The organism is Chitinophagales bacterium (assembly GCA_019694975.1).
In the GTDB taxonomy this organism is placed as follows: Bacteria; Bacteroidota; Bacteroidia; order Chitinophagales; family UBA10324; genus JACCZZ01.
The window spans coordinates 403,700-519,042 of sequence record JAIBAY010000003.1; the positions used below are offsets into that span (position 1 = coordinate 403,700).

General features: G+C 44.9%; 74 protein-coding genes. 41 read left to right on the top strand and 33 right to left on the bottom strand.

Features of this window, described 5'->3' with window-relative positions:
• Positions 1 to 163: 163 nt before the first annotated feature.
• Positions 164 to 1,720, top strand: a complete 1,557-nt coding sequence (locus K1X61_08055; protein MBX7108580.1) for a DUF853 domain-containing protein — start codon at positions 164 to 166, stop codon at positions 1,718 to 1,720.
• A 110-nt stretch (positions 1,721 to 1,830) separates the two neighbouring features.
• Here the strand turns inward: K1X61_08055 and K1X61_08060 are convergent, their stop codons facing one another.
• Positions 1,831 to 3,732 carry a hypothetical protein gene (locus K1X61_08060; GenBank protein MBX7108581.1) on the bottom strand — a complete coding sequence of 634 codons (1,902 nt, stop codon included), beginning with the start codon at positions 3,730 to 3,732 and terminating at the stop codon, positions 1,831 to 1,833.
• Positions 3,733 to 4,212: 480 nt separating this feature from the next.
• Between K1X61_08060 and K1X61_08065 the strand changes: the two genes are divergently transcribed.
• The 3 genes from K1X61_08065 (at position 4,213) to K1X61_08075 (ending at position 9,345) form a co-directional block, all read left to right on the top strand.
• A complete protein-coding gene (locus K1X61_08065; protein ID MBX7108582.1) occupies positions 4,213 to 4,953 on the top strand; it encodes a 3'-5' exonuclease in 741 nt (246 codons plus the stop codon).
• Positions 4,954 to 5,107: 154 nt separating this feature from the next.
• The gene (locus K1X61_08070) at positions 5,108 to 7,846 is read left to right on the top strand and encodes a right-handed parallel beta-helix repeat-containing protein (GenBank protein ID MBX7108583.1); all 2,739 of its coding nucleotides are present in this window, start codon (positions 5,108 to 5,110) and stop codon (positions 7,844 to 7,846) included.
• A 131-nt stretch (positions 7,847 to 7,977) separates the two neighbouring features.
• Positions 7,978 to 9,345 (top strand): hypothetical protein, encoded by a 1,368-nt coding sequence (locus K1X61_08075; GenBank protein MBX7108584.1) that lies wholly within the window; start codon positions 7,978 to 7,980, stop codon positions 9,343 to 9,345.
• Positions 9,346 to 9,362: 17 nt separating this feature from the next.
• Here K1X61_08075 and K1X61_08080 read toward each other — a convergent pair whose 3' ends face one another.
• The 4 genes from K1X61_08080 to K1X61_08095 all read right to left on the bottom strand — a co-directional run bounded on the left by K1X61_08080 (position 9,363) and on the right by K1X61_08095 (position 16,042).
• On the bottom strand, positions 9,363 to 11,657 hold the full coding sequence (locus tag K1X61_08080; GenBank protein MBX7108585.1) for a hypothetical protein: 2,295 nt from the start codon (positions 11,655 to 11,657) through the stop codon (positions 9,363 to 9,365).
• Between the two features lie 135 nt (positions 11,658 to 11,792).
• Positions 11,793 to 12,326 carry a 5-(carboxyamino)imidazole ribonucleotide mutase gene (purE, locus tag K1X61_08085; GenBank protein MBX7108586.1) on the bottom strand — a complete coding sequence of 178 codons (534 nt, stop codon included), beginning with the start codon at positions 12,324 to 12,326 and terminating at the stop codon, positions 11,793 to 11,795.
• A 39-nt stretch (positions 12,327 to 12,365) separates the two neighbouring features.
• Complete coding sequence (locus tag K1X61_08090; protein ID MBX7108587.1) at positions 12,366 to 13,553, bottom strand: 5-(carboxyamino)imidazole ribonucleotide synthase; 1,188 nt, start codon at positions 13,551 to 13,553, stop codon at positions 12,366 to 12,368.
• 443 nt (positions 13,554 to 13,996) lie between these two features.
• Entirely contained in the window at positions 13,997 to 16,042 is a 2,046-nt protein-coding gene (locus K1X61_08095; protein ID MBX7108588.1) for a M13 family metallopeptidase, read from the bottom strand.
• Positions 16,043 to 16,407: 365 nt separating this feature from the next.
• Between K1X61_08095 and K1X61_08100 the strand changes: the two genes are divergently transcribed.
• The gene (locus tag K1X61_08100; protein ID MBX7108589.1) at positions 16,408 to 18,507 is read left to right on the top strand and encodes an aryl-sulfate sulfotransferase; all 2,100 of its coding nucleotides are present in this window, start codon (positions 16,408 to 16,410) and stop codon (positions 18,505 to 18,507) included.
• A gap of 86 nt (positions 18,508 to 18,593) precedes the next feature.
• Here the strand turns inward: K1X61_08100 and ispF are convergent, their stop codons facing one another.
• From ispF to porU, 3 genes are read right to left on the bottom strand one after another with little or no spacing between them, the layout of a single operon-like run.
• Positions 18,594 to 19,073, bottom strand: a complete 480-nt coding sequence (gene ispF, locus K1X61_08105) for a 2-C-methyl-D-erythritol 2,4-cyclodiphosphate synthase (GenBank protein MBX7108590.1) — start codon at positions 19,071 to 19,073, stop codon at positions 18,594 to 18,596.
• A 49-nt stretch (positions 19,074 to 19,122) separates the two neighbouring features.
• A complete protein-coding gene (gene porV / locus K1X61_08110) occupies positions 19,123 to 20,313 on the bottom strand; it encodes a type IX secretion system outer membrane channel protein PorV (GenBank protein ID MBX7108591.1) in 1,191 nt (396 codons plus the stop codon).
• Positions 20,314 to 20,365: 52 nt separating this feature from the next.
• Positions 20,366 to 24,274 (bottom strand): type IX secretion system sortase PorU, encoded by a 3,909-nt coding sequence (gene porU, locus K1X61_08115; protein MBX7108592.1) that lies wholly within the window; start codon positions 24,272 to 24,274, stop codon positions 20,366 to 20,368.
• A gap of 94 nt (positions 24,275 to 24,368) precedes the next feature.
• Between porU and K1X61_08120 the strand changes: the two genes are divergently transcribed.
• From K1X61_08120 to K1X61_08140, 5 genes are all read left to right on the top strand, one after another.
• A complete protein-coding gene (locus tag K1X61_08120) occupies positions 24,369 to 25,361 on the top strand; it encodes a PorP/SprF family type IX secretion system membrane protein (GenBank protein ID MBX7108593.1) in 993 nt (330 codons plus the stop codon).
• Positions 25,362 to 25,542: 181 nt separating this feature from the next.
• Entirely contained in the window at positions 25,543 to 26,997 is a 1,455-nt protein-coding gene (locus K1X61_08125) for an SUMF1/EgtB/PvdO family nonheme iron enzyme (GenBank protein ID MBX7108594.1), read from the top strand.
• A 368-nt stretch (positions 26,998 to 27,365) separates the two neighbouring features.
• The gene (locus K1X61_08130) at positions 27,366 to 28,625 is read left to right on the top strand and encodes an FAD-dependent oxidoreductase (GenBank protein MBX7108595.1); all 1,260 of its coding nucleotides are present in this window, start codon (positions 27,366 to 27,368) and stop codon (positions 28,623 to 28,625) included.
• Positions 28,626 to 28,627: 2 nt separating this feature from the next.
• Complete coding sequence (locus K1X61_08135) at positions 28,628 to 28,936, top strand: TusE/DsrC/DsvC family sulfur relay protein (protein MBX7108596.1); 309 nt, start codon at positions 28,628 to 28,630, stop codon at positions 28,934 to 28,936.
• Between the two features lie 24 nt (positions 28,937 to 28,960).
• Positions 28,961 to 29,443, top strand: coding sequence for a DsrE/DsrF/DrsH-like family protein (locus K1X61_08140; GenBank protein MBX7108597.1), 483 nt, complete (start codon positions 28,961 to 28,963; stop codon positions 29,441 to 29,443).
• Positions 29,444 to 29,536: 93 nt separating this feature from the next.
• Here the strand turns inward: K1X61_08140 and K1X61_08145 are convergent, their stop codons facing one another.
• The 6 genes from K1X61_08145 to K1X61_08170 form a co-directional block, all read right to left on the bottom strand.
• The gene (locus K1X61_08145; GenBank protein ID MBX7108598.1) at positions 29,537 to 37,450 is read right to left on the bottom strand and encodes a T9SS type A sorting domain-containing protein; all 7,914 of its coding nucleotides are present in this window, start codon (positions 37,448 to 37,450) and stop codon (positions 29,537 to 29,539) included.
• A 370-nt stretch (positions 37,451 to 37,820) separates the two neighbouring features.
• A complete protein-coding gene (locus K1X61_08150) occupies positions 37,821 to 43,286 on the bottom strand; it encodes a T9SS type A sorting domain-containing protein (protein MBX7108599.1) in 5,466 nt (1,821 codons plus the stop codon).
• 362 nt (positions 43,287 to 43,648) lie between these two features.
• Positions 43,649 to 44,875, bottom strand: coding sequence for a chromate efflux transporter (gene chrA / locus K1X61_08155; GenBank protein MBX7108600.1), 1,227 nt, complete (start codon positions 44,873 to 44,875; stop codon positions 43,649 to 43,651).
• 7 nt (positions 44,876 to 44,882) lie between these two features.
• Positions 44,883 to 45,836 carry an isopenicillin N synthase family oxygenase gene (locus K1X61_08160; GenBank protein ID MBX7108601.1) on the bottom strand — a complete coding sequence of 318 codons (954 nt, stop codon included), beginning with the start codon at positions 45,834 to 45,836 and terminating at the stop codon, positions 44,883 to 44,885.
• 180 nt (positions 45,837 to 46,016) lie between these two features.
• A complete protein-coding gene (locus K1X61_08165) occupies positions 46,017 to 47,075 on the bottom strand; it encodes a hypothetical protein (GenBank protein ID MBX7108602.1) in 1,059 nt (352 codons plus the stop codon).
• Positions 47,072 to 47,851: an enoyl-CoA hydratase/isomerase family protein gene (locus K1X61_08170; protein MBX7108603.1), complete on the bottom strand. Its 780-nt coding sequence runs from the start codon at positions 47,849 to 47,851 to the stop codon at positions 47,072 to 47,074. The genes K1X61_08165 and K1X61_08170 overlap by 4 nt, the downstream gene beginning before the upstream one ends.
• Before the next feature lie 381 nt (positions 47,852 to 48,232).
• Here K1X61_08170 and K1X61_08175 point away from each other — a divergent pair, with 381 nt between their 5' ends.
• Positions 48,233 to 48,781 carry a hypothetical protein gene (locus K1X61_08175; protein MBX7108604.1) on the top strand — a complete coding sequence of 183 codons (549 nt, stop codon included), beginning with the start codon at positions 48,233 to 48,235 and terminating at the stop codon, positions 48,779 to 48,781.
• Positions 48,782 to 48,817: 36 nt separating this feature from the next.
• Here K1X61_08175 and K1X61_08180 read toward each other — a convergent pair whose 3' ends face one another.
• The gene (locus tag K1X61_08180; GenBank protein MBX7108605.1) at positions 48,818 to 49,840 is read right to left on the bottom strand and encodes a fumarylacetoacetate hydrolase family protein; all 1,023 of its coding nucleotides are present in this window, start codon (positions 49,838 to 49,840) and stop codon (positions 48,818 to 48,820) included.
• A 239-nt stretch (positions 49,841 to 50,079) separates the two neighbouring features.
• On the opposite strand from K1X61_08180, the gene K1X61_08185 reads away from it, so the two are divergent.
• The gene (locus K1X61_08185) at positions 50,080 to 52,275 is read left to right on the top strand and encodes a glycoside hydrolase family 9 protein (protein ID MBX7108606.1); all 2,196 of its coding nucleotides are present in this window, start codon (positions 50,080 to 50,082) and stop codon (positions 52,273 to 52,275) included.
• Positions 52,276 to 52,284: 9 nt separating this feature from the next.
• Here K1X61_08185 and K1X61_08190 read toward each other — a convergent pair whose 3' ends face one another.
• From K1X61_08190 to K1X61_08230, 9 genes are all read right to left on the bottom strand, one after another.
• Complete coding sequence (locus K1X61_08190) at positions 52,285 to 52,626, bottom strand: hypothetical protein (GenBank protein ID MBX7108607.1); 342 nt, start codon at positions 52,624 to 52,626, stop codon at positions 52,285 to 52,287.
• A gap of 36 nt (positions 52,627 to 52,662) precedes the next feature.
• Positions 52,663 to 53,883 (bottom strand): T9SS type A sorting domain-containing protein, encoded by a 1,221-nt coding sequence (locus tag K1X61_08195; protein MBX7108608.1) that lies wholly within the window; start codon positions 53,881 to 53,883, stop codon positions 52,663 to 52,665.
• A gap of 146 nt (positions 53,884 to 54,029) precedes the next feature.
• Positions 54,030 to 54,803, bottom strand: coding sequence for a TIGR02757 family protein (locus K1X61_08200; protein MBX7108609.1), 774 nt, complete (start codon positions 54,801 to 54,803; stop codon positions 54,030 to 54,032).
• A gap of 311 nt (positions 54,804 to 55,114) precedes the next feature.
• Complete coding sequence (locus K1X61_08205) at positions 55,115 to 55,855, bottom strand: acyl-CoA desaturase (protein MBX7108610.1); 741 nt, start codon at positions 55,853 to 55,855, stop codon at positions 55,115 to 55,117.
• A 161-nt stretch (positions 55,856 to 56,016) separates the two neighbouring features.
• Positions 56,017 to 57,507, bottom strand: coding sequence for a histidine ammonia-lyase (gene hutH / locus K1X61_08210; protein MBX7108611.1), 1,491 nt, complete (start codon positions 57,505 to 57,507; stop codon positions 56,017 to 56,019).
• 84 nt (positions 57,508 to 57,591) lie between these two features.
• Positions 57,592 to 58,959: a histidine--tRNA ligase gene (gene hisS / locus K1X61_08215; protein ID MBX7108612.1), complete on the bottom strand. Its 1,368-nt coding sequence runs from the start codon at positions 58,957 to 58,959 to the stop codon at positions 57,592 to 57,594.
• Between the two features lie 32 nt (positions 58,960 to 58,991).
• Complete coding sequence (locus tag K1X61_08220) at positions 58,992 to 59,507, bottom strand: DUF4199 domain-containing protein (protein MBX7108613.1); 516 nt, start codon at positions 59,505 to 59,507, stop codon at positions 58,992 to 58,994.
• A gap of 192 nt (positions 59,508 to 59,699) precedes the next feature.
• The gene (locus tag K1X61_08225) at positions 59,700 to 60,224 is read right to left on the bottom strand and encodes a DUF4252 domain-containing protein (protein MBX7108614.1); all 525 of its coding nucleotides are present in this window, start codon (positions 60,222 to 60,224) and stop codon (positions 59,700 to 59,702) included.
• A gap of 167 nt (positions 60,225 to 60,391) precedes the next feature.
• Entirely contained in the window at positions 60,392 to 60,916 is a 525-nt protein-coding gene (locus K1X61_08230) for a DUF4252 domain-containing protein (protein MBX7108615.1), read from the bottom strand.
• A gap of 199 nt (positions 60,917 to 61,115) precedes the next feature.
• Between K1X61_08230 and K1X61_08235 the strand changes: the two genes are divergently transcribed.
• Positions 61,116 to 63,296, top strand: a complete 2,181-nt coding sequence (locus K1X61_08235) for a S46 family peptidase (GenBank protein MBX7108616.1) — start codon at positions 61,116 to 61,118, stop codon at positions 63,294 to 63,296.
• Between the two features lie 7 nt (positions 63,297 to 63,303).
• Here K1X61_08235 and K1X61_08240 read toward each other — a convergent pair whose 3' ends face one another.
• Positions 63,304 to 63,888 (bottom strand): hypothetical protein, encoded by a 585-nt coding sequence (locus tag K1X61_08240; protein MBX7108617.1) that lies wholly within the window; start codon positions 63,886 to 63,888, stop codon positions 63,304 to 63,306.
• A 115-nt stretch (positions 63,889 to 64,003) separates the two neighbouring features.
• Positions 64,004 to 64,477 (bottom strand): low molecular weight phosphotyrosine protein phosphatase, encoded by a 474-nt coding sequence (locus K1X61_08245; GenBank protein MBX7108618.1) that lies wholly within the window; start codon positions 64,475 to 64,477, stop codon positions 64,004 to 64,006.
• A gap of 137 nt (positions 64,478 to 64,614) precedes the next feature.
• Between K1X61_08245 and mnmE the strand changes: the two genes are divergently transcribed.
• The 13 genes from mnmE (at position 64,615) to K1X61_08310 (ending at position 81,576) form a co-directional block, all read left to right on the top strand.
• Positions 64,615 to 65,982 (top strand): tRNA uridine-5-carboxymethylaminomethyl(34) synthesis GTPase MnmE, encoded by a 1,368-nt coding sequence (gene mnmE / locus K1X61_08250; GenBank protein MBX7108619.1) that lies wholly within the window; start codon positions 64,615 to 64,617, stop codon positions 65,980 to 65,982.
• Between the two features lie 123 nt (positions 65,983 to 66,105).
• On the top strand, positions 66,106 to 66,381 hold the full coding sequence (locus K1X61_08255) for a Fic family protein (GenBank protein MBX7108620.1): 276 nt from the start codon (positions 66,106 to 66,108) through the stop codon (positions 66,379 to 66,381).
• 188 nt (positions 66,382 to 66,569) lie between these two features.
• Positions 66,570 to 66,872, top strand: coding sequence for a helix-turn-helix domain-containing protein (locus K1X61_08260; protein ID MBX7108621.1), 303 nt, complete (start codon positions 66,570 to 66,572; stop codon positions 66,870 to 66,872).
• 3 nt (positions 66,873 to 66,875) lie between these two features.
• Positions 66,876 to 70,304, top strand: coding sequence for a DUF3883 domain-containing protein (locus tag K1X61_08265; GenBank protein MBX7108622.1), 3,429 nt, complete (start codon positions 66,876 to 66,878; stop codon positions 70,302 to 70,304).
• Positions 70,304 to 73,384, top strand: a complete 3,081-nt coding sequence (locus K1X61_08270; protein MBX7108623.1) for a DUF1156 domain-containing protein — start codon at positions 70,304 to 70,306, stop codon at positions 73,382 to 73,384. The genes K1X61_08265 and K1X61_08270 overlap by 1 nt, the downstream gene beginning before the upstream one ends.
• Positions 73,385 to 73,386: 2 nt before the next feature.
• Complete coding sequence (locus K1X61_08275) at positions 73,387 to 74,499, top strand: DUF262 domain-containing protein (protein MBX7108624.1); 1,113 nt, start codon at positions 73,387 to 73,389, stop codon at positions 74,497 to 74,499.
• Positions 74,496 to 75,623, top strand: coding sequence for a DUF3696 domain-containing protein (locus tag K1X61_08280; GenBank protein MBX7108625.1), 1,128 nt, complete (start codon positions 74,496 to 74,498; stop codon positions 75,621 to 75,623). The genes K1X61_08275 and K1X61_08280 overlap by 4 nt, the downstream gene beginning before the upstream one ends.
• Positions 75,624 to 76,604, top strand: a complete 981-nt coding sequence (locus K1X61_08285; protein MBX7108626.1) for a hypothetical protein — start codon at positions 75,624 to 75,626, stop codon at positions 76,602 to 76,604.
• 2 nt (positions 76,605 to 76,606) lie between these two features.
• Positions 76,607 to 79,384 (top strand): DUF499 domain-containing protein, encoded by a 2,778-nt coding sequence (locus K1X61_08290; GenBank protein MBX7108627.1) that lies wholly within the window; start codon positions 76,607 to 76,609, stop codon positions 79,382 to 79,384.
• Positions 79,385 to 79,396: 12 nt separating this feature from the next.
• Positions 79,397 to 79,618: a hypothetical protein gene (locus K1X61_08295; protein MBX7108628.1), complete on the top strand. Its 222-nt coding sequence runs from the start codon at positions 79,397 to 79,399 to the stop codon at positions 79,616 to 79,618.
• 80 nt (positions 79,619 to 79,698) lie between these two features.
• Positions 79,699 to 80,382, top strand: a complete 684-nt coding sequence (locus K1X61_08300) for a hypothetical protein (protein MBX7108629.1) — start codon at positions 79,699 to 79,701, stop codon at positions 80,380 to 80,382.
• 15 nt (positions 80,383 to 80,397) lie between these two features.
• On the top strand, positions 80,398 to 80,691 hold the full coding sequence (locus K1X61_08305) for a hypothetical protein (GenBank protein ID MBX7108630.1): 294 nt from the start codon (positions 80,398 to 80,400) through the stop codon (positions 80,689 to 80,691).
• Positions 80,692 to 80,784: 93 nt separating this feature from the next.
• Complete coding sequence (locus K1X61_08310; protein MBX7108631.1) at positions 80,785 to 81,576, top strand: hypothetical protein; 792 nt, start codon at positions 80,785 to 80,787, stop codon at positions 81,574 to 81,576.
• Positions 81,577 to 81,694: 118 nt separating this feature from the next.
• On the opposite strand, the gene K1X61_08315 is transcribed toward K1X61_08310, so the two are convergent.
• Positions 81,695 to 83,548, bottom strand: coding sequence for an agmatine deiminase family protein (locus K1X61_08315; protein MBX7108632.1), 1,854 nt, complete (start codon positions 83,546 to 83,548; stop codon positions 81,695 to 81,697).
• Between the two features lie 253 nt (positions 83,549 to 83,801).
• Here K1X61_08315 and K1X61_08320 point away from each other — a divergent pair, with 253 nt between their 5' ends.
• Together K1X61_08320 and K1X61_08325 are read left to right on the top strand one after the other, a co-directional pair.
• Complete coding sequence (locus K1X61_08320; protein MBX7108633.1) at positions 83,802 to 84,821, top strand: sensor histidine kinase; 1,020 nt, start codon at positions 83,802 to 83,804, stop codon at positions 84,819 to 84,821.
• Entirely contained in the window at positions 84,808 to 85,542 is a 735-nt protein-coding gene (locus K1X61_08325; GenBank protein MBX7108634.1) for a LytTR family DNA-binding domain-containing protein, read from the top strand. Before K1X61_08320 ends, K1X61_08325 begins: the two co-directional genes overlap by 14 nt.
• A gap of 184 nt (positions 85,543 to 85,726) precedes the next feature.
• Here the strand turns inward: K1X61_08325 and K1X61_08330 are convergent, their stop codons facing one another.
• Entirely contained in the window at positions 85,727 to 86,902 is a 1,176-nt protein-coding gene (locus K1X61_08330; protein ID MBX7108635.1) for an alpha/beta hydrolase, read from the bottom strand.
• Positions 86,903 to 88,251: 1,349 nt separating this feature from the next.
• Here K1X61_08330 and K1X61_08335 point away from each other — a divergent pair.
• Both K1X61_08335 and K1X61_08340 read left to right on the top strand, forming a co-directional pair.
• Positions 88,252 to 89,607: a hypothetical protein gene (locus K1X61_08335; protein ID MBX7108636.1), complete on the top strand. Its 1,356-nt coding sequence runs from the start codon at positions 88,252 to 88,254 to the stop codon at positions 89,605 to 89,607.
• A 259-nt stretch (positions 89,608 to 89,866) separates the two neighbouring features.
• Positions 89,867 to 90,295: a cupin domain-containing protein gene (locus tag K1X61_08340; GenBank protein ID MBX7108637.1), complete on the top strand. Its 429-nt coding sequence runs from the start codon at positions 89,867 to 89,869 to the stop codon at positions 90,293 to 90,295.
• 99 nt (positions 90,296 to 90,394) lie between these two features.
• Here K1X61_08340 and K1X61_08345 read toward each other — a convergent pair whose 3' ends face one another.
• Positions 90,395 to 90,790: a VOC family protein gene (locus K1X61_08345; protein MBX7108638.1), complete on the bottom strand. Its 396-nt coding sequence runs from the start codon at positions 90,788 to 90,790 to the stop codon at positions 90,395 to 90,397.
• A gap of 106 nt (positions 90,791 to 90,896) precedes the next feature.
• Between K1X61_08345 and K1X61_08350 the strand changes: the two genes are divergently transcribed.
• Positions 90,897 to 91,139 (top strand): hypothetical protein, encoded by a 243-nt coding sequence (locus K1X61_08350; protein MBX7108639.1) that lies wholly within the window; start codon positions 90,897 to 90,899, stop codon positions 91,137 to 91,139.
• Here K1X61_08350 and K1X61_08355 read toward each other — a convergent pair.
• Entirely contained in the window at positions 91,117 to 91,995 is an 879-nt protein-coding gene (locus K1X61_08355) for a hypothetical protein (GenBank protein MBX7108640.1), read from the bottom strand. The genes K1X61_08350 and K1X61_08355 overlap by 23 nt on opposite strands.
• A gap of 498 nt (positions 91,996 to 92,493) precedes the next feature.
• Here K1X61_08355 and K1X61_08360 point away from each other — a divergent pair, with 498 nt between their 5' ends.
• Positions 92,494 to 93,765 carry a pentapeptide repeat-containing protein gene (locus tag K1X61_08360; protein MBX7108641.1) on the top strand — a complete coding sequence of 424 codons (1,272 nt, stop codon included), beginning with the start codon at positions 92,494 to 92,496 and terminating at the stop codon, positions 93,763 to 93,765.
• A 227-nt stretch (positions 93,766 to 93,992) separates the two neighbouring features.
• Here the strand turns inward: K1X61_08360 and K1X61_08365 are convergent, their stop codons facing one another.
• Genes K1X61_08365 through K1X61_08375 form a run of 3 tightly spaced genes read right to left on the bottom strand, consistent with a single transcriptional unit; the run spans position 93,993 to position 98,516 of the window.
• Positions 93,993 to 95,012: a hypothetical protein gene (locus tag K1X61_08365; GenBank protein MBX7108642.1), complete on the bottom strand. Its 1,020-nt coding sequence runs from the start codon at positions 95,010 to 95,012 to the stop codon at positions 93,993 to 93,995.
• Entirely contained in the window at positions 95,013 to 96,509 is a 1,497-nt protein-coding gene (locus tag K1X61_08370) for a glycoside hydrolase family 28 protein (protein MBX7108643.1), read from the bottom strand. It lies immediately after the preceding gene.
• A gap of 3 nt (positions 96,510 to 96,512) precedes the next feature.
• On the bottom strand, positions 96,513 to 98,516 hold the full coding sequence (locus K1X61_08375) for a hypothetical protein (protein ID MBX7108644.1): 2,004 nt from the start codon (positions 98,514 to 98,516) through the stop codon (positions 96,513 to 96,515).
• 161 nt (positions 98,517 to 98,677) lie between these two features.
• On the opposite strand from K1X61_08375, the gene K1X61_08380 reads away from it, so the two are divergent.
• From K1X61_08380 to K1X61_08420, 9 genes are all read left to right on the top strand, one after another.
• Entirely contained in the window at positions 98,678 to 99,187 is a 510-nt protein-coding gene (locus K1X61_08380; protein MBX7108645.1) for a peptidylprolyl isomerase, read from the top strand.
• 110 nt (positions 99,188 to 99,297) lie between these two features.
• Positions 99,298 to 100,512, top strand: a complete 1,215-nt coding sequence (locus K1X61_08385) for a pentapeptide repeat-containing protein (GenBank protein ID MBX7108646.1) — start codon at positions 99,298 to 99,300, stop codon at positions 100,510 to 100,512.
• A gap of 120 nt (positions 100,513 to 100,632) precedes the next feature.
• Positions 100,633 to 102,822: a tetratricopeptide repeat protein gene (locus K1X61_08390; protein ID MBX7108647.1), complete on the top strand. Its 2,190-nt coding sequence runs from the start codon at positions 100,633 to 100,635 to the stop codon at positions 102,820 to 102,822.
• 55 nt (positions 102,823 to 102,877) lie between these two features.
• Positions 102,878 to 103,618 (top strand): LytTR family DNA-binding domain-containing protein, encoded by a 741-nt coding sequence (locus K1X61_08395; protein ID MBX7108648.1) that lies wholly within the window; start codon positions 102,878 to 102,880, stop codon positions 103,616 to 103,618.
• A gap of 148 nt (positions 103,619 to 103,766) precedes the next feature.
• Positions 103,767 to 104,213, top strand: a complete 447-nt coding sequence (locus K1X61_08400) for a response regulator (protein ID MBX7108649.1) — start codon at positions 103,767 to 103,769, stop codon at positions 104,211 to 104,213.
• An 89-nt stretch (positions 104,214 to 104,302) separates the two neighbouring features.
• A complete protein-coding gene (locus tag K1X61_08405) occupies positions 104,303 to 112,939 on the top strand; it encodes a T9SS type A sorting domain-containing protein (GenBank protein MBX7108650.1) in 8,637 nt (2,878 codons plus the stop codon).
• Between the two features lie 275 nt (positions 112,940 to 113,214).
• A complete protein-coding gene (locus K1X61_08410) occupies positions 113,215 to 113,793 on the top strand; it encodes a DUF1801 domain-containing protein (protein ID MBX7108651.1) in 579 nt (192 codons plus the stop codon).
• A gap of 108 nt (positions 113,794 to 113,901) precedes the next feature.
• Entirely contained in the window at positions 113,902 to 114,468 is a 567-nt protein-coding gene (locus tag K1X61_08415) for a DUF4256 domain-containing protein (protein ID MBX7108652.1), read from the top strand.
• Between the two features lie 309 nt (positions 114,469 to 114,777).
• Positions 114,778 to 114,954 (top strand): hypothetical protein, encoded by a 177-nt coding sequence (locus K1X61_08420; protein MBX7108653.1) that lies wholly within the window; start codon positions 114,778 to 114,780, stop codon positions 114,952 to 114,954.
• The last annotated feature ends 389 nt before the right edge of the window (positions 114,955 to 115,343 follow it).

A 115,343-nucleotide genomic window follows, 5' to 3' on the forward strand; every position in this document is an offset into this window, starting at 1 on the left:
TACACAACAGGCCTTAATTGATGCATTAATGGTAGTCAGGAACCCAAAACCAATTTTGCGATACCGGATCTTCTGCTCGTCAACAGGTCAGCCTGCAATTAATTCTCCAGGGATCAACCAATCTTTAATTTCCTTTTCTAAATTGCATAAAATGTATTTCTGAATGGCAGATCAACAAAAGTTCGCTGAAGAACTGGATGCATCCTATCAGTTTTCCGGCGCCGCTATCACCTTGGGTGCAGGAATGATTGATGGCGCATGCATGACTAATCACCTGGTAAAAATTCCACTTAAAACAATTAACCGCCATGGGTTGATTGCCGGAGCTACGGGCACGGGTAAAACGAAATCGCTGCAGTTGCTGGCAGAAGGACTTTCGGCCAATGGTGTACCTACCCTGCTGATGGATATCAAAGGTGACCTGAGCGGAATCGCCATGGCGGGTTCACTGAATCCAAGGATTGAAGAGCGTTCGAAAAAAACCGGTGTCGCATGGAGTCCGGCCTCCTTTCCGGCGGAGTTGCTGAGTCTGACGGCACAGGAGGGTGTTCGGTTACGGGCCACCGCTTCTGAATTCGGACCGGTATTACTGGCGAAGATTTTAGACCTGAACGAAACACAACAAGGTGTACTGGCCATGATCTTCAAATATTGCGATGATAAAAAGCTACCGCTGCTTGACCTGGAAGACCTCAAAAAAGTGCTGCAATATATTGCCGCCGAAGGCAAAGCTGAAATTGAAAAAGATTACGGTGCTGTTTCCACCGTGTCGTCCGGCACCATCCTTCGGAAAGTGATTGAGCTGGAACAACAGGGCGCAGCGGGATTTTTTGGAGAACCTTCATTTGATCCGCACGATTTGCTGCGTACGGATGCCAATGGCAATGCTTTTATCAATGTGATCCGTTTAACGGATATACAGGATCGCCCGAAACTATTCTCCACTTTCATGTTATCGCTGCTTGCCGAAGTGTACAGCTCCTTTCCGGAAATCGGCGATGCGGATAAACCAAAGCTGGTTTTATTTATTGATGAAGCGCACCTGATTTTCAGTGATGCTTCCAAGCAATTACTCGATCAGCTGGAAACCACCATCAAACTCATTCGCTCAAAAGGTGTCGGTGTGATTTTTTGTACGCAAAATCCACAGGATATTCCGGCAGTGATTCTCAGCCAGCTTGGGTTGAAGATTCAGCATGCATTGCGCGCCTTCACCGCAGCCGACCGGAAGACGATTAAAACGGCGGCAGAGAACTTTCCCGAATCAGCTTATTACAAGACCGATGAGTTGCTTACACAACTGGGAATTGGTGAAGCATTGGTAACTGCTCTTAATGAAAAAGGAATACCCACGATGCTCACTGCCACGATGATGTGTTCGCCTTCATCAAGGATGGATATACTGACTGATGACGAAATTAAAAAACTGGTGCAGCAATCGCAGCTGGTGCGCGTGTACAACCAGGTGCTTGACCGCGACAGTGCATTTGAGATGCTTAGCAGGCGCATGAAGGATGCAACCGAATCCGGTAACGGCGATGTAAAGACAAAAGCATCAACGGAGAAAGCAGAAAAGAAAAAAACTACGCGCGAAGAGCCGGGCTCATTTGAGAAAATCCTGAAAAGCCCTGTGGTGAGATCGATGGGAGTTGCAGTGGCAGGCCTGGTAACACGCAGCCTGCTGGGGTCATTAGGGTTGAAGAGCAAAACGAGGAGATAAACGCTGACTTCGGATTTCTTACTTATCAGATCCGTTTTCCCCTCTATTCGGCTCAACAACTTCCTTTCGTTTATTCATGCAATCAGAAAAGTCGGAATACACCACAAGTTTTATCTCGGATAAGGCATAATATCGACCTGTGTTTTCGACCTGGGAAAATAACCGAGTGTCAATACATTCACTGAATATGGACCGATGAGTACCTGGCCTGTTACCGTTTCTGTTTGCGGCACAATAACATCCTGATCATTGTCTGTATTCTCCGCCAGGTAATCACTGCCGCCGATCCAGTCATGAACGATCGTGCCGGTGACAGGTTTACCTCCCCATGATACATCAATGGTTTGTGCGGATGCTGATTTATTCACGATGATCAGCCTACCCGTACCATCATAATCGCGGAATGCACGCATGCATAAGGATGCCCCTTCGGTAATGGAACTGCCAATTTCAGAAACAAACGGTGAAACCGGCTGAGGACCATATTGCACCATGGCCATCATGCCACCGGATATATCCACCCCGTATGACATTTGTGCCTGTGACAAACCTTCATTTACAATCTGCAAAGCGCGGCCATGAGCGCTGAAATAAACTTCATAATCTTTAAATGCCGGATCAGACGATGCAGATGGAAGTGTGCTGACGGCACTTAAATCTAAAAGGCCGGCCTTACGCGACAGATCGGGATAATCTGTAAATGAAAGCAATCCATTTGCAGCAAAGGGAATCACCGAAGGAAGAATATTATCCGGTGTTGAGCAGTAAGCATCACTGGCAATAGTTTGCCAGTTGAGTGTTTTCTTCAATTTAAAAGAACCCCAGCTTAAGGCGCTGTTTGGCGCCAGGCTTTGTATATCCACATTCTTTACCTGCGGAAATTGTGTGAGCCCGGTAAGCACTTCAGAAAGAAAGACGGCATCATACAGCGTACCGCGCAGCAGGCATTCACTGCTCACATTCAATTCGCTGATGAGAATGGGCATATCCGGCTTGCCGCCATAGGTAGTATTGTTGGCGATATAATAGTTCTGAATCAGTTCATACAGGTATAGAGGATTGCCGGCCAGTGTTTTCAATGCATCAGCAGTGGTTTCATTATCCTTTGCTGCCGCAGGATACCAGTGAAAAGAGATCGCATCCCAGAAAGGGCCGTTATTTTTAGCATAGTCCCAAATGGCCTGGTCAAAATGGCCGCAGTAGTCATCATCGGTTTCTCCGTTGTAGGTTACTGAAACCAGCTTACCCGGACTGAACATCACAGCCGTTTTTGCATCCGGCATCTCTGATTTTATGGCATCATTAAAGAGTTTAACCCAGGCGACATATACACGGCCGTTGAAATGACCGAGATGTTCATCTGTCTTAGGTGTCATGCCGAGTTGCGCTGCAATAATTTCATAGAAATTGATTTTCTTCTGCAGGTAAGGCTCATTCATCAGGTCGAAATAGGCCACACGAATTCCGTTGTCGCGCACATAGGCGGCAAGTTCCCTGGCCGAAGCAGTGAAATCAGTGGCAGGAAAGGCAGGGATATCCGTGATGCTGTTGATTGCGATAATCGCTTTCGCATTCAGTGGTGCGAGTATCAGGTTAGAAAAATCAAGCAAACTTGTGCCGCCTTTGCTGCGGTTGATGGCCTGCCCTTTATACTCATCACTTGTGGATGCAGCTTCGTCGAGGCCGAATTCCACAGAGCGTTCAATATAACTTGTAGGGATATCACCGGTGTGCCAGTCAAATTTGGCCGATGCTCCGCCGGGCCAACGAATCATTTTAGGATAGAGTGATTGTGTGGCGTTCACAAAAAGCGGGTCGTTGTAACGCCAGGTGGTCTTTGCTTCATTCGAAGCGAATCCGGAGTAACCGGCTGGAAGCACATAGGGCATGTTGCTGATCACGTTAACACTCACATGATAGTCCTGTGCATGTACAAGAACTGGTGCAAAGCCGAAAGCTATCGCAACCGGCAGGAAGAAAGCTTTCAGGGCTTCCTTAACGGGTGTATGCATAAATTGGTGTTTAGCACATCTGCATCCAAAGCGAAACCTCCGGAAGACGCGGCACACATGTGCTTTTGCTTTCCGGCCTGTTGCAGCAATGAATTCACATTAATTCATAGCATCCACACACAGCGGGGAGTGCTTGTGCCTGTAATCATGGATGCTGCAATGGAAAAATACAGTACCCAATGCAGCAGCCACCGCCTGATACAGCGGCTATTGCATTTGAATAAAAATTCAGGTACTGTACTGATGATGGCTTTCCAAATATCAGCTCCCCCCCCAACTTCACAATATCTTTTTGGATTACAGCCGGCAATCAGCAGGCACAAATGTTATGAATTAACTTAACACTTCCAAGCCGCCTTAAATAATGCGGACTGATTTCAATTTAAGATCCTCAATCAGCAGGTACAACTTTTACATTCTCTGCTTACATTTACCGGTCGATTCTATAATTATCATACTATTCCTAAAATCGAACCCATTATGTTAGATCATCTGCAACCGGGCCATCTGTTATGCCTGGATATTGAGACCGTTCCCGGTGAAGCGTCGTTTCACCTCTTGCCGGATGAATTGAAAGAGCTTTACCTCCGCAAATCAGAGCGGCTGAAATCGGCAGGCGAAACAATGGAAGAACAATACTTCCAGCATGCCGGTATTTACGCTGAATTTGGCAAGGTGATTTGCATTTCCGTCGGCTTATTTATCAAAGAAAAGGAAACCGGTGAATGGGCCTTCCGGATAAAATCCATGTATGGCGATGATGAAAAAAAAGTACTGCTTGAATTTTCAGCATTGCTGCAACACTATCCGCCGTCTAAACATTTTCAGTTTTGCGGACACAATATCCGTGAATTTGATGTACCGTACCTCTGCCGCCGGATGCTGATACAGGGCATACCATTGCCTTCCATGCTTGACATCTCCGGCAAAAAACCCTACGAAGTATTCATGGTTGACACCATGCAACTCTGGCGTTTCGGCGACTACAAACATTTCACATCCTTAAGATTACTTGCCGCACTGTTCAACATACCCTCGCCAAAAGATGATATAGAAGGAAAAGATGTGGGAAGGGTTTACTGGACAGATAAGGATTTGCGCCGGATTGTCGAGTATTGTCAGAAGGATGTGGTGACGGTGGCGCAGCTGATACTGCGTTTCAAAGGAATGCCCCTGATAAAGCCGGAAAACATCCACGTCGTTGACGGCGCTGTCAGCTAATGTTAATGCATGACTGAAGTGCCTGAAATGATGCATTACAACTTTCACGGTTCTGTCCGCGTCCTCCTTTTCCGGGCTGATGCTGTGCATGCTTGCAGGCCGCCGCCTTCGTTTTCATTTGCATTGGTTTTGATTTTATAACTTTAGCGACATCATGCATCACAGGTGTCAGCTGGTAAAAATATCCGCAGGCTTTGGATGGCTGATGCTGCTGCAGTTGCCGGTTGCATGGGCCACCAGTTATTACTTCTCCAATGCAGGAAACGACAACAACAGCGGAATTTCAGCCAGCGATCCATGGTATTCCACCGGTCAGTTAAATAACGTGTTACTGCAGCCCGGCGACAGTGTTCTCTTTCTTTCCGGAAATATTTTCCGCGGTCAAATCAATATCTCCGCCGGCGGTAATGAAACCACACCCGTTTATATCGGAACGTATGGCGGAAGTTTGCCTGCCGTTATTTCCGGCGCTGAAACGGTGACTGCCTGGACTGCCTACGCAACCAGTATATTTCAAGCTGTTCAGGTTAATTTACCAGCACAACTTTTTGCCAGCCAAAAAAGGATGGTCATCGCGCGATTTCCCAACAGCGGTTACCTGTATCAGCAGGCCGGGCTGTACCACAACGGGTTCATTGATACGGCACTTACGCAGGCCGGCCACTATTGGGATAGTGCCGGCATTCACCTGCGCACTACCGACAGACTTTACGAATACAATACAGTCAGCAGTTTCTCCGGAGATTCCATCCTGTTCAAAGCACCATCCGTCGGATCTGTTGAAAAAGGCTATGGCTATTATCTCGATAATCGCTTCACTGAACTCGATACTGCAGGTGAATGGTTTTATGACACGGATAATAACATCCTTTACTGCTATTCTGCCGGTGGCATTGACCCGAACACATTGTCAATGGAAGCATCGGTGCATGAATATGGAATCCGTTTTGAAAATGATGCCGGTTACTGTATCGTGGAAAACCTGCAATTCGAAAAGCAGTCGCGATCCGCGATTTTTTCCAATCATATGATAACAAACCTGACGGTGAAACACTGCATCATGCTATCGCAGGGCGAACGCGGCATTGCACTGATGAACGGAGCCGTTAACTGCCTCATTTCCGACAATACGTTGCGCGATATCAGTGGTGCAGCCATTGGCGCCAGCCAGGTTACGAATACACTAATTAACAGGAATGCCATCACAGCCATCGGGCTGCTGACCGGCTATGGCATTAATACATTACAGCAGGGAATGGGCATTTCAGTTGACGATGGAAACGCTGTTATCATTGCTGAAAACAGTATCGACAGCACCGGAAACTCATCCATCAACGTGAACGGCCTGCACACCATCATCGAAAACAACAACTGCAATCATGCCCTGCTCCATTTCAACAACCAGGGATGTATCTACAGCTATGGCAGCAATTCCGACTCTGTTATTATCCGTCATAACATCATTGAAAATACCGGTGGCAGCACAGAGGCCAGCCCTGCGGTATTGATCAGCACGGCCGGCATTTTTCTTGATGAACAGACTCATCATTACCTGTTGGAAAACAATACGATTGCTATGGCTGACTGCTATGGCATCGCACTATACAGGGGAGGAACACATCATACGCTGAGAAAAAACACTGTGTTTGGAAGCGGTAAAGCACAACTCTATTTCGAAGAGATCAATGCAGGAACAAATAACAGCCATACCGTTTACGGCAATATATTTTACGCTTTACAGGAAGACGCCGATGTGGTTGCATTGAAAGCTTATGATGAATCTTTCACTCCTGCAGTATTTGACAGTAATTATTATTTCAATCCCTATAATTATTATGCCGTCAGAAAGCTTCCTGTTTCTGCGATGGAACCTTATGGTCACTTTTATACACTGGAACAGTGGCGCCAATTTTATGGGGATGATGACGCTTCAAAAACAACTTATTTCTATCGTGACAGGCATATCGTTGCTGATTATTTGGGAGACAACCTCGTGGGTAACGGAACATTCACCAACAATACAGATGGCTGGAGTAACAGCACACCGCAAAACCTGCTGCTGCTCCTCGACAATTCAACGCCGCTTGACAATGGCTGCATGAAACTGCTGTCGACATCAGATCAGGATATCAGCTACGGAGAAGCGCATTGCGATGGCATTGCCAGTGAACCAGGTGCTTATTACCGTTTTGATTTGAGTTGTTATGCATTGCATGATGGTAATATTGGCTTTATCCAGAAACAAAGTGTTTCGCCTTACCTTCCGCTCGACCTCATCCGTTTTTTTCCATTTCTTTCCGGCAGGCGTGATTATCAGTGCACCTTTCAATACCTGTCTGGCGACGGCAGTACCAGCCTGTACACCCATCTGCCTTTTCAGGATTCACTAACCTGGCTCGACAATATTTCAATACGGAAGGTGAGTGTCGTCACAGAAGATCCGGTTAAGAAGTCAAGATTGTTTGTTAATCATACAGCCTCACCACAGTCATTCAACCTGGCAGATTCTGTTTTCTATGACCTCGATCAGCAGATGTTTACCGGAACCATTACCGTACCCGCCTTTACGTCAACGATCCTCATATTTGACAGTGCCCTCATTACGCATGATGACGGCACTGTTCAGGCTTTCGCCTCAATACCCACGCTGCAGATATTTCCTTCCATTACGCCAGCAGGAAGCACCGTCCATATTTTTATCGATGTACATGCCAGCGAATCAGCTGTGCTGCTGCTCACCGATCTGCATGGACGCAACATAATGCAGACTCCGGTTTCTCGGTCAACATCGCCTGTCTTCTTCAAGCTTCCTGACGAGCTATCACCGGGCATGTATTTCATTACATTGCAGCAGCCATATTCCCGTTTAACGGGAAGGATTGTGGTGTATTAAATCATCCTGTTGATGAAATGATCTTTCCCGCAAAACATGATTGATCTGTTTTGTTGAGGGTATGAATAACCTGCCGGTACAGTTGCTGCAAAAATTGATATACTTGTTGTTGCATAATTTTACCCGCTATCGTGAAACAGTTATTGCACCCGTTTTCCTTTATTGCCTGCTGTATCATGGCACTGGTTTTTACATGGACTGTTTATTCCATCGGCAATTTCCGTGACTGGCACTCGCCGATCAGTTATGATGTGGCTAATTACTATTGCTACCTGCCGGCCATCTTTATTCAAAAAGATATTGCATTGCATTTTTATGATGAACACCCCGAATGGTATGTGCAGAAATTTGCGCCCAATAAAGCGCCTAACGGGAATAATGTGATAAAAATGACCATGGGGCTTGCATTTTATTATGCGCCTTTCTTTTTTATCGCACATGGATATGCATTGTTATTTGACAACCCGGACGGTTTTTCTTCACCGTACCGTTTCATGCTGTTGTTCAGCGCTGTCTTTTATACTGTTGTGGGACTTTTTTTTCTCCGTAAAATTTTATTGCGCTATTTTTCAGATGTAGTCAGCATGCTTGTACTGATAAGTTTAGGCATTGGCACCAACCTGTTTTATTACACGGTACATGAACCGATGAGTCATGCTTACCTGTTCTTCACTTTCATTATCATCATGTTCCTTACAATTCGCTGGCATGACAGGCCATCAGCGGGCACCGCTGCAATGCTTGGTCTTTGCTGCGGGCTTGCCATACTGGTGAGGCCAACCGATGGTATCATACTGCTCATTCCTTTGTTTTATAGCATAACTTCCCGGCAGGCAATCATCAATAAGTTCCGGCTGATCACAACGCATTGGCCACACCTCTTACTCTTGACGCTTTTATTGGCATGTCCGTTATGCTTACAAATGCTTTATTGGAAAAAGATGACCGGTCAGTGGCTATTCTTCTCCTATGTTGGTGAAGGATTTTTGTGGAATGATCCAAGAATTATGGAGGGCTTATTCAGTTACCGCAAAGGATGGTTCCTCTATACACCCATTATCGGATTTTCATTTTTGGGAGCATGCGTAATGTGGAAATATTGCCGGGAGTTTTTGGTTCCTGTGTTGCTTTTTACCATCATCAATGTGTATGTAGTGTTAAGCTGGTGGTCGTGGTGGTATGGCGGCAGTTTCGGTTTAAGGGCATTTATTGAAAGCTATGCATTACTGGCATTGCCTATGGGCGCTTTTTATCAGCAGCTGTTTAGCATAGCATGGAGCAGGTATGCATTGTTACTTGTCATTACCGTACTATGCGTAATTAACCAGGTGCAGATTTATCAATACAGGCATGCCATCATCAATTATGATTCGATGACAAAAAAAGCATACTGGTATGTCTTCCTTAAAACAACGCTCAGCGAAGAGGAGAAGAAAACGCTGGACACTTTACTGGAGCCGCCTGAATGGCAGAGGGCTGAAAAACTGAAAAGAAAATAACGGCAGACCCGACTGCGCTATCTTGACGGAGCTTTTATGAAATAATTATTCACGACGAATGAACCATCATTCCCAAGTGCATAGTACACATCTGTTTCGGGCGGCCTGATCATGAACCTGCAGGCCGAGATAGAATCATCACAGGTCAGCGCGATCTGAACACGGTTTTCCCGCTCCGTCAGCATAAATGAAAGATGTATCCGTGACCATCCATCTTCAATATCAGGGCTGCTCTTTGCCTGCACGTACTGATTGCTCACCGTGTCACCGGCCTCATTTATCTGCATTACATGCATGTCGGGACTTGCATAACTGCTCATTAAGATTTTTACCCAGACTGAAGCATCATACAACGCGGAATCAGCTGCAGCCTTCAGCTTTCCATTAAACAGTTCAACCGCACTTCCGGAGCTTGCAATACCTCCGCTTGTGAATAATTGTCCGGTGGTAAAATCCTTAATCACCACGGAGGAATCAACCTGTGTGGTATAATATTTCCCGTCCTGCAGCACAAGCGACTGCCCTTTGTCTTCATACACTTTCCTTACATGATCATAAGAAGTGATAAAGGCAGTCAGTGGAAGCGCATACATCGCATAAGGTCCGCGTTTATCGATAAAGGTTGCTTTGTCAAGCAGGTACTTTTCATAGGGAGTATGCTCTTCACCGGAAGTAACCACTAAAAAAGGTTTGTCGCTGCTTATGGAATGCAGTAATTCCTTATCCATCAGTGAATCTGAAATGAGCTGAACAAGTTTGGAAGCCTGATCAACTGACGTTCGCCCAAGATAACTGGCAACTATGGGCAGCCCTGTATTCAGTGATGCCCAGGAAGAAACATACATACTTATCGGATGATCAATCCATATTTTTTCAGAACCGATGTGATAAAAAGGAATCGGGAAAATCGCCTGGAAGTCCTGTACGGAATACCCCTTGCCTGCCAGCCAGCCGGTAAAATTATCTTCTGCAAAAAATTCACGGGCGTAATTGTTATTGGGGTATGCATCTTTCATAATCTTTAAGTTTGAATAACCATCGGCCCACCACAAAACAAACACCACTGCTGTAATCAGCCACGCCGCAGCTTTTAACCCATATTGCAATATGGCATTGATAAAAGCATACAATATCACGGCAGAATAAACGGCTGCCACATAATAGAAGACATAAGCAAACCGGTCGAGCGCCCTGAACTGCCTGATGAACGTAAGGTCATTGAGCAGTGCCTGCATATTCCATCGCCATGGAAGGCACATGGCAAACATTAAAACCGGTACGGCTGCAACCATAGCGATAAGCGGGAATGCAGGAATGGCCGTGATTATTTTCCGGATAACCTGAATCCTTAAGAAATACAAAAGCAGCAGGCTGACGGACAATACAATGGAAATATCCGCTACAAGGCCGATGTAAGCATACCCTTGCGATGTGCGGCTGTAAAGATTTTCAAATCCCCACGTGCGCCAATAACTCCAGGCAGGCGGATTGAATACACTTTCTGCAGTTGCATAACTCTGAAAAAAACCATAAGGTATTTTGATACGGTCGGCAACAGGATCAGTCAAAAATAAAAAGCCCTGCAAAAACAGGAACGGTATCAGTATAGCCAATAGGAGCCATACAAACTGAAAGCTGATTTTGCCGGTTGAAAAATAATCAAAGCACACCTTCACCACCACATAAGAAAGCAGGAAGGCGCCAGCCATTGGCAGGTAATACAGATGGGTAAGCGAAAAGAAAATAATGACGGCTGCAAAGAGCAGCATCCGGCTGAACTTGCTTTGCGACTGATGAAAGTGCGCCAGCAGGTAAAGCATCAGCGGCATAAAGAAAACATAAGCGAGGCTGTAATGCCCGATCATCCGTTGCAGTTGCGGTGAAATAACGGCTATGGCTATTGCCGCAGGAATGGCGAACCAGCGTTTCACGCTGAGGTCATACAACAGCAGGTACAAAAACACGGCAGAGAGCAAAAGTGAAATAATCATCACATAGTTGATGATGCCAACGGTACAGTCAGCAACAGCAATATGCGCAGCCTGCAACAGGCGCATCACATACGCCAGCGGGAACTGATTGTCGGTGTACAGCACATGCTCGCCGTATGGATAATTCATACCGGAAAAATGCAGGCCGCTGTCATACTTCACATAATATGCTACCGTGTAATAATTGCGTATTCCATCGCCTCCCGCAGATAAATAATAGTGATTGGGATCAGAGATTACCGGACCGAATGTCCAGGCAAGCACAACACACATCAGCAAAATCAGAAACAGCAGCCCGGTTATCTTCTCTTTCCGTAACATGCTGTCATTATTCATCTTTCAATAACTTGTTAGTGGGAATAATATATCGGATAATCTTAGCGCGGAACAATTGCTTTCAGCAATAGGTGACTGATAAATTCCATTGCCATCCATGGCATCAAGCCGGAGCATTCATCATTCATGCTCTTTCAGGTATTCCTTATATCCTGCCTGTTCCAGTTCCTGCGCTTTATCTTCCACGCTGCTCTTCAGTTTGTTTTTATATGCAAGCAGTTTTTCAGCCAGTATTCCTCCATCGGTGAGTGCAAGAATCTGCAAGGCAAGCAACCCTGCATTGAATGCACCATTGATGGCTACCGTGGCCACGGGCACACCTTGTGGCATTTGCACGATGGAATAGAGTGAGTCTATTCCATTCATTGCCTTCGACTGCACCGGCACACCAATGACAGGAAGGTGCGTAACAGCAGCTACCATACCGGGCAAATGTGCAGCACCACCGGCACCGGCAATGATTACCTTGATTCCTTGTCCTGCCGCCGACCTGGCAAAACTGATCAGACGGTCTGGTGTACGATGTGCCGACACGATCGTCAATTGGTATTGTACATTGAACTCTTCTAACACGGCTGCGGCATCCTTCATCACGTGAAGGTCGCTGTCGGAACCCATGATAATGGCAACACTGCGTTGATTGGAATTTGTCATTGTATGGCGGATAAGTTTAATCGTGCAATTAATCTATGTTCATTTGCCGGATGAGGCTTGTACCGGATCTGCCTGTGTCAATTTGCGTATCGCGCAATGATCCCGAACCCACCGGGCTTTTTGTCGTGCTGCTCTTACATTATCAGCCAGGATCGTGATATGCCCGAGTTTGCGCATCGGTCTCGATTCCTTTTTACCATACAGATGCACATAAACTCCCGGAAGACTCAGTATCTCATCGTAACCGTGAAGATAATATTGCCCTGTAAAATCTACCGGCCCGAGCAGGTTGATCATCACAGCTGGTTTTATTACCTCGGTGTTGCCCAGTGGCAGGCCTAAAAGAATACGCAATAACTGTTCGTATTGTGAAGTATAACAGGCTTCAATGGTATGATGTCCGCTGTTGTGCGGGCGTGGCGCCATTTCATTTACATACCATTTGTCTTTGTTATCGAGGAAGAGTTCAACAGCAAAGATTCCTACGCCACTCATGCAAGCCACCACCTTCATCGCCAGGTCATTTGCCTTCTTCAGCAAATCTTTGTTGAGTGAAGCGGGACAAACAAGCCATGTTACGAGGTTGGCCACCGGATCAAACTCCATTTCCACCGGCGGATAACAGCACATATTACCTTTCAAATCCCTCGCTACAATAATAGAGACCTCTTTTTTGCATTCAATAAAGGCTTCCAGTACTGATGGCGTCTTAAAGGGAATACCTCCCTGCTTCAACACTTCGTCAGCATGCATGATGCGGACACCTCTACCATCATATCCGTCTTTTCTCGATTTAGCAACAAATTTCTTCCAGCGGTTTGCTTTAATCGCTGCAGGCCATTCCTTTTCACTGTTTACCAGCTGAAATGGCGCCGTCGGTATTTTATTATCGTGGTAAAACTGCTTCTGCAAGCCCTTATCCTGCACCATCTGAAGAATCTGTGGTGCCGGAATCAGCATCTTCCCTTCTCGCTGCAGTTCCAACAGCGGAACAGTGTAAATATGCTCAATTTCATAGGTGAGTACATCTGCTACTTCACCTAATCTCCTGATGGGTCCGGCTTCAGCAATACTGCCAACTATATGATCATGAGCGATAACAGCAGCCGGGCAATTTTTGTCGGCGTCTACGATGATGCATTCAATATTGTACCGAAGTGCTTCTTCAATAAACATGCGGCCCAGTTGTCCGCCACCTATCACTCCTATTACCGGCTTATTTTTCATTTGATAACAGCGGCTAAACGCCGTTACAAAGGACGCAAAGGATTTGGAAAGACGCAAAGAATACTTTTCGAAGAAAAGATCATGGTGCGCAGATGAAGCAAATCGCATGGTGCTGTTGGCTATAAAACATCGGGCAGCAATAATTTCTATCAATACGGTGATTGCACTACCGGTAACCATTATTTTTCAAATCAGAAAAACCGCGGAAGTGAAGAACAGGAAAAGTAACGCGCCTGCTTATCTCAGTTGAAATCAATTGATGAGCTCAGTCACTTCTTTGTCAATTCATAGCAGCCTCTCTGTCGTGTTGTTCACCGTAAATTCAAAAAAAATACATCCCGGCGATTCCGGGATGTATCTGCGCTTCAAATGCAATTTGCAATTTCAACCTGCTATGTGAGATGTCCGGCATGCATATAAAGTGCAGCCTGCCATAGTATACGCTACCAGACTTTGCCGCGTACCGATTCGCTGCGGTACATCTTATCGCCTTCCTTTACGCCGAAGGCCTGATAGAATTCCGGCATATTGGATAATGTTCCGATCACGCGGTATTTGCCGGGTGAATGTGGATCCATCACCAGCCGGCGCTTCTGCTCCTCCGGCCTGAATGATCCGGCCCACACTTTTGCAAAGCTGATGAAGAACCGCTGATCCGGTGTCATTCCGTTAATCACCATCGTGTCCTGTTTATTGGAAGGCGATGCCTTTTTAAAAGCATAATAGGAAATGGTAAGTCCACCCAGGTCAGCAATATTCTCACCTTGCGTCAGTTCACCGTTAATGAAGAAACTGTCGATCGGCGAATAGCCATTGAATTGCTCGGTGATCAGTTTGGTGCGACTTTCATATTGCTCGGCGTCAGTCTTTGTCCACCAGTCGCGCAGGTTACCGTCGGCATCATACTGCCTTCCCTGATCGTCAAACCCATGCGTAACTTCATGACCGATCACCGCACCGATGGCGCCATAATTTACCGCATCATCCCCATCTGCATAGAAAAACGGCGGTTGCAGGATAGCTGCGGGAAACACGATTTCATTATTAACCGGGTTGTAATATGCATTCACCGTTTGTGGTGTCATCAGCCACTCTGACCTGTCCACTTCGGTTCCTAACTTATTGAGATTCCTGCGCGATTCAAAAGCAATGGCACGGGCCACGTTCATAATGAACGGACCTCTGTCAATTTCCACGCTTGAATAGTCGCGCCACTTATCCGGATAACCAACCTTGATCGTCAGCTGACTCAGTTTCTTTTGCGCGTATTCCTTCGTGCTGTCTGTCATCCAATCCACGTTTGCTATCCGTTCGCTGTATGAGGCAATCAGGTTGTGAATAAGTTCGAGCATTCGCTCTTTGGATGATGCCGAAAAATTAGCCTTTACATATTCTTCACCCACCAATTCTCCCAGACAAAAATTCTCAAGATCCTGTATCCTTTTCCATCTCGGATCAATCTGCTCAATACCACGGATAGTTTTGCTGTAGAAGTTAAAGTCTTCCATAGCATAGGCTGTGCTCAGGTTGCTGGCAGCACTGTTAATAACATGAAATCTGAAATATGTTTTCCAATCATCAATCGCAGCAGTTTTCAATACCTCATTTACCTGTTTCAGGTAGAGCGGCTGACTGACGATCAGCGAATCAAATGGCTTAAGTTCCAGTGTTTTATAATATACATCCCAATTGATAGCCGGATAGCTTTTTTTCAGATCTGTTAATGCCACCTTATTGTAAGTTGCATAAGGATCGCGTTGCTGTACCCTGGTCATGGAAGCTTTTGCAAGTCCCGACTCAATCCTGAGAATGGCAGCGGCATTTTTTTCCGCAGTGGCCTGGTCATCACCCATCATTGTAAAGTACTTAATGATGTGCCTGCTGTATTCGTCCCTGATCTGCTTTGATTTTGCATCGGTCAGGAAATAATAATCACGGTCGGGAAGGCCCAGTCCGGTTTGGTTGAGATAGAAAATATACATCTTGCTGTTTTTCTGATCCTGATCAACATAGCCACTCAGCAATGCAGTAATATTGACAAGGTTGGCTTGTGCGGTAAACCGGATAACATCATCGGTTGTCTTGAATGCAGCTATGGAATCAAACCATGGCTTCAGCGGTGTGATGCCAGCCTCATCTATGGCAACGGAGTCCATGCCGGATGCAAAGAAGTCGCCCACTTTCTGTGTGCTGCTGCCTTTTGCCGCATTCTTGTCGGCGGCTGCCGACTCAAGCACTTTACGCACCTTGCTTTTCACGGAATCATCCACAACCTCAAATGCCCTCCAGGAGCTTTCCGTAGCCGGTATCGGGTTGGCAGCAACCCATTTTGCATTGACAAACTCGTAAAAATCCTGCACCGGACTGTAGGTTGAATCAAAGGTTGATACATCAATTGCGGTGTACATTTCAGGCATTTCTTTTTTGGACGTTGTGCAGGATGCAAAAAGCAGGAACCCTGCAACGGGAGCAAGCATTAATTTCTTCATGAATGAATGGGGGAATTTTTTAATGTCGAAAAGTGAATTAACAGAATCACGGAAGTTATCCTGTAAAGCCGGAATGCCGTGGCCTTTTTTGGCGCCGCAAAGATAACAGGGTTTGCTGTGAATTATAGATAAGCCTCGAATATTTCGGCAAAAGCGCTTGAATATTCGACATATTTTTGCCGTAGTCCGACTTTTCAATTGGTGTGCAAGGGGTGGAATGATGTATTTTCGCCCGCCACCGGCAGCCATTCATTCACTGAACTTCAAACCAACTTGAAAAAGTTATAATTCACACGACCAAATTTGTATTTTTAAATCTGACGTGCCTGAACGTACCCTTTAAAATTCTTCATAAAATTTCAACTATGAGATTGATCCTTACCCTGTCTGTGTACCTTCTGTTTTCCAGGTTTGCCATTGCACAGTTTAATTATGTGAATCCCATCCCGGGTTCCTCCCATCATCTTCCACAGACGACCATACTGCTGAAGAACGGCGATTTTATAGACCATTCATCTGTGGCCGACAATAGCTTAATGGATATTGCCGGATCTAAAAGTGGGAAACATGACTGGATCGCACGCCTGTCGGATGATGATAAAACCATCATCATCAAACCAACGTTGCCATTTGAATTTGGTGAAACTGTTTTCGTGGAGGTCCATCCTAAACTAAGAAAGGTAACTGGGGAAAAGATCAATGGTATTTCATTCAGCTTTGGCATACGCGAAAAGAATTCAGCAGCGCAGGAAGAACAGATCAGGCAGTCAAGAATACAGTTTTTCATAGACGAATACGGTTATGATCCGACCGTGAAGCCGGCAGCAAAAATCACCTACCCGCTGGACTCGATGCCTCCTTATACTATCAGCACAAACAACAATCCTGCTCCGGGCCGTATCTTCTATACCAATCATGAAGATCAGTCAGGGGAACAGCCCGGCACCAATTCCTTCTCCACCATCATTGAAAATAATGGCAAGATGATCTGGGCAAGGGATCTTGGCCAGAATGGCCGCGATTTTAAACTGAACGAAAGTGGTTATCTCTCCTACTTCTCGAGGGATAATGCGCAATGGATGATACTCGATTCCAACTATTATGTGATCGATTCTGTTCAATGCAAAAATGGTTATGAACTCTCCACCAATGATCATGATGTGATGATGTATTCCGATGGACATATATTTCTGCTGGCATACGATATAATGATTACGGATCTTACAGCGTATGGCGGCTTGCCGGATGCAAACGTTCAATACCTCGTGTTGCAGGAACTGGATCAGAACAGGGATGTGGTATTTGAATGGCGGAGTGAAGACCACTTTCAATTTACCGATGCCAATCAATATACGCCGCTCAGCAATCTAAATGTTGATTATGTACATGGAAATTCGATCGAACGCGATTTTGACGGCAACATATTAATTTCCTGTCGCAACATGGACGAACTCACAAAGATCAGTCATCAAACCGGTAATATAATCTGGCGGATGGGTGGCGAAAACAATCAATTCACCTTCGTCAATGACAATAACATAAAACATTTTGCCTCTCAGCATGATTTGCGAAGAATTGCGAATGGCAACATCATGATTTTTAACAATGGCAATAAGATGACGCCGCAAATCTCCAGCGCAAAAGAGTATGCGCTTGATGAGGCAAATAAAATTGCCACCCTCGTTTGGTACTATGAACATCCTGACGTGAATGGAATTAAGGTGTATGGTGCAGCCACCGGTAATGCGCAACGGCTGCCTAACGGCAACACGCTGATTGACTGGGGGCTGGTCGCCAATGGTGTACCCAATCATACGGAGGTAGATTATAACAAGAATATTGTATGGGAAATGAGTTTCGACAGTACTGACCAGAAGAGCTACCGTATTCATAAATACGATTGGTATCCTTGCAGCAGAATTTCAGGGTTTACCATGTCGGCGACGCCAAAACCTTCCAAGACAACACTGGCCTGGGGCCCTGCAACCGGTGTAAAAAAATATAAGCTGCAATACCGCCCGATTGGTACTGCCAACTGGATTGTAGCGCCGGCCCTTACCAAAAACAAACTTCAGTTAACCGGATTACTGCCATCTACAACTTATGAATGGCAGGTGCAGACCTTATGTTCTTTTTCACCAATGAAAGTTTCAGCATTTTCGGTGCTTGACACGTTTACTACACCGCCTCAAAAATTGGCAGAATCCACGATTGCAGATGAAAACCCGCTTTTGCTTTTCCCTGTTCCTGCAGGCAACCTGTTAAATATTACGGCAAGCCAGTCATTAAAAGCAGACATCACGATCATGAATATGCTGGGGTCCGTCATGTATTCAACGCAGTTCAACAATGAAACAGAACCGGTGCTGCATATCAATGTGGAGCAATGGCCGGCGGGCACCTACCTGGTGAAACTGGATGACGGGATACATGCGTTTGGACTCAGGAAGTTCGTGAAAGACTAATTTTCACTGAAAGGTATTGACCGTCCGATAAACCATGGAGAGATACTAATTGCCAGCATTAAGAAAGTTGAACGATATATTGCCAATCAACAGGATTCAATGAGCGCCACTGCATAAGCAGCCACACCTTCTTCTCTGCCGATAAATCCCATCTTTTCATTTGTGGTGGCTTTGATGGAGATGTCATCCGCCGGTATATCAAGCACTTCAGAAAGCGTCTTTTTCATGGCAGGAATGTGCGGGTTGATCTTCGGCTGTTCCATGCAAAGCGTGGCATCAATGTTACCCACCTTGTATTTCATTGCGGAGAGTTTCCCCATCACATTTTTCAACAATACCTTGCTGTCAATATTTTTATACTGCTGATCGTTATCCGGGAAATGAAATCCGATATCTCTTAGTCCGGCGGCACCTAAGAGCGCATCGCAGATTGCATGAATTAATACATCCGCATCCGAATGGCCTGCAAGACCTTTGGAGAAAGGAACAATGACACCACCAAGCACGAGTGGCCTTTCAGCCGCCAATTGATGCACATCGAATCCAAAGCCGACTCTGACTGACAAGATCTTGGAAATTTAATCCGGTTGGGAAAAACAAAAAGCGATCAGGAAATTATTCACTTTCTGTTGGTGCTTCTTCCGGCACTTTCTTCAACGCATCAAAATCAAACAACAACGAGAAGCGCAGTGTGTTATCAAGCGGCGTTTTCTGGCTGGATGTAGGAATGAGGTAAGAAAAATTCAAACCGAACACATTGTACTTGATACCAAATCCGGCGGTGATATATTGCCGGGCACCTTTAGTTGGATCTTCATAGAAGAAACCGGCCCGCACGGCAAACAATTCGCGATACCAATATTCAGCACCGGTGGAAATCATGATCTCCCGCATCTCTTCAGAGAAGCCGCCGGGCGCATCCGTGAAGGAAGTGAATATTCCTTCAGCAACACCGAGGCTTCTGTAGGTGCCGGCTGAGTCCGGTGTAGGAACAAGTAATTTATTAAGGTCAAGATTGAAGGAAAGTTTGTTATAATCATCAAACTGGAAAGTCAGATCAGTTCCGAGGCCGAGGTTGCAAGGAAGAAAGTCTTTATTCTCCGCGGATTCCGTATAAGTGATTTTGTTACCGATATTGGCTATCGTTGCGCCGATGCTGTAGGAGCCTTTTATTTTCCCAAATTTTGCCGGATGATTGTAAATAGTGGAGATATCAGCCTTCACCGCTTTCCCGGCCTTAATCGGCACATTATTCACCACATAAGATGCAGCAAGATTGGAGTACACAAAGCCAAGGTTTAGTCCTACGCTCAGATGATTGGCAAGTTTCCTGGCATAACCAAGATCAATGGCAAATTCCTGCGGATTAAAATCACCGATTACATTGCCGGTAGTGCTGGTAAAAGTGATGCTTCCCAATGAAAAGTAGCGCAGGCCGAATGCAAGCGCCGAATTATCATCTACTTTATAATATCCACCAAGCGATGCAAGGTAAATATCGTTAACGAGCGCCCGCAGCCATGGTGTATACGTCACGCCCAATGCCAGCTTTTTGGTGGCAAAAGGAATTTTGGCAGTATTCCAGAAAACAGCATTCGCATCCGCTGAAAGTGCGACACCTACGTCACCCATTGCGCCGGAACGGGCATCAGGTGTAATGCGTAAAAAAGGTACTGCGGTATTGATAACATTTACACGGCCATCCAGCGAATCAGCTGCTGTCTGCGCATTTACAATCACAGAACTGCATACGGTTACCATGACAATAAAAATGCTTACTGTTCGCAATTGAAAGTTACTTTTCATCAGGAATTCTACTTGTTTTTTTAAGAATTAAAAAAGCGGGCAAAGTTAAGTTTTATTTGAGAATGACCAATTTTTCAAAGGCATCCGCCTTCATGCCATTGTCAGCCTCTACGGTTAATTTATAGACATAAACTCCTTTGCCGATTGGGTCACCGTAATCATCTTTTCCATCCCAGAAAATATTGTTTACGCGGTATCCGCCTGATGTTCCCGCGTCACTGCAGCCGGCGCCGCTGAAAGCGACCATTTCGGGAAGAACGGATTGCTGAATGGTTTTTACCAGCTTGCCGGAAATTGTATAAACCTGCACCATCACTTCCAGCATCTCGCCCGGCATATTGTGTTCAAACATGAATTCCGTGCGTGTCGTAAACGGATTGGGGTAATTCAGTATGTGCGCCAGTGCCAGTTCCGCTGACGCAGAAACAATAAAATCGGTACTTCCTTCGGAAGAGTTGTTATAAACATCCCAGGCTTTTACTACTATGCTGTGCGGACCTTCACTCAAACCATTAAGCGGATACCGTGCTTCACCGGATTGATAGCTATCCAAATCGGCTGAATAGAAATCATTCATTACGAGCGTATTTTTCGAATCATTATCCAGCGTACCGGCGATGTCATGACCAATTCCGGTGCCTACCGTATTTACACCATTATCATCACTCAGTTTTACGAGTATGCTAGGATTTTCATCCGTGATTCCTCCGCGAACAAATTTCTCATCATTCATATATACGTTCACCTGCGGGCCTTTATCGTCGAGGCTGGCCGTATCGCTTACGCCGCCAATAATAATGTCGTTTTTGTAGCCATGCGCGTCCACAGCGCCGTTTTCTGCATAATAGCTCAGTTTGCCGAAGCCATATTGATAAGAAATGTCTTTAGGCACCACAAATGAAAAGGTAAACACACCGTTCTTTACGCTGGCCTTTCCATTATATATGATGTTTTTCTGCAAGACAAAATTACGCACCTGGCTGCCGGCATCATTGGAAAGCGTTTGATAGGTAATGGGTTTATCATACACTGTTGGATAAAGCGTTCCATTGAAACTGGTCATCGTACTACCGCTGAAATCATTCACTGTGCCTTCAATAGTCACCTGTTGCAATGCTTTAATGGTGTCACTTACAGTTTGAACGGGATGCGAATTAATGGCAGTTGTAACTACATTATATGCAGGATAATTTAATGTCAGTGCGGGATCGCCTAACAAGGTGAATTTCCTGTTATTCGTATCTCCGCCAATACTGTTTTTTCCTTTCCTGAAGACCTCTCCCAATGGCGGAATCACACCATTGACAGGAAGAAAGACATTATCCATAAATCCCTGGTTCATCAATTTATTGGCAGAAGAGTAAACCAGCCGCACCGTGGTTACCAAAGCAATGGCACCGCCTTTGGTGTTTGACAACAGCATTTCACCGGCTGATTCTATTGCGGGATCATCATACTTGCTGAATTCACAGGTAGCGGTGACAAATAGTGTGAGTTTATACAGGTTAGTATAACTTTCGATATCTGTGATCTGCAATACGCGTTCATGCGCCCAGCCACCGACACCACCATGCCCAACATAATTCATGAGCAGCGTTCCATTGCAAATACGGTTGTTGATGGCCGTATTCGCATCCGGATAACGGGTTCCGCCGGGTATTGATATTTGCTGATAGGAATCAAAATAGATCTTGTCGAAATTATATACCGGATAATTCGCCGCCACTTCCACTGCCACTTCATCGGCATCCTTGATATGCGTATTGTTATCCTCATCATCGGCCACAAACGTGACTACATTCCGCCAGTTACCGAATGACTGGGAAGATCCGTAAATCTTGATTTTATTCAGTACCGATGCAGCTTGTTCAACATCATTAACAGGAAGCCGGCCGATGGCGATATCAAGTTTCGCATTAGGGTCGAGTACATTTCCGCCTTCATTATTGTCAAGCAATCCGTAAAAGTCATCACTGACAAAGGAACTGGTTGCACTCACGGAATTGGCACTTTGAAAGGTCGGAATCAATCCCTGGTTTCCTGCTATATTTCCTTTGTTATCGTAAGACCCGTCACCAAAAAGGCAAATATATTTTGGCATGGACGCAGGGTCTGTACCTGCCCTTTGGTAAAACATCCTCGTAAAATCACGGATGGCAGTTATATCTGCTGCGCCTGAAGAGAATTCATTATAGACCTGATCGGTGGTAACTACATTCACCGACATGCCCGATGCACGATGAAAATCGGCCAGTTCATTGGCATAACTCAGCAGCACCGGCGGAGTGACAATCAGGTATGCTGCCTGTGGCAATCCATGCAGATCCTGGTTCGGTATCTTCCCCACTGCTATCGGAACATATCCTTCACCCTCCGCAAGTATGACAAACTCATGCAACGTATCACCCGATACTACAAACTGTAACCCATTCCCAGCGGAAACAACAGCCTGCCTGTGGCAATTCACCGGGTCCGTTACATCCAGCACCATTAATGAAGCATTCGTATTACTTACCGTGTACTGAGCGATACTTCCCGGCGACCATGAAGCAATGCTCCTGAAAGCCATCTGCGATCCTGACCACGACAGATTCCGCTGCGCATTTACCTCAATATAGTTCAGCCATCCAACAGCATCCTGTGCATTCCGTGTGTAATTGAGCTGCACATCAAAGTTGCCGGAGGTGGCATTAAAGATTCCTTCCAATGCAGCAATATTTGCAAACGGACAGGTATAATCGCTGCACACTTTAGTAATGTCAGCCACATCAATGGTTTGTCCGGATGATGACAGCTTAAACGAATTGGTGGAATAAATGCTTTTAGAGGCGACTAAGGCAGTTACTTTGACAGGCACCGTGGTAACCAAATTACCAAAGCTGAAAGGAAAGGATTGCGATGTTTCGAACTCAAATGTTTCACCATACCAGTCTCTGCCGCTCTCGAGAAAATTTTCAGATTCCACTTCATGAAAAGCGTGATCGTCAAAGGTGCTGATTTGTTTATTCGGCACCAGAACGGAAGATGGCTGCTCTGCCATGCGCTTGCCGGCTCCGAGATCGGTGGTTATGAAATAAAAAGCTTCATTGGAGTAGATGTTCAGTTTATGAATAAATTTCTCAGCCACGGTATCGTAAGTCCATCGGTGCGGCCCCCTTGCATAAAACTGTACATAATCTCCGGCATCAAATCTTCCGTCTTCTTCTCCTTTTACTATGATGGCATTCTCCTGCAAATCATCATACCTCGCAGCGGCATTCGGTTCCGGCAACATGCCTCCGCCGTTTCCATAGACGCGTATATTTCTCGGATCAATAGCTGCCGTATTGATGCCGAGTGCATCCAGGAAGCTTTTATCCAGTTTAAACACGCCATCATTCTTTACGGATATCTTATACCATGAGCCGGAAGCCAGAAAGGAATGTTCAGCATAGCTGTCTCCACCGCGTGTACCGGAAAGCGTTCCAACTCCGGAAATATTGATATGATAGGAGAATGAAATCAGGCGTTCGATCTGGCCGGTGGACTGATTGCGGCGGAATGGCACAATGGACATTTGAACATAAGGTGCCTTTCGCTCATAGCCTATGGATGCTTTTATGACCGGTGCATTACCAACTGATTTAAAATAATCTGCAGGAATCATCCCTTTGCCTGCAGCAGCAGTGGCGTAAACTTCATCGGTTAATACAACCTCCGGAAGCCCGTCGGCAGGCACAGCAACCGACTCGTAATAGATTGGCAAGTAGCCATACACCTGATCATCATAGGAAGCTCCGTCAAAATACATGGCAGGGTGAAGCCGATAATCGGAAAATTCCAGTGACTGCAATGTATCCGACCAGTTCAACGTTTTATCCGCCGATACCACCTGTGCAAGGGCTGCGGTGCAGCATAACAGGAATGAAAAAAGTGTAGTAATTTTTCTGATGGCTACCGGCAAAGAATTCAGGATTTTCACAGTGAATCTTTAAAAAATGCCGTTCTTTAACGGCTGATGATGATTATTATTTCAGGTTATACTTAAAGTTACAATAAAACTGCAAAACGGAATTTTGGTTCTGAAACGCGCAATATTAGTTATTATTTTCTTCAGCCTTTTTACCAGCAAGTCCGGTGCGCAGGATGCTGAATTCAGCCAGTTTTTTAATGCACCGCTCTATCTGAATCCTGCCTTTGCCGGTGTCGGTGAAGGCCCGCGATTCTGCATTAATTACAGGAATCAATGGGCAAGCCTGAACAATGCATTCATCACCTATGCAGCATCTTACGATCAGAACTTTGAAGCCATCAATGGTGGAATCGGCATACAATTGTCATCAGACCGGCAGGCAAGTGGCTTGCTCACTGCAACAACAGTGTCAGGTATTTACTCCTATCAGCTGAACCTTAGCCCGGATGTCGGAATCAAAGCAGGCGCATCTGTTTCTTATGTACAAAAAAGGATTGATGCCGGCCAATTGATTTTTGCAGAAAACATCAACCCGAACAATGGTGCAACCAATGGAACGGTATCAGCGGACTTACCGGATGAAACCTCAAAAAGTATAGCAGACATCGGCGGCGGCATCATTATTTACACTAAAAAAGTTTATGCAGGACTGGCTGTCAAGCATGTGACTTCACCTGATGAATCATTTATTTCAACACAGGTTAGTCCATGGCCGGTAAGGATTGCAGCAAATGCCGGAATTGAACTGCATTCCAGGAAGAGCGCACAGACTCCGGTTTACTTTGCACCTAACCTGCTGTTTGTCCAGCAGGCTTCTTTCAGGCAACTGAATGCAGGTGCAATTTTGGGCATAGGTGTGCTCTATGGAGGAATCTATTTCAGGACAGCCTTCGGAAACAGTGACGCGGCAATCATCATCATGGGTTTGAAGAGGGGTATTTTCAAGTTTGGATACAGCTATGATGCAACGGTTTCCAACCTGGCGAAGAGTGGCGGAACGCATGAACTTTCTGTAGTGATGAATTTTCATGATTCCAAGAAAGTACAGTTCAGGAGAAGTGCGAAAAGGTTTAGCGATTGCCCGGAGGTTTTTTGATTAAGCATACCATGGCACTTTTGCCATCCTGCGAAAAAAATCAGTGGCCATTAGCCACATCACGCCATTGCTGTGAATAGTGCTGATTTTGAAATAAATAATTTACATTTGCGTTTACCTCTCTCTTCACGTAATTTAACTAAACATGCTGAAGCGGTCTCTTATCAATACCGGTTCGCTGATGTTCGTATCAGCAACCCTGCTTTTTTCGCTGAGCTCTTGTAAAAAAGAGCAGTCTGCTACCACTGGCTGGAACTATAACGACAGCAAATGGGGCGGATTTGAAGTCAGGGCCTTTGATGGCCAGGAAACCGGACCCGGTTTGACTTTGGTGGAAGGCGGTTCATTTGTGATGGGCAATACTGAACAGAACCTCACTTACGATTTTGACAATATTCCCAAAAAGATTACGGTGTCATCTTTTTATATGGATGAGACAGAGGTTGCCAACGTACACTATCGTGAATATCTATACTGGTTGGGACGCACCTTTGGTTCTGATTTTCCTGAAGTAGTGAAAAGGGCCCTGCCCGATTCATTGGTATGGCGCGATGAACTTGCTTATAACGAACCATATGTGGAATACTATTTCCGGCATCCGGCTTTTAATAATTATCCGGTTGTGGGTGTTAGCTGGGTGCAAGCCAATGACTATTGTGCCTGGCGGACCGATCGCGTTAATGAATGGATCATGATACGCGAAGGCATCCTGGATAAGAATCCTAGCCAGGTGGATGAAGACAACTTTAATACGCAGTCCTATCTTGTCGGACAATACGAAGGAGCTATCAAGAAAAACCTGAAAGATCTCAATCCGAATGGAACAGGCGAAAGGAAAGTACGGATGGAAGATGGCATCCTGTTGCCTGAATACCGCTTACCTACGGAAGCAGAATGGGAATACGCAGCTCTTTCACTGATTGGCAATAACCCATATAAAGATGAGGAGTTGTATACTGACCGCAGGATTTACCCATGGAACCGTGATCAGATGCGTGATCCGCAGCATGGCGGATGGCAGGGTGATTTTCTCGCCAACTTTAAACGCGGCAATGGTGATATGATGGGCGTTGCCGGCGGGCTGAATGACAATGCCGACATCACTGCACAGGTTACTTCCTTCCTTCCAAATGATTTTGGTCTTTATAATATGGCGGGCAATGTGAGTGAATGGGTGGCTGATGTTTACCGGCCGAATACATTTTATGATGCCAGTGATTTCAACGGTTTCCGGGGTAATGTATTTATGAAAGACAGCCTGGATGAAGAAGGTTATCATGTTGACAAGGATTCCCTTGGAAGAGTAATCAAGGTGCCGATGTCTGATGCTGAGAGTGCCAACAGGCTGAATTATCGCCGAAGCGATGTAATCAATTTCCTCGATGGTGACTCATTGTCAGAAGTGCAATACAATTATTCCGTTTCTTCACTCATCAATGACAAAGCACGTGTTTACAAAGGCGGCTCATGGGCTGATATGGCCTACTATCTTTCACCCGGCACCAGGAGATTTCTGGATGAAAATCTTGCATTGTCAACGCTTGGATTCCGGTGTGCAATGGTGAGACTGGGTAGTCCTACAGGAAATGACTTCCCCAGCGGCAAAGAGTTTGATGCACCGAAAAAGAAGAAGTAACCACTCCGGCATTAATACTAAATGATTCAAAGCCCTTTCGTAATCCGGAAGGGCTTTTGCTTTTTCTATCCAATGTGATCCAAAACCTTTACTGATAGATTAGGAATCGTCAGCTACGATTTTACCATCTGCTGTGATTTATCCCTGGTTCAATATGCATCAGGCTGCAAGTAGTAAAACCTGTCGTGAGCAACCGGAACACCGCTCTATGGCTTTCATTTAACGCTATCTGTTCATTCAGGCGTATCCAATGCCTAAAACTGACAAAGATCAGTTCAATACATATCAAAGGTCATATATTATGAAGCAGATCAGTCGCTCCTTTGTACCGCAAATATTACCCTGAAAATCCACTAAAATCTTAGACAATGACCACTATGAAACGCATCATGATCCTTGGAGCCGGCACCGCCGGAACAATGATGGCGAATCACCTGCGACACGAACTTGATCCGCTCGAATGGGAGATCACCATTATCGATGAAAGCGACACACATTATTATCAGCCGGGTTATTTATTCCTTCCATTCGATATCTATGAACCGGAAGATATTAAAAAACCAATCCGCGATTTCATACCGCACGGAGTCAATTTCATGCAGGAGAAGCTCGCAAAGATCCTACCGGAAGAAAAGAAAATCATTTCTGAAAACGGAGATACTTTTCATTACGACCTGCTGATAATCGCTACCGGCACCAAACCCGCACCGGAAGAAACAGAGGGCATGCTGGGCGCAGAATGGAAGAAAAGCGTTTTTGATTTCTACACCTACGACGGCGCATTCAATCTCCGCAACAAACTACGCGATTGGGAAGGCGGAAAACTGGTGGTACACATTACAGAGATGCCGATCAAATGCCCGGTGGCCCCGCTGGAATTCGCCTTTCTCGCCGACTCCTACTTCCGGCATAAACATATGCGCGACAAGGTGGACATAACATTCGTGACACCGATGAGCGGCGCTTTTACAAAGCCAAAAGCAACGGAAGCGCTTGATCACCTGCTGACAGAGAAAAATATCCATATCGTAGCGGATTTTGCCATTGAACGGGTGGACAATGAACATAAAAAAATTATTGACTATGGTGGTGCCGCCGTTGAGTTTGATCTGCTGGTAACCGTCCCCACCAATAAAGGCGACGAACTGATTGGCCGGTCAGGGCTGGGCGATGAATTGAATTATGTGCCTACTAATAAAGGCACCCTTCAATCTAAAGCGTATCCGGAAATCTTCGTTTTGGGTGATGCCAGTAACCTGCCTGCCTCCAAAGCAGGTTCCGTTGCACATTTTGAAGCGGAAATACTCACTGAAAACATCAAGCGCTACATTGAAGGACAGCCATTGAAGGCAGACTTTGACGGACATGCCAATTGCTTTGTAGAAACCGGAAACGGCAAAGCACTGCTGCTCGATTTCAATTATTCGCACGAACCGGTAGCAGGCGAATTTCCCATTCCCGGTATTGGTCCGCTGCGATTATTGAAAGAAAGCAGGATGAACCACATGGGAAAAATGGCGTTCCGTTGGATTTACTGGCATATGCTTTTGAAAGGAACTCATATTCCTTTCGTCTCCACGGCCATGTCGGAAAGCGGTAAACATTATGACTCACCTAAAAATAACTAATCATGGAAAAGATCATTGCAGGCAAAACCATTGCCGTAAATGAAGAAGGTTACCTCACCAACTTCAGCGAATGGAATAAAGAAGTAGCAGAGGAAATTGCCAAAGAGGCAAGCATCACACTGACGCCCCGTCATTGGCAGGTATTGAGCTACTTGCAGGACGAATACAGGAAAGAAGTGCCACTCAGCATCCGGAAAGTAGGCAAAAGCGGCGTGGTTGACATCAAAGAATTCTATCAGCTATTTCCGCAAGGGCCGCTGAAAACCGCTACCAGGATTGCTGGCATTCCAAAACCTGTAAGCTGTATCTGATTCACCATCTTAAATCCAACTACTATGAACACAAATAATGGTATCATCAAAAAAATGATGATCATTCTCTCAAAAGCAACTCTGGAGAGTGTTTACGCAGCCTTCATTCTCGCTAATGGCGCAAGGTCGGAAGGCATAGAAGCCGAGATGTTCTTTACCTTTTTCGGACTGGAAGCAGTTCACAAGCAACGGCTGAATCATTTGCATATCGCCACGGTAGGAAATCCAGCCATGCATCTTCCAACACTCGTTGGCGGATTACCCGGTATGGAAGCAGTAGCCACCACCATGATGAAAAAGGAAATGGAAAAAATTGATATACCGGATGTACCGGAATTTCTCGACATCCTGAAGGCATCCGGCGTAAAGATGTGGGCCTGCAAACTGGCGATGGACATGTTCCATTATAAGCAAGAAGACCTCAGTGAGAATATCGAAGGTGTGCTGACCGTTGGCGGATTTTATAACCGCGCTAACGGTGAAGGCACCCATATGCTCTTTATCTGAAACGATCATACAAGCATAAAAAACCGGCGCTGATGAACGATCAGCGCCGGTTTTATTTATGCTGTTCTTAAACTGAATTTCCCCGCTTCTGCCCTATTGCTGAATGGTCAGTTTCCGGTAGGAAGTTTTTCCATCCACAATCACCTGCATGTAATAGGAACCTGCTGCCCATTGACTGAAATCAAATGTTTTCTTTATTTCATCAGCCGCTTTTCCTAAAGCAGTTTCGTAAACAGGCTGACCAACCATATTAAACACTTTGATTACTATTTCATCTGCAGGTTTGGCAAGTTTCAGATCCAAAGTAACAAGGCCATTACCCGGATTAGGATACAAGAGTAATTCGTACTGATCATAAAGGCCTGCTATACCCGACAATATCACTACATGTACATCCTGCGTAACAGAACCTGTACAGCCATGTGTATCTGTGTAAGTATAGGTGACTGCATAGGTACCCGGACCAACTGTTGAAGGGCTGAAGACATTGCCTGACACACCCTGCCCACTGAAAATGCCTCCTGCAGGGATGCCTTCCATCACCACATCTGGATCGGTGACATAATACTGGGTTGCAAGATTGCCAATGAGTACGCCCGGTGTAGGATGCACCACCACATTTACCGATACAACGGTATCACAATCAGCAGTGGGGTCAGTCACTGTAACTGTAAAAGTCATCGATGCGGGCGGTACTACCGTAACCGATTGCGCCATGCCATTCTGAGGATCCATGCCGGCAATTGCTGGCGACCATTCATAGTTGAAACTACCTGTTGTGGCGCTTTCTGCATTCAGTTCAATCATATCACCTTCGCAGATGTCGTTATCCGATGCTGTAGCCAGTACTTGCGGCGAATAGATTGTAGCAAGTACAGGAACTCTTTCGCTGGCACAGCCCGGCGCCAGGTAATGCACTGTTCCATTCCATTTGTATGGAGCACTTGGGTAACCAAACGGATAATAGTCTGCGGCACCTTCTTTAACCTGGATATTCGCATCGGATGCATAAACGTTTCCAACGGATGTGCCGATATCGTAATAGATATAGCTGTAGTTGGTTGAAGCTATATAGAAAGCATATGTTGCTCCGGCATCCATGTGAATGCTGAAGTCGGCAGGTATGGCCGTAGGCTGTCCGTAACCTGCAGCCGGCACACCGGTGGCAATACCGGCAAGTGTCCACGCCGCGGGATTTTGTTCAAACCCTGCATAGGATCCCTGCTTGTAGTAGATTTCAAAATCTCCGGTGCCATATTGAAGATGAACGTCAAATCCGGTAATGAATACTTCATTGACAGCCGTGATATCGAACATGGAGCCGGTTTGCGAATAGAATCCGGTATAAGCTGTCGCTAATGGTGCCGGCGCGGGCAACCCTTCTTCCACCCAGAAAGTGGTGGTGGTATTGATAACCGGTGTATTGAATGGAGAACCTGATCCGAGGTAAGAATTTCCTGTTTGAGCATAATACCAGTTAAGGCTGCCGTTTCCGGTACCTGTTGCACCTAACAGTACTGAACCCGGGCCGCAATGCCCTCCTTCAATGCCAACGGGTCCATCCGGCGGATAATTGATTACGATTGGTTCCTCCGGAGAAGTAATTGCATTCTGGCAGCTTACTTTCACTACATAATAGGTGGTAGTATTCAGCAATGGTGTACTGTATTGATCTGATGTTGCACCCGGTATATTGGTATAAGGTCCACCGCTGTTCAACGACTGTTGCCAGTGAAGCGTTGCTCCCGGAGAATAGTCATTTAATGTCAGCAAAGCCTGGCCACTTTCGCAGAACTGTTCCTGGCTGGAAGCAATGGTTCCGGCGACGGGTGTAGTCAATACGTTAACGGTAGCCGTTCCGGTTGTTGCACACAGTGAGGCCGGATCGGTAACAGTGACTGTATAAGTGGTAGTTGACGATGGTGAAGCAGCCGGATTCATAATCGCAGCATTGTCAAGCGAGCCGGCCGGTGTCCAGCTATAATTATATTCCGGCAGGCTGAACTTCCATGCATCATTCGTCGCTGCCCAGGTGGCATCTGCATTTCTTCCGGGAACAGTGAGTGCAACGGTACCATCTGCATTTTCAATGCCTTCGGTATGTGGCAGCCAGCTGGTGGAAGGATTGCCGGGCATAGCGGTTGTATGAATCTCAATCTTATTGGAGGTTTCGTAGAGGATTACCTGCACGGTAACAGGATCACCGCCGAGATAATGCTGAATATTATCGAAAGTGACCACCAGTTTTCTGGCTGGTGCAGTGCCGGTAGTGTAGTAAGTGACCGATCCACCGAGCCCCGGGTTCAGATCCTCCCATGCAAAGGCGATAAGGTTTTTCAGGAAGTTATAATTAGGCAAATACTGTCCTGAACAGCAACCTGCCCCAGTAAACGGATCAAAAGTGATAAATCCATTGGCAGAGATATAAAACTGCGAATAGTCAATACCATAAAATTTAAAAGAGAACCCGACGGGCAGTGCTTCACTAACCGATTCGTCAGTAAGCGATACGTTGATACCCGCCGTGGTTGATAACGGGGCAAACGGAATCTGGCTGACTGAATACTGTGCTGCCGGGCTTTCAGCCAACAGGTTGGCAACACCGCCGGAACAAACTGCATCAGGGCTTGCTGTTACGGTAATCTGCGGCGGATCCACCACGCTCACTGTTATGGTGTCTGAATTGGTGCAGGTAGTATTTGTTGCCGTTACAATATAACTGGTTGAAACAACAGGGTTAGCTGTTATGGAAGAACCTGAAGTGCTGCTCAATCCGTCTGCCGGCGACCAGGTATAGGAAGTATACGGGCCTGCGGCTACAAGTGCAACGGAGGTACCTGAACCGCTACAGATAGCAGCCGTACCAGGATTGGGTGTTACGGTGATTTCGGGCGAGGGTGTGACGTTGGCCAGCACCGGTGTCCGGGCTGATTCACAGAGAGTGCTATAGTTGATTTGCCAATCGTAAAAATAGAAATAATAGGTGCCACCATAAGCGCTTCCTGTAATGGAAACCACGTCTTCGAGCTCATATGGGTAAACCGCACCATAATCGTTACTGTAAAGATTCACACTGCCAAACGACCATCCCAGATGAAAATTAGTGCCCGGGTATAACGCAAAATCAAGAGGGATAAATGTCTTTTGATTTACCTGGTCTTCGGTAACCTGATAGGTAACACTTTGAATGATGTTATAATTCTGATCAGTCCATTGGATCACCACGTTACCCGGTGCAGCCGGATAAACATATACTCCATCGAGGTTACAGTTCTTGTAAACGCTGAAATATTCAAATGCATAGGTGTAGTATTGATTGATCGAACCGAAATTATAATCAGCCGGACCTACACCGCCAACATTCACCGTACCTGTTGCTGCAGCAGCATAATAATTTACCGGTGTTGTTGCATAAGCAGTGTAGCTTGACGGGCTGGCGCTATAATACAAAGGTGAACCTCCTGTTTCATTGGCATACCAAAGCACATAGTCGGCATTGCCGGACGCGCTCAATGTTACATTGCCTTCACCACAAACAGAGCCTCCTGATGAAGCGGTAATCTGTTCACTGCCGCCTACTTTAACCTGTACTGCATCTGAGTTAGCCGACTGTCCTGAATTTGTGCAGGTAACAGTTGCGCGATAATAAGTGGAGGAAGCAACAGTTGCATTGTATGTTGAATTGGTTGCCCCCGGAATTCCTGACCAGGATGATCCATTCGGCGACTGCTGCCATTGAAAAGCAATATTGGCAGCGGCACTGAAGTTGCTGACTGAAAGAAGACTGCTACCGCCTGATCCGCAAAGAACAGCAGGAACAGCTGTTGCAATACCTGCCACCGGCGTACCGGAACAAGTTGGCGGAGGATCAATTGTAATCATATAATCCTCTACTTCTCCATAGTAAAAATTACTGCTACAGTAATCACTTGCTGAAAGCGTATTGGCATATACGCAGCGCACCCTCAGTCGCCGGTCACCATAAAAATCAGGATCCACCGGCACCGTAATGCTGCCGTTAAATAACTGAGTGCCTGCTGACGGTGACGCATAAACGAACTCTCCGGGGTCACCAAAGTCTGCATTGTTGTTATAGTCAATCCAAATACCAAATCCCTGGCTGTAAATCGGACCGGCCTGCACACTCAACGCGTAGGTAGAACCTCCCTGTAAGTTGGTAGTGTAGCTTCCCTGATCGTAATAGATATAGTTATTCGTATTGCCATTGCATCCGGAATAGAGATTAGACAATGTGTTTAAGGTAAAGTTATCGATGTAATCACCCGATGAGCATGGCGTACCATACACAGGAACACAAAGATTGATTTCACGACTTCCGCCAGGGGCAGAGAGGTAAGGTATTTGTGTTCCACCGGCACCCGTCATTACAATTTGTGTACACTGTGCATCTACAAAATTGCCAAGATTGGCATTGGACGATATATCATAAGCAACCCAGAAATAATTTGTACCCGCACTCAGCACCTGGCTGCCGGAGATTGGAGCAGCAAGTGTGGTTGCGGAACCAAACAGGTTTAACGGAGCAAACACCGGTGAATTGCCGGTGTAATAGATTTTCACATTGCTTACATCAGCAGCAAAATTGGAAGTGCCTGTTGAGTTTACTGTAAATGAAGTGGCGGAGAACGGACTCAGTGCACCTGATGTCACAATCTGCACTCCAATGATTTCTGCATCAGCAGCGCCCGGCAACACCGTAGAAATATTGTTTTGTGTGGCCGTGCTTGACACATAACTCATGGTGGTGACGGCGGGTGTTAGGGTAACCGTATAATCCTCCGTTTCACCATAATAAATATCTCCGCATGACTCATTGATATTTACGAGGCTATAGTCCTTCGAACGAACGCGCATCCTGCGGTCACCTACAAAAGCGGGATCGCTCGCTATCGTGATGGTGCCGTATTGCGATCCATAGTTTACGTATGGAGAACTGTAAACAAATTCACCATTGTCTTCAAAGTCGCCATCGTTGTTAAAATCAAGCCATACGCCAAAACCAACGCCTTCATAAAAGGGACCACCATCGAGCTGTATGTCGTAAGATTCGCCCAGGGCAAGTGATGTGGTAGTATTGCCGGAGGCAGGAAACTGAATATAACTGCCGGTATTGCCATTGCAACCCGTAGCCGTATTTACCAGGGTATTCAGTGTTACACCGTCGATGTAACCATAATAGCAACCGTAAATCGAAGATGGCGTGCAGTAGTCAATAGCCCTGTATCCGTCTGGAGCTGTCACTAATGGAACATGCGTTCCACCGGCGCCGCTCAATACGATCTGTGTGCATTCTCCATCGAGAAAGTCACCCATTGAACCGGTCGCCGACACATCATATGCTACCCAGAAATAATTGGTGCCTGCCGATAAAAGCTGGTTACCGGTAACCGGATTGCCGAGATTGGAAGAAGATCCGAATAAAGTAGCAGTAGAGAAAGCAGGGCTGGTACCAGAATAGTACACTTTTACATTCGTAACATCACCGGCAAAATCGGAGCTTCCATTGGCATTGAGTGTGAGAGAAGTAAGGGCAAATGGTGAGAGGCTTCCTGAAACAGCAACCTGCACACCCAGGATTTCCACATCATTCTGTCCGAGGGATACATTACTGGTATTCTCCTGTGTGGCCGTTGCCGAAACAAAGGTCATTGGCCCCTGTGGCGCGATGGAAATCGTGTAATCTTCTGATTCACCATTATTGAAAAGCAGTGTACATGCCTGTGACGGTGAGAACGTGCCAAAGGCCTGCGACCGTACTCTCATTCTGTGCTCACCGATATAAGCGCTGTTGTTTGGAATGGAAATAACGCCTGTTTGCGTGCCGATCCCATAAGTAGGTGAGCCGAACACAAATTCATTAGCATCACTGAAATCGCCGTCATTGTTGAAATCTATCCATACCCCAAAACCCACATAGTCGGAGACATTCCCGGAGAGGCTGATGTTGACAGACGAACCAATTTCAACACTCGTGGTAAGACTGCCGGAAGGACTATAATAGATGTAAGCATCAGGATTGCCGTTACATCCTGTATTTGTATTGGAGAGCGTATTAAATATCACATCGTTGATATAAGCATAACCACAGCCATAATACGTTGAAGGCGTGCAATAATTTATCATGCGGTTTCCGGCAGGTGCTGTTACGTCCGGTATTTTGGTACCTGCTGCGCCCGACAGCACGATTTGTGTGCACTCCGCATCCAGGTAATTACCAATCTGTGCGCTGCTGTTCAGATCATAAGTGACCCAGAAATAATTTGTTCCGGAATTAAGTTGCTGGCTTCCGCTGATTACTGCCGGCAAGGTGGCAGCCGTACCATAAAGACCAGTAGTGGAAAAGGCGGCATTCGGTCCGGTATAATAGACTTTCACATTGGATACATCACCTGCGAAATTGGTTGAACCATTTGCATTTACGGAGAGAGAATTCAGGTTAAATGGTGTGAGGCTTCCCTGCGTGACTACCTGCACACCCAATATTTCCACGCCCTGGTCGCCGGGCTCAACTGCGCTGGTATTATTTTGAGTGGCAGTGGCTGAAACGAAAGTCATCGGTGTAGCATTCGTGAGTGTAATAGCATAATCTTCCGCTTCACCATAATAAAATGTGCTGCAGGATTCCGATGAGGCAACCGTTCCATAATCTTTTGCCCTGATGCGCATGCGGTGTTCACCCAATGATGTTCCGAGTGGTATCGTGATGCTTCCGTATACAACACCTGATCCGTAGGTTGGTGTTGAGAATACAAATTCACCGGCATCAGAAAAGTCTGCATCGTTGTTCAGATCAATCCACACACCAAATCCAACCGGTTCGTAAGGCGGGCCGCTCAGTGTCAGCGGATAGGTGCTCCCGACCTCTAAGCTAGTGGTGAAGCTGCCGTTGGGAGCATAGTAGATATAGCCATCCGTACTGCCATTGCAATAACTGCTTGCATTAGACAGGGTGTTGAGCTCTACATCATCGATGTAAGCAAAATAACAACCATTGGTGTTGTTGGGCAGGCAATAATTGATCTGCCGGTTTCCATACGGATCGGTTATTGTTGGTACCTGGTTACCCAAACCTGCAATATTCACCTGCGTACATGCCGCATCCAGGTAATTGCCTATTGTTGCGGTACCGGACACGTCATAAGCCACCCAAAAATAGTTGGTGCCTTGTGCCAACACCTGGTTTCCGGTGATGGGTACTGCCAGTGTGGTGGAAGATCCGAATAAGTTATTAGTGGCAAATGCCGAACTGTTACCGGTGTAATAAATTTTAACATTGCTCACATCGCTTCCGAAGTTGGTTGAACCGGAAGCATTCAACGTAAGGGAAGATACACTCAATGGGCTGAGGCTGCCATTTGTTACTACCTGCACACCGATGATCTCCACATCGCTGCTGCCGGTGGAGGTAGTTGTGGTATTGGTTTGAATGACAGAACCAGATAAGTAAGTCATATTTACCGGAGGCGTGATATGCGCGGTGTAATCATGCACTTCACCATAGTAATACTGAATACAAGGATCAAGCGGCGGATAAGAATATGCAACACTCCTTACACGCATGCGGTGGTCGCCGGGTAATGAATAGAAAGGCACGATGAAATTTGCACTGTAGTTGGTGAACGGTGTTCCGCAGTAGAGGTAGGAAACCAGTTTCTCTGTGGGTTCAAAAACTTCATCATCATCCAGGTCAATCCACATGGAAACGTACTGGCCATATGTTCCAACAGAAACCGTCAGGGTATAAGTTGATCCCTGTTCCAGGTTGGTTGACATAGACGTATAATCACTATAGCCTGCATTGCCACTGGTGCAGCCGGTAGAAACCTGGCTGATAGTTCCTACACTTACATTGTCAATATAATCGCCATAGGTACATCCGTAAAAATAAAGGTTGGATGTACAGTATTGTGCGAGTGCTGTTGTACTTCCTGCAGTCATGATAAGCAGAAAAAGTGCGATGAAGAGGTTGTAGTGATTCGCTTTCATTGTACGATTTGAATTTTCGTTAAAAGAGTATATTGAAAAAGCGAAACGCCGGCGAACTCCATTCACAGAAGCATAGCAATAAAAAAAGGAGTGGTAGAAGTTTTCCGGAATCTGTTTCTTTTCAGTAAACCTACGGGATTGCATTCGAATTTGCAAGCCCAAAAAGCCCTGTCGTCAGGACTGATTCTGAATGTCTGCGGGCTCTCAGGCTGTACTATGACGGCAGGAGACACAGAAAGTGCCGGCGCAGCCAACAGAATTCCTTTTAAGCACTACGGCAGCTCTGCAAACAAATGCTGCACGTTGCTAACCAGGCACAAAAAAAGGGCAGCGAATGTGTGCTGCCCTTTTATGCTGTTCAGAACAATTGCTATTGAATCACGATCTTTTTCCTGATCACCTGATCATCATTTCGTAATTCGAAATAGTAAGTGCCCTTAGACCATTGCCTGAAGTCGAATGACTGGGTAACCCGTTCCCCATTCACATGGATGGTTTCTTCATGCACAACTTGTCCCACAATGTTGAACACCTTGCAATCCAACTCTCCGGTTATATGCGGAGCCGTTATATCCAGCACCAGCAGCCCGTCACCAGGGTTGGGATAGATGATGATCCTCTCCGCTGTCAGCGGCTGATCGATGCCTATCGGGAAGGTGACAACCACATGCACCGTATCCACACCGGTACATGCATTCGCATCGGAATAAGTGTAACTGATCACATACGGACCGCCGACGCCGGCAGCCGCAGGGCTAAAACTATTACCTGTAACACCCGGCCCGCTGAAGTTGCCGCCCGCCGGTGTTCCGGACAGCGTTACAGCCGGCGCAATCACTTCATAGGTATTGCTTAAACCTGTCAGTTGCACTACAGGCAAGGGCGAAACGATGACGCCAACGGAGAGCGAGGTATCGCACTGCCCGTTCACTTCTGAGGCAGTAACGGTAAATACGGTATTGGCAGCCGGAGGAGCGATCACGGAAGCACCCTGTCCGTTTGCCGGTATCATGCCTGCAATCAAAGGTGTCCACTGATAGTTAAATGTTCCGGAGCCATTGTTTTCCGCCTGGAGATTTACGCTACCGCCGGCACAAATGGAATCGAGATCAACAGATGCTGCAATAGCAGGATGATAGATGATTGCCTTCACGGGTGTGCGCAGACTGGAGCATCCTGTGATGTCGGTGCCAATATATTCTTCAACGTAGTATGTGGTGGTGGCAGTGATATAGGGTGTAGTGAATGATGCGCCGGTGCCCAGCAGCGTGCCTCCCGTGAGCTGATCATACCAACGCAACACACCGCTTCCGCCTGAAGCCGATAACAAAACTGTACCAGGACCGCAATGCGTGACATCCGCTGCTACAGGAGCGGCGGGAGCAGCCACCATGTTTATCACAGCCGCATTGGTATAGCTTGAGCCTCCGGAATTGTTACAAGTCACTTTTACACGATAATAGGAAGTGGCCGACAACGGTGGTGTTGCATAGGTGTAACCGGTTGCTCCGGAAATAGTATTCCACAAAGTGCCGTTAGCAGACTGCTCCCATTGAAAAGCGATATCAGCAGCCAGCGGATAGTTTGACAAGGTGAGTGAGGCGACTGTTCCGGCAGCGCAGAACTCATCCGGTGTAACCGATAAGGTTCCTGGTTCCGGCACACCGGTACAAGGTGGCAGCGGCTCAATGGTTATCGTATAATCTTCCGTTTCGCCGTAAGAGAACAAACTGCAATACTCTTCAGCGGCAACAGTATCATAGTAATTACACCTGACTCTCAACCGGTGTTGTCCGACATACGATGCAGTCAGGGGAATGGTAACTGTTCCGGTGTACACCGAGGTTCCGTAATCGGGTGATGCATAAACAAATTCATCAGCTCCGTCAAAGGACGCGTCATTGTTATAGTCTATCCAGATTCCGAATCCTTCCATCCAGTCAGGGCCTGATTGTACGGTAAGATCATAAGTGCCTCCTATCATGACAGTAGTAGTCAGATTACCGGTAGGGTTGTAATTAATGTAATTGTCAACGTTACCATTGCAGCCCGATGCCAGGTTTGACAGGGTATTGAACGTGAAGTTGTCGATATAGTCATCGGATGTACATTGATAAGTATAGGTACCCACACAGTAATTTATTTCCCTGCTTCCTGCAGGAGCCGTGATATCGGGCACATGTGTTCCGCCTGTACCGCTCAGCGTGATGGAAACACATTCCGCATCAACAAAGTGACCAATGGTGCCTGTGGCAGCAATATCATAAGCGAGCCAGAAATAGTTGGCACCGCCAGCTAATGCAACGGAACCGGTTATCGGTGAGGATAAGCTCGATGCACTGCCAAACAGCTCCGCTGTGGAAAAATCCGGATTACTGCCAGAGTAATAAACCTTCACGCCTGTTACATCATTGGCAAAATCGGTACTGCCGTTTGCGTTAAAAGTTATGGAGTTGAGTGAATAGGGATTCAGGCTGCCGATGGTGAGAATGTTTACCCCTGCTATCTCAGCGTCCTGCATGTTCAGCTGTACTGCAGAAAGATTATTTTGAAACGTGGTAACTGAACTGAAAACCATTGTAGAAGCGGGCACCAGTGTAATGGTATAGTCTTCTGTTTCGCCACTGTAGTATGTCGTGCAGGCTTCAGTACTGCCTATAACAGCATAGTCTTCGGCCCTTATCCTCATCCTGCGTTCTCCCAAATAAGCATTATTGGCAGGGATAAAGATCAACCCGCTTTGCGTACCGGTTTCATAGGTTGGTGAAGCAAAAACAAATTCATCAGCATCATCAAAATCACCATCATTATTAAAATCAATCCATACACCAAAACCTACCGGGTTATAGAGCGGACCTTCCAGTGTAATCGTGTAACTGCTGCCTACTTCCAGCGAAGTGGTGTTACTTCCGGTAGCAGGATATTTTATGTAACCATTGGAAGCTCCGTTACAACCGGTCAGATTAGACAATGTATTCAGGGTAACCCCATCAATGAAATAATACTGGCAGCCATACAAACTTGCGGCCGTGCAATAACCGACCTGCCGGCTGCCGTCAGGCGATGTTACGGCAGGCACCTGTGTTCCGGCTGCACCGGTCAACTGCAACTGATTACAGCTGACATCAAGATAATCTCCCAGCGTGGCAGCCGGAGCGACATCGTAGGTAACCCAAAAGTAGTTGTTGCCGGTGTTCAGCGTCTGTGCACCGGAAACCGGTGAAGAAAGATTCGTTGCTGAACCGAATAAGTTACCGGTGGAGAAAACCGGGCTCTGACCGGTAGCATACACTTTCACGCCGGTAACATCAGCGGGGAAATTTGTTGACCCGGCAGACGATAGTGTAATGGAGAAGAGGTCGATCGGGTTAAGCGTGCCTTGTGTTACTACCTGTATCAGCATCATCTCGGCATCTGTCTCACCAATCACCACATCATTCAGGTTATTCTGATAGGTCGTGCTCGACTGGTAGGTCATATTGGTCGGCGATGAAATAGTGATCGTATAATCTTCCGTTTCACCAAAATAGAACTGTGCGCATGATTCATAATCAAACACGTTTGCATACTCCTTCTCCCGCACACGCATCCTGCGTTCGCCCACATAAGCCGCGTTATCCGGCACTGTTATCTCTCCACCCTGTGGTCCGGTAGTAGCAAATGATGAAGCATAGACAAACTCATCCGCATCCTCAAAATCACCATCGTTATTATAATCAATCCAGACGCCAAAACCCACCGAAGCAAACTCCGGACCTTCCAGCGACAACAGGTAAGGATTGCCTAATTCAAGCGTAGTTGTATTGTTTCCGGCTGCGGGATATTTGATATAACCATCAGCCGCGCCATTGCAACCTGAGCTTACGTTTGACAAAGTATTGATTGATACAGCATCAATAAAATAAAATCCGCATCCGTAGATACTGGTAGCCTGGCAATAACCTACTTGCCGGTTACCTGCGGGCGCCGTGACAGCAGGCACATGGATTCCTCCTGCACCGGTCATCACCACCTGGGTGCATTCAGCGTCGAGGTAGTCGCCTATTCCGGCATCAGCAGTAATGTCGTAAGTCACCCAAAAATGATTTATGCCGGAAATGAGTGTGGCATTTCCGGTGACCGGACTGCCAAGGTTAGTGCTCAGACCAAAAAGCACATCTGTGGAAAAACCGGGATCAGCTCCTGTAAAATACACTTTCACATTCGATACATCATTGGCAAAATCAGTACTGCCGTTGGAATTGACCGTGAGCGAAGTGAGGTTGAATGGGCTGATACTTCCGGATGTTACCACTTCAACACTTATGATATCCTGGTCAGCTGCACCGGTCAGCACATCCAGTGTATTATTCTGATAGGTGCTTGTTGACACAAAAGTCATAGTAGTAGACGGCGTAATGGTAATGGTATAGTCTTCTGTTTCGCCATAGAACTGTGAGCTGCAATAATCACTTGCAAGCGGCACGTAATTGTAGATACAGCGTATACGCATCCGATGGTCACCGAGGTAAGCAATGTTGTTGGGGATACTGATATTACCAAGGAAGATTTCAGTGCCGGGCGCCGGAGAAGCATACACAAATTCATCTGCATCGGCAAAGTCGAGATCGTTGTTAAAATCAATCCATACACCAAAGCCCTGGTTAAATTCCTGGCCTGCCTGCAGGGAAACAGTATAGTTACCACCCAATTCCAGTGATGTGGTAAAGTTTCCGGCAGGAGGGTAATAGATATAGTTATTGGTGTTTCCATTGCAGCCACTGGAAAGATTGCTCAACGTATTGAGTGTTACATTGTCAATAAAATCATTGGAAGTGCATAGATTTTCGTATATCGGGTAACAATAATTAACGACCCGGTAACCGTCGGGTGAAGTAACCGTCGGCACCTGTGTACCGGCGGCGCCTGTCATCACCAGCTGCGTACAGGCGGCATCGAGTGTGTCACCAAGCTGTGCACCGGGTGAGATATCGTACGTGACCCAGAAATAATTGGCACCTGAAGAGAGTGTTGCATTGACAACAATAGGTGCTGAAAGGTTGGTAGCAATCGCATACAACTGATCCGTATTGAAAACAGGGCTGTTTCCTGTGTAATATACTTTCACGGCATCTACATCATTGGCGAAATTGGTGGAACCATTGTCATTGATAGTAAGAGAGGTCAGGTCGATTGGATTAAGTCCGCCGATCGTATTAACCTGAATACCTATCATCTCCGCATCCTGCTGCCCGAGCGACAACGCATCGGAATTTGATTGAACCACGGTGCTGGAAACATATTCCATACTGCTGGTGGCAGGTGCTATGGTAACTGTGTAATCCTCCGTTTCACCATAGTTAAAACTGGCGCAGGACTCCGTTGGCAGGATGGTACTGTTGTATTTGCACCGTACCCGCATCCGCCTTGCACCAATATAATCCGGATTGGAGGGAATCGTTACCGGTCCGGTAAAAAGGTTGATACTGGCCGTGGGTGAAGCATACAGGAATTCATCAGGATCGTCAAAATCCAAATCGTTATTAAGATCTATCCAGACTCCAAATCCCTGTGGCCATTGAATACCTGACTGCAAGCTGATAGTATAGGAAGAACCGGATTCGAGCGTGGTGGTTAATGTTCCCGTTGGCAGGTATTCAATATAATTGTTGGTATTACCATTGCAGCCCGTACCATTATTGGAAAGACTGTTCAGCGTGATGTTATTGATAAAATCATTTGAGGTACACAGGTTCAGGAATGACCCGGAGCAATACTGCGCAGCAGCAGGCTGGCCAAATAGCAAAAGGAAGAAACCAAGTAGTCTTGCTGTGATGGAGTAAATGTTTTGTTTCATGAATAGTCATTTAATGGTTGGAGATGGTATTGTTGGGTTGGGTTGGGTTGAGTTGGTCTGACAGAAGGCATTGCGGCAATATTATTCTCAGGTGGCATTCACGCCTGATGCCTTCGCAAACCGAAAAGTAAACTTAAGATTAATTGGTTTAATACCGTTTACTTTTTTTATCCGCGTATTCATCATTTGAAGAAACGTGCGCTGTAATGAGCTGTTATTCCGCTATGTTTTTTTATGCAGTATGAAATTGCGATACTATCGTAAAACGGTGTTGTTTCGGGGTCAGTGGAAATAGCGTTATGAAAGATATGATGCAATTTACCATTGGCTCATTTTATTCTTTTTGCGACACAGCAATTTACTCAGAGTTCTGCATAAAGAATTCCCACTGCCAAAGCCAGCAGCACCAGCACCGGTGCTTTAATTCTGGTAAATTCAAGCAACAGGAAAGTCATCACTACCACACCCATATTGATCCAGAGAAACTGCAGGTTGGTGTAAAGTATCACAGCCGCGGCAAGCACCAGCCCTACGGAAGCCGCATTGATGCCGATGAGCGATTTTCTTACGAAGGCAAAATGCTTGGCATATTGCCAGAATGGGTAGACAATAAAAGCTATCAGCGTGCCCGGCAAAAAAATGGCTACGATACCAATTATACAACCACCAAACTGCGAGGTGGCCCCCATGCCTTTAAGCGCCATTCCTCCTGTAAATGCGGCAAGGGCAAATGACGGGCCCGGCAATGCCTGATTGATGGCCAGGCCGGAAAGAAAATCTGTTGCTGAGATATAATGATGGTGCTTGACGAACTGTTCAAACATCATCGGCACCAGCACACTGCCGCCGCCGAAAGTAAGCGCACCAAAGCGGAAGAAGTTTTCAAACAGTACAAATGGTTTTGCCTTAGTAACCAGTGCCAGTGCACCGGCCAGCAAAAACACACCGAAGAAAATGGTAATGCCACGATAGGCATGCTTCCATTTTACCTTTTGTAATTCATTGTTCCCGCCTGATGGTTGCTGAGAAGGAAAGACAATGGCTTCGCTCTCCCTCTCTTTGTGCGTTATATTGGTGACTATTGCCGCGCCCAATAAAATAAGCGGAAATGTCCATGGAGTAGTAACGGCCAGCGCCGCCCCTATGGCCAGCAGCATGATGGAGACAGAAGTCCTGTTGTTCACCACATGGAGTCCCATCCTGAATCCGGCATGAGCAATTACACCGATGGCCATCGGTTGAATAAACAGCAGAAAGTCGGTCGGCATATTTCGTGTTTCGAAAGTAGAAAACACGGCCACGAGCAACGACATTATCAATGATGCGGGAAGTATCCATACCAGCAATGCGAGTATGGCCATCAGCGCATTCCATTTTTTCTGCGTGAGCACAATAATGGTTTGCGTGGAAGCCGGACCGGGCAGCATCTGGCAGAGTGCGTTCACCTCCAGGAGCTCATCGTGTGTGAAATAGCGGCGTTTCACCACCAGGATGTGATTCATCACTGCCAAATGTCCCTGCGGGCCACCGAATGAGGTGATGGCAACCAGGAAGATATCTTTCAGATAGATGAGGGCCCTGGGCCTCATGAGCTGATCATTTATTTTTTTTCAGGCCGATTTCAATCAATCGCTCATCGAGATACTCACCGGCGGAGATGGGATCGTATTTACGGGAATTTTCCAGTGAGATGCAGGAGCCCAGGCAATCAAGCCGCATTTCAGAACGTGGATGCAGGAAGAAGGGAATGGAATAACGCGAAGTGCCCCATAACTCCTTCGGCGGATTTACAACCCTGTGCGTGGTTGATTTCAGCCGGTCGTTGGTGAGCCGTTGCAGCATATCTCCCACATTCACCACAATTTGTCCCGGCATAGCTGTCACCGGCACCCATTTTTCGTCGCGTGTAAAAATTTCGAGTCCCTCAGCAGAAGCGCCTACGAGCAAGGTGATCAGGTTGATGTCTTCATGCTGCTCTGCACGCAGAGCCGATTTAGGATCGCCGGTGATAGGCGGATAATGAATGGCACGCAGAATACTGTTTCCGTTGTGAATCTTCTTATCGAAATAGATTTCCGGAAGATCAAGATAAAGGGCGATGGCCCGCATCAGGTAGCCGCCGGCGATTTCGAAACTTTTATATGCATTGATATTTACTTCATTGAAACCCGGCAGTTCGGTTACCCATACATTATCGGGATATTCTTTTTTTATCGGGTCATCATCCATCACCATCTGCCCAAACTGAAAAAACTCCTTCAGGTCAGCCACCTTGCTTCCTTTAGCGTGTTCCCTGCCGAAAGAGGTATAACCCCTTTGCCCCGCAAGTTCGGGCCTTTCATACTTGAATTTGATTTCATCCGGTAAAGAAAAAAATGCTTTTACTTCCCGGTAGAGTTCTTCAATCATTTTATCATTGATACCGTGATTCTTCACGGCAACAAATCCTACGGTATGATATGCATCACCCAGCTCCCTGATAAAACTGCGTTTCTTTTCCGGTGTGCCGGAAATATAATCTGACAAGTCAACAACAGGTACATGATCCATGGCTTAATGTTTAATTTTCAATGAATGTAAAACTAAGAGAAGAAATCGGAAAGTGAAGCGAAGAATTAGTGAAGAAAAAAATGATGAACGGCATCTGTTCTTTTCATTTACCCGGCACCTGACAGTGCTGCAACAACTCCAGACATGCCATGAGCAGATGACCTGCTGTTGACAAGCTGCTCACCGCAATGGCTTATACTTTGAAGCGGACAGAATCTTCTGCGCATCCGTTTCTTCCATGAGCTGCTGCAGTGTATATCCTTCATTCTTTTCCATGAATGCCGTAACAATCCTCCATCCCACCCAGCTCCCGATATTGCCGGGCGCTTCTTCAGGCATGCCGGAAGTGGATGGCCCTTCGTTTATATATTTAGCATATTGCAGCGGATCGGTACTGTACAGCAATTTTTTCTCAATAAAAAATTTCCAGATCTCCGGTTCATTGTTTTTGCACCATACAAGATCTGCTTTTGTATAACCGGTGATGATGGAATCGTCGGCTGCGGGTAAAACCTTTTTCTTGAGATAAAGAATCTTGCCATTGTAGATCATGGCATCCAGCAATTTTTTACCGGGAGCATTGAATTCAAAGTTGGCTGTTGCCAGTACGTGTATGCAATTACATACCATATATTCGGGTGTAAAACGGCGCAGCAGGTATTGCGGCACCGGTTCGGTTTCATATTTATAAAATGCTGAACCGGGACCAAGGTATTTATCGAGGCTTATGCATAACAGGTCGTTGCCGACTGTAAAGGCGGGAGGCGCATTAATGAGCGTATTGACTTCCGGAATGGCAGCCTTCGGAAAATAATATTTAAAATAACGCAGTGCCAGCTGAAGATTTTGTGCAAAGACCGTCACATCATCAAACCGCATCATCGTGGAATCGTACAATGCCTGTGAATAAGGCGACTGTACATATTGCCAGATGCTGTCCTTCCAACTCTTGGTGGTATCCGCTTCGAGGTCCCATCCGCCTATCTCTCTGAAATAAAATGGAAATAAAACAGGATATTTTTTGCGCAGGGAATCTATCTGCGACGGATAGGCGGAAGCGCTGAGTGCAAACAGATCTTTTTCCATCCGGTTCAGTTTCAGATCAACCTCCACACCGGAGAGATCCGGTGGCTTACCAGAGTGGCAGGATGCAACGGTCAACAGCAGGGCCAACAGCCAACACTGCCGCGAAAATAACCGGCAGTTGCCGGCATACAACTTCACCATCATCCGGTTCATTCACCCTTGAATTGTGGTTTGCGTTTTTGCAGAAAGGCACTGATGCCTTCTTTACTGTCAGCCGATGCGGCAGCAATATCCTGGCAATAGGCTTCATAACCGAGCATAGTGTCAAGGTCGCAGTGGAAAGATTTATTGAGCATTTTTTTCATCAAGCCGATGGCTTTCGTTGGAGCGTTGGCATAAAAGTCAGCAACCTGTTGCACGGCACTATCGAGCTGATCCATCGGAACAGCGGATTTTACAAGGCCTATTGCCACCGCTTCCGCTGCTCCTACTTTCCTTCCGGTAGTGGCGAGATCGAATGCCATAGCCGAACCCACCAGCCGGGGAAGAAAATAGCCTGATCCGGAATCGAGCACAAGCCCGATATTGATAAAGATCTCCGAGAGTGCCGCTTCTTCTGCCGCTATCACCATATCGCAGGCAAGGGCAAGAGAACAACCCGCACCTGCTGCCACGCCATTCAACCGGCAGATCACCGGTTTCGGCATATTCCGCAACTGCCTGATGATAGGATTATAGCCGTTGTGCAGTGATTCGGCAATTTTGCGATCAGGATTCGCCATCACTTCTTTCAAATCCTGCCCCGAACAAAAAGCTTTGCCTGCACCCGTGATCACCACCACACGCACTGCCACCTGCCGCTCCGCTTCTTTCAGGGCCTGCAGCAGTTCCTTACGCAAAAGATCATTGAATGCATTATATACTTCAGGGCGGTTCAGTGTAATGGTGGCTTTGGCGCCGGTGATTTCAAACAAGATGGTTTCGAACATGGAGATCAGTTTTCAATTGATATTTTTTAAGAACAGGAATTTTTAATGCCGCCATAAAAGGCTACAATCAACAACACAAAGAAGTATGCTCCCTAACTGTTATTTTTCGTCTTTGTTGTGTCAAGAATTTTCCATCCTCTTTCCTTTGCTTTCATTACCATAGTCATTTGTCACTGCTAATTCCATTGCCTGGCGGCAGCAACCCGAATCTGCAGCGGTAAATATACACAAGCGCAATTTTTGTGCAGCATCAGGCAGGATGTGGCTTATGACTGGTTGATTACGCATGTTGTTTTTTGCCGGGTTTGAAACAAATAATGAAAGACATTGTCAATGCGGTCAAAGAAATTTACATTTGAGGAAACCAGACCATATGATCTCATGACACAGAACGTCAGCATTTTTTCTTGCCGCACCCTTTCTCTTCCGGCAGGCATAATCATGTCTGTGGCTGTAGTGATCTGCCTGTCATCCTGTGATTCATGTAAAACAAAACCTGATTTTCAAGATAAGACAGCACCTGCAGTAACCTGGATCGTGACGCATCCTTCGGGCAAGAAAGATACTATTCACGAAACCGGCAATGCGGTTGTATCGTGGAGTGAAGCGGTGAATGTGTTGGCCATCGTAGCAGATGACGGCGGTATCGTGGAAATCACGACCTACAGGTCAATATCCTATGATTGCCTGGGTGATGTTTTGCAATCACCTTCCTTCGGCCCGTTTGAACAAACTATTCCTGTGAGCCTTGATTCCCATGGTGAAGCGCTGAAGATTTTTCCTGTGGCCTATGATGTAAATACATTTCTTATCTGCCCCCAAAGCCTCGATTTTCAGCAAGGCACCATCACTTTGAAATGTTCAGGATTGAATTTCGGGAATCTAAAGACGGAAGGTGTATTGTCAATACATGTGAACAGGCGATTCTAAATAACCGGTGAAGATGCATGCATCCATAATACAATATCAGGACTGTCCATCTTTCTTCAGGGCAAGAATTGAAAAATCACTTTCATCCTTTACAATTCTATTTGTCAGATGTCCAAGCCCGCTGATTTCCATTTCCACGATATCTCCTTCCTGCAGCCACTGTTCTTCGTAGGAAGGGTTTTCCAGTTTGCCGGTACCATTCAGTTCCAGGAAACATCCGGTGCCAACGGTGCCGCTGCCAATAACATCGCCGGGTAGTAAATCAACACCATACGATGCACGTTCAATGATTTCGGCGAAGGTCCAGTCCATATCGCTCATGTTACCGCTTGAAACCAGTTTATTGTTCACCCAGCATTTCATGTCGAGGTTGTAATTGTTACCAACATGACCTTGCTTACAAGGCACTTTAAATGCTTCCAGTTCTTCCGGCGTAACCAGCCATGGCCCGATGACGGTAGAGAAGTCCTTTCCTTTTGCAGGACCAAGATTCAGTTTCATTTCTTCCATTTGCAAGACTCTTGCGCTCATGTCGTTCATGATCATATAACCACCGATGTAGTTATCGGCTTCTTCCGCGCGGATGTTACGCCCTTTCTTATTAATCACGATGGCCACTTCAAGTTCAAAATCCAGTTTTTGAAAATGATCCGGCATGCAGACAATATCTCCCGGTCCCTGTATCGCATTATGATTGGTAAAATAAAAAATAGGGTACTGATCAAACTCCGGAATCATGTCCACCTTACGGTTTCTGCGTGCTGCCGCCACATGCTGACGGAAGGCATAACCATCACGGCAGGAAGTGGGTTGCGGAACAGGCGCCATTAATGTTATCCCGCTCAGTGGTTTGGGTCTCGCGCGGACGGACTTCCCCTCCTTCAGCATACTGTCGTATTCTATGGCTATTTCAAAGGCTTCCTCGCCACCATACAAAAACAATTGCATGTTGCCGGGCAGGCGCCAATCCATATCCTGCAAGTCGTAGTAGTTATCTTCATGCACTATGGCAAGATGATCCTGTTCGTCGGTGGGGTTGTAATAGCTGATGAGTTTCATTATTGAGTCAATAACTGGTTTAGGATTTCAAGATGACGCTAAAGATAGTATCTGAATCAGAAAACTTTCATCAGTTAACCATATTGGTGCAAGCTAAGCATGTACGCCGACTGTGTTTCCTCCAGCATAATTTTGAATGTCATGCATTACAGCCGGAAAACTTTTTAAATGGCGTTGCGTAATGAAATATGCCTGTACATGATAAGGCCACTAAACACTTTCATTTAAAAAAATCCAACATGAAAAAACTGCTGTTCTCCTTTTTGAGCCTGTATGTATCCTCTCTTACCATCATGGCCGGACCGGCTGTCATCAACTACCATATTCATGTCGATCAGTTTGGTTATCGTTGTGATGCTGTGAAAATTGCAGTGATCAGTAACCCACAAACAGGTTACAATGCCAATGATCATTTTACACCGGGCACAGCAAACAATAAATATGAAGTGAGAAGATGGAGTGATGACGTGGCTGTCTTTACAGGAACCATCAAACCATGGAACGGCGGTGCAACGCATGTTCAATCTGGTGACAAGGCATGGTGGTTTACTTTCTCCGCTGTGAGTACGCCGGGAGATTATTACATTTTTGACAAGACGAACCAGGTTGGCTCCTGCAAGTTCCATATCGGCGACAATACTTATGATGAAGCCCTGAAAGCAGCCCTGCGCACCTTTTATTATCAGCGGTGCGGTACGGCCAAAGCATTTCCTTTTGCCGGCAATGGCTGGACGGATGCAGCCTGTCACCTGGGGACACAGCAGGATCTCGATTGCAGGCTGGTCACCAATCCTACCGTAACCTCTTCGCGCGATTTACACGGTGGATGGCATGATGCGGGAGATTATAACAAGTATGTCAATTTTACCTGGAGCACCCTGGTTTCGCTGTTGCTTGCCTATGAAGAAAATCCTACTGCCTGGAAAGATGATACAGGCATTCCTGAATCCGGTAACGGCATACCGGATTTGCTCGATGAGGTACGCTATGAGTTACAGTGGCTGTTGCGCATGCAGGAAGACAACGGGTCGCTGCTCAGTGTGATGGGCACGCAGAACTATGCCACGGCATCGCCGCCTTCCGCTGATGCAGCATTCAGACGGTATGGACCAGCCACCACGTCCGCATCGCTGACGGGCGCCTCTGTTTTTGCACTGGCAGCAGTTCAGTTCGGCGCATTAAACAATAACGCAATGACAGCATTTGCAGATACCCTGGAAACAGCGGCAATAGGTGCATACAACTGGGCCATTGCCAATCCAAATGTCACCTTCTACAATGCAGGAACGCTTGCCGCCGGAGAGCAGGAAGTGGATGATTATGGAAGGATGGTACGGAAGACTGCAGCCGCATGTTTCCTCTATAAAATTACAGGAAACACGGTGTACCGTGACGTTTTCGACAACAACTACAATAATGTGCACATGATGCAATGGTCCTATGCTTATCCGTTTGAATCCACGGAGCAGGACATGCTGCTTTATTACAGCAAGGTGAACGGCAAAACAACTGCCGTTGCGTCGGCCATTAAAAGTGTTTTCAGCAATTCAGTAAAGTCGGGTAACCCTGATAATTATCCGTCTTATAAAAATAAATCAGATGCATACCGTGCATTCATGTCAGACGATAACTATACATGGGGCAACAACGAATTTAAATGCGTACAAGGCACCATGTTCACCGATATGATCCGTTATAATCTCAACAGTTCGAATGCGGCCAACTACAGCTCCGCCGCTGCGGGGTTTCTTCATTACCTGCACGGCGTAAATCCGGTCGGCATCACCTACCTGAGCAATATGTACGGGCTTGGCGGTGATACCTGCGTAAATGAAATCTACCATGGATGGTTTACAGACGGCAGTGCATTGTGGGACCGTGCAGGTACTTCCACCTATGGCCCGCCGCCGGGTTTTATTCCGGGTGGAGCAAACCCATCTTATGCGTTGGATGGTTGTTGTCCGAATGGTTGCGGCAGTTATAACAGTCAGTGCAATGCTGCACAGGTTACACCGCCGCTTTATCAACCTGTACAGAAATCCTATCGCGACTGGAATGCGAACTGGCCGCAGGATTCATGGCAGATCACGGAAGTGGCCATTTACACCGAAGCGAGTTACCTTAAATTGCTGTCGTGGTTTACCGGCGGAACGTGCAACAGTTTTAAAGAAGGACAGGAAAAAATAGTAGTGGAGCCAAAGGCATTATTGCTTTACCCCAACCCTGCCGATGACGTGTTGATGGCCGATGTTGATGATTGGGATGAAATACCGGCAAGCATCAACATTTTTTCTATGGATGGCCGGCCGGTACAGGAATTCAGCAAAGTGCTGCTGCCCTGCCAGCTTTCAATAAATAACTTACCTGCCGGAAGTTATCTTATCAGGTTACAGACTTCTTCCGGTGTGGTTACCGGAAAGTTTACGAAACAATAGCTATATGCTTCAGCCTGCCAGGTCGCCCGGAGCGGCAGGCGGGTTGTTTATTCGTGATCTTGCTTTTTCAAGTAATCGCTCCAGTATCAAATCAGCCAGCACTGCTGCGGGCGGAGTCGCGGAATCAGCAGCAAGACGTGCCTTTGCCTTCTCTTCATCCACATCAATCCGGTACAACAGCCACAACAGTTTTTCATAATCGTTGTGGAGTAAAGTTTCCAGCTTGTCAATCAGCTCCTTTCTTATTGCGGCGAATACATCATCGCTGCCTTCAATTGCCGGTAAGTCAATGTAGCTGCCCAGCAATTGTATAACCTGTGTTTCAACCGGTGAAAGATGCATGTTATTCATGGCCTGATCGCTTCCGGTGAGATAGTATGTTGTTACTCAAAATTTTTCAAAGATGGCTGCATCTGATTGCATGGACGAAGTAAAATGCACGGCATAGATTCCCGGCGGAAGCATCGTGATATTCATTCTGCCTTTCTCCGGATGATCTGCTGTATAAACTAAAACGCCCATTGCATTATATACTGCAACCCTTTCAATGTTGCTGATTCCTGTGATAGTAATTTCCTTTTGTGTGGGATTTGGGATAATCCTGCATGCAATTCCGGCAGCAGGATTTTCCATTCCTGTTGTTAGTTCCTTTTTTAAAACCAGTCCGTTATGTCCGCATGCATACACCGCATTGGAATCGCCGGCCAGCCCGGATAGAACGGATGAAGAAGAATAATCCAACGTCCAGCTTTGACCTCCATCGGAGGTTTCATAAATATCATATTGCCCGGAGAGAGCGTAGCCGTGTTGCGAATCGGTGAACAGCAGGTCGCCGCCTGCATCCAGTCCGGTCCCAGCTACCTCACTCCAGGTTTCGCCCTGATTATTTGTAGCGAATAAATAGCCATCACCCGAAATGGCAAAACCATTTTGTGCATCAATAAAACTCAGGCCTGCCAGGTAATAATTGCTGTTGAAATTTACCGTATCAAACTGCCACGTGGCACCATAATCAGTGCTCTTGTAAATACTGAGATGATACGCCGCAATAAAAACAGAATCGCTGAAGGCCACCATTTTTTCAGGAACAAAATAGGGCGCTCCGGAAATGGATGACCACGAAGTTCCGCCATCCAAACTTCTGTAAACACCTGTTAATCCTCCGTACACGCCTGTCATGCTGTTTGAAAAACAAATCGATGTTACAAAACAGGTACAACCTCCCGTGTTTACCCAATTATTGCCGGCATTATACGTGCGCATAATGTTTCCACTGCCATTGGCAACAAAGCCCGTATCCGTATTGCGGAAAAACGCTTCCGTATAAATGAACGCAGAAGGATTCTGTACCGATGAAAATGATACGCCGCCATTTACCGTTTTTAACAAGATGCCATCATCTCCAAAAAAAATCAATGTACCGGGAGCAAGGCGTTGCAAGCCGAGCAGGTCAAGACCCGTGCCTGTGGGCAATGGTTCCCAATCCTGCGCGCAGACAGGAAAGAACGATGATAGCAAAAGACTGATTACCATCATTACTACTTTCGTGATAGCCTGAATGCAACGGCAGCACATTTTATTACTATGAATGATTGCAGAATTTTTCATGGTCACCTTTGATACTCTTCATCATGCAGTAAAACAATATCAACGGTTTGGTTACAAACGATACAAGTTTTACCTGTGCCGATTTTTTGTATCACTAAATGTAAGTTGTTTTCATCAATGGCCGCAGATAGTGCCGTATGCAGCGGTCAGTATTTCCCGACAACACCCAGTCCGAACAAGGCAAAATCATATTTCACAGGATCATCAGCATCAAATGTTTTAAGTGCTGCTGTCAGTTCCAATGCGGTTTTCCAGTTCATTTGCCGGCTGCTGATCAAACCCAGTTTCCCCGCAACGCGACCTACATGTACATCACACGGACAAATTAACTGCGATGGTTTTATCTTTTTCCAGAGCCCGAAATCAACGCCGCAATTATCTCTTCTCACCATCCATCGAAGAAACATATTCAGCCGCTTGCAGGCTGAATTACGCGCCGGTGTCGCAATATGTTTCCTGGTGCGTTGCGGCGCATTTTCATCATCAAAAAAATAACCATGAAAGCCCGTCAGTGCCGGTCCGGTATTGGGTGATGCAGCAGGAAGAAATTTCACAAAGGCCGCCTCCAGCGATGAGTGCTCCCGGTAATACTTCCGGAAGAAATGAATGAAATACAAGACATCGGTTGCGTTGAACGTGCGGTGTTTGAAATGGATGAACGGCTGCAGGTCTTTTTCATTATGATGCAATACAAAATCGAATGGTGCCTGATCCATCATTTCCATCAGGCGGTTGCAACTGTTCAAGATGGAAGTCCTGTTGCCCCAGGCCAGCGTGGCTGCAAAGAATCCGGCAATCTCAATATCCTGTGGCTTTGAAAAGCGGTGTGGTATGCTGACGGGATCTGTTGCAATGAATGCCGGCCTGTTATAAAACGAGGCCTTTTCATCGAGGAGCACTTTTAATTTTTGTAAATTCACAAATGCGAATCTAACTGCTATGATCCGGAAATGTTTATTCCTTACATTGCTTTTTTGCGCAGGCGCTCCGGCGAAAGTGCAGCAATATACTATCGGTGCGTATACTTACTAAGGGATGCAATGGCAGAACAAATTTTCACCTCGAACCAGTCATCCTTCCATAGTTCCACAATTCCTCACTTCCCTGCTGGAATATCTTTTAGACTACTGAAGAATGCACTTATTGCAGTGATTTCAGCCACTCAGGCGAATATAAAAAAAGCGCCTGAAGCATTTACCTCAGGCGCTATTCAAACACAAAATTATTTTTCCTACGCGTTTACCGCCACCGGCTTCAGCTTAATGATACCGATCCAGTCAAACAAACGGATGAAGGGATACACCGGATCAAACTCATACCATTTGATACCGAAGTTAGCGCGGCCCGGATGACTGTGGTGATTGTTATGATAGCTTTCACCCAGCATCAGAAAATCCACCGGCAACAGGTTCTTGCTTGTATCACTCATTTTAAAACGCACTGAACCGATGGTATGTGCAAACCAGTTGATGATTGCTCCGTGAAAAGGCCCCATCACAAAATGAATCGGCAACAACAGGAATATCCACCAATGCGTGGCAAACATCATGTAAAATATCACATAGAAAGCGCCCCAGGCAATACGGCTGTACCAGCTGTCGGCAAATTTTTCGAAGGCGGGCCAGTAAGGAAGGTTATTCTTGAACTTGTCTTCCACCGGATAGGTCTCATGCAGAATTTCCATGTAGATGATTTTCGTACGCCACATCATGGACCATATATTTTTATCATACTTGGGTGAATGCGGGTCCTTCTCCGTATCTGCGTAAGCGTGGTGCAAGCGGTGAAGAATTCCATAAGAATACGGACTGAGGTAAGAGGAACCCTGTGTAAGCCAGGAAAGGAAAATAAATATCTTTTCCATGGTTTTCGACATCGTAAACATCTGATGCGCTGAATAACGATGGTGAAAGAATGTCTGGAAGAAAAGAGAAAAGTACCAGTGGCAGACAAAGAAAATGAGAATGATCATTGTTGTTTTGAATTAATTGGTTAAGTATTCCACAACCGGTTCCCGTGAAGTGCGGGATATGCCGGCATGTCGTAAAATAAAGTGAAAATCCCGTTTAGAAAACGGCGCAAACTTACGACAAAAGGGCGACTTGAACAAGTTCGCGCCAATCATTCCTCACATCATACTGAAATTGAATTTAAGAACTGCACGCTTTGCCGTATATCATCACTCAGCACGCGGTCAGACTGATTGAAAGAAACAACAGCACGGTAATCATCGAAAAATTTTTCCACGGCAACACTGCTTCTTGCCGGCCGCCTGAATTCAAGTGCCTGCGCCGCATTCAGCAATTCAATGGCCAGGATGTTTTCCAGATTTTTAAGTACCCTGTAACACTTCGTGGCACCATTGGCGCCCATGCTGACATGATCTTCCTGCCCGTTGGACGACATGATAGAATCTACCGATGAAGGTGAACAGAGCTGCTTGTTTTCACTCACGAGCGCCGCAGCCGTATATTGCGGAATCATCATGCCGGAATTGACACCCGGCGTCGCCACAAGGTAAGGCGGTAAGCTACGCTGTCCGCTGACAAGCAGATACACTCTTCTTTCACTGATGCTTCCCAATTCGGCGAGGGCGATGGCCAGAAAATCCAGTGCAAGTGCGAGCGGCTGCCCGTGAAAATTTCCTCCGCTGAGTATGACATCTTCATTCGGGAATACATTCGGGTTGTCGGTAACCGAATTAACCTCCGTAGTAAAAACAGCTGCACAATAACGGATAGCATCTTTCGATGCTCCATGTACCTGTGGAATACAACGGAAGGAATACGGATCCTGAATATCTGTTTTTTCTTTTGCCGCCAACTCACTGCCGGCCAGTGTTTTCAAAACCGCGGCTGCCGTTTCCAGCTGCCCCGCATGCGGACGCACCCTGTGAATTAATTCATTGAACGGATCAAGCCGGCAATCAAATGCATCAAGCGACATGCAGGCAACCAGGTCGGCGCATGTGCTCAGCCGCCTGGCTTGTAATAAAATCCAGGTGGCATAGGCGCTCATAAACTGCGTTCCGTTTAACAGCGCTAATCCTTCTTTTGACTGAAGCTTTATTGGTTGCCAGTTGAATGCTTTCAGCACTTCAGATGCCTGCCATTTTTTATTTTGAAAATTCACTTCACCCATTCCCAGCAAAGGAAGGCTCAGGTGTGCCAAAGGAGCAAGATCGCCCGAAGCGCCGAGAGAGCCATGCTGAAAAATGACCGGCAAAATATCATGGTTGTAAAAATCAATGAGGCGCCAGATGGTGCTGATATCTATTGCAGAATGTCCATACGACAATGATTGAATCTTCAGCAACAACATCAGCTTCACAATTTCCGGTGGTACTTCCTCTCCCACTCCACAGGCATGGCTCATCACGAGGTTTTCCTGCAATTCTTCAATCTGGTGACTCGATATCCGGATGTTACGCAACGAGCCGAAACCGGTGTTGATGCCATAGAACGGGTGATCAGAATTTTTCAGCTTCTGATCGAGATAGCTGCGGCAGGCGATTATTTTTTGCTGCGCACTTTCTGACAGCGCCAGTTGATAACCGCCTGTGATGATCTCACTGATCTTTTCCATGGAAAGATAGCCGGAGCTGATGTAATGAGTTTTCGGCATAATTTATAGCAGTGTGTTGGGATGAGAATGCTGCATGACGTAAAATCAAATGCGAACGGGTTCCGCTGAACACCGTTGCATGTACTATCTCATTTTTGTGATAATTCCGCTGATGGCAAGACTTTCCTGTTCGCCGCTCGTCATATTCTTTAAAGTCAGCTGCCCGGTTTGCATTTCATTCTCCCCGATGAGCACTACGTATGGGATGTTTTTATCATCCGCATACTTCATCTGCTTCTTAATTTTCTCAACAGATGGATAAATCTCCGCAGCAATGCCTTCCTGCCGCACCTGTTGAACCAAAGGCAAGGCATAATGCTGGGAGGCTTCATCAAAATGTACAAATAGGACTTTCGTGCCCGCATGCACGCCTGCAGGGAAAAGCTGCAGCTCCTGCATCACATCAAAAATACGGTCGGCGCCAAAAGAGATGCCGACACCGGAAACTCCCTTCAGGCCAAATACACCAGTGAGATCATCGTAGCGCCCGCCACCGCCAAGGCTGCCCATCTTAATAGCTGTGGGTTTTACTTCGAGGATGGCACCGGTGTAATAATTCAATCCGCGGGCAAGCGCGAAATCCACCTCCACTTCCGCCGCAGTGCTGCCGGTCAGATGGAGGTATTGATAAATATCATCGAGTTCGGCAATACCCTTCAGTCCGGCAGGCGAATCACTCAGCAATGCCCTGGCCGCATTTAATTTGACGGAAGCACTGCCATTGATGCCAAAGAATTTTTCGATCAGCTGCAGCTGGCTTTCGCTCAGTCCTTTAGTGGTGAGTTCCTGCCTTACTCCCTGTAAACCCACCTTGTCCAGCTTATCAATCGCGATGGTGATGTCAATAAATTTATCCGCGGCGCCAATGGCTGCGGCCATGCCTTCCAGCACCTTTCTGTTGTTAATTTTTATGGTTACGCCGATACCCAGTTGTGCAAACACCTCATCATACATGCGGATCAATTCCATTTCATGGATGAGCGAATTGCTGCCCGCTACATCAGCGTCGCACTGGTAAAATTCGCGGTAGCGGCCGCGCTGCGGGCGATCGGCACGAAAGACCGGTTGAATTTGGTAGCGCTTGAAGGGAAAGGTGATTTCGTTCTGATGCATGACAACATAACGGGCAAATGGAACAGTGAGATCGTAGCGGAGCCCTTTCTCCGAAATATCCGATACCCTGAATTTAATATCTGAAATTGTTTCACCAGCATGCTCACTTTTTATCCTTTGAAACGGATCGCCTGAGTTGATGACTCTGAACAACAACCGGTCACCTTCCTCGCCGTATTTTCCTTCCAGCGTAGCAAGGTTCTCCATAGTTGGTGTTTCAATCGGCTGATAGCCATACTTTTCGAATACTCCTTTTATGGTATTGAAAATATATTGCCGGCGGAAGACCTCTTCCGGTGATAAATCGCGTGTGCCGCCTGGTATGGAAGGTTTACTCATTTTGATGCGCTGCTTTTATTTCCCCTGAACAATTAATTTTTCAATCCGGGATTCTTCTCTTTACGCTGCATGATCAATGACATCAGCAAAGCGATCAGCAGCCCGGTCATCATGGTAGTGCCAACGCCATAGGTGAATTGCCCGAAAGGAGAATACATGGCCCTGACACCGGCAATGCCCTTGTCAACCTGTTCCTGCGATGCTTTCCCGTTTTTATAGTACTCCGTTGCCGAAGCGATCATCTGGTTTACATAATCTGTATTGACATACTTCACATACACCAACAGGTACGAGCCTACCATCAGCCCGATAATGAAACTCACCACCATTCCCGTGGTGGCAGCTTCGCGGAAAGTGATGACTCCTCCCTTGTCGCGGTCGCGCTTATAAAGAATGGCAGCATAAATGGCAACGGCCAGAATGAACAGGCTCAGGTAAGGTGCATACTGCCCCATTACAGTTGACTCCCAATGTAAAAAATAGCCAAGTGACATCCACCCTAACGTGAGAAAACCGGCTATCATCCCATACTGCAATTCGCGTGACATAACATGACAATGAAAGCCGAAGGTAATGAGGAGAAAATAAATCCGGGTGAGATTTGACGCGCCTGCAGCAAATCTGCTGCCGCACAGAAAAAACGGTATGCACGCCTTTGCAAGCATCCAGGCATGCTAAAACTGCAAGAGCACAGCCTGATGAGGACTGTGCTCTTGCCGCAATTGTTACATCCAACCAAACTATATGCTGATCTTATTACTCACCTTGCTGCTGATGAAGCCGTCTTGATCCATCCATTGCTTCAATTGATGCATGCCGATATTGCAACGTAACCGGAGAAAAACAAACGATGAACATCCGTCATCGGCCAGTACTACCACCTGCCGGATCTTATCCTTTTTGTTTTGTCTTAACTGCACGGAAACCCTTTCTTCCATTGAATTAACAACTACGAGTTCTTCAAACTGCTGCTGGCTCATCCGTTTCATTTTCCTGGCATATTTACCCGAAGCGTTATAATCATTGTAAGCGCAACCTTCCCGCACGACGATGCTGGTGCTGCGTATTTTTTTCAATGCTGTTTTCAGCTCCGGCTCCTTTTCCTTCGGTACAAACCATGATCCCACCTCCATCAGAAAGCCGGGCACATAGAGCGACAACTTTGTGGATTCCTTACCGGCTACCGGCTGACTGCCGTCAGCGGGCGTTGCTGCATAAAGTAAAACGGGAAAACAAAAGAACAGCAGCAGGAAAATATTTTTCATTGGTTGAAATTTACGCTTCGTTATGAAAGTGGAATGTTATCAGGTGATACAGGAGGTGTCTTCATTTTTTAAGAAAAAGCGGCAGGCAGTCTTGAACCAAACCATGAGAAAAACCAACCTGCTCGCTTCTCCGGGGAAGGGGAACTTCCGGGACCTCCAATATTCAATCAGTGCTTTTTATCTTCATCAATATCCTTCAGGTGCTCCAGTCCTCTGATGTCGGAATCATTGGCCAGCGAACTGATCTTTTTGATATCCATCTTACCGGCTACATTCACGTAGATGAATTCACCGTCATCTTTGCCCACGATGAGCAGGTCACTCACGATGCCTTCTCCTGCAGACTTCGCAAGAATCCTGATATCCGTGCCTTCCTCCACCACACTCAACAATTCTTCATAGCCGGTAAAACCCATCATCTTTGCTTCAGCATACAACTTATCACTCATGTCTGTGGCTTTGCCTTCCACAGGTTCATACACGAGCACATTTATTCCTGTGATATCTTTAACCACCGACAAGTCGGCATCTTCCATGTCAACGGAAGCAATCAGGTCAAACATTTTGGGCGAAATCTTTACCGTAGTGAATCCGGTGTGCCCTGCATACTTGTCAAAAAAGGCATGCACATCATTTTGTGCGAAAAGTGAAAACGGCAGCAATGCCAGAACGGAAAGGATCAGTTTTTTCATGGTGGAAGATTTTTTTTAAGATTGAATTTTGTTGTTTGCCAGGTTAGGCGGCACAGGTCGCAAAAAAGTTACAACCTGCCTAAAATTATTTTCAGGCATTTTCCTTACCGCCAGCACCTCTACCGCAGGCCTGATGGTGATGGTTTGAAACAATTTGGTCTCTTTCTTAATTTGCATTAATCGATTTCCAACATTTGCGATGAAGGATCTGAATATTGCCCAATTGGTGCGTTTACTTTCATTTCTCTGTTCCTGCCTGCCATTTCATGCGCTAAGCATCCCGCCTGATGAAGGTATGTGGCTGCCTGTATCTGCTGAGCAGATGAATATGGAGAAGATGCATGCCATGGGACTACAACTATCCGCCGGTGAGATCTACAGCGTCGGTCAGCCGTCCATAAAAGATGCAGTGTGCCTTTTTGCCAACAACTGCACGGGTACGGTGATATCAGATGAAGGACTCCTGATAACAAATCTTCATTGTGCCGGCGGCAGAATAAAATCGCTGAATACAGACAGCGCTGACTACCTCGCTGATGGTTTCTGGGCGATGAGCCGTGATGAAGAAATTCCCTGCCCCGGCCTCAGCGTTACCTTCCTCATCAGCATGATTGATGTAACTGACAGCATACAGGCGCTTTTGAATGATACGATGGCGGAGTTCAGCAGAAACCGGAAGATAGACAGCCTTTCCATCGCTTTGGCGGGAAGGGCAGTTCGCGGCACTCCTTACGTTGCGCAGGTGAAATCATTTTTCAATGGTAACAGGTTTTACCTGCTGCTCCAGCAAACATTCCGCGACATCAGGCTGGCCGGTTCTCCGCCTGCTGCCATCGGCGACTTTGGAGGAGAAACTGATAACTGGAGCTGGCCGCGGCAGGCGGCTGATTTCGCATTGTTCAGGATCTATGCGAATGCTGATAACAGGCCTGCCGATTTTTCGCCGGATAATATTCCTTATAAACCAGCCTGGTATTTCCCGGTGTCGCTGCGGGGCATCCGGGAAAATGATTTTACCATGGTGGCTGGTTTTCCGGGCAGAACAAATGAATATGCCACGTCCTATGCCATCGACTTCGTACAAAATGTGTCGGATGCTGAAAAAATAGCTATCAATGAAAAAAAACTTGCGGCCTGGTCAGAAGCCATGGCATTAAGCGACAGTGCAAGAATGGCTTATCAGTCCCGTTTTGACGCTGCAACATCCGGCCTGAAGAAAATGAAGGGTGAAGTGTATGGATTGAAGAAAGCTGGCGTGAAAGGAATCAAAGAAAAATATGAATTGGAATTTTCACGAAGGGTTGCCGCCGACACGATTTGGCAAAAGCAATATGGTTCGTTACTGCCGGAACTGAAAGCCGCTTATGACTCCATCAGGCAGCTGCAACCCGCTGTTGACTACTATGATGCAGTGATGAACAGTGACCTGCTTGCATATGTTGCTTCATTTCAGTCATTGGCAACCGTCAGCAGCGATGGATCAAATGCCGAAGCTATTCGTGCCGAAGCAGAAAACCTGCAGAAAGAAAGTCAAATTTTTTTCAGCCGTTACGATCGCACCACTGATCTTCAGTTGTTGTCATTAATGATCACCTTATGGGGCAGCCGCACCGGATTTATCAACACTCCGCCTGCTGCTGCTTCCTTGATGCAGCAAAACCGGGATGGAGCAACCCTGACAGCCGGCCTGCTGCACGCTTCATTTCTTGATGATGAAAAACAGGTGTACGACTTTCTGCATAAATACCGTAAAAGCCATGCAAAAAAACTTGTCAGCGATCCGCTGTACCGCTTTACACTCAACCTGCTGCTGCACAGGGATGAAAAAGTGATTCCGGCGTATGAGCTGTTACGCACCCGTATAGCAACACTGAACCGCAGGTATATGGGTGCGCAGATGGAAGTGATGAATGAACGAAACTTTTATCCGGATGCCAATCTTACATTCCGCATTGCTTACGGAACGGTGGAGCGACTGCAGGCACGCGACGGCATCATCTACGACTATTATACGACGCTCGATGGTGTGATGGAAAAAAGCAAGTCAGGCAGCAAAGACTATACAATTACCCCACGGCTGCAGGAACTGTATGAGGCAAAAAATTATGGCCCATACGGTGATGCTTCCGGTAAGCTGCGCACCTGCTTTCTCGCTTCCAACCATACAAGCGGCGGTAACAGCGGCAGCCCCGTAACCGATGGAGAAGGCAACCTCACCGGCATTAACTTCGACCGTGCATGGGAAGCTACGATGAGTGACTTGTACTATGATCCTGATCAGTGCAGGAATATTGCCGTTGATATACGGTACGTACTTTTTATGATTGATGTCTATGCCGGTGCAGGCTACCTGCTCCATGAAATGACATTGGTTCAGTGATCCGGCATCAGCGAACCGCCGTCCTGCTGTTGCCATTCACCTTACCATCGAGCATCATGATCACTTGCGCGCAGATCAGGAAAAGGTAATTGGCTTCATCATTTTCCTCATCTTCACCGGCATCACCGGTTTCCTCCTCATCACCAAAAAATGTAGCCAGCAGGTACGTGACGAGCACCGGCTGCCGCAGCAACTCCAGTTGCCGGACCATGGCTTCAGGGTTATTGCTCTCAACGATCGAAAGCAAATTTTGCAGTTCCACCATAGAAGCGCCTGACTGTTCCTCCAGTTCCTGTTCGGTAATCAGCGGCACTTTCCCGGCTTCCGTTTCAAATGCTTTCCATATCAGCATTGCATAATAAGTCAGTTCCTCCAGCAGCGGGTTATCAGTCAGCTCATCAGCCGTATCTTCCGGATCATCATCGTCTTCAATGATATCATCTTCTTCCAGCACCGACATCGCCTGCAGAAAGAGCAACAGGTAAGGCTGCTCCACGGCAAAACGGATGCTTATTTCAGAAGCTTCCTTTTCGCCGAGCGCATCAAAATATGCTTCCGCCGTATCAATACTTTTTTCGCTGACAACTATCATATTCAATTTTTATTGACCGAATGCAAGTAATAGAATAATTCCCGATAAAGAAACAGCCGTTTCCTTTTCTCATTGCGCGTGACACTTTTCTCATGTGCATGAACAGGTTTGTGCTTCATGCCGTCTGCCCGATATCCGCATATTTTCTCAACACCGCTTTGCATCCCTTTTTAATGAGCTGAAACACGGGTTCAAATCCTTCTTCCGCTCCATAGTATGGATCAGGCACTGATCGCACTTCACCGGGAGAAACTTCTTCCAGCAGCAGCCTTAATTTTTTATTGCCGGCTGCAGCTTTATGATCCCGAACGATCTCCCGCATCACCTCTTCCGCCATCGCGTAAATAATATCGAAATCATCGAAATCCTTTGCCGTCAGTTTTCTCGCCCGCTGATCAGCGATATGAATGCCATGGCGTTTACAGGTTGCAATGGCCCTTTTATCCGGCATCGCGCCAATATGATACGATTCCGTAGCTGCACTGTCGATGTGCCATGACAACTTATTCTCCATCGCCAGCGACTTCATGATTCCTTCCGCCATCGGTGAGCGGCAGATGTTGCCCAGGCAAACAAAAAGTACTTTCATATACTTGCCAATTACGCCTGCAAATATCCGTCATTCTGAAACAATCCCTTTATATTTGATTTGATACCGCCATCATTGGCAAATACATATTATCTGATAAATGAAAAAATTCCGCCTTTCAAAGGAGGCATACAAGCATGATTGCTGATGATACCATCGTAGCGCTTTCCACACCGCCCGGCATCGGTGCCATAGCCGTCATTCGATTGTCGGGGCAAGACAGTATCTCCATCTGCGATATGATCTTCCGTGGAAAAACACTGCGTAATGCGCCTTCTCATACGCTGCACTTCGGGCAGATCATTGACGGCGATGAAATTATTGATGAAGTGGTAGTTGGTATTTTCAAAGCACCGCATTCATATACCAAAGAAGACGTGGTGGAGATTTCCTGCCACGGCGCGCCTTATATGCAGCAGCGTATTGTTGAGTTACTTATCAGGAAAGGAGCACGGCCAGCAAAAGCCGGTGAGTTTACCCTGCGTGCCTTTCTCAACGGACGGCTTGATCTTTCGCAGGCTGAAGCGGTGGCGGATCTCATTGCTGCCGATTCCGAAAGTTCGCGTAAGGCCGCCATGCAACAGATGCGCGGTGGGTTTTCCACCGAGATAAAACGGTTGCGCGATGAGCTGATTCACTTTGCTTCATTAATTGAACTCGAACTGGATTTTGCGGAGGAAGATGTGGTATTCGCCAACAGGCAACAATTAAAAACACTGTTGACGCGGCTGAAGGAAGCCATCGGCAGGTTGATTGGTTCCTTCCAGTTAGGCAACGTGATCAGGAATGGTGTAACCACTGTTATTGCCGGCAGACCGAATGCCGGTAAATCAACTTTATTGAATGCTTTGCTGAATGAAGAACGTGCCATTGTATCGGACATTCCCGGTACTACGCGCGACACGATTGAGGAAGTGATCAACATCAATGGCATTCTGTTCAGGCTGATTGACACGGCAGGCATCCGCGCGGCAACCGATGTGCTGGAGAAAATCGGCGTGGAAAAAACGATGGAGAAAATCCGTCAGTCGGCGTTGCTCATGTATGTCTTCGACGTAAAAGATATGAACCGTGAAGACCTGCTGTATGACCTGTCGCGTCTTCCGGTAAAAGATATTCCGGTGATGGTAGTCGGCAACAAGGCAGAAGATGAAACAACGGACAGCCTTCACGCTGTCTTTTATGATGTGCCGAATATCCTTTTTATCTCTGCCAAAGCGCATCAGCAGCTCGATGAGTTGCGGCATCAGCTGGTTGACAAGGTGCTGCAGGAAGAAGAATTGAATGACCGCACCATCGTCACCAATGCGCGGCATTATGATGCGCTGTTGAAAACAGGTGAAGCGCTTGATGACGTGCTGCATGCTTTATCAGCGGGTACCTCGCAGGAACTATTCGCCGCCGACATCCGCCGCGCACTGAATTACCTCGGCGAAATCACAGGCGAGATAACGAATGACGATATATTAGCGAGTATATTTTCTAAGTTTTGTATCGGAAAGTAAATGATTGTCATTTTTGCCAATCACCTTCTTTTCAAAGAATAACCTCGAGGTGAAGAACATGGTTAGGCTTAAAATTGTAAGAGGATTAAAAATCCTTTGCTCAATAAGTCCGGATTAAAATAAATCCGGATTAGCGGGAACAATACCTACCCACCCGATGAAATTGCTGTAAGGTTCAAGCACCGCATTGTAAGTATTCATTGCTTTCCAAACGGCAACGGAAGGCATAGCCGGTTAATGGCCGATATTATCATCGAAAAAATATACAAGCAGCCAGTTTTTAGTTGGGGTGCTGCCAACCTTTCCAGCGAAGGCGATACCCGAACAGCCTACCTCAAAGCCGTTAAAACTGCGGATAAGGGCGATTACAGTTTGCTGTTGGCTTTTGCCAGGTCATAGGTAATTGTAACCATCCATTTCAAACACATTCAAAAGCCTCCTTCGGGGGCTTTTTTGTTGCCAATGCCTTTGCAACCATTACCATCTTTGCAGACTTTGCAAGGTTTGCAACTTTGCCAATTATGTTAGTAAAACTTGTCTTTTGTTTGCTTTTATTTGCCAATATTTGACAAGTCAATAAAACAACGATGGAAAGCCAGTTTGGTGAGAAAATACGAGCACTCAGAGAGAAGCAACATTTGTACTTGCGGCAGGTAGCACCATTGCTTGAAATGGATACAGCTCAACTGAGTAAAATTGAAAAGGGTTTGCGGCAACTCAAACGGGAGCAGATACCCATCATTGCCGAAATTCTCAAAGCCAGTAGCGATGAATTAATGACACTATGGTTAGCCGACCAAATTTACGCAGTGGTGAAAGACGAGAAGCTGGCGAATGAAGCTATTCAGGCCACAGAGGAAAAAATAAAATTTAAAAAACGCAAGAAATAATTTATGGCAATAGAGACAGGACAAATAGTTAAAAACCTTATACCAACAGAACCTGTAACGGTGAATCAAATTCAACCGTTAGGCACTATGGTATCCATAAAATTCACTGGCGTAAATACCAACCGTGCCAATACCAAAGTTATTTCTAAAGAAGAGTTTGATGCATTGGAAATGCTAACTCAGGAAGGAACATTCAACTTCAAAGGTGACCCAACAAAATTTGGATTATTTGCCGAAGCAGAACGCATCAATTCTGCTTACCAGTTTGACCCACTCTTTGCGGTCAATTGTAGTATTGTTGATCCTTTACCCCATCAGGTAGAAGCAGTTTATAAATTTCTGTTACCACTTCCTAAAATTCGGTTCCTGTTAGCAGATGATACAGGTGCTGGTAAAACAATTATGACCGGGCTTCTCATTAAAGAACTGATGATGAGAGGGCTTGCCGAAAGAATTTTAATTGTTACTCCAGGTGGTCTTACTAAGCAATGGCAGGAGGATGAAATGGCTATCAAATTCAACATCCCTTTCACATTAGTAAACAGGAGTTTGTTTTCATCCGACCCAAATGTTTTTCATACTGCACAGCGAATTGTAACATCTATTGATTTCATTTCACGGGAAGATGTATTAAATGTTGCCAGCAATTCACATTGGGACCTGATTGTGTTTGACGAGTGCCATAAACTTTCTGCTTACGATTACGGCAGCAAGCAATATTTATCACTTCGTTATAAAGCTGCACAGGTTTTATCGCAACAGTGCGAACATATTTTATTGCTAACAGCAACACCACACCGTGGCAGAACAGATACTTTCAAAAAACTATTGCAATTATTAGACGAAGATATTTTCGCTACTGATGAAATTGCCTCCACACGTATTAAGGAATTAGAACACAATGGCATCAATAAGTTCTTCATCCGCAGGTTAAAAGAAGATATGAAAGACTGGCAAGGCAAGCCACTCTTTAAAGACCGGTACACAAAAACAGTAGCCTATCAACTTACACCTGAAGAAAAGGAATTGTATGATGCTGTAACAAGCTACCTCACCAAGAAAAAAGAAGAAGCCTCTGAAACCAAAAACATACACGTTTCTTTGGCTTTAACCGTAATGCAGCGAAGATTGGTTAGCTCAATCTTTGCCATAAAAAATACATTGGGCAGACGTTACAATGCCCTGAAAGGAATATTGGATGAAACCAATAAAAACCCTAACCTGTTTAGCCAAAGGCACAAACTGGAAGGCTTTGATGTAGATAACATTGAGGAGTTTGAAGATTTGGAAGATGATGAAAGAGATGCATTGGAAAACATCCTTTCTGATCCTAAAAAATTCAAGCTGTTTACAACGGCTAAAAGTTTGGGCGAAATTCAAACAGAAGCCAATGAAGTAAAGAAGTTGTATGAGATGGCGGAATCTTTATACAACCGAAAGCAGGAAGAAAAGAAGTTTCAGGAATTACAGGAATTACTCAAATCAAATGGTGTTTTAGAAAACGGTGAAAAGCTCGTAATCTTCACCGAACATAAAGACACTTTATTATACCTCGAAGAACGCCTCACTAAAAGCGGTGGCTATAAAGTGGCTACCATTCACGGTGGCAAAAATGTGGATGACCGAAGAGAAGCACAATGGGCATTTGCCAAACCCGATACACAAATTCTAATTGCAACCGATGCAGCCGGTGAAGGTATCAATTTGCAGTTTTGCCGCTTACTTATCAATTGGGATATTCCCTGGAATCCAAACCGTTTGGAGCAAAGAATGGGAAGGATACACCGTTACGGCCAAAAGCAGTATGTGCTGGTGTTTAATATGGTAGCAAGCAATACCAAAGAAGGTAAAGTATTAGAAAGGCTTTTAACCAAGTTAGACATCATTCGTGAAGGCATGGGTGATGATAGAGTTTATGATGTGATACAGGATGTGTTGGAAGGAGTTGGGTTGGATGATATTATCAATTCCGTTTTCAATGGTAAGGAAACTGATTTAGATAGATTTCTTTCGCAGGATGATGCAACCTTAAAGCTGAAATTCACCGAGAAAATAAATGAGCAAAAAGATAAATTAGCCCACAGCACAGTTGATTACAGAGATGCAAGACTGCTGAAAGAAAATTCAGATGAAAAAAGATTGCAGCCCATTTATATCAAGTTGTTTTATGAAAAGGCATTTCAAAATTTAGGTGGTGTATTTACCGAATTAAGGCAATCCATTTTCCGTATTGATAAAATGCCCGATCCTGTTATTGCCGAGTTGAAGGAGACCTATAAAATTCACTTTGATGCCATCAAGTCTATCCAGTTTTGTTTTGATAAACAAATCTTCCTCGACTATCAAAGTGTTGGCGATTTAGGCAAAGTACATTACATCAATCCGGGCAATCCTGTTTTTGATAGTCTGGTTACTGTGGTTCGCAACCTATACCGTGAGGATATGATTAAAGGCACTATCCTTATTTCACCAGATGATAAGGAAGACTACTTTGCATTTTTTGTAAAGAGCCAGATAGTTGATAACCGGGCAAGCAAAAAAGACGATAGCATTGCCGATGAAAGATTGGTAATGGTGTATCAATCCACAGACGGTGAATTTCATATCACCTCACCTGCTAAGTTTATTGACCTGCATACACCAACCGAATTTACAAAACCTATAGAGCCTCCTCCGGTGGTAAGTACCAACGATGTGGTGCAGTGGAGTTTTGAAAAAATAACTACTCAGCAATTTGAAGATACTAAAGCCCATGTAAAAAAAGATGCTGCCGACCGCAGGGTATATTTAGAATCTGCCTTTACGCAGGTTATAATGGACTTACAAATTGCCATACAGGAACTGCAAAGCAAAGTGCTATACGGTGATAACAAGGTGCAGGAAAAGATTTTGAAAAAGCAGGAACGCATCAACGAACTTATACACAAAAAGCAAAGCCGATTAGAAAGTTTGGAACTGATGGCACAGCTTAACCCGAAAGCACCGGAGGTATTGGGCTGTGCGTATGTAGTACCATTAACGCAGGTTGAATATGTAGGGCATTACGGTATGAGCCGTGATGATGAAGCAGAAGCCATAGCCATGAAAGAAGCAATGGATTATGAAATTAGTGTAGGCTGGAAACCGGTTGATGTAAGTGCCAATAACGAAGGCTATGATGTAAAGAGCATAAGCCCTGAAGAATTAAAACGATACATTGAAGTAAAAGGACGCAGTGCTGGTGATGGCAGTGTAATGTTAAGTGAAAATGAAATGAACCGCCTGGCACAGTTGGGTGATGCAGCCTGGTTATACATTGTAATGAATTGCAAAATCAACCCTGAGTTGTACCGCATACAAAACCCTGCTAAGGCACTCAAATTTGAATTGAAATCAAAAGGAGTTCAATACTTTTTGCCGATGGCAGAATGGAAACAAAAGATTAACGCATAATGGCACAAGCAAAGAAATTAATAGAAGTAGCAATGCCGATAAAAGAAATATCGGCAGCAAGTGTGCATGATAAATACATACATCACGGTCATATTTCCACTATGCATATTTGGTGGGCAAGAAGACCTTTGCCAGTTTGCCGTGCTGTTGTATTTGCCAGTTTGGTACCCGATCCATTAGATGAAAATTGTCCAAAACAATTTAAAGAGGCAGTTGAGGTATTATTAGGCAGTGCTGCAAAACCATTGAATGAACCAGGAATGTTAGTTGATGCTTACAAACCTTATAATGACATTCCTTATACTGCCGCCATTGACAAAATGGAAGACAACCACCGCAACAGGTTGTTAATGCTAATTGGGAAATATAGCACTGAATTTTGTGAAAATGAAAAGGCGGGAAAGGCAACACCAGCAGGAAAACAGCTTAGTGATTTTAGTTTAATCAAGTGGGAAAATAAATGCAATGATGCTATTCTTAACAAGGCAAGAAAACTTATATGGGTTGCTTATAATTTAAAATTAGAGCCGAATAAATCATGTTCAGAATTACTTGATGATTTTTCAACTTGCTATGAGAAAATTGCAAAAATCGAATCCGAACTATATTCGATTTCGGACAGACACTTAAAAACTAAAAAGGTTACTGAGTTGGAACTGAATCTTCAAAATGCAATTGATGGATTTAGAAGTAAAATGCCTATCATTTTTGACCCCTTCGCAGGTGGCGGTGCAATTCCATTAGAGGCAGCAAGGTTGGGATGCAGAAGTTATGGTAATGATATTAACCCTGTTGCCAATATTATTCAGAGAAGCAGTTTAGAATTTCCTCAAAAATTTGGTAAACCAATTACATATAGCAAAGTAGAGTTTATAAAACTATACGGTCAAAAGGAGTTTGATAAACTTCCAAATGAAAATAAATTATTCAGCAATACTGTTGCTGGTTCAGTAACTATTCAAAACCGATTAAGTTTTGATGTTGAGTTTTATGCAAACAAATTACTTGAATTGGCTGAAAAGGAAATTGGACATTACTACCCGAAAGACAAGAAAGGTAAAAAACCTTTAGTCTATTACTGGTCAAGATTGGCTGTTTGTTCTAATCCAAGTTGTAAAGCTGAAGTTCCGCTTTTAAAGCAGTTTTATTTAGCAAACAAAAAAGATAAACAAATCTATCTAAATCCAATAATCAAGGGCAATAAAATAGATTTTGAATTGAAAAATGGCAAGTATGATTTTGAGGGTTGGAATAACAGAGGTAATATGAAATGTCCTTGTTGTGGAAGCGTTACAGATGTAAAGAAAATTAAGGAGCAAATTATAAGATGTGATCTAAAGGAAAAATTATTGGCTATTGTTCAAGAAGGTGAACAAGGAAAGGAATATAGGTTGCCAACCACGGAAGAAATAAATTCATTAACGGCATTACCTGATGAGATTGATATTCCAATAGAAAAAATGCAGAGAAATTCTGCTGGCGGAGATACGTTTAGTTGGGGCATAACAGAGTGGGGCCAAATATTTTCAAAAAGACAGTTGTTTGCTATGCAAACATTGATTAGCAAGTTGCATATTATAAGGGAAGAACTTAGTGTTCAAGAAAGTGAATATTCAAAAGCAATTATAACCTATTTGGGTATTTGGATTGACCGCATTGCTGCATATCTAACTTCATTTGGAAGATGGATTCCTCAAAACGAACAATTAACAAGCATTTTTGGTAGACAAGCAATTGCAATGGTTTTTGATTATCCTGAAGTAAGCATTTTTGCTCCCTCTACAAGTGGTCCTTTAAATCAATTGGAATGGATCATTATGTATCTCAACTCGGAAAGCAGTATTCCATTTACTTCAATTTGTAATAATGCAGCAAGTGGAGAGAAAGAACAGTTTCCTGTAAAATCTCTAACGGCAGTAATAACTGACCCTCCATATTATGACGCTATTGCCTATGCTGATTTATCTGACTTTTTTTATGTGTGGATGAAAAGGAGCATCGCTAATTTATATCCTTTAAATTTTGCAACGCCTCAAACACCAAAATCTGATGAATGCACAATGTTAAAGCACCATCATTCTGGTGATGCTGAAAAAGCAAAAGCTCACTTTGAAAATAAGTTATTGCAAATATTTGATGCAATTGAACATCAGACTTCTGACATCGTAAGCATAATGTTTGCACATCAAAGTACAGAAGCCTGGACAACACTTTGTAATTCAATTTTAGGTGCAAGAATGAATATCACTGGCAGTTGGGCAATAGATTCAGAAAGAGACACAAGAATGATTGCAAATGCCGGTGCTGCTTTACAGTCTTCAGTTACCGTTTCTTGCAGACCAGCACAACGAAATGGGATTGGTGATTACAAGGAAGTAAGGAAAGCAGTTCAAAAAACAGTTGCGAAAGAAGTAGAAGAATTATACAGTTTGGGATTCAGAGGTGCAGATTTATTGACAGCTTGCTTTGGTCAGGCAGTAAGTGAATTTGGCAAATACGAAAAAGTAGAGAAAGCAGACGGAAGCGAAGTAACGGTAGCAGACCTTTTGGAAATGGCAAGAGAAAGTGCTTTTAATGCTTTACTCAAAGGGTTTGATGGCGATGATTTCACCAAGTTCTACATCGGTTGGTTGCAGCTTTACAGCTTTGCAGAAAGTGAATTTGATGATGCTGCAAAATTCAGCCGGGTAGGGTTAAGCATCAATGTAGGAGAATTGTTTACTGAACACATACTTATCAAGCATGGGAACAAACAAACCTTAGGCACATTTGAAGAACGCATCAATACCAATAAAAATATTGGCGACAGGGCCAATAACTTTTTAATTGACTTAGTACATAGGGCAATGGCATTGTATAAGGGCAATAACAGAACAGCCTTGCTGCAATATATTGGTAAAGTTGCCGCCCAGCCTGAAAATAGTTTTTGGAGGGTTATCACTTCGCTTTGCGAAGTATTACCTACTGGCAGCAAAGACCATAAACAAGCACTTGGCTTGCTTACCAATAAAGACAGCTTGATACGGGAAAGCAAAACCGTTCAAGCCACAGCAACAACACAAACGAATTTATTTGAATAGTCATGATAAGAAAGTCAAGTTATAAAAAGAAGGCTGAGCTGCCATACAATCCAGATGATGTGAACATCCGCTTACAGCATTTTCGCACTTCTGAATTGATAGATATGATTCATGGCAAACGAATATTTGAAGATACATGGATTGATATCTGGGGTGAAGATGATTTGCAACGTAACAGAGATTTGTGGAGCAATGATCAGAAAAGTCTATTCATTGAATCCTTAATGATTAAACTACCAATACCGTTATTCTATTTTGATGGTGGTCAAAAACCTTGGAGGGTAATAGATGGACTTCAAAGGCTTCATACAATTATGAGTTTTGTGGATGGCGAAAACAAATCAAATTTTAAACTCACAGGATTAGAGTATTTGGTAGCAGAATGTAATGGTAAATTTTTTTATGAAATCCCTGGCTATTTAAGGTCAAGAATTATGGATGCAGAATTGGAAGCATATGTAATTAATCCGGGAACTCCACCTGAAGTCAAGTACAACATTTTTAAACGTATAAACACCGGTGGGTTGAAATTAAAAGGGCAGGAAATAAGAAATGCCTTTTGCAGAGGTATTCCGGCAGAGTTCACCAAAAAACTTGCAAACAGTAAGGAGTTTATTAAGGTTTCCAATGGAAAAGTATCTCCCCGCAGAATGGATGATAGGGAATATGCAACTCGGTTTATTGCGTTTAAAATATTCGGCTACACCGAGTATATGTCGAAGATGGATATTTTTTTAACTGAAGCAATGCTGGATTTATATAACCGTGACACAAACGAAAGAATTGAACTGGAAAACAGTTTTATCACCAGTTGCAATAGGATAAACAATTCTTTAGACCAATTTGCTTTATACCGAGTAAATAAAGATGGTACTATTGGCAGACAACCAAACCGTGCACTCTTTGATACACTGTCATGGAACTTCAGTGAACTTACTGAGTCTGCATACAATAAGATTATTACAAGTAAAAAATCATTCCAAACGGAGTATAAAAAATATATGGTACAAGATGAATTGTTGTTCAAGGCAATTGCCGACACAACAGGTTCTAAGACTGCTGTTAAAAATAGGTTTGAACGAATGAATTATTTCTTAAAAGAATTTATACAATGATAAACTTTATCAATTTAAAGAACTTCAAATGCTTTGTTGATGAGCCTTTTAAAATTGCTCCATTAACACTTTTCACAGGCATCAATGGCATGGGTAAGTCGAGTGTTATTCAGAGCCTTTTATTGTTAAAACAGAGCTATGAAAACACTTATTTACAATCTAAAGCTAAGGTCAGCCTGAATAATTTCAGCTATGTTGATCTTGAAACAGCTGGTGATCTTTGTTATGCAAAGGCTCACCCAAAGTATGTAACCATTAAAATGGAAAATGATAGCGGTAAAAAGTACGAATGGGAAATAAATGCTTCCAAGGTTAAGGAAAGCGATTTGGATGTTAAGTATTCTGGTGATAGTGAATATGAAAAAGAGGCACTTTTTAGCAAAGACTTCATTTATTTATCAGCAGAAAGATTTGGCCCGAGGAGAGATTATTCAAGAAAAAGTAAGAGAGTATTTAACACAAAAATTGGCATACAAGGTGAATTAACACCGGCCTATATATTTGATGCAACAAAAAATGATGAATCCATTGGAATTCCTGCTTTAAAACATCCATCCGCTGCAAATCTTTCCCTATTTGAGAATCTTAATGCTTGGGTCGGTGAAATCTTGGGTCGAGGTATAAGTACAAATGTTTCCGAACAAGATGAAGAAACTTTAAAACTGACTTTTAAGCTAAAAGGGCTTCAGGGAGGAGATTTCTCTGCATTGCAGGTGGGTTTTGGTTTCAGTTTCAGCTTGCCGGTCATTTTAGCACCATTAATTGCAAAACCAGGTGATTTATTAATTATTGAAAATCCGGAGGCACATTTACATCCCTCTGCACAGTCAAAAATTGGAAAGTTATTGGCCCTTGCTGCACAGAATGGAGTTCAGGTAATTGTTGAAACCCATAGCGACCATGTTTTAAATGCAATCAGGGTCATGGTAAAAGGCGACAAAATATTCGCCAAAATTGAGAATAGTAAAGTTGGTGTGCATTTTTTTTATAATGAAAAAGGGGATGACGGTGAAATACAAAGTCATCGGGTTATTGATATTTTATCAAGCGGTAAAATGTCTGGCTGGCCAGCAGGTTTTTTTGATGAATGGGAACGTAGTTTAAAAACCTTAATCAGCAAGTAGATGTACGCTTATCTAAATAATTTATCCATGGATTTGCCGGTTGGTCAAACCAAACCATCTTGGCCACTATTGTCTGAAGTAATTGACATTTCTTCAATATTGAAAGATGATTATTCGATTGAAATTGTAAAAGTGCCTGATGATTTTCAAAGTACTAAAATTGCAAACTCTCATTCAATTGATGAGTTACTGGCCTTTACTGAAGAGGAATTTGATCTTTCAAACAAACAGGTAATTTATGATTTTTTAGCAAATCGAACTTGGTCACAATTGGATGAAGTTGAGGCAGAAATCTTAAAAGAGATTGAGAATAAAAATACTTGGGTGGAAGTGAAGTACTCAACATTATATTCTCAATTGTTAACAGGTGCCTATTTATTGCAAATGCCAGCTATTAGTTTTCAAACAACAAATGACTTTCAGGTAGATCAATTGCCTTGTGAATATTCTATTGAATATGCAGATAAGACTAAATCAAAGAAGGTTAGTGTTGTGAATTTATACCAAGTTGGTCAGATAGATAATCATCGTCCATTTTTAGTAAGTATTAAAAGTGACATTGTATTTGGCAAAGGAAAATGGAATCCATATGAGCAACCAATATGGAATGATAAAACAGGAAATGTTATTGCTGAAATGGAGTTTCCTCAAAGTGTAGAGGGTAAAAAAGAAAAGATTTCAGAGTTAAAGGAAGTAGGCGAAAAAATTGCCCTATTAAATTGCTGGCGTTTCGATAATGAAATTACAAAGATCAACAGTAATAGTGGTCAAATTAGAATGGTATATGTTTCGGAATCGAAATTAAAGAATGCCTACTTATCAGTTGATATGAAAAATGCTTACGGCAGATTTGAGCACCATGATGATAAAGGACGACATCTTGGAGAAATTGATTTCGCAACGGGAAAATATATCCCAAGGGGAGATTCAGAAACAGGCAAAGACAATAAGGGATATCACGATTTAAAGTTAAAAAAATAAATATGCAACCTTGGTTTAAAAATGTAAGGCCACACAAAGACATTCAGGATGGACACTTGGATGAATCCATCTTTGCCGCTAACCTGGCAGAAGTAGCAGCCGGCACTGGTAGAGAAATTTATACAAGTCCTGAAATGTTCTTTCAGAAAACCTACTTCACCGCAGGTTTAAAAAACATTGCCAAAAGAGTAGTACAAGGGCTAAATGGCGGGCAGGATGCTGATAACCGTGTTATCAGCTTACAAACCGGATTCGGTGGCGGTAAAACACATACGCTTATTTCCCTTTACCATTTGGCTAAGTGGGGTAAAAAAGCAATCAAAAGCGAACACACGAAGGAACTGTTGGAAACAACAGGTGAACCAAAATTTGAATCAGCACATATCGCTGTATTCACCAACACCACCAACGATCCGGCACAAGGTAGAAAAGTAGATGGTTTCACCATCCGTACCCTTTGGGGCGAACTGGCTTACCAGTTAGGCGGTGCAGCAGCTTATGAAATAATCAGGGTAAATGATGAGAAGCAAATTGCACCCAAAGGCTTATTCAAGAATGTATTGGAGCAGTGCAAACCTTGCTTAATACTGATAGACGAGTTAGCAGATTACTGCGTAAGTGCATCTGCTGTGAAAGTTGAAGCAAGTAACCTGAGTGACCAAACGGTTAGCTTTATGCAGGAGCTTACCGAAGCAGTTACAGGCACAGATAATTGTGTACTGATAGCTACGCTACCAGCCAGTGCCCAGGAGTTAGCAGCTTCGCCTATTTCATCACAAATTCTAACTGCATTAGAAAATAGAATTACAAGGGTTGGTGCTAATATGAAACCGGTGGAGGATGATGAAATATTTGAAGTTGTTCGCAGAAGGTTGTTTGAAGATTTGGGCAGTGAAGATGAAATAGAAAAAATCATTTCTTCCTACTCCGTTTTATACCAATCCTTGCTATCTGAAATTCCTTCCTATGCACTTAAATCGGAGTACCGGGATAAACTAAAAAAATCATATCCCTTCCACCCCGAGTTAATTGATATGTTCCGCCTACGTTGGGCAAGCAATCCATTCTTTCAAAGAACAAGAGGCGTTTTAAGAATATTGGCAGCCATCGTATCCGACCTTTGGAAAAGACAAACATCATTAACCGGAAGCCAGTATTTAATTCACACCTCCGATGTAATGCTTTCAAACGTTGAAGCATTAACCAGCCAGATTACAATTTTAAATGGAGCAAGTTGGGATTCAGTTATCGGTGCAGATGTCTCCGGCACTTCATCTAATGCTTTCCGTATTGACAATGATGTAAAGGCACTTGGAAAATACAATCTTACACAAGGCATTGCAGCTACAGTCCTATTAGGCACTTTCGGCAGTAAAGGACAAAACAAAGGAGTTGGCATTGATGAAATAAAACTCTGCATGGTGAAGCCTGACGGTTTCAACCATAACGACATTAACGGTGCAATGGACAGAATGGAAGGCAATGCACATTACCTCTATTACAGCAGCACCGGAATAAAAAGATATTGGTTTGATACTACACCAAACGTAAACATTCTCATTAACCAGGCTAAAGGCGACATTAAAAACCCCGACATCACTGCCGAAATACTGAGAAGAGTAATTGAAAAATCAAGAGGCATTCAGTTGTTTAATACATTGGTTAACCCATCGGAGGATATACCTGAGCAAATGAAACCCACATTGGTTATTCTAAGCCCACAGTATTTAGCCAATCCAACCGAGGTAAATGGCAAGACCAAACCCATCATTGAAAAGCTGGCCACTAAAAAGGGAAACAGCGAAAGAATTTACCGCAACACCATGTTGTTTTTGCTTTGTTCAGAAATGGGTATTGGCAAATTGCAAGATGATATAAAAAACTATTTGGCTTGTCATAAAATCAATTCAGAATATAGTTCACAACTGAACAACGAACAGAAAATCGACATTAGAAGAAGAATTGAAGAAGCAAGCAAGCAATCCGATATTTCGTTAGTTTCTGCTTATTCATTGGTAGCAAAATATTCTGTAAAAAGCGGTATCGAAACTTTGGTTATAAAACAATTTAAAGACAGCCTGGAAACACAGATAAACAACAATGTAATAGCAGCACTTAAAGAAGAAGAATGGTTGTTGGAATCAGTTGGACTAAGCACCCTAAAGAACAACAATCTTTTGCCAACACTGGAGCAAGCCATTAAAGCCAAAGATGTTTTTGAAGCATTCCTTCGCTTTGATGATAAACCAATGATAACCGGTCCCGAAGCTGTTTCAAAAAGCATTCAGAAATATTGCACCAATGGTGAGTATTGCATAGCCACAGGCGATGGAAGCACTTACACAAGGTTTTTCTTTCAGGAATCAGTTCCGTTTTTCGATGTTAATGATATTACTTATTGGTTAGTAGATAAGAGTTTAAAACCACAGCCACAGCAACCCACAGCACCTGTAATAAACGATAAAGGCGAAGTGGTTACACCACTTCCGCAGGTAAACGAAGATCCTGTTACACCAACCAAAGATGGTACAGACGAAACAGGCACTTCAAGAAAGTTTAAATCAATCACTGTTTCAGGTAATGTGCCTTTGGAACGCTACACCGAATTATTCAACTACTTCATTACACCATTCGCAATGAGTGGTAATAAAATCGAAATAGAAGTAAACTTCAAAATCAAATCCAATACAGGCAGCCCCATTGATGAGAGCAAACAGCAATACAAATCAGCAAAGGAGGCAGCAAAACAGTTAGGGTTAAAATTTGACGAAGAAATATAAAAAAATATGTAGATGCAGCAAGAAATTCAACTAAATATCATCCCTTTTGCAGCTCCCGTTGAGGAAGCTGAATTTGCTTTTTACACGGCAAAGCAGGATGGCTATTGCCCTATACACAAAGACGATTTAAACGGGCAATTGAAGGATTGGTTGATGAAAGCGAACTGCATTATGGAAACTGGCTTTATACAGACTTTGCACCTGCAAAAGAAAACGCCATTATCATTTCGGTAAACCTCAATGAATGTAAATACTTTGCCCAGCACTATTACAGGCATTTAATCCGAACTCACTTCAAAGGAGTTGCGGACATCATGCGGAAGAACTTCACCAATGAAATTGAAGTTTGGTTTCACAATACAAAAGCAAGCAGTACAAAATTCAAAGTGTACAATCAGTTTACACTAAAAGTACAGCACAACAGAGTTACCGAAGGTCCCGAATTGGTTGTTTCATTTGATGGCACTACCAAAGTGCTGAATAAAAGCATAGCCGAAATTCACAACTTTAAAACGGAGCTATACAACTGGATAAACTGCAACGGTGAATTGAACCGATGGAAATACCTTACCGATGAACAGAAGCTCAACCATGAAAAAAACTATCCGGTAGTGAGCAACACATTAAAGCCTCACTTCGATATTGCTTTTGATGTGCCGGATTTCAAAAACCGTTATCCCAAGTATTTCACCCTACTTAATGACTTTTATAATAATTACCTGAATACAGATGCTTTCACAGCAATCCTGCCGCTTTCAGCGGACGGATTTTTCAAACCTAACGGTTTGTCGGTGCAACGCATCAACGGCACATCCAATGAATTGCAATTTGGCAATGGTGTAGGTGTTGAACCCAAGAGGGATTTAAAACGATTGAAGCCATACAAGCCGGTTCCCAAGCCAAGCAATGTAAAGTTCTTTTTCATTTACCATAAGCCCGACAGGGAACATGCAGTAAAGAATATTTGGCAATATTTCAAAGATGGCTACAACGGCTAGTATCCTTTTCCTAAAATGGAAGATTTCATCAGTCAGCCATTTGAATTGGAAGAGAAGGGCAGCATTTCATTTGATAACATTGATGATGCAGTTTCAGTAGTCCAAAAAGCAATCAAGAATAAAGACCGATTACCCGATACAAAATATTTTGCTGTGTACATCAGCCCTGTTCCAAAGTGGGAGAAAGACCCCAAGAGGAACAGCATTTACCACCGCATCAAAGAAATATTGTTGTACGAAGGCATCCACGCAATGGATACAGGACGGGGGAAAACGCCCGGCCGGAGAAAAGCGAGACACGGTTGCTGAGAAATTATATTTCGTTTACTGAATTAATAAGGTAGATTTGTTAGTATTAAAGCGAACGCTGACAATTTTATTGTAACCCTTTAAATTCATTTTATGAATATCCAACTCATTAAACCTTCCAATATTTACTTTGATTACATCCCTTCAGGGTATTTATCAGGACAGACAATTGAAGAGGTAACATCAGTCAAAACCAACGTTTCGCAGAAATTTACAACTTCATTCAGAGAGCTTTTTAAAATTGGCATGACTAAATCGGTTGGTGTATTGATTGATGGGATCGGAGGAAACGCTTCCTACAATGTCTCATCAGAAACTGAATTCACCACTTCTTTCGAAAGTAGTTTTCAAAGCTCTACCGAACATACATTAAAAGTCGGTTACAAAGTTCCCGACAATGTGAGTTTTGGGACGATCGTAGGAATCGTTAGATTCATATTTGGGGGAATTACATTCGATGTCACAAAATCCTATCATCTTGAATTTTTTGGTGGTAGAAACCTTCTTGAAATTGAAGGCCAGCTTGTAACACCTAATTTGCATAATATGCTTCGCGCGAATAATACCAATAATTACCAATATACTGTAATCGATAACGAAAAAAACTTTATTAAGCCTGTATTGGCATTGCCATTTAAAGGTAAAACTTGTTATATGGAGTCTTTTTTAGGTTTTTGTAATAATCCAAGTCACGTGGTGGACGACAAGTATGTTATAGTTTTAGACGGAACCCAATTTATTGTTTGTCATCATAATAATTGGAAATGGTTTGGAGGACCAGGATGCAATTGCACCCATAAAGATAATTCGAATGTAATTCTCGTGAATGCTACGGATTTAGATCCGGCTTATGCTCTTTTAAGTTTAAGTAAAGGGACGACATAATTGCAGCAATGAATCACTGTTTTTTTGAAAATAAAACGGACAGCCATCCGGCTTAAAATAAAACCAGCCACATTGCAGCGGCTGGTTTTAATAAATCAAATGGTAACAGAAATTTATCTCACTCTTTCACCAGCCTTCTTGTTTGTATCAGATCACCTGAAACAATCCTGATCACATATAAACCCGGAACAAGATTCGAAACATCAAACTGTTGAAGTTGTTTACTTACCGTTTGTTCCATCACGATTACTCCAACGGAATTGGAGATGCTGAGCATCCCTGTTTCAAAAGGTACTGCTACTGTTATGAAATCTGCAGCCGGGTTCGGATACACGGCAAATTCCGCTAATGCTTTAGTGGTACCTGTTCTGCAGGATGAAGTAACAACCGTCTCTTTTGAAGTCTTCGAACATCCCTTTTTATTAGTGACTACGACTTTGTAATTCCCCGTTACTGTTGCAGTGTATAATTGATTGGTGGCGCCGCTAATATTGGCACTGTTCTTTTTCCACTGATACTGGAAGTTGCTGCCTGCATTTGCCTGGAGATCTACTGAACCAATATTACAGATATCAAGGTTTCCCTGCGGCGTGATGCTGGCCGCAGGTTTGGAAAGCCGATCTATGTATACAACCGGCGAAATGCTGCTGCAGTTGTCGCCAAGGGAAACCACCACATCAAAACCTGCTTCCTCTTTTGAATTGGTATAGGTTTTTGAGGTTGCGCCGGAAACAGCATTCCCATCCTTTCTCCATTGATAGGTTATACCGACTCCGGTATCTTCGCAGGTAAGGATCACATCGGTTCCCTTGCATGCCGTCACCGTACCGGTTGGATTTGTAGAAGCCACCAGTGAACAGGATGCAACGGCCATGGGTTGCTGCTGCGTAACGCAATGTACCATGCCGCCAACGGAAAACATATTCCTGCAATCAATACCTACTACTTCTTTTGCAGGATACAATCCCTGGATAATTGCAATTGCATCATCATCATTGTCATCCGCATAAGTAGGTACCAGCACCACCGTGTTTCCTTCATAGTAATTTACATAAGATCCTTTTGATCCGGTTGAAACTCCGTCCGTTGTTTTCACCACTTTTTTTGTCAACGGCAGGTACACGTAGTTGTATTGATTGCCATTAGCATTTGTCATGTTGTATAAAATATTTCTGTCGGCTGAGCTTACAAACCAATAGGCAAGATCAGTCGAATTCATGGTAACAATTGTCGAGGTATCCAGAAATTTCGCGAAGCCATCAATGTGCGAGTCGGTAACATCAAAGCTCCCGCCATACTTTCCTTCCAGCCAGACAATATTCGACACACCGAGGTAAGTGGTAAGGTAATCTTCCACCTGTGACAGTGTGAGGCCATCGTTTCTATGATCGCCGGTGATAGAACTTTTAGTGGCAAGCAAAGTTCCGTTGCCATCCACTTCAATGGCACCACCTTCCAGCACCATTGCACTTAAATCCAGCACTGTTTTGTCAATATCTGCTCCGATCAGAGAGGGTATCTGATCATCGAGCAAATAAGGCCAGTCATTTCCCCAGCCATCAAACTTCCAATCGCCAATAACCAGGTTTCCCTGTTCATCCTTAACGAAGATGGGGCCGTTATCCCTGATCCAATAATCATCGGTGGGGTGAATGAAAAAGTCAATTTTATCAAGCGCTATTCCTGAAGCAGTGAGTAACTCCACCGTGTGATCCACCTCTGCCTGGCTATAAGAAACAATATGCACGTTTTCAGATTTCACCAATTCCCTGGTCATTTCAACCCAGGCAGACTCAAAAAATGCCCTGTTTCCGGGCCCATAAGTAGAATCATGCGGCCATGCCAGCCAGGTTCCCTCATGCTCGTCCCAATCCGCTCCTCTCGTGTATTGCTGTGCAGATAATAAGCTACTCATAAAAATCAGTATGCCTGCAATCAGCAGGACCTTTGGTAAATATTTCATGACATTCATGCGTTGTGGTTTTTATGTTAATGAAACAAAAGAATGCTTTCTTGATGGCTGTAAAAACATTTTTCACCCAAGTTTCCTATATCCGGTATGACTGAAAGGTTATCGGGCATGAAATGAATGTCAGATTTTATCTTCTGTTCGTTCCCTGAAAATAGGCCCCGGAGGAAAATTACATAGCATTGAAGTAAAAGATGAGTTCAGGTGAAATATAAAACATAACTATGCACTTCCATTATTTCCATCAGCAATTTAAATGCAGATTCATTCTGGAAAATTAAAAGTGCTTGAACATGCAGCCTTCTGGCTTTTTATGTGGCTCTTTGTATTCGATTATCATTTTGTTGAAAATAATTGGGGACAGGCCATCCTGGCTACCGGCATGGAAGTATTTACTTATGCTGTAATCGTTTATTTGAACCTGCTGCTGCTGATTCCGCTATTATTAAAACGAAAACATGCATTGCTTTACATTGCTTCCATCGTTTCCACTGTGGCAGTGTATGTTTTGCTCCTGCGCATAAGTGGTTTAGAAAAATATTTCTATGACTTTGAGGGGTGGAGAAATGTTTTTTCGATGGTGATCAATACTTCCCTTTTTCTACTTATCTCGTTCCTCTATTGGTATTTTAAACAATGGCGATTGGAACATGAACAGCAACTGGCCTGGAAAAACGAGAAACTGGAAGCCGAACTGAATTTCCTCCGGTCGCAGATCAGCCCGCATTTTATTTTCAATACGTTGAACAATATCTATACGCTCGCTCTCCGGAAAGATGACAGCACAGCGCCCATGGTTGCCAAACTATCCACATTACTGCGCTATGTTTTGTATGAAGGGGGAGAATGGCAGATTTTTCTGAAAAAAGAAACGGAGACACTCAGGCAATATATAGAATTGCAGTTACTCCGGAAGCCCATCTCCAACAACGTGGATTTTTATACCGAAGGAAATCCGGCAGAATGGAAAATAGCGCCGATGCTGCTGATTAATTTTGTGGAAAATGCCTTCAAGCACAGCAGGATCGACCACGATGAAGACAGCTGGATCAAAATCCATAGCAATATCAACAGCGAGGGGAAACTTTCTTTTTCCTCTGAAAATAGCGCTGCTGATACTACCGTAACTGATGATCAGGGGGGAATCGGTTTACAAAACGTTCGAAGGCAACTCGAACTATTCTATCCAAGATGCCATACATTAACTGTAAAGCATGAAAATGGAATTTTTAGTGTGCAACTAAATTTACAATTAAGAAAGAATGGAAAAATATAGATGTGTTGTGGCAGATGACGAAACCCTGGCCAGGGAATTGATCACTGCGCACATTGAGAAAATTCCGAACCTTGAAATAGTCACTACCTGCACCAATGCAATCGATACCAAAATTGCACTTGAAAAATACCAGCCTGATATTCTTTTTCTGGATATCCAGATGCCCAACCTCACCGGACTCGAACTCATACGAATGCTGAAAAGAAGGCCGGCGATTGTTCTTACCACTGCCTATTCCGAACATGCCATTGAAAGTTATGAACTTGAAGTAGCTGACTACCTTCTCAAACCGATTGAGTTTGATCGTTTTTTCCAGGCAGTATCGAAAGCGGCGGAGCAGCTTGATCGCGGCGCAGTTCACTTGCCGCCTGAATCAACGAACTTTACTGAAGAACAAGGCAACTATTTTTTTGTGAAGTCGGATCATAAAATAGTCAGGGTAGATTATGCAGAAACGCTTTTTATAGAAGCCTTGCAAAAGTATGTTTGCATTTATACTGAATCAGGCCGTATCATCACGCTTGTATCTATGAGCCAACTGGAATCGTCACTTCCCGTCAGGCACTTTACGCGCATCCACAGATCATATATCGTGAACCTGAATAAAATTGACAGCATTGAAGGCAATATGGTTCATATTGGTAAACACCATTTGCCGCTAAGCAAAGGACAGCGGGACTCATTTTTAGAAATAGTGAAAAAGAAAGGGTTAGGCTGGTAAACTACCTGATGCTGTAGTCTTTGAAAAAATGAGATGCTCATAACCGACAACCGGAAACTGATTACCTGTTACGATGTGGCAAACGCTTTTCGTGTTTTCCACAATGCTCAAAAGAAAACCACTTCCTGTCAGATTCAGTGGTGGCGATTACAAGTGACGCAAAAACCGTGTTAGCGGGTCGGTTTTATTCTTCCTTCACAAATTTTACTTCACTTTTGGACTTAGTTTCACCTTCAAGTATTTCTGCAATGAATTCATTAATCAATTCTAAGTGTTTACTATAAAGTAACAACCTGTCTTGAAGAATTTCCATATCCGGCTGATTCACGCTGTTATCAATTAGCATCCGTAGATAAAAAGAGGATACATAGGCATTATGCTCAAACTCATTTTTCGTAGAGCAAAAAACAACGCTAGAGGCATTGATGTTTTCGAAAAATGCAAAAGGTTCTGCTTGCCCGGTAGCAGCACAAAATAAGATTGGAAAAGGATAACGCGCCTTTTCGGTAATCACTTTTTGGAATACCTCCGGCCACATTTCTTTAATTTTATCCTGGTCCGTTTTAAATTCAATGGTTGTTTCTAATGAAATAAGTGCTTTAATAGTCGTGTCATTGTCAAATGTTCGTAACCCCATTTGTGCACCCCAGCTATGCCCGATGAAAAAAACCGATTTAGCGTTGGTCAGCGTTCTGGCAAATTTCAGAACAGATTTAAGACTTTGCTCCTCTTCATCTTCAATTATCTTGTCGAAAGGTTTAAGTCCAAATATTGTATTCTCAAAAGGCAAATGAAAGCTGGCTGAAACAAAAATGAATCCGTGCGAAGCAAAATATTCAGCCATCACAAAGTTCTCAAAAGGGAAACTTTGTGCGCCGTGATGGTATAAAATAACAGGAAAACGGGAGGCATTAAAAGCATTGTGCATAATACTTTTAGTCCTTGTTTCTCCGATCAAATTGAGTATATCGGCATAACTGAATTTTCCGAAATTGTTTGCCTCGCCAGATGCTACGTTCTGCTCAATAAAATCTCTGGTTACAGCTTCCTTATAGCTTCGCTTTAATTCTTTTTGAATGTTAGATAACCTGTCAGTTTCCGCCCAGTCATAGAAATCTTTAAATCTTACATAATCCGGATTCGATACCCGTTCTTCTAACGGATACCAGATTTGAATGAAGTGTGGTTTCATTCCCACATAATCGAATGCTTCATATTGATATTTTGTATCGAATACAATCGTATCCGTGAACCCAACCTGATAATCGCCGAGTGTAATAAAATCATACAAATTGCTTTGCGCATTAATTGCAAAACTCTGCAGAAATATTATTAAGAAACAGATGATTCCTTTGGTCATTCAGCTCTTTATTAAATTGACCGCCAACGGCTGGCTGGCTGGCGATGGCATGCATTACGAAGCATTAAACTGTCGGCAAGCATCCCGATAACAATCGGAATAACATAGAAGCACAACACTTCAATTACCTGTCTCGATTTTATCGGTACACACATTCCGCCCGCTATCGCTAAGGCCCTGTTTGCGGTTTTTTTTTTTAGTCGTCAAGATCGTACAAAAGTCGATGTTGTCAAACTCAAACACTGATTGATTTTGTACAAGGCAATGATTTACAAAACCTGGTGTACTTATTATTTTGCTGGTAGCTATCATGAAATAACATTTTTTGCCTGTCACGTTTCTTATAAGCTCAAAAACCGCAATCCCCTTTTTCTCATCCACACTCTGAATAACGATTTTCCTTTCATGGTCGGAAATCAAACAAAAAGTCGCAAGGATGGTAAGCGTAAAACTTACCCTTGTATTATTCAGGTGTCCCCGGTTTGTCAAAGGTATTAAGAGTGCTGTTCTTGTCCATGAAAGTTGATGCCTCTTGAAATAGTCGGTTGCATACTTTTAGCGCACATTGTCCGAATACTGAAAGTTGCAGTGGGATATTTTGTCGTAAGCTTTGCTGGCTTTGTTGTGATCAATAAAAACAGCTTGCAGTTCACCGTCAATTGTTTGCTTCAAATGAAAACCGTGTCTTGGTCAACGCTTTGTCCGAAGCAAAGTCCGTGCGTCAGCAGGAGCAATATTATTAAGGTTTTTTTTCAATGTCTGTTGTTGTTTAAGCGATGGTGGCTGAGTATGAGTTAAACTTGCCACTAACGGTTGGCTGTTACAGGAAGCTGGAGATTTCGAAGCGTAAAAATGTCAGCCAGTGCTGAACTTGACATGAAGCACAAAGCATTAATTAATCACTGAACCGTCCATTGCTTGCAAGTGCTGTTATGCGTTCGTGCAATTCCTCATTAAAAGCACAACGGTTAGAAGTCTTTGTCATAAGTTGTTTGATGTTCGTCATTAATCATCCATACATAGCGTTGCATAATTACTTTAAGTTTATCTACTGACGTAAAATCTCTGAGTTAGAGATAACTTGTTCATTGCTGTTAAGCACCTGAACGAAGCAAAGCGCAGCGTTGCCGGATGACTAGTCAGTTTTATGTACATGATTTGATTCCTTCGCGTTGAACTTTTTCTTGCATAAATCCTTCCCGCAAACGCCATAGCATATGCAGGTGATTTGGCATGATCACAAAACCATAGACCCAAAGGCCCGGTTTCAAATTGAAATTGAACCTGCTTACTGATCATAGTTACTGAATTCCCGATTACATTTGTACAAACCCTGCCTTGCTCCAGTAATGAAACATAAGCTGAGCCGAAAAGAATTTCTACGTCTTACATCCGTTGCAGGCGTCCTGTTTGTTCCTTTTGGATCTTCCGCTCGAAGTAGCGATGTACAACCAACTGATCCCGTTTTACAATATATCAGGGGTTCAATCGGGAAAACATTGCGGCCAGCTACCGATGTTGATCCTTTGGGAAAAAGCATCCCGCTTCCGTATGCTTTCAATGTGCCGTGCATCAGTGTTCATTTCCAAAACCTGTTTTACTACGATACTTATTTTCTGAATCGCGGACTGATTGCCCTGGGCGACATACAACAGGCAACAAACAATGTGAACAATGTACTCTTCCTGGTTGACCGTCTTGGATTCGTGCCGAACAGCAACCGGCTTGATATGACCAATCGTTCGCAGCCTCCTTACCTGTGCATGATGGTACAAGACATCTATGATAAAACGCGAAATAAGGAATGGCTGAAAACCGCTTACCCGCTCATCAGTAAAGAATATGATTTCTGGATTACAAGAAGAAGCACGACTTACGGATTATCCCGGCATCATCATGATGCCACACCGGAATACCTGGCGGATTTTTATGAGCATCTGAAAAAAGTCCGTTTGCCATTGAATGCCACCACTGCTGAAGAAAAAATTTCCATAGCAGGCCACCGCCTGGCTGAAGCGGAGGCAGGTTATGATTTTACACCAAGATTTGAGGGACGCTGTGCTGATTTTATCCCGGTGGATCTTAACAGTAATCTTTTCCTGTACGAAGTAACGATGTCCGGTTTTGCCGGCATACTGGAAAACGGGGAAAGCGCATTATGGGCCGACCGCGCTGCTGCAAGAAAGAAACGGATCGATGCGCTTTTATGGAATGAAGCCCGTGGCCTGTATCTGGATTACGATATGAAAAATAAACGGCCTTCAGCTGTCACTTCTTTTGCAACGTTTCAACCGTTATGGGCCGGATGCGCATCCATGGATCAGGCGAAGCGCGTGCAGGAACATTTAATACAATATGAATTCGGATATGGCGTGGTGCCCTGCGAACCGGCGACGCATGATTTCATCTATCAGTGGGATTATCCGAATAGCTGGCCGCCGCATGCATTGATCCTGGCCGAAGCACTTTCAAAATATAACTTTGAAAAAGATGCCAGGCGCATCCGTTCGAAATATGTGCATACGGTGAATACCGTCTATAATTCAACCGGCACACTGTGGGAAAAGTATAATGCCGTGGAAGGAAATGTGAATGTGAAGGAAGAATATAAAACGCCGCCGATGATCGGATGGACGGCGGGAATTTATGCGTACATGAGGATTCTGAATGGAACACCGTTAAAACGCAGCGAAAAGGAGAAATAAATATGCCTCGACCAACATTATTACAACCGTCCGCCTAAGTTGATAAATGTGCACTGAGCGCTGTTGCGACAGGGAGGTTCATTCATGCGCCTTAGTCGTGATCAGGAGCAACACCCGACAAAAAGGAAATAACAAAAGAAAAAGCAAGTGCAGATGAACTTTTGCAGCATAGCGATGTCAAATATTATTTATGATTAAAACAGCATCTTTAACCGGTGCAACCAGTAGTGAAAGCTTCCTGCCATAAAACAAGACGCCGATGAACCATTTAGAAAATGAAAATGCAATATTCCCAAAAGGTACGCCTGCTCCGGCAGCATATTTCACCGGCGCTGCATGGCTGAATATATTAGTTCCTAAAGATGAAACAGGAAGCTATACAATCGGCAATGTGGTGTTTGAAGCCGGCAGCAGGAACTACTGGCATACGCATCCTGCCGGTCAAATTTTATTGATCTTTGATGGTGAAGGCTATTACCAGGAAAGAGGAAAACCTGCACGGCCAATCAGGAAAGGTGATGTTGTTGTTATTCCATCGGATGTTGAACACTGGCATGGAGCAACTAACAAAAGCAGCTTAACGCATCTTGCAATCACCAATAATTCAAAAGAAGGCGGAGTAAATTGGTTAACTGCTGTAACTGATGAAGAATATAATAGTGCTCATATGGATGCTCCGATACAGTAACGCCCTCTCAGGCTCAGTATTAAAAATCCGGAACCTGATTCATGTTACCGGCAACCATGCGCTCAGAACAACAGCGCTGCATTTGCAGCAACCTCATTCTCACATACGCATCGGCTGCAAAATGCTCACACGGTTTCCTTCAGAATCAAGGAACACTACCCAATGACCGATACCCGGAATTTCCATGGGTTCGCCTTCAATCTTTCCGCCTGCATCCGTAATATCCTTCATAGCAGCGTTGATATCTTCCACAGCAATCACAACCGAAGTACCGGAGCCGGGAGCATCACTTTTTTTGAAGAAACCGCCATTGATGGTACCAGGCGTTTTTACCATTCCATTTTCATCCGTTTCAGCAGTTCCTGCTAAAATATAATCTCCCATTTCAGGGCCTGCTGATTGCATATTCCAGCCGAAAGCCTGTGAATAAAACTTCTGCAGGCGCTCATTGTCTTCATAAGGCATTTCAAAGTGTACTACCGGATTTGTTTTCATGTTACTAACTTTTGTTTGAGTGAAATGTGATCAAAAATTCAGTTTTCTTTTCTACCGTCAAATGAATTAGTGTTAAAACGGGACTGAAAAAGTAAATTACAGTAGTATGACGGCAACACCTTTTCAAGTGACGATGAGTGTATGCGCTGAACCGCTTACGAATTTTTCCAATTATCGGTCAAAGCCGGCTCTTCTCAACCATTTGCTTCTTACTGCAGTGCTTGCCAGTCTATCATTAAAAAATGTGGCTTCACCATTACTGGCTTTTTCTCATGCACGCGTGTTGATCGTCAGCAGCATGCGTGCTAAACTAAATTTCCACTTAATCAGTTTTGATATGGAATCCTGAAGACACCATCAGTCACGAGCCAGCTATCGTTTGCATCCTGCGTATTCACCACGGTTCCGTTAAAGTAGCCCTCGATCATCATGTTTACATCATCAATATCTGTGATCTCGATTACACCGGATCCGGGAGAAAATGAACTCGAGTATACCTCATTGCCTTCGCTGATGCTGAAGGAAAAAGGCCCAAAGTCAAGCGGATAAAGACCTTCCTGACTGGCAGAAACGAAAATGTCGACTTCAGTACCCTGCGGGTCATCAGCAAAATTCAAATGTGTTAGCGGGGCTGCTACATCTATAGTGCCGTTAAAAGTGGAATACTCATGTTGCACACCGTCTACGCTAAGCCGCGCATAGGTTCCCGGCGTGCTGCCATATAAGACCAATGTTCGTGTAATTCCCAATCCTTTCAGATTAATGCTGTCAGCAGGATTCATAATATTGTAGAGCGTGGCATCAAAGCCGAAGGTAATTTCCGGTTTTTTCAAATCAAGAGCAGTGACATCCACATAATCACCGTCGCCCGCAGCCGAAGATTCATAATAGTTACCGGAAGCAGATAAGTAGGTCATCTTATTTGACGGTTTGTTCAGATCATACGTTTGCGCGGCCCCGTTCGAGAGATGGAATTCAAGCAAATCGTTTTTGTCCTTGTTACCCATCGCAACATACGTATTATTGATAATGGTGTCATATGCGGCATAGCTGGTATCGATGGCGATATCAACCAGCGTTCCACCGGAAGTAAGCGTGTAAACCGGCAAGATATCTTCGGGCTCATTTTTATCGGCACAGGAACTCATGTATAAGGAAACTGCGATTGCAAGCAATACCTCATACCTGACTTTGATAGTTGACATCTGTTTTTGCATTTTTATTAATCAAATATATATAATAATAAGAAGTTGAAAAAAAATTTAATTGGCAGAACACCGGCATTGCTCAAAGGATATTTTAAACTTTAACAGCTGCTGATCCTGCTTGCATTGATAAAGATGCAAGCAGGATACGCGCTGCTTCAATCTTAATCAATTCAGTACTGTCAAAATCAAACGGGGAATTCACAAACTTGCGCTGGAAGCTATCTCAAAACAGGTAAACGATGCGGTCATGCCGAATTTATTTCAGCATCTGTCAATGAATGGAAGAGATGCTGATCCCGGTCAATCGGCACAGGATCACTCCAGGTATTTTGAGACAGCTGCTAATAATAAAATCCAATTGGAGATTGTGAACAGGAAAATAATTCTGTTATTTTTCTTTCGGCACGCGACGTGCAACGCCTCTTAGCATGGTCATGGTAACGGTTACAAAAAAATCATCTGCTGCAGCAGCTTTTGAAATAGTAATTTGACGGCATGAAAGCTATCATTAAAATATTCTCCGGCATCTTCCTCGGTGCTATGTTTGGATGGTTCCTTGGCTTTCTCCGTTTGCCTTTTGTAGAAAAGAATTATTCCTTCCTGCTCGGTTTCCTTGCCTGCCTCACACTGCTGTTGCTGGTGTTCTTACTGTTATCGGCACGAAATAAAAATACTTTGCTGCATCGGCTGTTTGCTAAAACATCTGCAGATGTTGCAGGCAAGACAGAAAATCGCAGGTTTGGCATTGCATGGATATTTGTGTCGGCATTAATTGTTGCCGGATGTCTGGTCATCTTCATAATGGTCTATCGTCAGAACATTTCATTGAAAGCTCAGTTGCAGCTGAAGGACAGAAAGTTACACGAACAGTTGGTACTCTTAGAGGCTGAAAAGCAAAGCAATATGATTTCTCTGTTGGGCAATATCCTCGGTGATGCGGAGCAGGAATTAAAGAAAAATGGTTCCATCAGTGATACTGTTATTGCAAGAATCGCGGCACTAAGCTATTCGCTGAAACCTTACAGCTATTTTCAGGGCGACAGTATTTCAGCAAATTTACGGAGCCCGGAAAGAGGTCAACTGTTATTGGCTTTGCTGCTGCTGCACATGGATTCCGCTTCTTTCAGAAAGATCAAACAAAAGACATCTTTTGCCATGGCAGATCTGCAAAGAGCCAACCTGAAAAACGCCGACCTCAGTGGCATTGATTTAAGAGGCGCAGATCTGAAAGATGCAGCTCTTGAACAGGCAAATCTGAATGATGCTGACCTGCGGGATGCGATTCTGTGGGGAGCCAATCTGAACAAGGCATCATTGCTTGAAGCCAATCTGAAACGGTCAGATATGCGTTGGACTACATTGAATGGTGCAGACATGCAATCGGCCAATTTGAACGGCGCGCAATTATCGGACGCTCAGCTGTCAAAAGCTGATGCACGCAAAGCATCTGTACAATTTGCCCGCCTGGAAGGAACCATCATGCTGGAAGCAGATTTAACAGGCGCGAACTTTCTTGGCTCGGCGATGAGTAAGATAAACCTCGATCAGGCCGACTTAACAAAAACTGATTTAAGAATGACTGACCTGACGGAAGCTTCGTTACATGGATCAGCACTGCACATGGCACTGGTTGATTCCAACTGGACAGACAAGCTGCAGCAGTGGCGACTGACGGGATCGAAAGAAATTCAGGCTAACTACGAGGTGATCACTGATTCCCTTGATCAATGGAATCATAAGGTTTACAGGCTTCATAAAATGAAATAAGAAGAATTACAAACTTCGGTTTGATCAGCATCAATGGCGAATTCCTGATCGCTCCTGCTCAGCGCATTAATCCGCGATGTGTGATAAAACTGCAGCCGGCATTTGCTTTTACAAATGAGATGCTGCAATGGGAATGTCCCATTAAACCGGGACTACGCTAAATGACATATGCCGGCGTTGTGGCAGTTCATGCGGCTTCACCATTATCATTAATTCATTAGCCGCTGTTAATAATATTTTTCGAAAGACGCTGCACTTAACACCATATTCATCTTCCTCGTAAATTTCCACACCTGCTCATCTTCAGGCCTGAATGGTTCAAAACCAACCTGGAAAGCCCAGCTGAAATAATCCTGCAGATCATTCAGGTAGTCGGCCATTAATTGCGGTGTCCATAGCGTATTCCTGCCAAGTTGATATTCCTTTCTGAGCTGTTTGCCGACTTCCTGTCCCCATTCATTATTGATGATATCTACATAATTATCAACCGGACCTTCCGCCAAATCATTGATTTCTTTTTTTGAAAATTTTCCAAGGATCAGCTCCGGGTGATGATACCGTTCATGCGTGTCGCCGACAAAATCAGCAAGCCTTTCAGAAAAGCAGGAAGTGATAAATGCCTGTGCCGTCATATGATTGAACGTGTTGAGGTATCCCTTTTCTGTGCTGTCTTTCGCCGTTTTAAATGCGGCGCCGGGTGTGTTGATATGACGTGCCATCGTTTGCGCAAGATTGAAAAAGGCGACATCACCTTCACCAAAAAGCAATGGCCTGACTCTTGACAGCAGGTACACTTTCTCAAGATCTTTCCTGCTGCGCACGGCATAAGGTGACCGGAACATGATGCTAAGGCGATCGAAGAAAGTGCCGTCCTTTGCATCGGCGATATCACCCTGACTGATGCCATACTGCAACACACTGATAACTTCCTTTCCATTGCTGTGGTGCCTTATACAAACTTTCGCACCGCAGTGAATCGTGCTGTCGGTGTCTTTGTTTTCGTTGATATATTCAATCTGAATGACCGACTTCAATTCGCTGAAAGACGTAAACCTGGTTCCCAGTAAAGCTCCTTTTACAGCGCTATAGAGGGCATCAGCCGGAGGAACTTGTGTATCGCTGCCTGTTGAATTATCAAAACAACCATGGAGGTCATGATCACGCTGATCCTGATGTAGCCGGCTACAACCGGCGCAGCATACTGACAGCAGCGAGAACAGTAAAAAATTTTTATTCAGGATAATCATCTACCAACGACCTATGGCCTGTTCATTATCAATTTTCACATGCTCCGTCTTATGCAAAATAAAATATTCCGGCTTACGGTCACCGCCGATGCTCACGGAATCCATAACAAGTTTGCTGACATCATCAAAAACGAAAGCCGGGCGATAATCCGGTGCGCCAATGCTGAGCCTGATATTTTTCATGGATAAGCCATCGACATGCCGCACATAAAAACCCCAGGCAGGCAATTCACCAAACATTGAAAACTCCGGATAGCTGTCAATCTTTTCCGGCACGTCATCCAATCTTGAAAGCGGCATGTTGGCTAAGCCGTTATTGCCTCTTCCGGGATAACTGATTTCGATATTATCCAGCAAAACATTTTCCACTCGGTGGCCGGGAATTCCTGTAATGGAAGAAGGAAATGTATTGTGAAAGAAAGGCAAATCAGGTCCGCGGATTTCATAATCTTCATCCGGACGCCCGAATGCAACCTGCACTTTAATATTCTTCAGCGTAACATTTCTCAAAATACCGGCTTCACTGGCCGGGTTCCTGTCACCCAGCCTGATGAAGATGGCATTACCTGTATTCGCCGCTTTAATATCCTGAATCAGCACATCTTCCAGTGTTCCGCCATCAACACATTCAATGGCAATGGCTGAGCGGAACGTGTCATAGATCCTGATGCTTTCAATGGTGATGTTCCGGAATCCGCCATGCGACCTTGTACCGAATTTGATGGCGCTGGCACTTGAGCGAACAGTGCAGCTTGCGATATAGATGCTGTCGCAGGAATATGTTGCATCGTGTGACTTCAGGCAAATGCCGTCATCGGAAGAATTAATAATACAGTTGGTGACACGCACGTTACGGCAATCCTGAATGTCAATACCGTCATTGTTCCAGTAGGCATCACTATTCACCGTAACACTGTCAATCATAATATCAGCACATTGATCATAAGTCTGTACCCAACAGGCAGCATTCAACAGTGTCACATTGCGGACCTTAATATTCTTACATCTTTCAAACTCGATGAGCTGAGGGCGCACGAGGTAAGAAGGCCTTCCCTCTTCAAAATTATAACTCGCACTATCGAGCTTCCCTGCATAAAATAAGCTGTCAATATTCAGCGCCAGGCGACGACCTTGTCCGTCAATTTTTCCTTTGCCGGTAATGGAGATATTGCTTTGTCCATCTGCAAGTATCAGGGCAAACCACCGGTTTAGTTTTCTGTAATCATCACGGTTCGTGCTTCCGAGCAGCACCGCTTTATCCTGCAGGTACAATTCAACATTTGATTTTAAGATGATGCTGCCGGTTAAAAAAATTCCCGCAGGAACTATCACACGGCCGCCACCATTTTTATTTGCGGCATCAATGGCAGATTGTATAAAAGCGCTATTATCAGTACGTCCGTCCGGTATGGCACCGTAATCTATGATATTATATTCCTGCGCCAACAGCATGCCCTTAGCGTTAAAAATCAGGAATATCATAAACACGATCCGCATCGCTTAAAAGTATGTTTTCTGTTGTTCCCGTTGCCGCACTTCAGGATCCTTCGGCACAAACGTAATATCAACGAATTTCATTTTACCATCCGGTGAGATCTTTATCAAAAGCGATTGATAAGGTTTGAATTCAAATTGCTGATGTATCACTTTTCCATTGATATGCAAGGTCAGTTCACGGTAGTCGGATTTCATCATCAGTGATTGGCCCGAATAAACAGGGTATTGCAAATCTTTCGATCGCAGCTGAGCCAGGAAGAGGTATTTGGTGCCATCGCTTTCTTCCCTGCACCAGTATTCCGGCAAGCTATCACCTGCGATAAGCGGCGCGTGCGGCACCACTGCTTCAAAACGCTGTGAAACATTTTTCAATGAAGACAACTCCTGCAGCATCGTTGCGTAGTCAGGCGATTTTACAAAACCCGGTTGCTTCGGCAGACGCTTCAGGCAAACCGACAAACCATCTTTGGCAAACTCCAGCACTTTTTTCAGTGCACGCATATCCATGTACTCCACATCAATGTAAAGTGAAGAGAATGCCGCATCTCCAACCGTCAATCTTTTATCCTCATACTTTGCTGCTTCCAAAAAATGACGGTTGATCCAGATGGGATGATAACCTTCCGTTTCTTCCGGAGGATACACGTATCGCAATTCATATTCTCCCCAAACCCATACACGCTGCCGCTCGGGAGGATAGGCGCCTTTCATCACACCGTCTTCATAAGGAATATATACAGCCACATCTGTGTATGTTCTTCCTTTTTGCATATAGCCGGAAACTTTTTCGATATATGAATTGAAGGAAGGTAATTCCGGTGTCAGGCTGCCGTTCGGACCAAAATAAGTGGTGGCAAAAAAATCAACTGAATCGGAACCGGCAGGATTATACGGCATGCCATGATAAACATGATGATTGATTCCCTGCGCGAACAATGCATCAGCCACCATTTTAAGATCAGCTGTTTGTTCCTGCCGCAGGTAAGTTGCGGGAAATCCATACATGCACGTAAAGGTCTCGCTGGATACTGTATTTTTTGAAGCGAGACAGGCAGCAGAACTCACAATCCTGCCATAGCGCGGGTTGTTCAGCATGGCTTCCGTTTCAGGAATATCGGCGAGGGAATAGAGTGTCATCACATCGGCAGGCGCTCCGAGGCATTGCACTTTTGACCATACGCCAAGCTCCCTGCATTTATCGGCGAAGGGTTTGTAATAACCGTTGGTAACATAATCATCCAGATGCAGCATGTAATCGTACCGCACATCAGGAAAGGAATCGAGGCCGGCTTCCATATATGGAATAATGTCGTACCCGAATTTTTCACGAAATGTCTTTTCAAAACCTTCAGTCCAGATTTTATTGGTGGCGTTAAGTTTGATCTCCCACGAATCCGTAAACAGTGAGGATTTCGATCCTTTCAATGCATTTTTCAGCGCAGGTATCAGCGGTGCTGCGTAAAGTTTAAAGGCATTGCTGTCGAGGTGATTGATTACCCATTGTGTATCGGGATACGTCCATGCATACGTTAACGCCTGCCTGAAAGCAGTGTCGCCATAAATCTGTGTGCTATGTGCTTTATCAATGTAGTTAGCTGCAATGATCCAGGCGCTGCCAAAGGTAAAATCGCAGGATAGTCCGATAGAGTCAGCATATGATTTTGCATAGGCCACCATCTCCGACCATTCAGGGCTTAGCCATTTTTGCGCAGAGGTATCAACAGGATAATGGCGATTGTATTTTTCTGCATACATTTTCTGATAGCGATACAATGGATACAACCAGCAAATTTCCACGCCGCCAAAATTCATCTCCTTCACCCAATCAAGCTGATGTTTTATGTCCGGTTTTTTTATCTCGGTAGCGAACCACCACCACCTGACAAATGGTTTTGACGTGTTGTAATAAGCATCACTTTCAAGGGAAGGTGTTGCATTTTGCCTGCAGCCATGCAGCGAGCCTAATGTTAAACCACTCAGCAACAAAATGAAGCAATATAATTTCATCCCATGCAAATTTATACAGAAGTCGTATTCCCTGAATAATATCTTCTGCGGGAGACTCTGTTCCGTCCTTAAGCATGATTATCTTTCATTTTAACTGAAGCGTTGAATCAAATCAGATTATTTTCGCACCAATATTTTCCACTAAAACTAATTTACAAATAATGGGCACTGAAAATCCAAAGGTATTTTTTGAAGTAACCGCTGACGGAGAAAAAGTCGGCAGAATCGTTTTTGAATTAAGAGCGGATATCGTTCCGAAGACGGCAGAAAATTTCCGGGCACTGTGTACCGGAGAAAAAGGTTTCGGCTATAAGGGATCAGGTTTTCACAGGATCATTCCTTCTTTCATGTGCCAGGGAGGTGATTTCACCAATGGTAACGGGACCGGTGGAAAAAGCATTTACGGAAATAAATTCCCCGATGAAAACTTTACGCTCAAACATACGGAAGCCGGTTTGCTCTCTATGGCCAATGCCGGACCGAATACAAATGGTTCACAGTTTTTTATCACTACTGTTCCTACGCCGTGGCTGGATGGTAACCACACGGTATTCGGAAAAGTGATTGAAGGAATGGATGTAGTTACCAAAATAGAATCATTCGGCAGCCGGAGCGGTGCCACTTCCAAAAAGGTGGTGATTGCAGATTGCGGGGAAGTAACCGGAAAATAAAATCGCGCAAGCTGTAAAAAGGCTATTGATCTCTTTAATAAAATTTTAGCCTTGCGTGATAAATTGTAAAGCAATATTCCCGGCAGTCGTGCATAACACCATTTGAATCCATGGCCAACAAAGAGCACATAGCAGCAATAAATAAAGGTGTTGAATACTGGAACAACTGGAGAAATGAAAATCCGGTTTCCATTGATCTCCGTGCAGCAGATCTGAGTAAGCTCAATCTAAATGGTGCTGATCTGAAAAGTGCTGATCTGAGTGATGCGAAATTATTCAAAACCAAACTTTGTAAAGCCGATCTGACGCAAGCAAATCTTAAGGGCGCCAGTCTGTGGAATTCAGATCTTACAAATGCGATCCTAAATAAAGCCAACCTGACGGAAGCGGATTTGAACGGAACAAAACTCAATGACGCTGACATCACAGGTGCTAAACTATTCAGGGCGAAACTTTACAGAGCCAGTTTGCAACGCGCCATTTTAACCCATGCCGATTTTAGCGGAGCGAATTTAAAAGAAGCGAATCTGACCGGTTGCAATCTTGCATCGGCAAAGTTCGACGGAGCCAGGCTCACACAATGCAACCTAACGGGAGCCAACCTGAACAAGGCATCGCTGTCGCATGCGGTTTGCGTGCATACAAAATTTACCAACGCAACCATGGATTATGCAACCATCTACGGCATTGCTGTATGGGATATTGATGTGGAAGGACTCGTACAAAAAAACCTCGTCATAACGCCGGCAGGTGTTCCGGAAATAACAGTTGACAATATTGAAGTGGCACAATTCATCTACCTGATTTTAAACAATAAAAAGATCAGGGATGTAATCGGAACTGTCGCAAAGAAAGGCGTGCTGATACTCGGAAGATTTTCTGCCGAAAGAAAAAAAATACTGAATGCCATCCGGGAAAAGCTCCGCGAACATGACTATGTGCCCATCATGTTTGATTTTGAAAAAGCAACAGAAAGGGACTTGACGGAAACAATTAAGTTGCTGGCCGGCATGTCGAGGTTTGTAATTGCAGACATTACGAATCCGAAGAGTGCACCACTTGAGCTCCAGGCAACCGTGCCGGATTATAAAATTCCGTTTTTACCCATTATACAAAAAGGAGAAAAACCATTCGCGCTGTTTTATGATTTACAGCCTAAGTATAATTGGGTATTGGATCTTATTGAATATGATACTGAAACCGATTTGCTGTCGGGTTTTGAGAAAGGAATTCTTGACAGGGCATTGGCAGCAGAAAAAATAATAGCAGGTCAAAGGAGATCTGCCGTATCGGGAAAGCTCAGTTTTAATGATTATAACGCATAGCTCCCATAACCTGCAATGCCTGATGTTTGCCTGCAGGCTGCTACCGGTAACAGAATCAGCTTCGCCTATTTGAAATAAAATTGACACTAAATATTATCTTGTTCCATCAACATGCAATGGATGAAAAGAGATATTTTGCGCCCCCTCCTGCTTTTTTTCAGCTTATTCATTTTTTCATCCAGCAATTCTTTTTCTGAAAATCAATTGCCCGATTCCATTCAGGCAAAATTCAATGCAGCGAAACATGATACGTCCCGTATCAGGATATTGCTTGGATACAGTCAGCAGGTGCAGGATAGCACCGCCCTGATGTATATAAACACGGCTGATTCCCTGATCAAAAAAAATATGTCCGGCCCTTTGAAACGCAATTTCACAGTGCTGCGTGGCGACGCACATACTTACCGGGGAATCATCAACAGAAACATCACTGGTAATTTCCCGGTGGCCATTCAACAGTTTAATGACGCGCTTGCCGACTATGAGATCTCCGGTGATAAATCGGCGATGACCCTTCCGCTGAGTAACCTGCAGGACATATACCTTATGAGCGGTGATTTCGAGAACGCTAAAAAAATTCTTGACCGCAGCCTGTTGGTTCAAAAAGAAAGCGGTGATACGCACGGTTACATCGGCAGCCTGCAAAACTACAGCAACTACTATGCGATGCAGGGCAATGGAGACTCATCCATGGTGGTGTTAACCCTTGCCAACAAGCTGGCAAAGCAGTCGGGTAACAAATCAGATGAAGCATACACGCTGCTCGCTATCGGCACCAATTGGTATAACAAGGGTGATATGTCGAAGGCATTGCCTTATTTATATGAAAGCATCGAAGCTTTTGAAAAATCAAATAAACCGGAAGAGAAGTACCAGGCGTTGCTCGCCGTAGGACTGGTATATGCGAAACTGGGAGCGTATGAAAAAGCCATCGGCTTCTATAAGCCGGCGCTGCAGATCGCCACGGCAACCGGCGACCTGCCGAGTATCTGCCTGGCAGCACTTAACATGGGCATTGCTCTCAGGGCCGGCCAACAAGCTGATTCCGCAATCGGTTACCTGCAGCAGGGGCTGGATGCATCACGTCAGCTTGGCTTCACCATTTACGGAATCTATTCACTGGTGAACCTTGGCGAATGCCACCTCATGAAAAAAGATACAGTGACGGCTATGCGATATTTCCGCGAGAGCGTCACAGAAAATAAAGATGCCATGTTATCAGAAGGGTTGTCGGAGAGTTATTACCAGATCGGGAACATCTTTTTTCTTCAGCACCGGCAGGACAGCGCCATGCACTATGCCAAGCTGAGCATGGAACATGCGAGCCGCTCCCAATATGCCGAAACCCTGAAACCGGTCGTTCAGCTGCTTAGCGCCATCTACGAAAGGAACGGAGACTACCGGAATGCACTTGACTATTACAAACGATACATCGGTTACCGTGATACTATTGATAATAAGAAAGCCTTTCAGGCAGCCGTGGAAAAAGAGTTTGAATATGAAGCGGAGAAAAAGGAATTACTGGCACGTTCAGAACGGGAAAAAGCGGCTGTTGAACTTGCTGCTCAAAAAAACCGCCTGTTGATTTCATCCGTTGCATTTGCGGTGATACTGGTGCTGGGCAGTATCCTGTTGTATGTAAACCGGCAGCGCAAGGAGTCTGTCTACCGCGAAAAACTGGCCGAGAGCGAGATGAAAGCCTTGCGGGCACAGATGAATCCGCACTTCACCTTCAATTCGCTCAACGCCATTCAACAGATGGTATTGAGCAATGAAAATGAAAATGCCTTTCACTACCTCGATACTTACAGCAAACTCACACGGAAGATGCTGGAGAATTCAGAGAAAAAATCCATATCCATTTATGATGAAATCAAATTCCTGGAGCTGTACCTCAGCGTGGAATCATTGCGGTTCCAGCATTCGTTTCGTTATGAGATAAAGGTTGACGACTCGCTCTCTCCGCATGCCTCCCGGGTTCCGGCCATGGTGATACAGCCATATGTCGAAAACGCGATCAAGCATGGCCTCCTGCCCAAAACGGGTGATCAGCAATTGCTGATTCATTTTAAAAGAAATGCGGAGGATGCCGATCTGCTCGAAATCGTGATTGAAGACAATGGTGTGGGAAGAAAGGCAGCGGCATCAAAAAATATGGCTGATCATCAAAGCATGGGCATGTCTATAACGGAGAACCGCTTACGGCTGCTGAAAGGAAAAAAAGACAACAAGGTATTTGTGGAAGACCTTGTTGCGAAAGACGGTACTGTCGCAGGAACGCGTGTGCATATGCTGATCAGCCAGGAATAACAGGTACCGGAATCGGCAGTTTGGGAATGGAAAAGTATCAATCGAAGTAAATCGTATGATCACATCGGTTATTGTTGATGATGAAATCAAGGGGCGGCAGTTTCTGCAACAGCTCTTACATAAGTTTGTTCCGCGTGTAAAGGTTGCCGGGGAAGCAACCAATGCTGCGGAAGCGAAGGAGTTAATTGAGTACGTGCGGCCTGACCTGGTTTTTCTCGACATTGAGATGCCCGGCAAAACCGGTATTGAGATGCTTCAGGAACTGCCGGAGATAAAGTTTGAAGTGATTTTCGTTACGGCATTCAATACCTACGCTGTAGAAGCATTCAGGCTGGGCGCCGTTGACTATTTGCTAAAACCAGTGAGTCCGCCGGAACTGATGCGGGCTGTTGACCGCGTTGAAAAACGGCGTGGCAGCAGCATGCAGCAGAAACAAAAGTTTGAGATACTATCTGAACAATACGGAAAGCCTTTTTCGAAAATTACGGTACCTAACCTGAATGGATTTGAGTTCGTCGATTTCTCCGAAATCATCTATATGCAAAGTGAAGGTAACTACACACATATACGGCTTGCCGGCGGAAAGCAGATACTGGCGACGCGGTTGTTGGGCGAATTTGAAGAAATACTTTCACCCTACAACTTCTTCCGGGTGCATAAATCTTTTATCATTAACCTGCTGCATATAAAAAAATATACCAAAGGCGATGGCGGCGTAGTGATGATGAGTGATGGTGCCGAGATTGATGTGGCACGAAGAAGTAAAGATGCTTTTCTACGCAGGATTCAACTGTAAGCAACGGGATTGATTTGATGTGGGAAAACGGCGCTTCTCTTAAAAAATATTCAACCGTTTACCATTCAATTTCTTCCGCTTCCCTGCCCATAGCCGCCATTCATACACCGGCACTCCTGCCGGTACGGCGGCACGGTATATTTGATGCATGGAGGAAAACACTTACCTGCATGTCTTAATCCTGGATGATGAAGTTCACTCTTTGCAGCTTATCCAATCACTTTTGCTTCCTTTCCCCTTTATTAAACGCACCACCGCGGTGCAAAGCGTGAAAGATGCAATTGTTGTCATTAAGGAACAGGCTGTTGACCTGCTGTTACTCGATATCGAACTGATGGGTGAATCCGGCTTTGATTTGCTGGATCGCATCAGCCAGCCTGCATTTGAATTTGTATGCCTGGCGGCCACCAAAGAGTATGCGTACAAAGCATTTGAGTACGGGAGCTCCGGTTACCTGTTGAAACCTGTGAATGAAACTGAGCTTTTCGCATGCTTTCAGCGACTGCACAGGTTCAGGCCGTTTATCCAGCCGCTCCCGCCGCTGATGCAGCAGGAACAGCCACCTGTCAACTCATTAAAAAAACAAAGCTTTTAAATTCTATTTTTATTTTGAAATCACTAAATCATTATCCAGCCAAATCATCATTTCCGAAAATACTCCTCAACCTTCTAAATGCTCAGATCATGAAAAAAATGCTACCGCTCCTGTTGTCACTTTTTATTTACCTGTTGCAAAACCAGGGTACAGTAAATGCGCAATGCGGCTTAACCAACTCCATTTTCGGCACGGCCTGTACAGGTCATATACTAACTGCCTCGGTGTCGGCTATCCCCTGCGCCATTGAATGGCAATTGAATGGCACTACCGTACATTCGGAATTTCCACTTTCGTGGAGTTCATCCGGCACCACCGTGGCAGGTGGCAACGGCATTGGCAGCGGTGCCAATCAGTTTGGAAACAGCACGCCGTATTCCACATCTACAGCCGGCGGCATTGCAGTGGATGCATCCGGAAATATTTACATCTGCGATAATCCGAACCACCGGATTCAGAAATGGGCGCCGGGTGCAACAGAAGGCATCACGGTAGCAGGAGGAAACGGTGCCGGCAGCGGAGCAGATCAGTTGAATAACCCTTCAGACGTTTTTGTGGATCAGGCGGGTAATGTATATGTCTGCGATAACTACAATGCCCGTGTACAGAAATGGGCCCCGGGCGCAACGTCGGGCGTAACGGTTGCCGGTGGAAATTCATTCGGTTCAAATGCCAATCAATTCTCAAGTGCCTTCCAGATCTTTGTAGATGCCGACGGGAATGTTTATGTATCGGACAATGGAAATTACCGTGTTCAAAAATGGGCGCCGGGTGCTACAACCGGTGTGACGGTTGCAGGTGGTAATGGCTACGGTTCAGCAGCGAACCAGTTAGGTTATTCGAGTTATATTTTCGTGGATGCGACCGGCAATTTGTATTTATCAGATACGTACAACCAACGAATCCAGAAGTGGGCGCCGGGTGCCACCGAGGGCGTCACGATTGCTGGAGGCGGCATTGGAATTCTGGAATATCCGCGATCCATTTACGTGGATGCCGCCGGCAATATGATGCTCATCGCCAATGGATTTAATGGTAATCACCGGCTGATGCGCTGGGCTGCCGGCGCTACGGAAGGTAAAACGCTGATGGGTAAAATCAGCTATGGCAATAGCCCGGACCCTTTTAACACTGTCACGGATATGACACTTGATTATAATGGCAACATTGTACTGATTGATGGATTTAATTTCCGTGTTCAGCAATTTAACATTGGCGGTATCATCAACACTTTTGCTCCGGTAGCGGCGGGTAATTACCAGGCAGTGGCATTATCTTATGGAACAGGTTGCGCTGCCGTATCCAATACAATCACGGTTGAACCTGCACCCGTGGTTACTTCCTCTGCCAGTGAAGTTGTTTGCGGCGGCAGCAATATAGTGCTCACGGCATCCGGTGGTACATCGTTTACCTGGCAACCCGGCAATCTGTCAGGCGCCGTTCAAACTTTTGCGCCGGTTAATACCAGTACCTATTCGGTGACAAGTGATGTGAATAGCTGTGTCACGGAAGCCACTATCAATGTGTTTCCGACACCAGAGGTTACTATCAGCGGTGATAACTGCACCGGCCATCTGCTTACTGCAACGCTCAATGCTATACCTGCCAAACTCGAATGGCAGCTTGATGGAAACACGGTATCAACAAAGATTCCTTCATGGAATAAGTCAGGAACAACAGTTGCCGGCGGTAACGGCGATGGTAGCGGGCTGAATCAGTTCACCAATACGTCTTACGGCATTACAGCAGATAAAGATGGTAACCTGTATGTAGCTGATGCCGGTAATCATCGAATACAAAAATGGGCGGCCGGCGCAACCTTTGGCGAAACGGTGGCTGGAGGAAACGGGCAAGGATCAGCAGCCAACCAACTGTATAACCCCACTGGTATTTGCCTCGACGCTGCAGGCAATCTGTATATCGCTGATGGTGGCAACAACCGCGTCCAGAAGTGGGCGCCAGGAGCGGGCAGCGGAACCACTGTGGCAGGTGGCAATGGCTTTGGCAGTGCACTCAATCAGCTGAAATATCCGAGTTATGTGCAGGTTGACGCCTCAGGCAATGTGTATGTATTGGATGGATGGGATAATGCACGGGTAATGAAATGGGCACCGGGCGCAACGGAAGGCGTGGTAGTTGCCGCTGGAAACGGACAAGGGAATGCCGATAATCAGATAAATCTCGGAACAGGTATGGTGATGGATGAGGCAGGTAACATTTATGTAACCGACTGGTATGCCAACAGGGTACAGAAATGGGCACCGGGCGCAACCATAGGTGAAACGATCATGTCTGGCTTCTACCTCGCGAATGGTTTATTTGCGGATGGCAGCGGCACTTTCTATGTCATCAACAGCCCATATGTATCACCACACTATGAATCGCACGTGGTTCGCTTCAGAGTTGGAGACTATGCTTATGAGGAGATCATACCTGCCGGCTATGGTGCCGCAGCTAATCAACTGGCCGGTGCGACGAACGGTTGTTTTGATAATGCCGGCAAAATGTATGTGCTGGATGGCGGCAATCGCCGGGTTCAACAATTTACAGTAGCTGATATCCCGGCAACCTATACACCTTCAACACCGGGCAACTATTCGGCACTGGCAACATCATTTGCCGGATGCCAGTCATCCTCCAATAGTATAACTGCTTTGCAGTCGCCGATCGCGGTATCGCAAGTTGCAAGTATTTGCGCAGGCAGCAATAATCAGCTTTCTGTTTCTGGCGGCAGCAGCTATACCTGGAATCCAGGCAACCTCAGCGGCAACACGGTAACAGTGTCACCTGCCGCTACTACTACGTATACTGTAACCGACAATGCAACTAACTGCACCACACAGATCATGGCCTTTGTGCCGGCATCTTCATCACCGGTTATTGCAGGTACCTCATGTCTGGAAAGTGGCAATCTGACGGTAATGTATGCGCAGACACCTGCCATACTCGAGTGGAAATTAAACGGAAACACAGTAGCGACTTCTGCGGCAACCTATTCAAATGACAATAAAACAGTGGTGGCTGGTGGCAACGGTAACGGGGCTGATCTGAATCAAACAAAATATCCGCGTGGTATGGCACTGGATGCGCAAGGCAATGTTTATGTGGCAGAAGAAGGAAACAACCGTGTAACGAAATGGGCACCCGGTGCTACCCAAGGTGTGGTTGTTGCCGGTGGTAACGGAAACGGTTCAGGAGCCAATCAACTGAGCTACCCCGAAGGGGTATTTGTTGACAAGTTCAACAACATTTATGTTGCTGATCAGAATAATGCCCGCATTCAGAAATGGGCACCGGGTGCTACTGAAGGCGTAACAGTGGCTGGCGGCCATGGCACTGGCAGTGCATTAAATCAGCTTAGCAATCCACTAAGCGTATATGTCGACGATGCAGGAAACATCTATATACCGGATCAGAGTAATCACCGGGTGGTGCTGTGGACGCCGGGAGCAACACAGGGTATTGTGGTGGCCGGCGGCAATGGCCAGGGTTCTGCAGCCAATCAGTTTTACTGGCCCATTCAGCTGACATTCGATAAGCAGGGCAATTTATATGTCGCCGATTATGGCAATCACCGCATATCAAAATGGACGCCGGGCGCCACGGAAGGTATTACGGTAGCCGGTGGCAATGGTGCTGGCTTCAATAATAACCAGGTAGGCAATGCCCAAGGAGTTGCAGTTGACGGAGAGGGCAATGTATATGCACTCAGCGGGTACAACAGCTATATTACGAAATGGGCGCCGGGCGCCAGCACCGGAACCTACCTTGCAGGATATTGCTGTTCTCCTCCCGGTGGAATTAACGGCGCATATTCACTGATGGCTGATGCAAGTGGTAATCTCTATGTTGCCGATTACGCAAACAGCCGTGTTGTACGGTTTAATGCTGCCATAAGCGGCAGCGAATATACTCCAGCGGCTGCCGGTGACTATACAATTGCGGCAACGCAGTTCAACGGCTGTATATCAACATCAGCAATACATATTGTTTATCCTAAACCCGTTATTTCACTTGCGGGAAATCTTTTCTTTTGCGAAGCAAGTTCCACCACGGTTGATGCGGGCATGCATGAAACATATAACTGGTCAACCGGATCAACAGCGCAGACAGAAACCTTCAGCGCTGCCGGAAATTATTCACTTACGGTTTCAGACAGCGGTTGCACGACCACAAATAACTTTTCCATTGCTGCACAGTCACCCGTAGTCAATGTATCAGCGAACCCGTCTTCTACCTGTGTGGGAAGTCCTGTGCAACTCTCTGCCACACTTGTTTCCGGTGGCGTGGAGACACAGACGATGACTTACTACATTGATGGAAACCACCTGGCAGGGATGCCAAACAGTTGTTCAAATAATTCGCGTTATGGTTACTACTGGGATGGCGCTCCGGGCGTTTCTTACATTGATGCAGGTATGGGAACAGCAACTTCCGTAAAGGTAGAGTTCAATGTAGGGTACGACTATGGTGCCGGCAGTCAGCATAGTGTCTCTCTTAACGGGTATTCAACCGGTGCCGGCTTCACTGCACCGCATAACGCCGCCTGCAATGCTGCAGACCCTGCGAATTTCATGACGGTCACTTTCACACCTTCCAATTATCATATTGGAGGGAGCAACACCATTTACTTCTCTAATCCCTATTATTTTGGCCTCACTCCTTCCCCTGCCATCAATAATTACTACGCAAAAGTTACGGTAGACTACCTGAAGCCTGCAGTAACCTACAGTTGGCAACCAAACGGTGATACAATTACCAACCCATTGGTGCATCCGCTTACAACCACCACATACACACTTACCGCTGACAGCAAAGGCTGCAGCAGCGTATCAACGGTGAATGTAAATGTGGCTGCTGCTCCGGGCGATACGGCGGTATTTGGTGATCATGTATGGAATGTATATGCTTTTAATGCCGGTGGCTCTACCAACACGGGCCATTCATGGAATGAAGCGTATTCCGGATATTATATTGACAACAATTTAAACTTCAACACCCAAACTAATTGGGCATCGAATGCGTCACCCTCCGCTGCATCAGGCTATTCGGGTTGTGCCGTGAACAGTGATAATCATAGCTGGTCGGCGAAAAGAAAGGGATTCACCTGTGGCACTTATAAGATTGATGTTACGGGCCATGAGAATGAAGGTCAGCTATTCGTGAACGGTGTTAAGGTTTGGGAACATACCGGCAGCGGTGATTCACACGCCAATGTCTGGACCGGATTCCTGGATGATAATTCCACTGTTGTATTCAGAGCTACGGCAGGAACAGGCAACTCATCAGGCGGTATTAATTTCACCTTACAATCCTTCATTACAGTTAACGGGCCTGTTACCATCTGCCCGGGTTACTCGGTTCAGCTTACTGCAGGCAGCGCCGACAGTTACCTCTGGAGTACCGGTGAAACAACGCAAAGCATATCAGCAAGCAGCAGCGGCACTTATACCGTCGACATGACAAGCAATGGTTGCACGAATACCGCTTCACAGGTTATCACGGTGACACCGCTTGATACGGCAGTTATTTCCTCCTATTACAGTCCGGACTTTTCATTTTGCCCGAGCCAGGGATCCATTGACCTGAAGATTGGTTACAATCCGCTTGTTACCAGGTTATGGAATACCGGCAGTACAAGTACCATAATTTATGTGTCGGCGGCAGGGGATTATTCCGTAACCATCCAAGATGCACTTGGCTGTTCAGCCACATCTCATGTAACGGTTAGCACAGATGTTGCAGGTGAAGATAGCACCTTCGGCGATAATGTATGGAAAGTGAATGCCTATGCACAAGGCTATTACAGTTACTACTATGGGTATTATACCAGTGGCCGGGCATGGTATCCTGATGACTATTCAGGATATTATCTCGACAGCAGTCTGAATTTTAATTCAGAGGATGAATGGGATGCTGATTCCAATCCTTCCACTGCAACAGGATACCATGGTTGCTCCATAGGAGATGATCTTGTTTCCTGGAATGCCAAACGGCAGGGCTTTCCATGCGGCATTTACCAAATCAATATACTCGGCCATGATGATGACGCGCAGTTGCTGATTGATGGCGTGAAAGTTTGGGAACATCTTGGCTGTTGTGATGTGCATAACAATGTATGGACAGGACCATTGAATGCAAGCTCTAAAGTGGAATTCATGGTGAATGAAATGTATGGCGGTGATAACGGTGCCATTGAATTTATACCCGTCAGCGGTACATCCAACTTTATCAATGTATCTGGCAACCCTGTTACCTGCGATGGCCAGTTCTATACGCTTACCTCAAAGTTGCTTGGAACATATCAATGGTCTAATGGTGAAACAACCAACCCTATCCTTGCAGGTTCAAGCGGCAGCTTTGCGGTTACGGTTACCGATGCAGCTGGTTGCACTCTTACTTCAGATCCTGTGAGCGTCACCATTCTTCCTAATCCGGCTCCGGTGGCACATATCAATGCATCGGCCAATAGTATTTGCGACTGGATACCGGTTACATTATCATCTGACAGTACCAATGGAAACTTTTGGAGTAACTATCAGGTTTCGCAAAGTATCATTATTACCCAAGGTGGCAGCTACAGTTTAACCGTGACAAACAACGTTGGCTGCACTGACCAGAGCTCGATAGACATTGGTCTCGGATATACTTTACCGGCACCGGTGGCGACAGTCAGTGACACGATATGTGAAGGCAATGGCGCCACACTTACAGCCAGTGGGCTTGCTCCCGGCGGCCAAGTGGCTTCATTCAATGGTTATAACCAGTATATCAATGTAACTCAGGATATTCCTGAAAGCAATCTCACCATAGAAATGTGGGTGAAAACAACAGCAGCCTATACTGGCATCTTCAGTGTCACCGATGGTTTCCTCGGAAACAACGGTAATGACCGCCACCTCTATCTGCACAATGGAGAATTGTATGTACGAACATGGCAAGGAAACGGCTGGAATACCGGTGCTTACATAAACGATGGTAAATGGCATCATATCGCCCTCACCATTGAAACGGGCGTCGGCCAGAAGGTTTATGTTGACGGAATCCAGGCTCCCAACATCAGCAACTACGATCACTCTGATTTCATTACTCAAACACAATTTAACATTGGATTTTCCAATGACGCGTATAATCAATTCTTCGACGGGCAAATCGACAACGTGAGAATCTGGAGTGAGGCAAGAACGGAGGCCGATATCAGGAGCAATATGTTCAGCGAAACACCAGCCATCATGACCAACCTGGTGTATGAAGCCACATTGAATGGTAATGCGAATGCAGTAATCGGCAACAATGGTACGTCGCCGAACGGCATGTCTTACACCAGCGCCAATTACTATACGTACCAGTGGACCGGCACCGGTGCACCTGCCGCATCCAGCAGTGAAACACAAACCACGTCGGCGATCAATGCAGACGCTGTGTACCAGGTTGGTGCTTCTTTAGGCGGTTGCTCCGTCACGATGAGCAACACAACCGGTGTGACTGTATTACCCAATACGACTTACTATGCTGATGCCGACGGCGATGGATACGGCTCGTCATCCGCCGCCGTTCAGCTTTTCTGCTCAGATCCCGGCAGCGGATATTCATTGAACCATGATGATTGTGATGACTTACTTGCTTCGGTTCATCCCGGTGCTGCTGATATCTGCAACAACATCGACGATAACTGCAACACTATTATTGATGAAAATGCTGTGAGCGTCAGCATCTCAGCTGATGGTCCGACTACCTTCTGCTCCTGGTCTACCGTTCACCTGTCTGCCGGTGCATCCGGTGCTGGTTCAATCACCTATCAGTGGCTGAATGGAAATGTTCCCATACCCGGTGCAACAGATGCGGCTTACACACCTGCTGTTTCCGGAGTGTATGCCGTTGCGGTGAGCAATGGAATTTGTACGGATACGGCCAACAGCACCACTGTAAATATTCTCGCAAGGCCGGATGCCGTGATTGCTCCTACGGGCAGCCTGAGCGTTTGTAAAGATGTTACTGTTACATTCAGCGCCAACACCGGCGCAGGATATGCATACCAGTGGTATAAAGGTGTTGCCGCAGTTCCCGGTGCCACCAATGCAACCTATGATGCAACAGGGGTGAAGAAAGGTTTCTACAGCGTGCTGGTCATCGCGCCGAATGGTTGCTACAATCACTCCGATTCTACGGAGCTCATTCGTCTCAATGTTCCGCCTTCCGTGATCAATATTCTCAATCCGGCCGGCAATCCCGATCTGTGCATCAATGGGCAGGTTAAGCTGCGTGGCACGGGCGGGTCGGGCTTCACTTATGAGTGGTATAAGAATAATGTTCCGACAGGTGTTACATCACGCGATTACATCGTTACCCTGGAAGGCAACTACACAGTTAAGATTACGAATTCCTACAACTGCAGTAAGATGTCAGCTCCGGTTTCCGTGATCAGTTCCTGCCGTGGTAATGAAAATCAGGCAATGGAGCCAATGCCATTGCTCAGCATCTATCCTAATCCGACAGACGGGCATTTTGCAGTCAGTCTTTCCCTCTTCAATTCATTCACCGGCACTTCAACAGTGGAAGTCTATAATATGTTGGGACAAGTAGTGCGCAGCGAAACGGTTCCGGTTACGGATGGTGAATTATTCAGCGAAATGGAGATCGGAGAAGAGATGGCAGCCACCACTTACCTGCTGCAGATAGTGGCCGACGGCCAGGTATTTAAGCAACAAGTGGTAGTGCAACATTAAAAAAGTGTCAGATTAATTACTTATCAGGAAAAGCCTCCACTGGGGGCTTTTTCCTTTTTATACCCTAATGTTCTGGTGCAGGAGATAACTTAAACCAGGCAGGGTTTTCCGGCGAAAGCAAATAACCACCATTCGGTGTGGCCGGAAAGATCAAATACTTCAGCTTAAGCTAAGATGCAAAAGTTGTAGAAAGGCCAGGTTCAAATTCAACTTAATTTTGATTTTTCTTATCTTGTATTTGCCTGCAAAGTATCTTCTTCAATGCAATCATCCGTATGAATCCAAAAGTTGATTTTTATTTTAAGGAAACCAAACGCTGGCAGCAGGAAATCGCCATGCTGCGAAAGATACTGCTGGATGGTGGCCTTGACGAGGAATTGAAGTGGGGATCTCCCTGCTATACGATGGAGCATAAAAACATCGTGCTTATACATGTGTTCAAAGAATACTGTGCCCTTCTGTTTTTTAAAGGTGCCTTGATGAAAGACCCGGAGAAAATCCTGGTGCAACAATCAGCAAATGTTCAGGCGTCGAGGCAGATCAGGTTTACGAACCTGCCGGAAATTACCCGCCTCAGGAAGATACTGAAAGCTTATGTCCTGCATGCAATGGATTTGGAAAAATCAGGGTTGAAGGTGACACTCAAGAAAACGAATGAGTTTCCTATGGCAGCAGAGTTTAAAAGAAAATCAGACAGCCATGCAGCACTGAAAAAAGCTTTTTACGCGTTAACGCCCGGCAGGCAAAGAGGATACCTGTTGTATTTTTCCGCAGCAAAACAGACAGCAACGCGTGAGGCCAGGGTTACAAAATGCATACAACAGATACTGGACGGAAAAGGACTGAATGACTGACACCTTCAGGTTCATCCTTCACGGAGATGTGTTGTGTTGTGTGAATGATGTGACTTGCAACACGGGACGAAAAAAGCATTTAACCTTCCACCCACAAAAAATAAGATGATGAACAACAACAAAAAGAAACTCTCCGCGGCACAACAAGAAGAACTTCTCAGCACCTTAAAATCCCGTTTTACAAAAAACATACAGCGCCACCAAGGCATTGATTGGCTGAACGTGCAGGCAAAGCTGGCAGCACAACCCGCAAAATTGTGGTCGCTGTATGAAATGGAAAGAACAGGTGGTGAACCCGATGTGATTGGTTATGATAAAGGCACAGGCGAATATATCTTTTGTGATTGTGCAGCGGAAAGCCCGAACGGCCGGAGAAGCATCTGTTACGATCATGAGGCGCTGGAGACAAGAAAAGAACATAAACCCGAAGACAGTGCCATGAACATGGCTGCTGAAATGGGTATTGAACTATTATCGGAAGCGCAATACCGAACACTGCAGCAACTCGGCATCTTCGATACCAAAACCTCGAGCTGGATTCTGACACCGGCAGCAATCAGGAAACTGGGTGGCGCAATCTTTTGTGATCGCCGTTATGACACCGTATTCGTTTACCATAATGGTGCTGAATCCTATTATGCGGCAAGAGGCTTTCGCGGCGTATTAAGGGTCTGAAGCATCAATCTGTTTTGCAGACACTATTGACAAAACTGCTATCGGCTATCAGCAGTAAACAGGCACTAATCTGAAACCTGATCAGTCGCGGAGCTATTCTTAACTCTTAATTTTTCAAGCAGCTCAGTTGAGTGATTGAATTGCATTACCACTATGTAGCTGAAGCTCTCCCATCGCTGATTTCAGAATTAATCATCTGCAGAACTATCTGTAATTTATACGGCCGCCGGTAATTCAATGAAATGAAAAACTGCATGCATAACAGCGATTCAAATGCTGCTGCGCAGTTGCGAACGTAAACAGGAATTCATGTGTGTTACATTTGATCTTATTACACATGCTGTTGTGCAACTATGGCTTATGGATGTGACCGGCAAGGTGGTAAAAACATTGAGTGATGGATATGCGCATTCAGGGGATCATCTCAAAACTTTCGATGCAGCACGTGAAGCCCTGCCGGATGGATTTTATCTTTTACATGCTTAGGCCGGCGGTAAGGATTATTATGTGAAAATGGTGAAGGTGCAGTGAAACATGCATCGTTAAAATTATCATTTGCAGTATCATGCAATTCCATCATCAGGCATTACCGAATAACGGCATGCGGCACAGAAGGGTACGCTTTTAACGGTAATTGACTGATTTTTGATTAGCCTATAGGCTGAAGAATAAATATTTCAACTATGCCTGCTCCGGTTCAGCATTTTATAATATTTTTTAAACAATAGTTGCAGATCCTGTAACATATCCTGATTGAACATGCCTGCTAAAAATAATCAGCAGTGTACACTGCGTGGGAAATTGAGCCAGTTATCTCAGATCTATTTGCGATATTTAAGCTGTTATATTTATACATGAGCAACAACTGAAACTAT

What these genes read in the sequence shown, in the direction of transcription:
- K1X61_08055 (MBX7108580.1), top strand. Translation starts at nt 164, where the DNA reads ATGGCAGATCAACAAAAGTTCGCTGAAGAACTGGATGCATCCTATCAG.
- K1X61_08060 (MBX7108581.1), bottom strand. Translation starts at nt 3,732, where the DNA reads ATGCATACACCCGTTAAGGAAGCCCTGAAAGCTTTCTTCCTGCCGGTT.
- K1X61_08065 (MBX7108582.1), top strand. Translation starts at nt 4,213, where the DNA reads ATGTTAGATCATCTGCAACCGGGCCATCTGTTATGCCTGGATATTGAG.
- K1X61_08070 (MBX7108583.1), top strand. Translation starts at nt 5,108, where the DNA reads ATGCATCACAGGTGTCAGCTGGTAAAAATATCCGCAGGCTTTGGATGG.
- K1X61_08080 (MBX7108585.1), bottom strand. Translation starts at nt 11,657, where the DNA reads ATGTTACGGAAAGAGAAGATAACCGGGCTGCTGTTTCTGATTTTGCTG.
- purE (MBX7108586.1), bottom strand. Translation starts at nt 12,326, where the DNA reads ATGACAAATTCCAATCAACGCAGTGTTGCCATTATCATGGGTTCCGAC.
- K1X61_08090 (MBX7108587.1), bottom strand. Translation starts at nt 13,553, where the DNA reads ATGAAAAATAAGCCGGTAATAGGAGTGATAGGTGGCGGACAACTGGGC.
- K1X61_08095 (MBX7108588.1), bottom strand. Translation starts at nt 16,042, where the DNA reads ATGAAGAAATTAATGCTTGCTCCCGTTGCAGGGTTCCTGCTTTTTGCA.
- K1X61_08100 (MBX7108589.1), top strand. Translation starts at nt 16,408, where the DNA reads ATGAGATTGATCCTTACCCTGTCTGTGTACCTTCTGTTTTCCAGGTTT.
- porV (MBX7108591.1), bottom strand. Translation starts at nt 20,313, where the DNA reads ATGAAAAGTAACTTTCAATTGCGAACAGTAAGCATTTTTATTGTCATG.
- K1X61_08125 (MBX7108594.1), top strand. Translation starts at nt 25,543, where the DNA reads ATGTTCGTATCAGCAACCCTGCTTTTTTCGCTGAGCTCTTGTAAAAAA.
- K1X61_08130 (MBX7108595.1), top strand. Translation starts at nt 27,366, where the DNA reads ATGACCACTATGAAACGCATCATGATCCTTGGAGCCGGCACCGCCGGA.
- K1X61_08135 (MBX7108596.1), top strand. Translation starts at nt 28,628, where the DNA reads ATGGAAAAGATCATTGCAGGCAAAACCATTGCCGTAAATGAAGAAGGT.
- K1X61_08140 (MBX7108597.1), top strand. Translation starts at nt 28,961, where the DNA reads ATGAACACAAATAATGGTATCATCAAAAAAATGATGATCATTCTCTCA.
- K1X61_08145 (MBX7108598.1), bottom strand. Translation starts at nt 37,450, where the DNA reads ATGAAAGCGAATCACTACAACCTCTTCATCGCACTTTTTCTGCTTATC.
- K1X61_08150 (MBX7108599.1), bottom strand. Translation starts at nt 43,286, where the DNA reads ATGAAACAAAACATTTACTCCATCACAGCAAGACTACTTGGTTTCTTC.
- chrA (MBX7108600.1), bottom strand. Translation starts at nt 44,875, where the DNA reads ATGAGGCCCAGGGCCCTCATCTATCTGAAAGATATCTTCCTGGTTGCC.
- K1X61_08160 (MBX7108601.1), bottom strand. Translation starts at nt 45,836, where the DNA reads ATGGATCATGTACCTGTTGTTGACTTGTCAGATTATATTTCCGGCACA.
- K1X61_08165 (MBX7108602.1), bottom strand. Translation starts at nt 47,075, where the DNA reads ATGAACCGGATGATGGTGAAGTTGTATGCCGGCAACTGCCGGTTATTT.
- K1X61_08170 (MBX7108603.1), bottom strand. Translation starts at nt 47,851, where the DNA reads ATGTTCGAAACCATCTTGTTTGAAATCACCGGCGCCAAAGCCACCATT.
- K1X61_08175 (MBX7108604.1), top strand. Translation starts at nt 48,233, where the DNA reads ATGACACAGAACGTCAGCATTTTTTCTTGCCGCACCCTTTCTCTTCCG.
- K1X61_08180 (MBX7108605.1), bottom strand. Translation starts at nt 49,840, where the DNA reads ATGAAACTCATCAGCTATTACAACCCCACCGACGAACAGGATCATCTT.
- K1X61_08185 (MBX7108606.1), top strand. Translation starts at nt 50,080, where the DNA reads ATGAAAAAACTGCTGTTCTCCTTTTTGAGCCTGTATGTATCCTCTCTT.
- K1X61_08190 (MBX7108607.1), bottom strand. Translation starts at nt 52,626, where the DNA reads ATGAATAACATGCATCTTTCACCGGTTGAAACACAGGTTATACAATTG.
- K1X61_08195 (MBX7108608.1), bottom strand. Translation starts at nt 53,883, where the DNA reads ATGAAAAATTCTGCAATCATTCATAGTAATAAAATGTGCTGCCGTTGC.
- K1X61_08205 (MBX7108610.1), bottom strand. Translation starts at nt 55,855, where the DNA reads ATGATCATTCTCATTTTCTTTGTCTGCCACTGGTACTTTTCTCTTTTC.
- hutH (MBX7108611.1), bottom strand. Translation starts at nt 57,507, where the DNA reads ATGCCGAAAACTCATTACATCAGCTCCGGCTATCTTTCCATGGAAAAG.
- hisS (MBX7108612.1), bottom strand. Translation starts at nt 58,959, where the DNA reads ATGAGTAAACCTTCCATACCAGGCGGCACACGCGATTTATCACCGGAA.
- K1X61_08220 (MBX7108613.1), bottom strand. Translation starts at nt 59,507, where the DNA reads ATGTCACGCGAATTGCAGTATGGGATGATAGCCGGTTTTCTCACGTTA.
- K1X61_08225 (MBX7108614.1), bottom strand. Translation starts at nt 60,224, where the DNA reads ATGAAAAATATTTTCCTGCTGCTGTTCTTTTGTTTTCCCGTTTTACTT.
- K1X61_08230 (MBX7108615.1), bottom strand. Translation starts at nt 60,916, where the DNA reads ATGAAAAAACTGATCCTTTCCGTTCTGGCATTGCTGCCGTTTTCACTT.
- K1X61_08235 (MBX7108616.1), top strand. Translation starts at nt 61,116, where the DNA reads ATGAAGGATCTGAATATTGCCCAATTGGTGCGTTTACTTTCATTTCTC.
- K1X61_08240 (MBX7108617.1), bottom strand. Translation starts at nt 63,888, where the DNA reads ATGATAGTTGTCAGCGAAAAAAGTATTGATACGGCGGAAGCATATTTT.
- K1X61_08245 (MBX7108618.1), bottom strand. Translation starts at nt 64,477, where the DNA reads ATGAAAGTACTTTTTGTTTGCCTGGGCAACATCTGCCGCTCACCGATG.
- mnmE (MBX7108619.1), top strand. Translation starts at nt 64,615, where the DNA reads ATGATTGCTGATGATACCATCGTAGCGCTTTCCACACCGCCCGGCATC.
- K1X61_08260 (MBX7108621.1), top strand. Translation starts at nt 66,570, where the DNA reads ATGGAAAGCCAGTTTGGTGAGAAAATACGAGCACTCAGAGAGAAGCAA.
- K1X61_08265 (MBX7108622.1), top strand. Translation starts at nt 66,876, where the DNA reads ATGGCAATAGAGACAGGACAAATAGTTAAAAACCTTATACCAACAGAA.
- K1X61_08270 (MBX7108623.1), top strand. Translation starts at nt 70,304, where the DNA reads ATGGCACAAGCAAAGAAATTAATAGAAGTAGCAATGCCGATAAAAGAA.
- K1X61_08275 (MBX7108624.1), top strand. Translation starts at nt 73,387, where the DNA reads ATGATAAGAAAGTCAAGTTATAAAAAGAAGGCTGAGCTGCCATACAAT.
- K1X61_08280 (MBX7108625.1), top strand. Translation starts at nt 74,496, where the DNA reads ATGATAAACTTTATCAATTTAAAGAACTTCAAATGCTTTGTTGATGAG.
- K1X61_08285 (MBX7108626.1), top strand. Translation starts at nt 75,624, where the DNA reads ATGTACGCTTATCTAAATAATTTATCCATGGATTTGCCGGTTGGTCAA.
- K1X61_08290 (MBX7108627.1), top strand. Translation starts at nt 76,607, where the DNA reads ATGCAACCTTGGTTTAAAAATGTAAGGCCACACAAAGACATTCAGGAT.
- K1X61_08295 (MBX7108628.1), top strand. Translation starts at nt 79,397, where the DNA reads ATGCAGCAAGAAATTCAACTAAATATCATCCCTTTTGCAGCTCCCGTT.
- K1X61_08300 (MBX7108629.1), top strand. Translation starts at nt 79,699, where the DNA reads ATGCGGAAGAACTTCACCAATGAAATTGAAGTTTGGTTTCACAATACA.
- K1X61_08305 (MBX7108630.1), top strand. Translation starts at nt 80,398, where the DNA reads ATGGAAGATTTCATCAGTCAGCCATTTGAATTGGAAGAGAAGGGCAGC.
- K1X61_08310 (MBX7108631.1), top strand. Translation starts at nt 80,785, where the DNA reads ATGAATATCCAACTCATTAAACCTTCCAATATTTACTTTGATTACATC.
- K1X61_08315 (MBX7108632.1), bottom strand. Translation starts at nt 83,548, where the DNA reads ATGAATGTCATGAAATATTTACCAAAGGTCCTGCTGATTGCAGGCATA.
- K1X61_08320 (MBX7108633.1), top strand. Translation starts at nt 83,802, where the DNA reads ATGCAGATTCATTCTGGAAAATTAAAAGTGCTTGAACATGCAGCCTTC.
- K1X61_08325 (MBX7108634.1), top strand. Translation starts at nt 84,808, where the DNA reads ATGGAAAAATATAGATGTGTTGTGGCAGATGACGAAACCCTGGCCAGG.
- K1X61_08330 (MBX7108635.1), bottom strand. Translation starts at nt 86,902, where the DNA reads ATGACCAAAGGAATCATCTGTTTCTTAATAATATTTCTGCAGAGTTTT.
- K1X61_08335 (MBX7108636.1), top strand. Translation starts at nt 88,252, where the DNA reads ATGAAACATAAGCTGAGCCGAAAAGAATTTCTACGTCTTACATCCGTT.
- K1X61_08340 (MBX7108637.1), top strand. Translation starts at nt 89,867, where the DNA reads ATGAACCATTTAGAAAATGAAAATGCAATATTCCCAAAAGGTACGCCT.
- K1X61_08345 (MBX7108638.1), bottom strand. Translation starts at nt 90,790, where the DNA reads ATGAAAACAAATCCGGTAGTACACTTTGAAATGCCTTATGAAGACAAT.
- K1X61_08350 (MBX7108639.1), top strand. Translation starts at nt 90,897, where the DNA reads ATGACGGCAACACCTTTTCAAGTGACGATGAGTGTATGCGCTGAACCG.
- K1X61_08355 (MBX7108640.1), bottom strand. Translation starts at nt 91,995, where the DNA reads ATGTCAACTATCAAAGTCAGGTATGAGGTATTGCTTGCAATCGCAGTT.
- K1X61_08360 (MBX7108641.1), top strand. Translation starts at nt 92,494, where the DNA reads ATGAAAGCTATCATTAAAATATTCTCCGGCATCTTCCTCGGTGCTATG.
- K1X61_08365 (MBX7108642.1), bottom strand. Translation starts at nt 95,012, where the DNA reads ATGATTATCCTGAATAAAAATTTTTTACTGTTCTCGCTGCTGTCAGTA.
- K1X61_08370 (MBX7108643.1), bottom strand. Translation starts at nt 96,509, where the DNA reads ATGCGGATCGTGTTTATGATATTCCTGATTTTTAACGCTAAGGGCATG.
- K1X61_08375 (MBX7108644.1), bottom strand. Translation starts at nt 98,516, where the DNA reads ATGAAATTATATTGCTTCATTTTGTTGCTGAGTGGTTTAACATTAGGC.
- K1X61_08380 (MBX7108645.1), top strand. Translation starts at nt 98,678, where the DNA reads ATGGGCACTGAAAATCCAAAGGTATTTTTTGAAGTAACCGCTGACGGA.
- K1X61_08385 (MBX7108646.1), top strand. Translation starts at nt 99,298, where the DNA reads ATGGCCAACAAAGAGCACATAGCAGCAATAAATAAAGGTGTTGAATAC.
- K1X61_08390 (MBX7108647.1), top strand. Translation starts at nt 100,633, where the DNA reads ATGAAAAGAGATATTTTGCGCCCCCTCCTGCTTTTTTTCAGCTTATTC.
- K1X61_08395 (MBX7108648.1), top strand. Translation starts at nt 102,878, where the DNA reads ATGATCACATCGGTTATTGTTGATGATGAAATCAAGGGGCGGCAGTTT.
- K1X61_08400 (MBX7108649.1), top strand. Translation starts at nt 103,767, where the DNA reads ATGGAGGAAAACACTTACCTGCATGTCTTAATCCTGGATGATGAAGTT.
- K1X61_08405 (MBX7108650.1), top strand. Translation starts at nt 104,303, where the DNA reads ATGAAAAAAATGCTACCGCTCCTGTTGTCACTTTTTATTTACCTGTTG.
- K1X61_08410 (MBX7108651.1), top strand. Translation starts at nt 113,215, where the DNA reads ATGAATCCAAAAGTTGATTTTTATTTTAAGGAAACCAAACGCTGGCAG.
- K1X61_08415 (MBX7108652.1), top strand. Translation starts at nt 113,902, where the DNA reads ATGAACAACAACAAAAAGAAACTCTCCGCGGCACAACAAGAAGAACTT.
- K1X61_08420 (MBX7108653.1), top strand. Translation starts at nt 114,778, where the DNA reads ATGTGTGTTACATTTGATCTTATTACACATGCTGTTGTGCAACTATGG.